General features: G+C 66.7%; 110 protein-coding genes, 2 pseudogenes and 1 riboswitch (2 of these 113 only partly in view). Of the genes and pseudogenes, 62 read left to right on the top strand and 50 right to left on the bottom strand.

What is annotated here, in order from left to right; translation table 11 throughout:
* The 5 genes from ABIC16_RS21195 to rimP form a co-directional block, all read right to left on the bottom strand.
* On the bottom strand, positions 1-112 hold the 5' portion of the coding sequence (locus tag ABIC16_RS21195; protein ID WP_502958362.1) for a translation initiation factor IF-2 associated domain-containing protein. 194 nt of this gene lie to the left of the window's left edge; the window shows 112 of its 306 coding nt (coding positions 1-112); the start codon lies at positions 110-112; its stop codon lies beyond the left edge, outside the window.
* A gap of 32 nt (positions 113-144) precedes the next feature.
* Entirely contained in the window at positions 145-882 is a 738-nt protein-coding gene (locus tag ABIC16_RS18365) for a DUF448 domain-containing protein (protein ID WP_354292164.1), read from the bottom strand.
* 144 nt (positions 883-1,026) lie between these two features.
* On the bottom strand, positions 1,027-1,257 hold the full coding sequence (locus tag ABIC16_RS18360) for a tautomerase family protein (RefSeq protein ID WP_277971389.1): 231 nt from the start codon (positions 1,255-1,257) through the stop codon (positions 1,027-1,029).
* On the bottom strand, positions 1,257-2,906 hold the full coding sequence (gene nusA / locus ABIC16_RS18355) for a transcription termination factor NusA (RefSeq protein WP_354292163.1): 1,650 nt from the start codon (positions 2,904-2,906) through the stop codon (positions 1,257-1,259). The genes ABIC16_RS18360 and nusA overlap by 1 nt, the downstream gene beginning before the upstream one ends.
* Positions 2,907-3,512 carry a ribosome maturation protein RimP gene (gene rimP, locus ABIC16_RS18350; protein WP_354292162.1) on the bottom strand — a complete coding sequence of 202 codons (606 nt, stop codon included), beginning with the start codon at positions 3,510-3,512 and terminating at the stop codon, positions 2,907-2,909.
* Positions 3,513-3,774: 262 nt separating this feature from the next.
* Between rimP and ABIC16_RS18345 the strand changes: the two genes are divergently transcribed.
* Positions 3,775-5,019 (top strand): PQQ-dependent sugar dehydrogenase, encoded by a 1,245-nt coding sequence (locus ABIC16_RS18345; protein ID WP_354292161.1) that lies wholly within the window; start codon positions 3,775-3,777, stop codon positions 5,017-5,019.
* A 2-nt stretch (positions 5,020-5,021) separates the two neighbouring features.
* Here the strand turns inward: ABIC16_RS18345 and ABIC16_RS18340 are convergent, their stop codons facing one another.
* A complete protein-coding gene (locus tag ABIC16_RS18340; RefSeq protein ID WP_277971385.1) occupies positions 5,022-5,399 on the bottom strand; it encodes a PaaI family thioesterase in 378 nt (125 codons plus the stop codon).
* Complete coding sequence (locus ABIC16_RS18335) at positions 5,399-5,836, bottom strand: PaaI family thioesterase (protein ID WP_277971391.1); 438 nt, start codon at positions 5,834-5,836, stop codon at positions 5,399-5,401. The genes ABIC16_RS18340 and ABIC16_RS18335 overlap by 1 nt, the downstream gene beginning before the upstream one ends.
* 193 nt (positions 5,837-6,029) lie before the next feature.
* On the opposite strand from ABIC16_RS18335, the gene ABIC16_RS18330 reads away from it, so the two are divergent.
* On the top strand, positions 6,030-7,565 hold the full coding sequence (locus tag ABIC16_RS18330) for an acyl-CoA synthetase (protein ID WP_354292160.1): 1,536 nt from the start codon (positions 6,030-6,032) through the stop codon (positions 7,563-7,565).
* 11 nt (positions 7,566-7,576) lie between these two features.
* Complete coding sequence (locus ABIC16_RS18325; protein ID WP_354292159.1) at positions 7,577-8,365, top strand: crotonase/enoyl-CoA hydratase family protein; 789 nt, start codon at positions 7,577-7,579, stop codon at positions 8,363-8,365.
* Positions 8,366-8,511: 146 nt separating this feature from the next.
* On the opposite strand, the gene ABIC16_RS18320 is transcribed toward ABIC16_RS18325, so the two are convergent.
* Entirely contained in the window at positions 8,512-9,810 is a 1,299-nt protein-coding gene (locus ABIC16_RS18320; protein WP_354292158.1) for an amidohydrolase family protein, read from the bottom strand.
* Positions 9,807-11,237: an amidohydrolase gene (locus ABIC16_RS18315; protein ID WP_354292157.1), complete on the bottom strand. Its 1,431-nt coding sequence runs from the start codon at positions 11,235-11,237 to the stop codon at positions 9,807-9,809. Before ABIC16_RS18315 ends, ABIC16_RS18320 begins: the two co-directional genes overlap by 4 nt.
* Before the next feature lie 62 nt (positions 11,238-11,299).
* Between ABIC16_RS18315 and ABIC16_RS18310 the strand changes: the two genes are divergently transcribed.
* Positions 11,300-11,839, top strand: coding sequence for a c-type cytochrome (locus ABIC16_RS18310; protein ID WP_502958330.1), 540 nt, complete (start codon positions 11,300-11,302; stop codon positions 11,837-11,839).
* A 61-nt stretch (positions 11,840-11,900) separates the two neighbouring features.
* On the opposite strand, the gene ABIC16_RS18305 is transcribed toward ABIC16_RS18310, so the two are convergent.
* The 9 genes from ABIC16_RS18305 to ABIC16_RS18265 form a co-directional block, all read right to left on the bottom strand.
* Positions 11,901-13,310, bottom strand: coding sequence for a dihydrolipoamide acetyltransferase family protein (locus tag ABIC16_RS18305; protein ID WP_354292156.1), 1,410 nt, complete (start codon positions 13,308-13,310; stop codon positions 11,901-11,903).
* Positions 13,310-14,317 (bottom strand): alpha-ketoacid dehydrogenase subunit beta, encoded by a 1,008-nt coding sequence (locus ABIC16_RS18300; RefSeq protein WP_354292382.1) that lies wholly within the window; start codon positions 14,315-14,317, stop codon positions 13,310-13,312. Before ABIC16_RS18300 ends, ABIC16_RS18305 begins: the two co-directional genes overlap by 1 nt.
* A 14-nt stretch (positions 14,318-14,331) precedes the next feature.
* Positions 14,332-14,496, bottom strand: a complete 165-nt coding sequence (locus tag ABIC16_RS18295) for a hypothetical protein (protein ID WP_354292155.1) — start codon at positions 14,494-14,496, stop codon at positions 14,332-14,334.
* On the bottom strand, positions 14,481-15,779 hold the full coding sequence (locus ABIC16_RS18290) for a 3-methyl-2-oxobutanoate dehydrogenase (2-methylpropanoyl-transferring) subunit alpha (protein ID WP_354292154.1): 1,299 nt from the start codon (positions 15,777-15,779) through the stop codon (positions 14,481-14,483). Before ABIC16_RS18290 ends, ABIC16_RS18295 begins: the two co-directional genes overlap by 16 nt.
* Before the next feature lie 215 nt (positions 15,780-15,994).
* Entirely contained in the window at positions 15,995-17,728 is a 1,734-nt protein-coding gene (locus ABIC16_RS18285) for a DEAD/DEAH box helicase (RefSeq protein WP_354292153.1), read from the bottom strand.
* 246 nt (positions 17,729-17,974) lie between these two features.
* Complete coding sequence (locus ABIC16_RS18280; RefSeq protein ID WP_354292152.1) at positions 17,975-18,373, bottom strand: endonuclease domain-containing protein; 399 nt, start codon at positions 18,371-18,373, stop codon at positions 17,975-17,977.
* Positions 18,374-18,525: 152 nt separating this feature from the next.
* A complete protein-coding gene (locus ABIC16_RS18275; RefSeq protein WP_354292151.1) occupies positions 18,526-19,704 on the bottom strand; it encodes a BaiN/RdsA family NAD(P)/FAD-dependent oxidoreductase in 1,179 nt (392 codons plus the stop codon).
* Between the two features lie 59 nt (positions 19,705-19,763).
* On the bottom strand, positions 19,764-20,963 hold the full coding sequence (locus ABIC16_RS18270; protein WP_354292150.1) for a bifunctional alpha/beta hydrolase/OsmC family protein: 1,200 nt from the start codon (positions 20,961-20,963) through the stop codon (positions 19,764-19,766).
* A gap of 70 nt (positions 20,964-21,033) precedes the next feature.
* Positions 21,034-22,188, bottom strand: coding sequence for an acyl-CoA dehydrogenase family protein (locus ABIC16_RS18265; protein WP_354292149.1), 1,155 nt, complete (start codon positions 22,186-22,188; stop codon positions 21,034-21,036).
* A gap of 137 nt (positions 22,189-22,325) precedes the next feature.
* Here ABIC16_RS18265 and ABIC16_RS18260 point away from each other — a divergent pair, with 137 nt between their 5' ends.
* The gene (locus ABIC16_RS18260; protein WP_354292148.1) at positions 22,326-23,327 is read left to right on the top strand and encodes a fumarylacetoacetate hydrolase family protein; all 1,002 of its coding nucleotides are present in this window, start codon (positions 22,326-22,328) and stop codon (positions 23,325-23,327) included.
* Between the two features lie 66 nt (positions 23,328-23,393).
* On the opposite strand, the gene ABIC16_RS18255 is transcribed toward ABIC16_RS18260, so the two are convergent.
* The 4 genes from ABIC16_RS18255 to ABIC16_RS18240 form a co-directional block, all read right to left on the bottom strand.
* Positions 23,394-25,316 carry a methyl-accepting chemotaxis protein gene (locus tag ABIC16_RS18255; RefSeq protein ID WP_354292147.1) on the bottom strand — a complete coding sequence of 641 codons (1,923 nt, stop codon included), beginning with the start codon at positions 25,314-25,316 and terminating at the stop codon, positions 23,394-23,396.
* Between the two features lie 110 nt (positions 25,317-25,426).
* Entirely contained in the window at positions 25,427-26,329 is a 903-nt protein-coding gene (locus ABIC16_RS18250) for a flagellin family protein (RefSeq protein ID WP_354292146.1), read from the bottom strand.
* Between the two features lie 11 nt (positions 26,330-26,340).
* On the bottom strand, positions 26,341-28,443 hold the full coding sequence (locus ABIC16_RS18245; protein WP_354292145.1) for a FlgK family flagellar hook-associated protein: 2,103 nt from the start codon (positions 28,441-28,443) through the stop codon (positions 26,341-26,343).
* 189 nt (positions 28,444-28,632) lie between these two features.
* Positions 28,633-29,937, bottom strand: coding sequence for a flagellar hook protein FlgE (locus tag ABIC16_RS18240; RefSeq protein ID WP_354292144.1), 1,305 nt, complete (start codon positions 29,935-29,937; stop codon positions 28,633-28,635).
* Positions 29,938-30,135: 198 nt separating this feature from the next.
* On the opposite strand from ABIC16_RS18240, the gene ABIC16_RS18235 reads away from it, so the two are divergent.
* From ABIC16_RS18235 to ABIC16_RS18195, 9 genes are all read left to right on the top strand, one after another.
* Entirely contained in the window at positions 30,136-30,537 is a 402-nt protein-coding gene (locus tag ABIC16_RS18235; protein WP_354292143.1) for a flagellar biosynthesis repressor FlbT, read from the top strand.
* A 3-nt stretch (positions 30,538-30,540) separates the two neighbouring features.
* Complete coding sequence (gene fliI / locus ABIC16_RS18230; protein WP_354292142.1) at positions 30,541-31,878, top strand: flagellar protein export ATPase FliI; 1,338 nt, start codon at positions 30,541-30,543, stop codon at positions 31,876-31,878.
* Entirely contained in the window at positions 31,862-32,296 is a 435-nt protein-coding gene (locus tag ABIC16_RS18225) for a hypothetical protein (RefSeq protein WP_277969021.1), read from the top strand. The genes fliI and ABIC16_RS18225 overlap by 17 nt, the downstream gene beginning before the upstream one ends.
* Positions 32,293-33,255, top strand: coding sequence for a peptidoglycan-binding protein (locus tag ABIC16_RS18220; RefSeq protein ID WP_354292141.1), 963 nt, complete (start codon positions 32,293-32,295; stop codon positions 33,253-33,255). Before ABIC16_RS18225 ends, ABIC16_RS18220 begins: the two co-directional genes overlap by 4 nt.
* A 213-nt stretch (positions 33,256-33,468) precedes the next feature.
* Positions 33,469-34,536, top strand: a complete 1,068-nt coding sequence (locus ABIC16_RS18215) for a sigma-70 family RNA polymerase sigma factor (protein ID WP_354292140.1) — start codon at positions 33,469-33,471, stop codon at positions 34,534-34,536.
* 11 nt (positions 34,537-34,547) lie between these two features.
* The gene (locus tag ABIC16_RS18210) at positions 34,548-35,066 is read left to right on the top strand and encodes a hypothetical protein (protein WP_277969018.1); all 519 of its coding nucleotides are present in this window, start codon (positions 34,548-34,550) and stop codon (positions 35,064-35,066) included.
* Between the two features lie 114 nt (positions 35,067-35,180).
* A complete protein-coding gene (locus ABIC16_RS18205) occupies positions 35,181-36,296 on the top strand; it encodes a helix-turn-helix domain-containing protein (RefSeq protein WP_354292139.1) in 1,116 nt (371 codons plus the stop codon).
* Between the two features lie 215 nt (positions 36,297-36,511).
* Complete coding sequence (locus ABIC16_RS18200) at positions 36,512-39,121, top strand: PAS domain-containing sensor histidine kinase (RefSeq protein WP_354292138.1); 2,610 nt, start codon at positions 36,512-36,514, stop codon at positions 39,119-39,121.
* Entirely contained in the window at positions 39,118-39,735 is a 618-nt protein-coding gene (locus ABIC16_RS18195; RefSeq protein ID WP_354292137.1) for a response regulator transcription factor, read from the top strand. Before ABIC16_RS18200 ends, ABIC16_RS18195 begins: the two co-directional genes overlap by 4 nt.
* Before the next feature lie 15 nt (positions 39,736-39,750).
* On the opposite strand, the gene ABIC16_RS18190 is transcribed toward ABIC16_RS18195, so the two are convergent.
* On the bottom strand, positions 39,751-40,110 hold the full coding sequence (locus ABIC16_RS18190) for a flagellar biosynthesis regulator FlaF (protein ID WP_354292136.1): 360 nt from the start codon (positions 40,108-40,110) through the stop codon (positions 39,751-39,753).
* A 171-nt stretch (positions 40,111-40,281) separates the two neighbouring features.
* Between ABIC16_RS18190 and motA the strand changes: the two genes are divergently transcribed.
* Genes motA through ABIC16_RS18125 form a run of 13 tightly spaced genes read left to right on the top strand, consistent with a single transcriptional unit; the run spans position 40,282 to position 49,685 of the window.
* Positions 40,282-41,166, top strand: coding sequence for a flagellar motor stator protein MotA (motA, locus tag ABIC16_RS18185; protein ID WP_277969013.1), 885 nt, complete (start codon positions 40,282-40,284; stop codon positions 41,164-41,166).
* Positions 41,141-41,470, top strand: coding sequence for an STAS domain-containing protein (locus tag ABIC16_RS18180; protein WP_277969012.1), 330 nt, complete (start codon positions 41,141-41,143; stop codon positions 41,468-41,470). The genes motA and ABIC16_RS18180 overlap by 26 nt, the downstream gene beginning before the upstream one ends.
* Entirely contained in the window at positions 41,467-41,832 is a 366-nt protein-coding gene (locus tag ABIC16_RS18175) for a response regulator (RefSeq protein WP_277969011.1), read from the top strand. The genes ABIC16_RS18180 and ABIC16_RS18175 overlap by 4 nt, the downstream gene beginning before the upstream one ends.
* Positions 41,829-44,006: a chemotaxis protein CheA gene (locus tag ABIC16_RS18170; protein WP_354292135.1), complete on the top strand. Its 2,178-nt coding sequence runs from the start codon at positions 41,829-41,831 to the stop codon at positions 44,004-44,006. Before ABIC16_RS18175 ends, ABIC16_RS18170 begins: the two co-directional genes overlap by 4 nt.
* Entirely contained in the window at positions 44,003-44,578 is a 576-nt protein-coding gene (locus ABIC16_RS18165; RefSeq protein ID WP_277969009.1) for a chemotaxis protein CheW, read from the top strand. Before ABIC16_RS18170 ends, ABIC16_RS18165 begins: the two co-directional genes overlap by 4 nt.
* Positions 44,575-45,453: a CheR family methyltransferase gene (locus tag ABIC16_RS18160; RefSeq protein ID WP_502958329.1), complete on the top strand. Its 879-nt coding sequence runs from the start codon at positions 44,575-44,577 to the stop codon at positions 45,451-45,453. Before ABIC16_RS18165 ends, ABIC16_RS18160 begins: the two co-directional genes overlap by 4 nt.
* A complete protein-coding gene (locus ABIC16_RS18155) occupies positions 45,453-46,493 on the top strand; it encodes a protein-glutamate methylesterase/protein-glutamine glutaminase (protein WP_277969040.1) in 1,041 nt (346 codons plus the stop codon). The genes ABIC16_RS18160 and ABIC16_RS18155 overlap by 1 nt, the downstream gene beginning before the upstream one ends.
* Positions 46,494-46,883 carry a response regulator gene (locus ABIC16_RS18150; RefSeq protein WP_277969008.1) on the top strand — a complete coding sequence of 130 codons (390 nt, stop codon included), beginning with the start codon at positions 46,494-46,496 and terminating at the stop codon, positions 46,881-46,883.
* Positions 46,880-47,416 (top strand): chemotaxis protein CheD, encoded by a 537-nt coding sequence (locus tag ABIC16_RS18145; protein ID WP_354292134.1) that lies wholly within the window; start codon positions 46,880-46,882, stop codon positions 47,414-47,416. Before ABIC16_RS18150 ends, ABIC16_RS18145 begins: the two co-directional genes overlap by 4 nt.
* A gap of 11 nt (positions 47,417-47,427) precedes the next feature.
* Positions 47,428-47,748: a hypothetical protein gene (locus ABIC16_RS18140; RefSeq protein ID WP_277969006.1), complete on the top strand. Its 321-nt coding sequence runs from the start codon at positions 47,428-47,430 to the stop codon at positions 47,746-47,748.
* Between the two features lie 5 nt (positions 47,749-47,753).
* Positions 47,754-48,611, top strand: coding sequence for a flagellar motor protein MotB (locus ABIC16_RS18135; RefSeq protein WP_354292133.1), 858 nt, complete (start codon positions 47,754-47,756; stop codon positions 48,609-48,611).
* 2 nt (positions 48,612-48,613) lie between these two features.
* Positions 48,614-49,054 (top strand): hypothetical protein, encoded by a 441-nt coding sequence (locus tag ABIC16_RS18130; RefSeq protein WP_354292132.1) that lies wholly within the window; start codon positions 48,614-48,616, stop codon positions 49,052-49,054.
* 19 nt (positions 49,055-49,073) lie between these two features.
* On the top strand, positions 49,074-49,685 hold the full coding sequence (locus ABIC16_RS18125) for a PilZ domain-containing protein (RefSeq protein ID WP_277969003.1): 612 nt from the start codon (positions 49,074-49,076) through the stop codon (positions 49,683-49,685).
* Positions 49,686-49,694: 9 nt separating this feature from the next.
* Here the strand turns inward: ABIC16_RS18125 and fliP are convergent, their stop codons facing one another.
* The 3 genes from fliP to ABIC16_RS18110 are packed head-to-tail and all read right to left on the bottom strand — an operon-like array spanning position 49,695 to position 50,960.
* Entirely contained in the window at positions 49,695-50,423 is a 729-nt protein-coding gene (gene fliP / locus ABIC16_RS18120; RefSeq protein ID WP_277969002.1) for a flagellar type III secretion system pore protein FliP, read from the bottom strand.
* Positions 50,416-50,724, bottom strand: a complete 309-nt coding sequence (locus ABIC16_RS18115; protein ID WP_277969001.1) for a FliO/MopB family protein — start codon at positions 50,722-50,724, stop codon at positions 50,416-50,418. The genes fliP and ABIC16_RS18115 overlap by 8 nt, the downstream gene beginning before the upstream one ends.
* Positions 50,721-50,960: a FliM/FliN family flagellar motor switch protein gene (locus tag ABIC16_RS18110; RefSeq protein WP_277969000.1), complete on the bottom strand. Its 240-nt coding sequence runs from the start codon at positions 50,958-50,960 to the stop codon at positions 50,721-50,723. The genes ABIC16_RS18115 and ABIC16_RS18110 overlap by 4 nt, the downstream gene beginning before the upstream one ends.
* Before the next feature lie 136 nt (positions 50,961-51,096).
* On the opposite strand from ABIC16_RS18110, the gene flgC reads away from it, so the two are divergent.
* From flgC to ABIC16_RS18080, 6 genes are all read left to right on the top strand, one after another.
* On the top strand, positions 51,097-51,504 hold the full coding sequence (flgC, locus tag ABIC16_RS18105) for a flagellar basal body rod protein FlgC (RefSeq protein ID WP_277968999.1): 408 nt from the start codon (positions 51,097-51,099) through the stop codon (positions 51,502-51,504).
* Positions 51,505-51,697: 193 nt separating this feature from the next.
* Positions 51,698-52,024 carry a flagellar hook-basal body complex protein FliE gene (fliE, locus tag ABIC16_RS18100; RefSeq protein WP_354292131.1) on the top strand — a complete coding sequence of 109 codons (327 nt, stop codon included), beginning with the start codon at positions 51,698-51,700 and terminating at the stop codon, positions 52,022-52,024.
* Positions 52,024-52,287 carry a flagellar biosynthesis protein FliQ gene (gene fliQ, locus ABIC16_RS18095; RefSeq protein ID WP_277968997.1) on the top strand — a complete coding sequence of 88 codons (264 nt, stop codon included), beginning with the start codon at positions 52,024-52,026 and terminating at the stop codon, positions 52,285-52,287. The genes fliE and fliQ overlap by 1 nt, the downstream gene beginning before the upstream one ends.
* Before the next feature lie 4 nt (positions 52,288-52,291).
* Positions 52,292-53,050 carry a flagellar biosynthetic protein FliR gene (locus tag ABIC16_RS18090; protein WP_354292130.1) on the top strand — a complete coding sequence of 253 codons (759 nt, stop codon included), beginning with the start codon at positions 52,292-52,294 and terminating at the stop codon, positions 53,048-53,050.
* Positions 53,051-53,054: 4 nt separating this feature from the next.
* The gene (gene flhB / locus ABIC16_RS18085) at positions 53,055-54,119 is read left to right on the top strand and encodes a flagellar biosynthesis protein FlhB (protein ID WP_354292129.1); all 1,065 of its coding nucleotides are present in this window, start codon (positions 53,055-53,057) and stop codon (positions 54,117-54,119) included.
* A 47-nt stretch (positions 54,120-54,166) separates the two neighbouring features.
* Positions 54,167-54,268, top strand: a riboswitch (yybP-ykoY riboswitch).
* A gap of 81 nt (positions 54,269-54,349) precedes the next feature.
* Positions 54,350-54,919 carry a manganese efflux pump MntP gene (locus tag ABIC16_RS18080; RefSeq protein ID WP_354292128.1) on the top strand — a complete coding sequence of 190 codons (570 nt, stop codon included), beginning with the start codon at positions 54,350-54,352 and terminating at the stop codon, positions 54,917-54,919.
* Here the strand turns inward: ABIC16_RS18080 and ABIC16_RS18075 are convergent.
* Together ABIC16_RS18075 and ABIC16_RS18070 are read right to left on the bottom strand one after the other, a co-directional pair.
* On the bottom strand, positions 54,909-56,660 hold the full coding sequence (locus tag ABIC16_RS18075) for an endoglucanase (protein ID WP_354292127.1): 1,752 nt from the start codon (positions 56,658-56,660) through the stop codon (positions 54,909-54,911). The two genes, ABIC16_RS18080 and ABIC16_RS18075, sit on opposite strands and share 11 nt — an antisense overlap.
* Positions 56,657-56,890, bottom strand: coding sequence for a hypothetical protein (locus ABIC16_RS18070; protein ID WP_354292126.1), 234 nt, complete (start codon positions 56,888-56,890; stop codon positions 56,657-56,659). The genes ABIC16_RS18075 and ABIC16_RS18070 overlap by 4 nt, the downstream gene beginning before the upstream one ends.
* An 82-nt stretch (positions 56,891-56,972) precedes the next feature.
* Here ABIC16_RS18070 and ABIC16_RS18065 point away from each other — a divergent pair, with 82 nt between their 5' ends.
* Positions 56,973-57,386: a hypothetical protein gene (locus ABIC16_RS18065; RefSeq protein ID WP_277968991.1), complete on the top strand. Its 414-nt coding sequence runs from the start codon at positions 56,973-56,975 to the stop codon at positions 57,384-57,386.
* Here ABIC16_RS18065 and ABIC16_RS18060 read toward each other — a convergent pair.
* Genes ABIC16_RS18060 through ABIC16_RS18045 form a run of 4 tightly spaced genes read right to left on the bottom strand, consistent with a single transcriptional unit; the run spans position 57,370 to position 59,832 of the window.
* A complete protein-coding gene (locus ABIC16_RS18060) occupies positions 57,370-57,873 on the bottom strand; it encodes a MotE family protein (RefSeq protein ID WP_354292125.1) in 504 nt (167 codons plus the stop codon). The genes ABIC16_RS18065 and ABIC16_RS18060 overlap by 17 nt on opposite strands.
* Entirely contained in the window at positions 57,870-58,211 is a 342-nt protein-coding gene (locus tag ABIC16_RS18055) for a hypothetical protein (RefSeq protein WP_354292124.1), read from the bottom strand. Before ABIC16_RS18055 ends, ABIC16_RS18060 begins: the two co-directional genes overlap by 4 nt.
* On the bottom strand, positions 58,208-59,224 hold the full coding sequence (fliM, locus tag ABIC16_RS18050) for a flagellar motor switch protein FliM (RefSeq protein WP_354292123.1): 1,017 nt from the start codon (positions 59,222-59,224) through the stop codon (positions 58,208-58,210). The genes ABIC16_RS18055 and fliM overlap by 4 nt, the downstream gene beginning before the upstream one ends.
* Positions 59,221-59,832, bottom strand: a complete 612-nt coding sequence (locus ABIC16_RS18045) for a flagellar basal body-associated FliL family protein (RefSeq protein WP_354292122.1) — start codon at positions 59,830-59,832, stop codon at positions 59,221-59,223. Before ABIC16_RS18045 ends, fliM begins: the two co-directional genes overlap by 4 nt.
* A gap of 122 nt (positions 59,833-59,954) precedes the next feature.
* Between ABIC16_RS18045 and ABIC16_RS18040 the strand changes: the two genes are divergently transcribed.
* The 8 genes from ABIC16_RS18040 (at position 59,955) to ABIC16_RS18005 (ending at position 65,916) form a co-directional block, all read left to right on the top strand.
* Complete coding sequence (locus ABIC16_RS18040) at positions 59,955-60,695, top strand: flagellar hook-basal body protein (RefSeq protein WP_354292121.1); 741 nt, start codon at positions 59,955-59,957, stop codon at positions 60,693-60,695.
* A gap of 22 nt (positions 60,696-60,717) precedes the next feature.
* A complete protein-coding gene (gene flgG, locus ABIC16_RS18035; RefSeq protein WP_354284036.1) occupies positions 60,718-61,500 on the top strand; it encodes a flagellar basal-body rod protein FlgG in 783 nt (260 codons plus the stop codon).
* Complete coding sequence (flgA, locus tag ABIC16_RS18030) at positions 61,497-61,961, top strand: flagellar basal body P-ring formation chaperone FlgA (RefSeq protein ID WP_277968985.1); 465 nt, start codon at positions 61,497-61,499, stop codon at positions 61,959-61,961. Before flgG ends, flgA begins: the two co-directional genes overlap by 4 nt.
* A 49-nt stretch (positions 61,962-62,010) precedes the next feature.
* Positions 62,011-62,775: a flagellar basal body L-ring protein FlgH gene (flgH, locus tag ABIC16_RS18025; RefSeq protein WP_354292120.1), complete on the top strand. Its 765-nt coding sequence runs from the start codon at positions 62,011-62,013 to the stop codon at positions 62,773-62,775.
* A gap of 128 nt (positions 62,776-62,903) precedes the next feature.
* The gene (locus tag ABIC16_RS18020) at positions 62,904-63,323 is read left to right on the top strand and encodes a hypothetical protein (RefSeq protein WP_354292119.1); all 420 of its coding nucleotides are present in this window, start codon (positions 62,904-62,906) and stop codon (positions 63,321-63,323) included.
* A gap of 99 nt (positions 63,324-63,422) precedes the next feature.
* Positions 63,423-63,803, top strand: a complete 381-nt coding sequence (locus ABIC16_RS18015) for a hypothetical protein (protein WP_354292118.1) — start codon at positions 63,423-63,425, stop codon at positions 63,801-63,803.
* A 92-nt stretch (positions 63,804-63,895) separates the two neighbouring features.
* On the top strand, positions 63,896-64,573 hold the full coding sequence (locus ABIC16_RS18010; protein WP_277968981.1) for a response regulator transcription factor: 678 nt from the start codon (positions 63,896-63,898) through the stop codon (positions 64,571-64,573).
* Positions 64,570-65,916, top strand: coding sequence for a HAMP domain-containing sensor histidine kinase (locus ABIC16_RS18005; protein ID WP_354292117.1), 1,347 nt, complete (start codon positions 64,570-64,572; stop codon positions 65,914-65,916). Before ABIC16_RS18010 ends, ABIC16_RS18005 begins: the two co-directional genes overlap by 4 nt.
* Before the next feature lie 76 nt (positions 65,917-65,992).
* Here the strand turns inward: ABIC16_RS18005 and ABIC16_RS18000 are convergent.
* Both ABIC16_RS18000 and ABIC16_RS17995 read right to left on the bottom strand, forming a co-directional pair.
* A pseudogene (locus ABIC16_RS18000) lies at positions 65,993-68,620 on the bottom strand (TonB-dependent receptor); the annotation flags it as partial.
* 304 nt (positions 68,621-68,924) lie between these two features.
* Positions 68,925-69,980: a LacI family DNA-binding transcriptional regulator gene (locus tag ABIC16_RS17995; RefSeq protein WP_354292116.1), complete on the bottom strand. Its 1,056-nt coding sequence runs from the start codon at positions 69,978-69,980 to the stop codon at positions 68,925-68,927.
* A gap of 265 nt (positions 69,981-70,245) precedes the next feature.
* On the opposite strand from ABIC16_RS17995, the gene ABIC16_RS17990 reads away from it, so the two are divergent.
* Both ABIC16_RS17990 and ABIC16_RS17985 read left to right on the top strand, forming a co-directional pair.
* Positions 70,246-73,449, top strand: coding sequence for a TonB-dependent receptor (locus ABIC16_RS17990; RefSeq protein ID WP_354292115.1), 3,204 nt, complete (start codon positions 70,246-70,248; stop codon positions 73,447-73,449).
* Between the two features lie 160 nt (positions 73,450-73,609).
* Complete coding sequence (locus ABIC16_RS17985) at positions 73,610-75,040, top strand: GH1 family beta-glucosidase (protein WP_354292114.1); 1,431 nt, start codon at positions 73,610-73,612, stop codon at positions 75,038-75,040.
* Between the two features lie 27 nt (positions 75,041-75,067).
* On the opposite strand, the gene ABIC16_RS17980 is transcribed toward ABIC16_RS17985, so the two are convergent.
* Positions 75,068-75,376, bottom strand: a complete 309-nt coding sequence (locus ABIC16_RS17980; protein ID WP_354292380.1) for an alkylphosphonate utilization protein — start codon at positions 75,374-75,376, stop codon at positions 75,068-75,070.
* 17 nt (positions 75,377-75,393) lie between these two features.
* Positions 75,394-75,522 (bottom strand): hypothetical protein, encoded by a 129-nt coding sequence (locus tag ABIC16_RS17975; protein WP_269724634.1) that lies wholly within the window; start codon positions 75,520-75,522, stop codon positions 75,394-75,396.
* A gap of 232 nt (positions 75,523-75,754) precedes the next feature.
* On the opposite strand from ABIC16_RS17975, the gene ABIC16_RS17970 reads away from it, so the two are divergent.
* Positions 75,755-76,267, top strand: a complete 513-nt coding sequence (locus ABIC16_RS17970) for a YciE/YciF ferroxidase family protein (protein WP_277968974.1) — start codon at positions 75,755-75,757, stop codon at positions 76,265-76,267.
* 10 nt (positions 76,268-76,277) lie between these two features.
* Here ABIC16_RS17970 and ABIC16_RS17965 read toward each other — a convergent pair whose 3' ends face one another.
* The 3 genes from ABIC16_RS17965 to ABIC16_RS17955 all read right to left on the bottom strand — a co-directional run bounded on the left by ABIC16_RS17965 (position 76,278) and on the right by ABIC16_RS17955 (position 80,362).
* Positions 76,278-77,729: a S41 family peptidase gene (locus tag ABIC16_RS17965; RefSeq protein WP_354292113.1), complete on the bottom strand. Its 1,452-nt coding sequence runs from the start codon at positions 77,727-77,729 to the stop codon at positions 76,278-76,280.
* Positions 77,730-78,101: 372 nt separating this feature from the next.
* Complete coding sequence (locus tag ABIC16_RS17960) at positions 78,102-79,121, bottom strand: GGDEF domain-containing protein (RefSeq protein ID WP_354292112.1); 1,020 nt, start codon at positions 79,119-79,121, stop codon at positions 78,102-78,104.
* A 125-nt stretch (positions 79,122-79,246) separates the two neighbouring features.
* Positions 79,247-80,362, bottom strand: coding sequence for a phospholipase A (locus ABIC16_RS17955; protein ID WP_354292111.1), 1,116 nt, complete (start codon positions 80,360-80,362; stop codon positions 79,247-79,249).
* 96 nt (positions 80,363-80,458) lie between these two features.
* On the opposite strand from ABIC16_RS17955, the pseudogene hisN reads away from it, so the two are divergent.
* Positions 80,459-81,245: pseudogene (gene hisN, locus ABIC16_RS17950) on the top strand (histidinol-phosphatase).
* Between the two features lie 19 nt (positions 81,246-81,264).
* On the opposite strand, the gene ABIC16_RS17945 reads toward hisN, so the two are convergent.
* Positions 81,265-82,140: a glycosyltransferase family 32 protein gene (locus ABIC16_RS17945; protein ID WP_354292110.1), complete on the bottom strand. Its 876-nt coding sequence runs from the start codon at positions 82,138-82,140 to the stop codon at positions 81,265-81,267.
* 150 nt (positions 82,141-82,290) lie between these two features.
* Entirely contained in the window at positions 82,291-84,426 is a 2,136-nt protein-coding gene (locus ABIC16_RS17940; protein ID WP_354292109.1) for an AsmA family protein, read from the bottom strand.
* Positions 84,427-84,592: 166 nt separating this feature from the next.
* Between ABIC16_RS17940 and rpmI the strand changes: the two genes are divergently transcribed.
* From rpmI to pheT, 4 genes are all read left to right on the top strand, one after another.
* Positions 84,593-84,796: a 50S ribosomal protein L35 gene (gene rpmI / locus ABIC16_RS17935; protein ID WP_010406001.1), complete on the top strand. Its 204-nt coding sequence runs from the start codon at positions 84,593-84,595 to the stop codon at positions 84,794-84,796.
* Between the two features lie 17 nt (positions 84,797-84,813).
* Entirely contained in the window at positions 84,814-85,179 is a 366-nt protein-coding gene (gene rplT / locus ABIC16_RS17930) for a 50S ribosomal protein L20 (RefSeq protein WP_354292108.1), read from the top strand.
* Positions 85,180-85,354: 175 nt separating this feature from the next.
* Positions 85,355-86,431, top strand: coding sequence for a phenylalanine--tRNA ligase subunit alpha (gene pheS / locus ABIC16_RS17925; RefSeq protein WP_354292107.1), 1,077 nt, complete (start codon positions 85,355-85,357; stop codon positions 86,429-86,431).
* Positions 86,428-88,791, top strand: coding sequence for a phenylalanine--tRNA ligase subunit beta (gene pheT, locus ABIC16_RS17920; protein ID WP_354292106.1), 2,364 nt, complete (start codon positions 86,428-86,430; stop codon positions 88,789-88,791). Before pheS ends, pheT begins: the two co-directional genes overlap by 4 nt.
* A gap of 68 nt (positions 88,792-88,859) precedes the next feature.
* Here the strand turns inward: pheT and ABIC16_RS17915 are convergent, their stop codons facing one another.
* Together ABIC16_RS17915 and ABIC16_RS17910 are read right to left on the bottom strand one after the other, a co-directional pair.
* Entirely contained in the window at positions 88,860-89,159 is a 300-nt protein-coding gene (locus ABIC16_RS17915; RefSeq protein ID WP_277968966.1) for a hypothetical protein, read from the bottom strand.
* Between the two features lie 46 nt (positions 89,160-89,205).
* Entirely contained in the window at positions 89,206-90,438 is a 1,233-nt protein-coding gene (locus ABIC16_RS17910; protein ID WP_354292105.1) for a glycosyltransferase family protein, read from the bottom strand.
* An 82-nt stretch (positions 90,439-90,520) separates the two neighbouring features.
* Between ABIC16_RS17910 and ABIC16_RS17905 the strand changes: the two genes are divergently transcribed.
* Both ABIC16_RS17905 and ABIC16_RS17900 read left to right on the top strand, forming a co-directional pair.
* Positions 90,521-91,768, top strand: a complete 1,248-nt coding sequence (locus tag ABIC16_RS17905) for a putative DNA modification/repair radical SAM protein (protein WP_354292104.1) — start codon at positions 90,521-90,523, stop codon at positions 91,766-91,768.
* A 33-nt stretch (positions 91,769-91,801) separates the two neighbouring features.
* On the top strand, positions 91,802-93,196 hold the full coding sequence (locus ABIC16_RS17900; protein WP_354292103.1) for a UdgX family uracil-DNA binding protein: 1,395 nt from the start codon (positions 91,802-91,804) through the stop codon (positions 93,194-93,196).
* A gap of 4 nt (positions 93,197-93,200) precedes the next feature.
* On the opposite strand, the gene ABIC16_RS17895 is transcribed toward ABIC16_RS17900, so the two are convergent.
* Positions 93,201-93,875: an extensin family protein gene (locus ABIC16_RS17895; protein WP_277968962.1), complete on the bottom strand. Its 675-nt coding sequence runs from the start codon at positions 93,873-93,875 to the stop codon at positions 93,201-93,203.
* A gap of 34 nt (positions 93,876-93,909) precedes the next feature.
* Positions 93,910-94,542, bottom strand: coding sequence for a DUF4328 domain-containing protein (locus ABIC16_RS17890; RefSeq protein WP_277968961.1), 633 nt, complete (start codon positions 94,540-94,542; stop codon positions 93,910-93,912).
* 147 nt (positions 94,543-94,689) lie between these two features.
* Here ABIC16_RS17890 and ABIC16_RS17885 point away from each other — a divergent pair, with 147 nt between their 5' ends.
* The 4 genes from ABIC16_RS17885 (at position 94,690) to ABIC16_RS17870 (ending at position 99,165) form a co-directional block, all read left to right on the top strand.
* Entirely contained in the window at positions 94,690-95,823 is a 1,134-nt protein-coding gene (locus tag ABIC16_RS17885; RefSeq protein WP_354292102.1) for a phosphoserine transaminase, read from the top strand.
* A gap of 137 nt (positions 95,824-95,960) precedes the next feature.
* Positions 95,961-97,538 (top strand): phosphoglycerate dehydrogenase, encoded by a 1,578-nt coding sequence (gene serA / locus ABIC16_RS17880; RefSeq protein WP_354292101.1) that lies wholly within the window; start codon positions 95,961-95,963, stop codon positions 97,536-97,538.
* Between the two features lie 68 nt (positions 97,539-97,606).
* Entirely contained in the window at positions 97,607-98,059 is a 453-nt protein-coding gene (locus ABIC16_RS17875; protein ID WP_354292100.1) for an endonuclease domain-containing protein, read from the top strand.
* On the top strand, positions 98,056-99,165 hold the full coding sequence (locus ABIC16_RS17870; protein ID WP_354292099.1) for an ATP phosphoribosyltransferase regulatory subunit: 1,110 nt from the start codon (positions 98,056-98,058) through the stop codon (positions 99,163-99,165). Before ABIC16_RS17875 ends, ABIC16_RS17870 begins: the two co-directional genes overlap by 4 nt.
* Positions 99,166-99,268: 103 nt before the next feature.
* Here ABIC16_RS17870 and ABIC16_RS17865 read toward each other — a convergent pair whose 3' ends face one another.
* Positions 99,269-99,934, bottom strand: coding sequence for a c-type cytochrome (locus tag ABIC16_RS17865; protein ID WP_354292098.1), 666 nt, complete (start codon positions 99,932-99,934; stop codon positions 99,269-99,271).
* A gap of 146 nt (positions 99,935-100,080) precedes the next feature.
* Between ABIC16_RS17865 and ABIC16_RS17860 the strand changes: the two genes are divergently transcribed.
* Positions 100,081-100,971, top strand: coding sequence for a prephenate dehydratase (locus ABIC16_RS17860; RefSeq protein ID WP_354292379.1), 891 nt, complete (start codon positions 100,081-100,083; stop codon positions 100,969-100,971).
* 5 nt (positions 100,972-100,976) lie between these two features.
* Here the strand turns inward: ABIC16_RS17860 and ABIC16_RS17855 are convergent, their stop codons facing one another.
* The 4 genes from ABIC16_RS17855 to ABIC16_RS17840 form a co-directional block, all read right to left on the bottom strand.
* Positions 100,977-102,515: a hypothetical protein gene (locus tag ABIC16_RS17855; RefSeq protein WP_354292097.1), complete on the bottom strand. Its 1,539-nt coding sequence runs from the start codon at positions 102,513-102,515 to the stop codon at positions 100,977-100,979.
* Between the two features lie 273 nt (positions 102,516-102,788).
* A complete protein-coding gene (gene nudC / locus ABIC16_RS17850; RefSeq protein ID WP_354292096.1) occupies positions 102,789-103,658 on the bottom strand; it encodes an NAD(+) diphosphatase in 870 nt (289 codons plus the stop codon).
* The gene (locus ABIC16_RS17845; protein ID WP_354292378.1) at positions 103,655-104,989 is read right to left on the bottom strand and encodes a serine hydrolase domain-containing protein; all 1,335 of its coding nucleotides are present in this window, start codon (positions 104,987-104,989) and stop codon (positions 103,655-103,657) included. Before ABIC16_RS17845 ends, nudC begins: the two co-directional genes overlap by 4 nt.
* Positions 104,989-106,002 carry an A/G-specific adenine glycosylase gene (locus ABIC16_RS17840; RefSeq protein WP_354292377.1) on the bottom strand — a complete coding sequence of 338 codons (1,014 nt, stop codon included), beginning with the start codon at positions 106,000-106,002 and terminating at the stop codon, positions 104,989-104,991. The genes ABIC16_RS17845 and ABIC16_RS17840 overlap by 1 nt, the downstream gene beginning before the upstream one ends.
* Before the next feature lie 50 nt (positions 106,003-106,052).
* Here ABIC16_RS17840 and ABIC16_RS17835 point away from each other — a divergent pair, with 50 nt between their 5' ends.
* The 5 genes in view from ABIC16_RS17835 to folP are tightly spaced (at most 58 nt apart) and all read left to right on the top strand, a layout consistent with a single transcriptional unit that may run on beyond the window.
* Complete coding sequence (locus ABIC16_RS17835; protein WP_354292095.1) at positions 106,053-106,616, top strand: DUF721 domain-containing protein; 564 nt, start codon at positions 106,053-106,055, stop codon at positions 106,614-106,616.
* Entirely contained in the window at positions 106,613-107,341 is a 729-nt protein-coding gene (locus ABIC16_RS17830; RefSeq protein ID WP_354292094.1) for a thioredoxin domain-containing protein, read from the top strand. Before ABIC16_RS17835 ends, ABIC16_RS17830 begins: the two co-directional genes overlap by 4 nt.
* Positions 107,342-107,366: 25 nt before the next feature.
* Positions 107,367-108,119, top strand: coding sequence for a thioredoxin domain-containing protein (locus ABIC16_RS17825; protein WP_354292093.1), 753 nt, complete (start codon positions 107,367-107,369; stop codon positions 108,117-108,119).
* Between the two features lie 19 nt (positions 108,120-108,138).
* Positions 108,139-111,540 carry a chromosome segregation protein SMC gene (gene smc / locus ABIC16_RS17820; RefSeq protein ID WP_354292092.1) on the top strand — a complete coding sequence of 1,134 codons (3,402 nt, stop codon included), beginning with the start codon at positions 108,139-108,141 and terminating at the stop codon, positions 111,538-111,540.
* Between the two features lie 58 nt (positions 111,541-111,598).
* Positions 111,599-112,365, top strand: the 5' portion of a protein-coding gene (gene folP, locus ABIC16_RS17815) for a dihydropteroate synthase (RefSeq protein ID WP_354292091.1). 298 nt of this gene lie beyond the right edge of the window; 767 of the gene's 1,065 nt are visible here — the first part of the coding sequence; its start codon is at positions 111,599-111,601; the stop codon falls past the right edge of the window.

Below are 112,365 nucleotides of genomic sequence, written 5' to 3'. Positions count from 1 at the left end.
GCACGCGGCGGCGCTTCACCTCGACCACGACGGTGTTCGACCGTCCATGGCTGAAGCTCTGCTTGACCTGGCCGGTCTCGACCGTACGCTTCAAGCCCAAAGGCGCGCGCATGCCCAGCTTCGGCTTTTCGTTCTCGGTATCGCTCACTCAAATTCCTCGTGTACGTCGTCTGTCGGCACTGGGGCCAGATCGGCCAGCGGACCGGCGTCGTGGTGGGACGCCGATGCGCCCTGCGAGGCCGTTTCGCAAGGCGCGGGAGTTGGGTCAGGGCCGATAAAATGCAGCCAGCGGTGTAGCGAATCGCGTACGCGTCCGGCGGCATCGGGATCAGTCAGGCCTATATGTACCACATTCTGGCGGCCTAGTGCCACGGCCAATATGGTGCGGGGGACCGGCAGAACCAACCCCCTCAAATCACTTCCTTCTTCATCGTTGCCGATGCGCCAGGCCTGATCGAGCTTGCGGTTGCCGTCCGCGCCCGCATCGCAGGCGTGGAGCAGCAAGTGAAGCTTGCCGCTGCGCGCCGCGGTCTCGATCTTTTCTGCGCCGGTCAACAGGTTGCCAGTGCGCGCCTCGAGTCCGAGGCGGTCGAGCACGGCGCGTTCGAGCGCGGTGGCGATCTTGCCGGACAGGTCGTCCGGGATCGCGATCGGGCCGGTCTTGAACGCGCGGGCGAGGGCTGCCTTGAGCTTGCCCTTGGTAATCGCGGTGTCGAGCTCGGCGCGGGCGACGCCGATCCACGCGCCACGGCCGGGGGCCTTGGCGCGCACGTCGGGGTGGACCGCGCCGTCGGGGGACAGCGCGAGGCGGACGAGCGTTTCGCGCGGGGCGCGCTCGCCGAGGAGGATGCAGCGGCGGATTGCGCCGGTTTCGTCGGTCATATCTTAAGCCCCTCCCCTTCAGGGGAGGGGTTGGGGGTGGGGCGGGCCTCGCAGAGACCAGCACATGGTACAGCCCCACCCCAACCCCTCCCCTGAAGGGGAGGGGCTAAGGTTGCGCCCGGTGCTGCTTGGATCGCTAGCGCGTCATTGCGAGGATTCCGCATGTGCGTCCTCCTGCAACTTGGGCTTGTCCCGGTCGGCGATCAGAATCCCGCCTGCGCCGTAATTTTCGGTCGACACTTCCTCGATCACGATCTGCACCGCAGCCGGGTTCTTGCCCAGCCGCTCGACCAGCGACTGGGTGACATCCGCGACGATCCCGGACTTCTGGTCCTTGGTCGCGGTGCCCGAGATGCGGATGCTGACAAACGGCATCAGGCGTCCTTTTCCTCCGAAGCGTCGGCAGCAGGCGCTTCCTCGGCGTCGGCTTCCGCGGTCGGCTCATCCTCGAACCAGTGCGCGCGCGCGGCCATGATGATCTCATTGCCCTGCGCTTCGCTCAGGCCGTACTCACCAAGCACGCCACCCTTGTCCTCGACGCGCTTGGGCGCATCCTCGGCGCGGCGGCGCGGTTCCTGGCGCTTCTTCTGGATCAGCTCGTCGGTCGCCAGATCGGCGAGGTCGTCGAGCGTCTTGATCCCGGCCTTGCCGAGCGTGACCAGCATCGCCTCGTTGAGGTGCGGCAGTGCGGCGAGCGCATCGTCGACACCCAGCCCACGCCGCTCGTCGCGGTTGGTCTGCTCGCGGCGATCGAGCGCCTCGGTCGCGCGGCTCTGCAGCTCGGCCGCGAGATCGTCGTCAAAGCCTTCGATCGACGCGATTTCGTCGACGCCGACATACGCGACTTCCTCGAGGCTGCCGAAGCCTTCGGCGACCAGCAACTGCGCGAGCGTCTCGTCGACGTCGAGTTCCTTCTCGAACAATGCCGAGCGCTCGACAAATTCCTTCTGACGCTTCTCGGAGGCGTCGGCCTCGGTGAGGATGTCGATCGCCTTGGCGGTCAGCTGCGACGCAAGCCGCACGTTCTGGCCACGACGACCGATCGCGAGGCTGAGCTGATCGTCGGGGACGACCACCTCGATGCGATCCTCTTCCTCGTCGATCACAACGCGGCTGACCGAAGCCGGCTGGAGCGCGTTGACGACGAAGGTCGCGGTGTCGGGCGACCAGGGGATGATGTCGATCTTCTCGCCCTGCATTTCCTGGACGACCGCCTGGACGCGGCTGCCCTTCATGCCGACGCACGCACCGACCGGATCGATCGACGAATCATGCGAGATGACGCCGATCTTGGCGCGCGAACCCGGGTCGCGCGCGGCGGCCTTGATCTCGATGATGCCGTCGTAAATCTCGGGCACTTCCTGCGCGAACAGCTTCTTCATGAAGTCGGGGTGCGCACGGCTGAGGAAAATCTGCGGCCCGCGGTTCTCGCGGCGGACGTTGAGGATCAGCGAGCGGATGCGATCGTTGACGCGGACGACTTCGCGCGGGATCTGCTGGTCGCGACGGATCACGCCCTCGGCGCGGCCGAGGTCGACGACGACATGGCCGAACTCGACGCGCTTGACGACGCCGGTGATGATCTCGCCCATGCGGTCCTTGAATTCTTCATACTGGCGCTCGCGCTCGGCGTCGCGGACCTTCTGGAAGATGACCTGCTTGGCGGCCTGCGCAGCGATGCGGCCGAACTCGATCGGGGGCAGCGGATCGACGATATAGTCGCCGACGACCGCGCCCTTCTGGAGCTTCTCGGCTTCCTTCAGATTGACCTGCTTGAAATAGTCATCGACCGCCTCGACCACTTCGACGACGCGCCACAAGCGGAGATCGCCGGTGTTGGGGTCGAGCTTCGCGCGGATGTCATTCTCGGCGCCGTAGCGCGCGCGGGCGGCGCGCTGGATCGCGTCTTCCATCGCCTCGATGACGATGCCCTTGTCGATCATCTTCTCGGTGGCGACCGCGTTCGCAATCGCGATCAGCTCGGCGCGGTTGGCGGTAACGCCGGATGTTCCTGCGGTGGCCATTCAGTTCAGTCCTTCTTCGCGTTCGGCACCCTCGGGCGCGGCATCGTCGTCGTCGTGTTCGATTTCTTCTTCGTCGGCACCGTCCATCGACAGCGGCCGAGTCGCCGCGATCAGCGCGTCGGTGAGTTGCAGCTTGGCGGTGTTGACCTGCGCGAACGGCACGTCGAGCTCGCCGTGCTTGGGCAGGTAGATCGCGATGCGGTCGTCGGTCACGCCCTTGAGCGTGCCGGTCAGCACCTTGCGGCCCTCGAGCGGGGCGAGCAGCACGATTCGCGCCTCATGCCCCGCCCAGTCGGCGAAATCCTTGAGTCGCGTCAGCGGGCGGTCGATCCCTGGCGACGAGACTTCGAGGCGGTATTCCTCGTTGATCGGGTCCTTGCCTGCTTCCTCGAGCGCGTCGAGCTTGTCCGAGATGCGGCGCGACAATTCGGCGCAATCGTCGATCGTCAGCTGCCGCGTGTCGGGGCGTTCCGCCATCACCTGCAGCGTCAGGTCGCCCTTGCCGCCGAACAGCTTGACGCGCACCAGATCGAACCCGAGCGCTTCGGCTTCGGGCGCAACCAGTGCGTTCAGGGTTGCAGCGGTGGGGTCTGGCGTTTCGGTCAAGCTCGGTCGGTCCTCAGGATCAGGCAAAGGTCTTCGGCGCCGGAACCGGGGGGCTCCAGCCTCTTCATCCGACGATGTAGAGAGTGAGGGCGATATAGTCGGTCTGCGGCGGGCTGGCAAGCGGCTGTAGCGGACCGGTTTGTACAGCCGGATGGCGTTGGCGTTTGCGGTCCGGATCGGTATGCCGGTCGCCAAACACGGCCGCGTTCGGGAACATCCCCGGGAAATGACGGTATGTGTCGTATAGTCTGGGAGAAAGCTGATGTCCTTGTCTCGTGCGCCGCTCGCGCTGCTGCTCGCCGCCACCGCCTGTTCGGGGCAGGCGCAAGAGTCGAATGCCGCCGCTCCGGTCGCGGGGGCGACGACCGACACACCGGTTACCGCTACCGCGCCCGACAACGCCGCGCCCCCCGTCACCAGCCTGCCCGACGACGCGCCAGACGCCACCGTCAAGAACGTGCCTGCGACGACCGGGCGCGCAAACACGACCGAAACCGCGCCGCCGTTCGCGATGCAGACGCTCGGGCAGTTCGAGGACCCGTTCGCGATTGCCGTACTGCCGGACGGCGCGGCGCTGATCACCGAGAAGGCGGGCAAGATCAAGCTGCGCAAGGCCGATGGATCGATCAGCGAGATCACCGGGGCGCCCAAGGTGGTGTTCGATAATCAGGGCGGGCTGCTCGACATCGCGCTCGCCCCCGACTTCGCCAAGAGCCGACTGGTCTACATCAGCTATTCGGAGCCACGTCCGGGTGGCAGCAGCCTCGCGCTCGCACGCGGCCTGTACACCGGGACTGCGTTGACCAATCTGCAGGTGCTGTGGCGCGCCGGATCGGACGGGGTTGGCGGGCAGTTCGGCGCCAACATCCTGTTCGCACCCGACGGCCAGTCGCTGTATCTCTCGTCGGGCGAGCGCCAGCGGTTTACTCCAGCACAGGATCCCGATCAGGCGATCGGCAAGATCCTTCACCTCACGCTGGATGGCAAGGCGGCCCCCGGCAATCCGATGGCGGCCGCGGGCGGGGTCCGCGCGCAGATCTGGAGCAGCGGGCATCGTAATCCCTACGGCCTCGTCTTCGACGATGCGGCGCGGATGTGGGAAGTCGAAATGGGGCCTAAGGGCGGCGATGAGCTCAACCTGATCCTGCCGGGCAAGAATTACGGCTGGCCGATCGTCTCCAACGGCGATAATTATTCGGGCAAGCCGATCCCGGATCACCCCAGCCGCCCGGACCTGGAAGCCCCCAAATTGTGGTGGAACCCATCGATCTCGCCGGGCGGGATGATCCGCTACAGCGGGGCTATGTTCCCCGAGTTCCGCGGCAACCTGTTGATCGGCGCGCTCGGCGGCGAGTCGCTGATCCGTGTTTCGATCGCCGGGGACAGCGCCAAGGTCGAGAACCAGTATAAGATCGGCGAACGCGTGCGCGATGTCGCGCAGGGACCGGACGGCGCGATCTGGCTACTTGAGGACAGCGGCAAGCTGGTACGGCTTGCGAAGAAGTAAGATCAGCCGCGCGCGATGAGATAGTTCATCCGCGCGGCGGCGATCGGCCTGGCGGGATCGTCCTGCCAGGCGGTGGCCTCGACGTTCGCGACTCGCCCGCCGAGCCGCGTTACCACGCCGCGCGCAAACGTCGGCTTGTCGCGCCCGCCGCGCATGTAATCGACCGTGACGTTGATCGGCTTGATCTGTCCGCCGCCGTCTTCCGCGAGCGCCTGCCGCACGGCGACGATCGCCGCCATCTCGAGCAACCCGCCGATCGCGCCGCCGTGGAGCCAGCCGGGTCGCCCGGTCAGCGCCTGACCGAACGGCATGGTGAGGAGGATCGGGTCGTCGCCCGCGGCGACTTCGATCCCGAGCGTCTGGGCATAAGGCGGGAGCATCAGGCGGCGTCCGTGAACATGAAGGTGCCCGCGACGTGCGCGAGGGGATCGTCCGGGTCGCCGTCGTGCGCCTGGCCGCGCACGAACGAGATCGAGCGCGTGATGCGATAGCATTCGCCGTGGCCGATCACCGTCTTCCCAGGCGTTGCCGGACGGAGATAATCGATTCGCAGGTCGAGCGTGGCGTGCGGGCGGAAGCTGCCGAGCCGAGTCCACACCGCGAGGCTGGTCGCCATGTCCATCATCGTCAGGATCGGACCCGAGGCGAGCACACCGCTGTCGGGATCGCCGATCAAATCCGCGCGATACGGGAGCTGAAGCTCGCACCAGTCCGGACCGTGCGCAAGATAGCTGAGGCCCAGCAATCCACCATGCCCGCCAACGCCGAGACGGCTGAAACGAGCAGGATCGAAGGCGGGCAGGGGATCGGGCGACATGGCGCTGCGCTGTATCGAAACGGGGGCGGGGTGCAACCCAGCATCCGCCATTCCCGTCCGGGCGGCGATGTCGGCGTGTGGCAAGCCGCGCGCTCCCTCAAAACCTTCCCAAACTCCCCCGTTGCCGCGCGATCGACCCCGCGCTAGCATCGGGTTGCAAAAGAAAACGAATCTACAGGGGAGAGGCTGGCGAATGTCGCACCCATGCGTCCATGCGCGGAGCGATCCGGGCAGACCTGCGCTGATCGTCGCCGAAACCGGCGAGACGATCAGCTTCGCCGCGCTCGATTACCGCTCCAACCGCGCCGCGCACCTGTTCCGTGCGCATGGCCTCCACCCCGGCGACACGATCGCTTTACTGTGTGAGAACAGCCCGCAATTCTACGATCTTGCCTGGGGCGCCCAGCGTAGCGGACTGTTTTTCGTGTGCATCTCGACCAAGCTGACCGCACCCGAAGTCCGCTACATCGTCGCGGATTCCGGGGCCAAGCTCGTCGTCGCCTCGGCTGCGCTGGCGGGGGCGGTCGCGGACGTTCCGATCGACGTGCTGCGCTTCGCGGTCGGCGGTGCGATTCCGGGGTGGGCGGACTGGGACGCCGCCGTCGCGGAGCAGCCGGCTGACCCGATCCCGGACGAGCGGGCAGGGATCGATATGCTTTATTCGTCGGGAACGACCGGTCGCCCCAAGGGCGTCCGTGTCGCGCTGCCCGAAGATCCCGACATAGCAGCGACCACCGTTCTCGAAATGCTCGCGCGCGGGCTCTACGGGCTTGGCCCCGACAGCATCTACCTCAGCCCCGCGCCGCTCTATCACGCCGCGCCGCTGCGCTGGTCGATGACGGTCCAGCGCCTCGGCGGTACCGTCGTCATGATGGAGCATTTCGAACCCGAGGCCGCACTCGCCGCGATCGAGCGCTACCATGTTACCGCAAGCCAATGGGTGCCGACCCATTTTGTGCGGTTGCTCAAGCTGGATGCACAAACCCGTGCACGATATGACGTGTCGAGCCTGACCGTCGCGATCCATGCGGCGGCGCCGTGCCCGGTGCCCGTGAAGGAAGCGATGATCGACTGGTGGGGGCCGGTGCTGTTCGAATATTATGCCGGGTCCGAGGGGAATGGGCTGACCACGATCGCGTCGAGCGAATGGCTTGCGCATCGCGGGTCGGTCGGCAAGGCGGCGTATGGCGTGCTCCATGTCTGCGGCGAGGATGGCGCGGAGGTGCCGCCGGGGACCGAGGGGCTGATCTATTTCGAGGGCGGCGGTGCGTTTGAATATCACAACGACCCCGAGAAGACCGCCGAGGCGCGCAACGCATTCGGCTGGTCGACGCTCGGCGATATCGGGCGGGTCGACGATGACGGCTATCTCTACCTGACCGACCGCAAGAGCTTCATGATCATCTCGGGCGGGGTCAACATCTACCCGCAGGAGATCGAGAACCGGCTGATCACGCATCCGCGCGTCGCCGATGTCGCGGTGATCGGCGCGCCCGATGCGGAAATGGGCGAGCGTGTCGTTGCGGTGGTGCAGCCGGTCGACATGGCCGAGGCGGGGCCAGACTTTGCCGCCGCGCTGATCGCCTGGTGTCGCGCCGAACTGTCGGGGGTGAAGACCCCGCGGCAGATCGATTTCACTGCGGAGCTGCCGCGGCATGCGACCGGCAAATTGTACAAACGGCTGCTGCGCGACCACTATTGGGGCGAGACGGGCAGCCGGATCGTCTGATGGAGAAGAGCATGAACGACCGGGTTTCGATCACCGTCACCGATCACGTCGCCGACGTGCGGTTGACGCGCGCCGACAAGATGAATGCGATCGACCCCGCAATGTTCGAAGGGATCGGCGAAGCGATCGATTCGCTCCACACCCGCAAGGACGTGCGCTGCGTCGTGCTGTCGGGCGAGGGCAAGGCGTTTTGCGCTGGGCTCGACATGACGAGCATGGCGGGGGGCGGATCGGGGCTGAGCACGGTCGATCGCAACGCGCAGGGGAGCATCCTGCCGCAGCACGTTACGTGGGGCTGGCGCAATCTGCCGATGCCGGTGATCGCCGCGGTCCACGGGGTAGCGTTCGGCGGCGGGTTCCAGATCATGTCCGGGGCGGACATCAGGATCGCCGCGCCGGGGACGCGTTTCGCGATCCGCGAAAGCTATTGGGGGCTGGTCCCCGACATGGCGGGCTTCCCGATCTGGCGCGGGCTGGTGCGCGACGATGTGCTGCGCGAACTGGTCTATACGTCGCGCGAGTTCGATGCCGACGAGGCGCTGCATCATGGCTTCGTCACCCGCGTCGCGCATGCCCCGCATGCAGCGGCGCTGGAGTTGGCGCATCTGATCGCGGCGAAGAGCCCCAATGCGATCCGCGGCGCGAAGCGGTTGTGCAACTTGGCGTTCGATGCGGATGCGCGGTCACTGCTGGAGGCGGAGACGACCGAGCAGATGGCGGTGATCGGCAAGCCCGCGATGATGGAGCAGGTCGCGGCGAATATCCAGAAACGACCCGCGGTGTTTCACGACGCGGATTGAGGGGGGCTCGATCCGGAGAGCGACCCACCCCCCGGCCCCTCCCTTCCAGGGAGGGGCCGGGGGGTGGTCGTTTCTCCTCCCCTCCCTGGAAGGGAGGGGTTGGGGGTGGGTCGGCCAGTTGCGGGGCCGGTCCTCACCACAATCCCCTACCGCTCGTACGCCTTGGGCAAAGCGCCCTCCTGCGGCACCATATACCGATCGCGCAACGCATCCTGCCGCGTCCGCAGCGGCTGTTTGACGCCGTCGATATAGACCGCGGCAACGCCGGTCCCCAGTTCCAGCGGATCACCGTCCCACACCACGACGTCACCGCGCCGCCCCGCCTTGAGCGAGCCGATCTCGTCGCCCATCCCGATCGCCTCGGCCGGCACCGAGGTGATCGCCGCGAACGCCGCGTTCCAGTCGAGCCCGGTCGCGCCCGGCAGCTTGGTCAGCGCGACCAGATTGCCCGCATATTGTTTTTCGAGCCGCGCCTGCCGCGCCTCATTGTCGTTGATCATCCCGAGCCCGACCAGCACGCCCGCCGCCTTCATCCGCCCGACGTTCGACTGGGTCGAACCAAGCTGGTCGAAAGAATTGGGCAAATCGGTCAGCGCCGAGGCGATTACCGGAATCCGTGCCGCTACGAGTTGTGGGGCCACGAGCCAGCCCTCCGCCGCGCCGACGAAGACCATCTTCACCGCGGGGAAATCGCGCTTCAGATCGATCAGCGCGAGCATGTCCGACGCGCGCTCGACATGGACGAGCAACGGCATCTTGCCGTTCGCGACCGGCACTAAAGCCTCGGCATCTGCGCGTGTCAGCAGCGCTTCCTTGCCCTGATCGGCGTAGTGATTGGGGTCACGCGCAAAATCCTTCGCCTGCGCGAGCGCGTTGCGGAACATCGCAATCGCCGCCGGGCGGCTGCCCCCCGCCGCGCGCCCGCCGTCCACGCCATATTCCATGAACTGGAACGCGCGGGGCCGAGTCACTGGCGAACGGTCTGCGCCAAGATCGATCACTGCGCCCATTCCCGCGAAGATCGATCCGGCGGTGTCGGGCGCGACGATCGCGCGCGTGACGCCTTCGGCGCGGTTGAGCGGGATCGAACTGGTGCTCGAATTGACCGCGGATGCGATGTCGATCGCGGCGTGGAACGGGCTGGTCTTCGCGCCCGCATCGGCGGTCTCGTCGACGCCGTCGACTTCCACGATCCCCATGCGCGTAAAGCCTGCGACGATTCCGGGCGTGACCCAGCGGCCGCCCACATCGACCGTCTCGACCCCGCCGGGAACCGCGACGCCTCGCCCTGCCGCGACAATACGCCCGTCGCGCACGACCACGGTCCCGCCCTCGATCGGCGCTGAGCCGTCGCCGATGACGAGCTTCGCATTGGTGATCGCGACGGTCTGCGCGGCGACCGGGGTTGCCAGCAGGGCGGCGGAGAGGAGGAGCAGGCGCTTCACTTCACGTCTCCCGAGCCGGGCTGGCCAAGTTCGAAATCGGAGACCGGTCGGCGTTTGGGGTCGTTGGCATCGTAAAGGAGCGCGCCGTCGATCCACACCTTCTCGGGCCGCGTATAGACGCTGAACGGATTGCCGTTCCACAGCACGACGTCGGCCATCTTGCCGGGCTTGAGGCTGCCGGTCTTGTCATCGATGTGGAGCGCCTTGGCCGGGTTGATCGTCAGCCATTGCCACGCGACCGCGTCCGAAATCTGGATCCCCGCGCGCCGCCCGGAGGCGAGCGCCTTGGCGACTTCCTGGTTGAGCCGCTGGATCCCGTTCTCGTCATCGGAATGGATCATCGCGCACGCGCCGTTCTTCTGGAGCAGCGCGAGGTTCTCGCCGATCGCGTCATAGGATTCCATCTTGAAGCCCCACCAGTCGGCCCAGACTGCGGCGCAGGTGTTGTCGTTCTGCTTCAACAGGTCGGCGATCTTATACGCCTCGACCGCGTGGTGGAACGCGCTGACGTGGTAGCCGAACTCCTTCGCCATATCCATGACGATGGCCATCTCGTCCGCGCGGTAGCAATGGTTCTGGACGAGGATCTCGCCCGACAGCACGCCCGCGAGCGTGTCCATCCCGATGTCGCGCGCCGGGGCCTCCCCGCCGTCCTTCTCGTATTTGTCCCACTTGCGCTTGTATTCGACCGCCTTCGCCCAGGTCTGGCGATCGACCGCGACATTGCCCATCCGGGTCGAGGGCTCGCGGCCCTTGCTGCCATAGACACGCTTGGGGTTCTCGCCGCACGCCATCTTGAGGCCATAGGGCGCGCCGGGGAATTTCATCCCCTGTTCGGTGCGCGCATAGACGTTCTTGAGGACGACCGAGCGGCCACCCATCAGGTTCGCCGAGCCGGGGAGGATCTGCAGCGTGGTCACCCCGCCGTTGGTCAGCGCGCGGCTGAAGCCGGGGTCCTGCGGCCAGACGCTGTGTTCGGCCCAGACATCCGCGGTGACCGGCCCGGTTGCTTCGTTGCCGTCGGACAATGCGGGCACCGACGGGGTCGGGTAATCACCGAGATGGCTGTGGATGTCGATGATGCCGGGGGTCAGCGTCTTGCCGGTCCCGTCGATCACGGTCGCGCCCGCAGGCGCGGCGACGGTCTGGCCGAGCGCGACGATCTTGCCGTCCGCGAACAGCACCGAACCGTCGTCGATCTTGCCGCCTTCGCCGTCGAAGATCGTGACATGCGTCACCAGCGTGGGGGTGCCGGGATAGCGCTTGTAGGTCGAGGGGAACGGATCGTGGCTGAACGCCTTGCCCGCACCGGGGCCCTTGCCGGTGTCGGCCTTGGTGGACGCGGTCGCGGGACGTCCGCCGCCATCGCTCGCGCAGCCTGCTACCAGGGCGGCGAGCGCCACCGTGGCCAATCCGATATGCTTCATTGCCCAACCCCCTTTGCGCGTTTTGCGCTGTGTTGGTGAAGTAATCCGGCAGGATCCGCAGGGTGTCAACCGCCTTGCCCGACGCGCAGACGCTCCCTGCTGCACTGCGGCGTCCGGCAGCAAACCGGTTTGTAGCGCCGCGCGAGACCCTGTACGGGGTCGTCATGAGATCGAGATCGATCATTCTGGCGATCGCGTCTGCGCTGACGCTGACCGCCTGTTCGCCGGACGACAAGGAGGCGCGTCGCCGTGCCGCGGGGCCGAACCCGTCGCCGGCGGCGCTTTCCCGGGTCGCCAGTGCGGCTGCGGGCGCACGGCTCTTTACCCGCTGTTCGGCCTGCCATTCGATCGGCCGCGGGGCGCCCGATTTCGGCGGCCCCAACCTGTTCGGCGTGATGGGGTCGGAGATCGCGCAGAACAGCCAGCGCTTCGCCTACACCGCCGCGTTGCAGAAGGTGGGCGGTCGCTGGACGCCGGAGCGAATGGATGCGTGGCTCGCCAATCCGCAGCGCTTTGCGCCAGGGACGGCGATGGGGTTCGCGGGGCTCGCCGATCCGCTCGATCGGGCCGATGTGATCGCGTATCTGCAGACGAAGCGGTAGAGGCGGGGGGCGCCCTCCGCCCCCCCCGCCCCCCGCCTCCCGATCCGTCCCGCGCCGATCCTCAGTTCGCGAAGAGCAGGACCGGCGTTTCCAGATACTTGCGCAGCGCCTGGACGAAGCTCGCGGCGTCCCAGCCGTCGACGACGCGGTGATCGCAGCTTATCGACAGGTTCATCAGCTTGGCGCGGACGATCTCGTCGCCGACAAAGATCGGCCGTTCGACGATCTTGTTCGGGCCGATGATCGCGACCTCGGGCCGGTTGATGACGGGCGTCGTCGCGATCCCGCCGAGCGGGCCGAGCGACGTGACGGTGAGCGTGCCACCGCCCATTTCGCTGGGGGCGAGTTTGTTCGCACGCGCTGCCTCGGCGAGGCGGACGATCTCGGTTGCGAGCTGCCACACGTTGCGGTCCTGCGCGTCGCGGATGACAGGCACGGTGAGGCCCGCGTCGGTCTGCGTCGCCATCCCCAGATGCACGCTGCCGTGCCGTGTCACCACGCCCGCTTCGTCGTCATAACGCGCGTTGAGCATCGGGAACGCCGGGATCGTCTTGCAGATCGCGACGATCAGCAGCGGGAGCAGCGTCAGCTTGGGCCGCCCGCCGCGGTTGGCGTTGAGGTCCGCGCGCATCGCTTCCAATGCGGTGACGTCGATCTCGTCGACATAGGTGAAGTGCGGGATCGCGCGCTTCGACGCGGCCATGTTCTCGGCGATGCGGCGGCGCATGCCGATGACCTTGATCGCCTCGTCCGCGCGGGCGTTGGAAGCGTGCGGGGCCTGGTAGCCCTGTGCGCCGCCGTAGCGGAGGAACGCGTCGAGATCGCTGTGGCGGATGCGGTCGCCCTCGGCCTTGATCTGGGAGAGGTCGACGCCGAGATCCGCCGCACGCGCGCGGACGGCGGGGGAGGCGAGGACGCTCTTCTTCTCCCTCTCCCCTTCAGGTGAGAGGGGCTGTACTGGGTTTGCGAGCGGGACGCTCGTTGATGCGCCCCCCTCTCCCCGGCCAGCATCAGGTGAACCGTGCCCCGCACGGTTCAGGTCATCCCGGGGGGATGACCGACCTGATGCTCCCCGGGGGGGAGAGGGAGAAGAAGCCGCGACATCCACGCCCGGATTCTCCGCCTCATATTGCTGCGCGACCTCGACCTGCTCCGCGCTCGCCGGGGCGACCTTCAGCTCCGCAGGCTCGTCCGAGCGCAATGCAGGCGCTTCCTCCGCCGACACGTCGCCATCCATCTCGATAACCACCAGTGCCGCGCCGATCGAAACCTGGTCGCCGACTTCGCCCGCGAGTTCGACCACCACGCCAGAAACCGGCGATTCCATCTCGACCGTCGCCTTGTCGGTCATCATGTCGGCGACCTGCTGGTCCTCCTCGACGCGCTCGCCGACCTTTACGTGCCAGGCGACGATCTCCGCCTCCGAAATGCCTTCGCCGATGTCGGGGAGCTTGAAGGTAAAGCGTGCCATTATGCGTCCTTCATAATCTTCTTGAGCGCCTCGCCGATCCGGACCGGACCCGGGAAATACGCCCATTCAAGGCTGTGGGGGTATGGCGTGTCGAACCCGGTGACGCGCTCGATCGGTGCTTCCAGATGATAGAAGCACCGCTCCTGCACCTGCGCCGACAGTTCCGCGCCGAACCCGCTGGTCCGTGTCGCCTCGTGGATGATCATGCAGCGGCCGGTTTTCTGGACCGACACCTCAATCGTCGCGATGTCGAGCGGCACCAGCGTGCGCAGGTCGATCACCTCTGCGTCGACGCCCGCTTCGGCGATCACCGCGAGCGCGACGTGGACCATCGTGCCGTAGGCGAGGATCGTCAGCGCTTCCCCGGGCCGCACGACCTTCGCCTTGCCGAGTTCGATCTTGTAATAGCCGGTCGGCACCTCGCCCGCGGGATGCTGCGACCAGTTTTGCGTCGGGCGGTCCCAATGGCCATCGAACGGGCCATTGTAGATCCGCTTGGGTTCGAAGAAGATCGTCGGATCATTGTCCTCGATCGCCGCGATCAGCAGGCCCTTGGCGTCATAGGGGGTCGAGGGGATCACCGTCTTCACGCCCGAGATGTGGGTGAAGATTCCCTCGGGGCTCTGGCTGTGCGTCTGCCCGCCGAAGATGCCGCCGCCGAACGGCGAGCGCACCGTGATCGGCGCGGTGAATTCCCCCGCCGACCGATAGCGCAACCGTGCTGCCTCGCTGACCAATTGGTCGAGCGCGGGGTAGATATAGTCGGCGAACTGGATCTCGGGGACCGGGCGCAATCCGTAGGCGCCCATGCCGACCGCGACGCCGATGATGCCGCATTCGGTGATCGGCGTATCGAACACGCGGGTCTTGCCGTATTTGCTCTGGAGCCCGGCGGTCGCGCGGAACACGCCGCCGAAATAGCCGACGTCCTCGCCCATCACGACGATGTCGGGGTCGCGGTCCATCATCACGTCCATGGCGGAATTGATCGCCTGGATCATGTTCATGCGGGTCGAATCGGTCATGCTGCTGCACCCGCCGCGACTGCGGCTTTAAAAACCTTCTTTGCGGCTTTGCGGCTTTGCGTGAGAAAATCTTGATCACGCAAAGGCGCTAAGACGCGAAGGAAGAAGAAGGACGTGTTGGCTGCGCCGTTTGGCCGGGCACCCATCACTTGCGCGCCCATGGGCGGCCGCTGGCGGTTTCCTCGGCGATCATTTGCGCCTGCTGTTCCTGCAAATGCCACGGCATTTCCTCGAACACGCCGTCGAACAGCGTATCGAGCGGCTGGTGGAGGCCGTGGCCGAGGACGCCGTTCGCTTCGGCCTGCTTCTGCGCGGCCTTGACCATCTCGGCCAACTCCTTGTCCTGCGCGGCGTGACGCTCCTCGTCCCATTCGCCGAGCGCAATCAGATGCGCCTTCAGACGCGCGATCGGGTCTCCGAGCGGCCATGCGGTCGGCTCGCCCGCCGAGCGGTACTGGCCCGGATCGTCCGAGGTCGAATGGCCTTCGGCGCGGTAAGTGAAATGCTCGATCAGCGTTGGCCCCTGGTTGGTCCGCGCGCGCTCCGCCGCCCAGGCAGTCGCAGCATAGACTGCGAGCGCATCATTGCCGTCGACGCGCAGTCCGGCGATGCCGTAGCCGACCGCACGCGCCGCGAAGGTCGTCGATTCCGCACCCGCGAAGCCCGAGAAGGACGAGATTGCCCACTGGTTGTTGACGACGTTGAAGATCACCGGCGCGCGGTAGACGCTCGCGAACGTGCAGGCCGAGTGGAAGTCGCCCTCGGCGGTCGAGCCCTCGCCGCACCACGTCGCCGCGATCCGCGTGTCGCCCTTGGCGGCGCTCGCCATCGCCCAGCCGACCGCTTGGGGGTATTGCGTTGTGAGGTTGCCCGAGATCGAGAAGAACCCGGCTTCTTTGACCGAATACATGATCGGCAACTGCTTGCCCTGCAACCGATCCGCGCTGTTCGAATAGATCTGGTTCATCATGTCGACCATCGACCAGTTGCGCGCGATGAGCAGGCCCTGCTGACGATAGGACGGGAAGCACATGTCCTCATAATCCAGCGCATAGGCCGCCGCGACTGCGACCGCTTCCTCGCCGGTGCACTTCATGTAGAAGCTCGTCTTGCCCTGCCGCTGCGCGCGGAACATACGCTCGTCGAACGCGCGGACCTGCGCCATGCTGCGCAGCATCGCGCGCAACATATCGGGCGTGAGGCGGGGGTTCCACGGGCCGACCGCCTGATTTTCCTCGTCGAGCACGCGGACGAGCTGATACGCCAGATCGGTGAAGCTCTGCGCATCGTCGGTGATCTCGGGGCGGCGGGTTTCGCCGGCGGCGGGGATCGGGACCTGCGTGAAATCGACCGTGTCGCCGGGCCGGAACTTGGGTTCGGGCACGTAGAGCGATAACGGCGGCAGGTTCTTCTTCAGATGGGCCGGGACCGGGTCGCGCGCCATATTCTCTCCAAGCGAAGCCTTCCCGACCAACGGCTGGTGGGCAGATTCGTTCTATGCGCGGCGTTGTTATAAAATTTCGCGGCGCTTGGCGAGGGGGTGTGCGAGTCCTGGTGTAAATTCCACGGTGGTTTGAGCGGTTGACGATGCCGCGCGCCGTGTTTGCCGTCGTTATCCCCCGGCTTTCGCCGGGGGAGCGGCCTTATGCCATGTCGAGCTTACGAGCGCGGACGGCGGGGCGCGCCACCGGCGGGACGCAGCGTCGGGCGCGGGGCGTGACGCACCGGCGCAGGCCCATTCGCGCGACGCGGCGCGCGCTCGGCCTGTTCGGGGCCGCCCTGGACCGCCTCGATCTGGACCGCGCCTTCGGCTTCCTGGCCTTCGGTGCGCTTGACCGCGGACATGAACTTGCTCGCGATCGCGCTCGGCACCTGGAACATCGTCTCGTTCGCGGCGATGCGAATCGCACCGACCTCGTTCTTGGTGATGTGCCCGCGACGGCAGATCAGTGGCAGGATCCAGCGCGGATCGGCGTTCTGGCGACGGCCGATGTCCATGCGGAACCAGACGACGTCGTCGAACCCGTCGCGATGATGCTCCTTGCCCGCTTCCCGCGACGCGCCACCGGCACCCGAACCGCTTGCTTCGATCATCTCCTCGGGCGCGGGCATCCGCGCGCGATAGCTGCGGACGAGCGCCGCGGCGATCTCCTCGGGGGTCTTCTTCTCGAGCAGCTGCGCACCCAATGCGCGATCGTCCTCGTCGATCTCGACGTCTTCCATCAGCATCGTCATCAGGCGCGACTTGTCGGCCTGACGGATGTCGTCGACGGTCGGCGCATTCATCCATTCGACCGCGATCCGCGCGCCGCGCAGCATCATCTCGACGCGGCGCTTGCGCTGATACGGCACGATCAGGATCGCGGTGCCCTTCTTGCCCGCACGACCGGTACGACCCGAGCGATGCTGGAGCGTCTCGGCATCGCGCGGCAGCTCGACATGGACGACGAGGCTGAGCGACGGCAGATCGAGCCCGCGCGCGGCGACGTCGGTCGCGACGCAGACGCGTGCGCGCTTGTCGCGGAGCGCCTGCATCGCACTGTTGCGCTCGTTCTGGCTATGCTCGCCCGACAAAGCGACCGCGGCGAACCCGCGCTCGATCAGCCCGGCGTGGAGATGGCGGACATTGTCGCGCGTCGCGCAGAACAGGATCGCGGTCTCGGCTTCGTGGAGGCGGAGCAAGTTGACGACCGCGTTCTCGATATCCGCGGGGGCGACGGTGACCGCCTGATAGCTGATGTCGCCATGACCACGGTCCTCGCCGACGGTCGAGATGCGCAGCGCATCCTTCTGGTAGCGCTTTGCCAGCGCGACGATCGACTTGGGCATCGTCGCCGAGAAGAGCAGCGTGCGCCGTCCCTCGGGCGACGCGTCGAGGATCAGCTCGAGATCCTCGCGGAAGCCCATGTCGAGCATCTCATCGGCTTCGTCGAGGATGACCGCCTTGATGTTGGACAGGTCGAGCGCGCCGCGCTCGATGTGATCGCGCAGGCGGCCCGGCGTGCCGACGACGATATGCGCGCCGTGGCTGAGCGAGCGACGCTCACGGCTGGCGTCCATGCCGCCGACGCAGGTCGAGATGCGCGCGCCGGCCTTGGCGTAGAGCCATTCGAGCTCGCGGCTGACCTGGAGCGCGAGTTCGCGGGTCGGCGCGATCGCGAGGGCGAGCGGCGCGCGCGGAGGCGGCAGGCGGCCTTCGTCTTCGGTGAGCAACTGGGGTGCGATCGCAAGGCCGAACGCGACGGTCTTGCCCGACCCGGTCTGCGCGGAAACGATCAGATCGCGGCCCTCGGCCTGCGGCTCGATGACCGACGCCTGGACCGGGGTGGGTGCGGCATAGCCACGGGCGGAGAGCGCTTCGGCAAGAAGCGTGGGGAGGTGTGTAAAGGGCATGGTATTCCGAATATGGGGGCGGCGGAGGCGCGCGCCAGAGCGGCTCCCTAGCACGGGTGTGGGCAAAATGCACGGGGGGTGTGGAAAAGGGGTTTTTTGCGGGTCTGTGGGGCGGTGTGATGCGGCGGGCGGTTTATATTGGAGGGCATGCCGCGATACGGCGAGCGACCCACCCCCGGCCCCTCTCTTCCAGGGAGGGGAGTCAGGTTGGCGCCTTCTTGCTCCCCTCGCCGGAAGGACAGGGAGTCAGGTCGACTCCTTCTTCCTCCCCTCCCTGGAAGGGAGGGGTTGGGGGTGGGTTGGCCCGAGGCGGTCGCCAACCGCGATCAGAATCGCTTCGGCGACACCTTCGGGATTCGTGATGACGTCCGAATTCCAGAAGCGAAGGACCGACCAGCCAAGGTTCTCGAGGAATTCGGTGCGTTCGGCGTCATGGGCCGACTCGATGGGCTGGCTGCCGTCGAACTCAATTGCCAGTCGAACGCTGCGACAGGCGAGATCGAGGATGTAGCGGCCTACTACCAATTGCCGGGTGAATCTCGGGCGGTAGGACCGCAAGCGAAGCCAGATCAGCCGCTCCGCCTCGGTGGCGTTGGTTCGCAAGTCGCGGGCGCGCCCTGTCATCAGGGGCGGGACGCGCGGCATTCTGCGAGACTGGCGGTGGGAAATACGGATAGCAACCCACCCCCAGCCCCTCCCTTGCAGGGAGGGGAGCAGGACAACCGCCGCGCGCACCTCCCCTCCCTGGAAGGGAGGGGTCGGAGGTGGGTCGGCCCGAGGCGGCGGGTGCCCGTTGCTTAAAGTGCAATCCCCGCGGCCCAGCCGCTCGCCCAGGCCCATTGGAAGTTATACCCGCCCAACCATCCGGTCACGTCCACCGCTTCGCCGATCGCGTACAGCCCCGGCACCTTGCGGGACTCCATCGTCTGCGATGACAGTTCGGCGGTCGAAATCCCGCCCGCGGTGACTTCCGCCTTGGCGAACCCTTCCGTCCCGTTGGGCGTGAAGCGCCAGTCGGCGAGCTGTCGCGCCGCCGCATCGATCGCCTTGTCGGTCGACGCGCCCATCTCGCCCTCGATGCCGAGCCGGTCCGCCAGCGTCTCGGCCAGCCGCCCGGGCAAGTGATTCGACAAGGCCGACGCAAGCGACACCCGCGGTCGTGCATGTTTCGCCGCAACCAGCCAGCCGGGTTTGAGCGCAGGCAGGAAATCGATCCCGACCGGATCGCCGTGCCGCCAGTAAGACGACACCTGCAGGATCGCCGGTCCGCTCAACCCCTTGTGCGTGAACAGTGCCGCCTCGCGGAAGTGCGTCTTGCCGACCTTGGCGACCACCTCTGCGGCGACCCCGGAGAGCGAGCGGAACAGCGTCTCCTCGCCGCCCAGCGTGAACGGCACCAATGCAGGGCGCGGCTCGACGATCTTCATCCCGAAGCGGCGACCAAGATCATAGGCGAAGCCGGTCGCACCCATTTGCGGGATCGATGGCCCGCCGGTCGCGATCACCAGCGCGGGCGCGGTGACGGTGCGCTGGCCGAAGCTGACGCGATACTGGCCATCGGCATGCTCGACATCGCGCACCGCGCCGCCGAGCGCAATCTCGACTCCCCCCGCATCGCATTCATCTTGGAGCATCGCGACGATCTGCTTGGCCGAGCCATCGCAGAACAATTGCCCGAGCGTCTTTTCGTGCCACGCGATCCCGTAGCGGTCGACCAGCGCGATGAAGTCGGCGGCGGTGTAGCGCCCCAGCGCGGACTTGGCGAAATGCTTGTTGGCGGAGATGTAGCGATCGGCGGCGGTGTTCACGTTGGTGAAATTGCACCGCCCGCCGCCCGAGATCAGGATCTTTTTTCCGATCTGGTCGGCATGGTCGATCAGCAGCACGCGCCGCCCGCGCTGGCCCGCGACGGCAGCGGTCATGAGGCCGGCAGCACCGGCACCGAGGATGATCGCGTCATAGGAATTGGAGGTCATCCGCTCGCCTTAGAGCGATGCCGGGACAAACAGAACCATTTCGTGGTGGCGTACGGATGCTAGTCCGCCAGCCGAGTCTCGATTCGCAAATCCCCCGTGAGCGTGCGGTGCACCGGGCATTTGTCCGCGATCTCCAGCATCCGCTCGCGCTGCGCGGGGGTGAGATCGCCCTCCAGTGTCACCATCCGCTCTATCACCTCAATTTGCGCGCATTTCCCTGCCGCAGCAGCGCAATCGTCGGCGTGGCGACGCCCGTGGTGCAGCGTCACTTCGACCCCCTCCAGCGGAATGCCCTCACGCTCCGCGACCAGCCGCAGCGTCATCGCGGTGCAACTCCCAAGCGCGGCGAGAAGCAGATCATAGGGCGTCGGCCCGAGATCGCTTCCGCCGTTCGCGACCGGCTCGTCCGCAAGTAGGCTGTGCCCCGCCGATTCGACGATCTGCACGAATTTCGCTTCGGTCGAGCTGACGCGGACATGCCCCTCGGGCACCGCGTCGACCGGCATCGCCGCGCCGAGGAACGGCTGGACCCAGGCGGCGATGATCTGCGCGACATAGCTGGCCTGGTCGGCATCGGTCAGCAGATGGTCCGCACCGTCGAGCGCAACGAAGCTCTTGGGATGCTTCGCCGCCTCGAAGATCGCGCGCGCATTCTCGACCGAGACGGTCGCGTCGGTTGCCGAATGCAGCACCAGCAGAGCGCGCTTGAGCCGCGCGAGCCGGTCGGCCTGATCCTGCCCCTCGACCGAGGCGAGGAACGCGCGCCCGATCCGGAACGGGCGGCCGCCGATCGACACGTCGCGCGGTTCGTCCTCCAGATCGTCCGCACCCTTGATGAGATGGAGCACATGGCGCGGATCGAATGGCGCGGCGATCGTCACGACTGCGCGCGCCGACTCGATCCGTTCCGCCGCCGCGATCACCGCCGCACCGCCGAGCGAATGGCCAATCAGGATCGCGGGCGCGCCGACGTCGCCCGACAGGAACTCGGCGGCGGCAACCAGATCGTCGACGTTCGCGCTGAAGTGGCTATCGGCGAACGCGCCTTCGCTTGCGCCGAGCCCGGTGAAATCGAACCGCAAGGTCGCGATCCCTTGTTCGGCGAGCGCGAGGCTGACGCGACGCGCGGCATGGCTTTGCGCGGTGCAGGTGAAGCAATGCGCGAACAGCGCAACCGCACGAATCCGCCCCGGCGGTAGATCCAGCGCGCCCGCGAGCTGATGCCCCTGCGCATTGGGGAAGGTCACATCGCGCTTCATTACCATCTCCGTCTCAGATCGCCGCAACGCGACCCTGAAACGCACAGCAGATGCGCGCAAGCGCCGCGCGCTAGAGCGAGCGCCCGATCAGCTCCTTCATGATCTCGTTCGTCCCCCCAAAGATCCGCGTCACGCGCGCCGCGCGCCATGCCCGCGCGATCGGATATTCGTTCATATAGCCAGCGCCGCCGTGGAGCTGGAGGCAGGCGTCCATCACTTCCCATTGCAGGTCGGTGTGCCACAGCTTGGCGGCGGCGCCTTCCTCGTTGGTCAGCTCGCCCTTCAGATGCCGCGTGATCGCCCAGTCGAGATGCGCCCAGCCGACTTGCAGCTTGGCCTTGAGGTCCGCCAGCACGAACCGCGTGTTCTGAAAATCGAACACCATCCCCGCGAAGGCCTTGCGCGTCTTGGTGAACTCGACCGTCTCATCGAACGCCTTTTGCGCCGACGCATGAACCGACACCGCGATCGACAGGCGCTCCTGCGGCAACTGGCTCATCAGGTAGATGAAGCCCTTGCCTTCCTCGCCGAGACAATTGGTCATCGGCACGCGGACGTCGTTAAAGAACAGCTCGGAGGTATCGGCGGCATCCTGCCCGATCTTGTCGAGCTTGCGGCCCTTGCTGAATCCCTCGCGGTCGCTTTCGACCAGAATGATCGACATGCCCTTCCACGCGGGCTTGGCATCGGGATCGGTCTTGGCGACGACCAAAGTCAGGTCGGTGTTCTGGCCGTTGGTGATGTAGGTCTTGGACCCGTTGATGACATAGTGATTGCCATCCTTCTTCGCCGTCGTGCGGATTGCCTGGAGGTCGGATCCAGTGCCGGGCTCGGTCATCGCGATCGCGGTGATCACGTCGCCCGAAACGAGCTTCGGTAACCACTGCGCCTTCTGCTCTTCGGACCCGTAGGTCTCGAGATAGCCGCAGACGATGTCCGACTGGAGCGAGAAGCCCGCGGGCACGCCGTTATACGCCATCTCCTCGTCGACGATCGCATTATAGCCGAAGTCGAGCCCGAGCCCGCCATACGCCTCGGGCACGGTCGGGCAGAGCATCCCGATCTCGCCCGCCTTGCGCCAGAATTCCTTGGGGACGAGCCGCTCTTCCTCCCAGCGGTTGACGTGGGGAACACCTTCCTTCTGCAGGAAGCTCCGCACCGTCTGGCGGAACGCCTCGTGATCCTCGGTATACGCGAAGCGGCCGGCGACGGAGTCGAGCGTCATCAGATCAGTCCTCTCTTGCAACCTTGTTTTGTGGTGGTGTGCGGCGGGTTTCCGCGAACGTCAACGACTATCGCGACAGCCCGCGCTCGACACGCCCGGACACGGGGGTATGCTAGGGAAAAACCGCAGGAGAGTTCATGAAACTGGCAAGCCTCAAGTCCGGCCGTGACGGTGCCCTCGTCGTCGTGTCGAACGATCTCGCCTGGTATGCGGACGCGAGCCATATCGCGCCGACGCTCCAGGCGGCGCTCGACGACTGGGACCGGCTCGCGCCCGATCTCGAAAATCTCAGCACCGATCTGGAGCATGAGATGATCCCAATGCGGCGCTTCCACGAACATGCCGCCGCGTCGCCGCTGCCGCGCGCGTATCAATGGGCGGATGGGTCTGCCTATGTGAACCACGTCGCCTTGGTGCGGCAGGCGCGTTCGGCCGAAATGCCCGACAGCTTCTGGCATGATCCCTTGATGTATCAGGGCGGATCGGACGGGTTCCTCGGCCCGCGCGACGCAATCCCGCTCGCGGACGAAAGCTGGGGGTGCGATTTCGAGGGTGAAGTGGTGGTCGTGACGGGCGATGTCGCGCAGGGCGCGACGCGAGAAGAGGCGCTTGCCTCGGTTCGGCTGGTCGGGCTGACCAATGACGTGTCGCTCCGCAACCTGATCCCGGGGGAACTCGGCAAGGGGTTCGGCTTCTTCCAGTCCAAGCCCGCGAGCGCCTTTTCGCCGGTGTTCGTGACGCCCGAGTCGCTCGGCGACTCGTGGCAGGACGGCAAGCTCCACCGCACGCTGATGATCGACCTCAACGGCCAGCCGTTCGGGCGAGTCGCGACGGGCGAGGACATGACCTTCGACTTCGGCACGCTGATCGCACACGCGGCCAAGACGCGCGCGCTGGGTGCAGGAACGATCGTCGGGTCGGGCACCGTGTCCAACCGTGACGCGGACGGCGGCCCGGGCAAGCCGATCGCGGCGGGCGGCGTCGGCTATGCCTGCCTGGCCGAGGTACGGACGGTCGAGACGATTCTCGAAGGCGCGGCCAAGACGCCGTTCCTCAAGGCGGGCGACACGGTGCGGATCTGGGCGGAGGACGACAAGCGCCATCCGATCTTCGGGGTGATCGAGCAAACCGTCGGATAACGCCGCCACTCCCGGCGCCGTCTCCGTCAGAAGGGTTCCCCGGCCTGCGCCGGGGAAACATCTCGCTTAAAACTCGTCCCAGTCATCCTTGTCGCGGACCAGTGCCGGGATGGCGGCGGCAGGCAGGGGCTTGACCGGCGCGAGATAAGCGGGCGTCGGCTTCGCGGCGACTGCGCGCGGTGGTGCGGGTGCCTTGGCCACGGCCGGCTTTGCGGCGGGAACGGGCCGGGCGGCGGCGGCGGTCGGTGCCGGCTGGTGGCCGATCGTGAACACCGCCGCCTTTTGCATCAGGACGCCGACTTCGCCGTTGAGGGTGCGGGCCGCTGCGGAGGCTTCCTCGACCATCGCGGCATTCTGCTGGGTGCCTTCGTCCATGCTCTGGATCGCGGTCGCGATCTGCTGGATCGCGGAGGCTTGCGCACTGTTGTCGATCGACATCGCTGCGAGCAGTTCGTGCACCACGCCGACGTCGTCCGAAATCGCGACCAGCGCGTGATCGACCTTGTGGACCGCATCGACCGCGAGGACGACGTCGTTCTGCGTCGCGGTAAGCTGTTCGCGCGCGCGCTTGGCTTCTTCTTCCGAGCGCATTGCGAGTTGCCCGACGAGATCCGCGACGACCGCGAAGCCGCGTCCGGATTCGCCAGCCCGTCCCGCTTCGACCGCGGCGTTCATCGCCAGCACGCGCGTCTGGAACGCGATCTTGTCGAGCCCTTCGATGACGCTGTCGATGCCCTTGGCGCTATCCGATACGCGGTGCATCGCCTGGACCGCTTCGCCTGCGGTATCGCGCCCGGTGCCAACCGTCGCGATCGCCTGGTCTGCGCGCTGGACCGTGCTGTGCGCCTTGTCCGCCCCCGTGCGGAGCCGTTCGTTGATCTGCGTGACCGCGGCGGAGGTTTCCTCGAGCGAGGCCGCGCTCGATTCGGTGCGCCGGGCGAGATCGTCCGATGCCTGTTCGATTTCGGTCGATCCGTTGCGGATCGACCGCGCGCTTTCGGAAACCGCGCCGATCAGATCGCGCAGGCTGGTGAGCGCGGCGTTGTAATGCGTCTTGAGCGCGGCATAACCCTGCGGGAATTCCCGGTTGATCGGTCGGGTCAGATCGCCCTTCGCCATCAGTTCGAGGTGCGCGGAGACCGCGTCGATCACCATCGCCTGGTCGGCATCGGCCTGCTTCTTCACCGCTTCCGCCCGGGCCTGCTCCTGCGCATTGTCCCGCAAGATCACCAGCGCGCGCGCCATTGCGCCGACTTCGTCCTGCCGATCGACTTCGCTGACCGCGATCCCATTGTCCCCGGCGGCAAGGTTTCGCATCCCGGCTTCCATCGTGCCGAGCGGACCGGCGATCGTGCGGCGCGTGACCAGAATGCTGACGGCGATCGCGCCGATGACGCTGAGCAGGCCGACGGCCATCATGGTGCGCTTGGTCGCTGCGGCATCGTCCGAAAGCCGCTTGGTCAGCACGTTCGACGCGCTCTCGCGCTCGGTCATCACGGCGGCCAGTTCCGCGCCGAACCGCGCATCAAGCCGATCAGCTTCCGTCAGCAACTGGCGGGCGGCGTCGTTTTGGTTGCGGAGGCCGTAGCGGGTGGACCTTGCGACGGTCTGCTCGACCTGTGCCAGCCGCGACTGGAGCGCGGCGATCTTGGGTGCCACCGCCGGGTCTGCCTGGCCGATCTTCTGGAGCAGTGCGCGGGCGGCTTCGCCCTGCTGGCGCACGTCGGTCGCCGCGGCGCGGGCCTCGGCGCTGGCGCCATCATACGCCATCACCTTATATCCGGAGTACACCATGGTTCCCGATGCGTCGCCAACCTGCGCGAGCCGGACATTGTTTGGGAGGGTTGCGGTCGTGAGGCTGGCGTAGCTCGTGCTCAGCGCGCTCAATTGGTTTGCGCCATTGTACACGACGACCAGCATGACGATACCGAGCGACACCAACAACGTGGCGATCTTCACGGCGATCTTGAGATTTGAGAAAATGTTCATCGACGCCCCTTTGCGTACCTGTCTGTCCGGCCGGGCCGAGACGACGAAATGATCCCGAACATTATAGATGCGGCGTGCCGCGCCCGGTGCCGGCGGCGGGGGAAATGCGGTCAGCGCAAATAGTCGACCAGGCTGAGGCCGCTCAGTTGGCTGAAGACCGAGTAGCTCGCCTGCAGCATCGTCTTCTGTTGCGACAGATCCATTGCGATTTGGCCGAGGTCGGCGTCCTCGTTGGCGCTGACGATCCCCTTGAACAGGATTGCGCGGTCGTCCGCCCGTGTCGCGAGAGTCTCGGCCTTGGCCTGCCGATGACCGTTCTCGGCGTTGACCGCGCGCACGCCGGTCATCGCGGTGTCAAGCGCGCTGCCCGCCGCCTTCAGCGCCGCGTGCTGCGCGGTGGTCAGCGCTCCGGTGAACGGACCGGCATCGGCCAGCGTGCGGAATATCTGCGCCAAAGCGCCGCCCACGTCGCGCGCGGTGATGCCATAGGTCATGTCTAGATTGTCCGCGACGCGCGCGCTTGCCCTGACCGTGCCGTTGCTGAAATCGGTCGTGGGATCCGCCGCCAGATCGGCCAGCTTCGACGGTGCGAACGGGGGCGTGCTTTCGCCGCCCCCGAACAGCGGCACGCCGCCCTCATCGGCGTTGAGCAGCGCCGAGAATTGCGAGAAGGCGCTCTCGATCGTGTCCTGCAGGCCCGCGGTTTCGCTGGTGCCCTGCGCGGTCAGCAGGCTTTGCTGGAGGCTGGTGCCGAGCGTGTCGATCCCGGTGATCGCGGTGTCGTACAACGACAGCGTCGTGCCGAGTTGCCGTGCGACCCCCGATTGCGCTTCGGCGCGCGCAAGCATCGAATGCGTCGACAGCGTCCGGACTGCCGCGCTGCCCAGCGCGGCGAGATCGTTGGCCTTCCGCCCGGAGGCGAGCTGCGCCTGCGTCACCGCAAGCCGTTCCTGGTTGCGCTGGATGGCATTGGCGGTGAGGCGCTGTTGCGGGATGGTGGCGATGCGGGTCATCTGGGGTCCTTTCAGCGAACCATCGTCAGCAGCGTGTCGTACATCGCGGTGACCGTGCTGATCACGCGCGCGGCGGCGGAATAGCTGTTCTGCAGCACGACCATCTGGGACAGTTCCTCGTCGATGTTGACGCCGGAAAAGCTGTCGCGCCGGTTGACCGTATCGTCGCGTCGCGCAGTGGCTTCGGTGAGGCGCGCCTTGGCGAGCGCGGCAGTGCTGCCCGCACCGCCCAGGACTTGCGCGGCGCGGTGGTCGACCGACATCATGCCCGCCATGCCGAGGTCGATCGGCCGCGACGCCGCATCCGCGTAGGCCGCTCCGCCCCGGCGATCGATGCTGCCGAGCGCGATCCCGCCGGGCGCCGCCGTGGTATCGAGCAAGGCGAGCGGAAGCCGCGCCGCTTTGCCCTTGATGTCGGGGCGGATCTCGCCGGATTCGAGCGTGCTGGCGGTGCCGGTCAGCCCGGCGATCATCGTGAAACTGCGCCCGGTGCTCGCGCGATCGGTCGAATCGCTCGGGATGGACAGCATCGCCCCCGATACGCTGGGGTTGGCCGAGAAGCGCATCCGGCCCGCGGAATCGAGCGCGAAACTACCGTGTTGGCCGAGCGGGCTGGCGTTGAGGTTCGCGACGAGATCGCCGAAACTGCCCCCCGCGGCGGGGGTGAGCGTATGCTGTGCCAACACCCGCCCCGCGCCGTCGCGCAGCATCATTTGCACGGTTCCCCCAGTGGCGAAGCCGTGCGGGTCGCCGGCGGCGAAACCGCTCGGCACGTTCAGCCCGCCCGACCGGATCAGGTCGTTCATGCCGAACGTTTGCGACAGACCGATCCCGGCGCGCTGCGCGGGGGTGGCGGGGTCCTGCCCGATCGCGATCCCGGTGCCGGGTGCGCTCGCCGACAGAATCAGCCGTCCATTCGCAAAGCTTGCGGTGGCGCTGCCGCCAAGCCCGGCGTTGATCGCCGCGACCATGTCGCCGACGGTCGCTTGCGGTCCCATCGCGTCGAAATCGAGCTTCGTCGAGACGACGAGCTTGCCCGCCGCATCGGTGACCGCGACGGTTACCTTGCCGGTGAAACCGAGCCGGTCGGTGGCGGTCAGCGCGGTAGCCGTGCCGACCAGTTGCGCCGGCGCGGGCGTCGCGGTCGCCGCGTTGGACGCCGCGTTGAGCGATTGGCTGAGCCCGGTGAACAGGCTGCCCAGCTGGTCGCGAAACCCCGGAATTGCGCGATCGCGCAGATCGAGCAGCGCGCCAAGCTTGCCGCCGACCGCGGCATTGTCGATCCGGTCGCCGGTCGCCACGCCGGGCAGCCCGGCGGAATCGGCGAAGCGGATGTCGACCCCGGGATAGGCCGGTTGTGCCGCCCCCGCGCTGTTGCCGCCGTTTGGATAGGACAGCAACCGTAGCCGCTGGTCGAGCAACGGCGCACCGCTCGCGGTATCGATCGTGACGCGGCCATCGGGTTGGTCGCGGACCGTCACGCCGATGAGGCCGCTGAGATCCTGGATCGCGAGCATCCGCTGGTCCGACAGGCCGGACGAACTGCGCCCGAGCCCGTCGAGCCGCGACACCGAGTCGTTGAGCGTGCTGATCTGCGTCAGCAACGCATTCACGCGTGACACCGTATCGCCGACTTCGGCGTCGGCATCGGCGGACAGGCTGGCGGCGTCGCGGTCGACTTGCTGGAGCGAGCCGATCGCATCGGCTGTCTTGGCGACGAACGCATCGGCATTCTGCGCGACGGCGAGCGACCCGGTGAGCGCGACCCCCGCGCTGGAGATCGCGTCGAGTTGCGCGGTCAGGCTGGACTCCGCGCCGGGGGCGCCGAGCAACGCCTGGAGCCGGTCGAGATACCCTGCGGTGGTTTCCGCCGCGCCGACGTCACCCGCGCGGCGATAGCTCGCGGCTTCGAGGAAACGGTCGGCGACCCGCGTCGTCTCGCCGACCACCACGCCGCTGACGCGCCCGCCGACGACGTTGGTCGAGATATTGAGCTTTTCGCGCGCGTATCCGGCGGTGCCGACGTTGGCGATGTTGGTCGACACCACGCGCAACCCCGCCTGCGCGGCGTTGAGCCCCGACATGGCGGATCCGAGAATATCGCTGAGCGCCATGTCTTCTGCCCTTTCGTCGCGCGCCGGTGGCTTTTGGTTTTGGCGTGTCCCCGTCCCCGCCCGCCGCTTGCCGCGGTCCCTGTTGCTAGGGGCCCTTCGACGACGCTCAGGGCGAACGGGGGGTGTTGATGGGGCTCGGATCCATCCCAAACCCGTTCGGGCTGAGCGAAGTCGAAGCCCCCGTCGCGTTCACCGCTTCAGGTTGCTGACTTCCTGCAACATGTCGTCGACCGTGGTGATGATCTTGGACGACGCGCTGTAGGCGCGCTGGAAGCGGATCATGTTGCTGAACTCCTGCGCGAGATCGACCGTCGACGCCTCCAGCGTGCTCGCGCGGATCGTGCCCGCACCGAGCGCGCCGGGCTTGTTGATCGCGTAATTGCCCGACGCGTCCGACATCAGGAAGGCGTTGCCCGACATGCGCGTCAGCCCATCGGCATTGGGGAAGGTCGCGACCGGGAGCTGGAAGACCTTGCGCGCGATCCCGTTCTCGAACACCGCGCTGACGATCCCGGTGTCCGACACCTGGACCGAAGCGATGTTGCCGAGCATCCCGCCGTTGACGCTCGACGTGATGAGCGCGGATTCCGACCCGAACTGAGTCAGCCCGCTAAGGCTGCCGTTGCTGCCGATCGCGAGCGTGATCGGGTCGGCGGCGGCACCGTTGGTCCAGCCGGGCGTCAGCGGTCCGAACATCTCGGAGGTATAGACCGACGGGTCGTTGATGATGCTGCCATCGGGATTGAAGCGGATTTCGCCGCTCGCCAGCACACCGCCCGCGGCAGAGACTTCGGCGGGATCGGCGTAGATTTCGCCATGCCACGTGTTCGCGGCGGTCTTGACGAAGCCCATCGTCACGCGGTGCGTGCCGCCCTGCGCATCGTACACGTCGATCGCGCGGGTGAATTGCGGTGGGAGCGTGCCGTTCGCGATGTCGCCGCGCGGGATCGGGCCGGCGACGGCGGCCGCGCTCGACTGGAGATTGGCGCGCAGGTCGATGCTGTTGGTCGCCATCGCGGTGCCGGTCAGGTCGCTCAGCCGCACCGGTTCGAGTGCGGAGACGTTGCCGGTATTGTTGAACGCGCCGCTGTTATCGAGCCGCCAGCCCTGCAGGTAGAATCCGGCGGTATTGCGCAGGAAACCGGCGGTGTCGGGCTTGAACGATCCTGCGCGCGTGAAGGCGACCGCGTCCTGGCCGCCGAGTCCGGTGCGCGTCACGAAGAAGCCGCCGCCTTCGATGCCGAGGTCGGTGGTGTTGCCCGACGCCTGGAGCAGCCCCTGCTTCGAGATCAGCGCCTGCGGTCGCGCGGAGACGCCGCCCGCCGAATAGGTCGTCCGCGATCGACCGTCCGTCACCAGCGTGCTGAACTGCGTGTCGGTGCCCTTGTAGCCGATCGTGTTGATATTGGTGATGTTGTCCGCGACCGCGGCCATTGCGGCGGATTCGGCGCTGAGACCGGAAACACCGGCATAAAGGGCGGAATAAAGGCTCAACCGGGGTCTCCCACGTCGCAGGGTGCCGGATCGGGTCCGGGCGTGTCGCAACCATCATAGACAGGGCACGGGAGCGCGGGCGTGGCTCCACCGAAAGGCGGAGCCACGGTGGGCGACGGCGGCCGAAATGTGCCCGTCGCGCCCGGCGGGCGCAGCGTGCGGCTATAACATCCGGACCCCACCACGGAAGGACACGCGATGCGCAGCTTTGCCTTGCACGACGGCGAGACGTTGATCGTCAACGGCGCCGTGCTGCGCGTGCCGGTCGCGGCCGAAGTGATCGTCGACAATTCCGCAACGGTGCTGCGCGGGGACGCGATCATGCGCGCAGAGCAGGCCAACAGCCCTGCGCGGCGCCTGTATCATGCCTGCCTCCAGGCCTATGTCGGCACCGACGTCGTCACACAGCAGCAGCGCATCGTTACCGATCTGCGCAAGGTGCTGGAACGCCAGGGCGACGACGCTGGTCGCGCGGCCTGCGTCCGCTTCGCCAATGCGGTTGCCTCCGGAAATTACGTCCACGCCTTGCGCGAATGCCTGACGCTGATGGAACAGGAAGGCGTTCCTTCGCGCGCGATCGCCACGATGCTCGCGGCCTGACCGATGCGCTCGCTCGCCGCTTCCGCCCGCGCGCTTGCCGCGCAATCGCCCGACCAGCGGTTCGGTCGCGTCGTGTCGGTGCAGGGCGCGTTGATCGAAATCGACGGGCTGGCAGGCGCGGCGGAAATCGGGTCGCGGATCGCGATCGAGGCGAATGGCGGTCGGGTTGCCGCCGAAGTCACCGGAATCAATGCGGGGCGTGCGCAATGCCTGCCGTTCAGCGACCCGCACGGGTTGCGGTCGGGCACGATCGCCTGGCTCGAGCACGGCAGTTTTGCGGTGCGCCCGTCGTCGCGCTGGCTGGGGCGGATGGTGGACGGTCTTGGCCGACCGATCGACGGCCTGGGCGCGCTGCCCAACGGGCCGGACCCGCAACCGATCAAGGCACCGCCGCCGCCCGCGGCGGGCCGGGCGCGCGTAGGCGGACGGATCGCAACGGGCGTGCGCGCGCTCGACCTGTTCGTGCCGCTGTGTAGCGGGCAGCGGCTTGGGCTGTTCGCCGGGTCGGGGGTGGGCAAGTCGGTACTCCTGTCGATGCTCGCGCGCTGGACGGCGTGCGACGTCGCGGTGATCGGATTGATCGGCGAACGCGGACGCGAAGTGCAGGAGTTCGTGGAAGACGATCTTGGCCCGGACGGGCTTGCGCGCAGCGTCGTGGTGGTCGCCACCTCGGACGAGCCCGCGCTGATTCGGCGGCAGGCGGCGTGGACCACGCTCGCGATCGCCGAGCATTTTCGCAACCAGGGCCTGAACGTGCTGTGCCTGATGGACTCGGTCACGCGCTTCGCGATGGCGCAACGCGAGATCGGCCTCGCCAATGGCGAGCCGCCCGCGACCCGCGGCTACACGCCGACCGTCTTCGCCGAATTGCCACGTTTGCTGGAGCGCGCCGGGCCGGGGCTGCCGGGGCAGGGGACGATCACTGGCGTGTTCACCGTGCTGGTCGACGGCGACGATCACAATGAACCCGTCGCGGATGCGGTTCGCGGGATTCTCGACGGCCATGTCGTCATCACCCGGCGGATCGCCGAACGCGGGCGCTATCCTGCGATCGACTTGCTCAAATCGGTTTCGCGCACGCTGCCGCACTGTCTGTCCGAAGACGAGAACCGCATCCGCCTCGCCGCGCGCGCGGTGCTCGCGACGCATGGCGACATGGAGGAGATCGTGCGGTTGGGCGCTTATACGCACGGCGCCAATGCCGAGGTTGACCGCGCGATCCGGATCGCGCCGCAGATCGAAGCGCTGCTGACGCAGACCCGGCAGGACCGCGGCGACTCGCGGGACGCCTTCGCGGCGATGGCCGCGTTGATGGAGGAAAGCCATGCAGACACCCTATGACGCGGCACTGCGTGCGCTCGACCGCGAGATGGATGCGCTGACGCAGGTGATCTCGGCATCGGCCTCCCGCCTCGAGCAGGCCCGGACGCTGCACCATGCGCTGGTCGAAAAGATTTCGGCGGAGATGCGGCTTGCGGCGGGCGACTGCGGTCTGCTCGCGGACGGGTATCTGTTGCGCGCGCGCAGCGACCGCGATGCGCATGCCGCCGACGCCGAAAGCGCGGAGATCGAGCTCGACTTGCTGCGACACCGCGCCGCGCGGCACTATGCCGCGATGCGCGCGGTCGACTCCGCCGCCGAACAGTTCCGTCAGGATGCGCAACGCGCGGACGACCGGCAGCAGCAGGCGCTGGTCGACGATATCGCCGCCGCCCGCTTCGCGCGGATGCGCCGCCTGCAGCAGACCCGCCAACCATGACGCCCGCAATCGAAGCGGCGCGGCTGACGCCGACGCAACGCGCCAATCTGATCGAGGCGGCAGCGCACGGCGCCCTCACCAACCGCTTGTGGCAAGCCGCGCTCGGTACGGACACGCATGCCGCCATGACCGACGGCGCGCCCGATCCGGCGGCGCCCGGCGTCGGCGAGCCCGCGGCACGCTATGCCGACCGACTCGACCTCGCCAATCTGCTCGCGCTGTTCGACGCACGCCGCGGGCGCACGGCAGATGCGATTCCCGGCGATCCGGCCATGATCGATCCCGCATCCTGCCCGCCGAGCGGCGGCGACGGCGCGATGCGTAATCTCGGGCCGAACGCGATGCACGCCGAAACCCTGCGCGCGGCGGCAATGCGGTCGGGCATTCCCGATACTGCGCTCGCCGCGATCGTCCAGGCGGAGGCGGCGAAGGATTCGGGCGGCCGGTGGAATTGCTATTCGCGCAATCCGCGGTCCAGTGCGGCGGGCCTCGGACAATTTCTCGGCGGGACGTGGCAATCGATCGCGCAGAAGCCGGGGACGTGGCTCAACGCCGTGGCACAGCAGCGCGGCTGGATTGACGAGCGTGGCCGGATTCGTCCGGAATCACGCGCGGCGGTGCTGGCGATGCGCTACGATTCGACCGCGGCGATCCAGACGATCGCGGACTATGCGCGCAGCAACCTCGAGACGATCCGCCGCGCGGGCGTGACGGTCGGAAGCGATCCCGCGTCGATCGCGAAGTCGGCCTATCTCGGCCATCATCTCGGCCCCGGCGACGTTGTTCGGTTCCTCAAGGGAGACCTCGGCGAGGCGCGGGCCCGCACCCTGCTCGCCGCGCAGATCGGCAGCGGCGGCGCCACCCGCGCGATCGCCGCGACCGGCGACGCCAGTACCGCGCATCGCGCTTGGCTGACGGCCTATGTCGGGCGGAACGTCCAGCCGATGCGTTTTGGCTAGTCGCAAATTCATAAAGCGGGGGTCATCCTATCGGATGGGTAACCAAGCGGTTACCAACGAAAGCCCACGTTTTCCGTCACTTGTGAAAAAATCCCGGACGGTGAACCGGGAAACTACGTATGTCGCACTTATGACCCCGTTTAACGCCCGACGGCATGGTCGGGGCAACGGGAACAGCAACGGTGCCGCTCCCGAATGCCCCTGGGGAGCCCCATGTCCAGAACCACCATCGCGCTCGAACACGCCGTCGCCGAGGTCATTGCCAACCGCCCTGTCGACAGCGCCGCGCCGACGATGCGCCAGCGGATCCTCGCCGACCGTGCGTTTGCGGCGGTGCTCAAGATCATCGCGCCGCGCATCCGGCATTTCATCCGCCAATATGGACTGAGCAATCATTGGGACGATGCCGAACAGTGCTGCGCGATTGGCGTGCACCGCGCGATCGAAGCCTATGACCCGACCCGCGCGCAGTTCACCACCTTCGTCAACTGGCAGCTCCGCGGCGAATTGCAGAGCCTGCGGTTTCGCCTGATGACCGACCAGCGCCAGTCTGCCCGGCGCGTCGAGGCGACCACCGTATCGCTCCATGCCGCAACGATCGGTCCGGATGGCGAGCCGACCTCGCTCGAGGCGATGATCGAGGACGAGGGCGCGCTGGGCCGGACCGAGGCGGGGGTCGAGGGCATGATGGCGGACGAGCTGCGGACCGCGCTGATCGATGCCTATGTCGCGCAGCTGCGCGAGGTCGGGGTCGAGCAACTCAAGCGCAAGGCGCGCTCGGTGCGGTCGGTCCATGCCGACACGCCGTCGCTGCCGCGGTTCCGGGCCAAGCCGTCGACACCCGATCCCGCCGACCTGGCGGAGCTGGAGACGCGGATCGCCAACCAGCGCGCAATGGTCGAACGGCGCCTGAACGACGATCCGGCCTCCGCAGACGACGCCGAGACATGCCCGATCGAGCGCGAACGGATGCGCCAGGTCGCCAAGCGCGCCGCACGGGTGGTCGCCGAGATCGCCACGACCGACCCCCGCTTCGCCGGGTTCGCGGATCGCCGCAAGCTGCAGCCGCGCCGCCGCAAGACCGACCATGGCGCCGCCGAAACGTCGATCCTGCCGGACGCACGCGCGCCGCACAACGCGCTGGCTCGCGTCATCGTACTCGATCCCGCAGCGGTCGACGCGATCGAGGGTAGCGACCCGATCGAGCGTACGCTGGAGGCGATGCGCGGTGAATTTCCACGGCACGGCATCGCCGTTGCCTCCAGCAACCGGTTGCAGTGATGGAGCGCGTCGTGCGTCGTGAGGTGCGCGATCCCTGGCCCACGTCGGCATATGTCTCCCTGCCGCAGAGCGATGCGATGCTCGACCGGGTCGCGGCCAACTTCTGTCTCGCGATCCAGCCGCTGTTCCAGACGATCAATCCAGAAGCGGATCCGGTGCTGATCGCAACCTTCCGCGACCCTGCGACGGGGTCGATGCGACTGCGGTGCTGGGATCGGAGCGTACGCGAACGGGATATCCGGCTCGATCCGGCACGCCGCCACGATCGGCATATCCTCCGCGCCGCGACGGTCCTGAGCGAGCTTCTGTCGGTGCGCTGGCCCGAACCGATCCGGCCCGCGCGGATTGGCATGCTGAGCGACGGAACGGGAGTCGCGATCGCACCCGAAGATCCGTGTCCCGCGCGGTCCGGCTGGATCGCGCGGCGGCTTGCCGATCCGCGCGGGTTGATCGCATTGAAACGCTTCGCGCCGGACGGTGGTCTCGCGCTCCTCCAGGCACCGCGCCCGGCACTGCGGGCGCCCCACTAAACCGGAGGAATGGAGGATTTACCGTCTTCCCCCGAAGTCCTATGGTCCGGATTGGGTATGCCCGCGCGGCAAACTCGCTGTTGAAGGTTCACCCGATTGACGGAAGCTGAAAAGATGCCGTCCGTAAAACCGACCCTGTCGGTAGACCCATTACGCACGGTGGTGTTCCCCAACCGCGTGCGCGAAGCGCGACAGCGCGCGGGCTTTGCGCGACTGTTGCCCTTCGCGGGACGCGTCGCCGAGATTCCATATATCCGCCTGTCGAAGATCGAGCGTGGCGAAGTCGTCCCCCGCGCGCACGAACTTGCCAAGATCGCGGATGCGCTGGGGACTCGACCGGAGGACTTGCTGCTGGATGTGGAGGCGGCGCATTTCTCGATCGAACGCTGGGCTGCGCCCTTTGCCGATCGGCGCGCGCCCGATCTTCCGGAGGAAGTCTTCGCGCTGTCGCTGGCTGCGGCGATCCGGCTGCGACGGCAGGCGGACCGATCGCTGACGATCGCCGCGATCGAGCGGCGGTACGGGATCGCCCCGGTCACCTTGTCGCGCATCGAGAACGCGCAGCGGCCGTTCGCACGCTGGAACGCGGCGACCCGGGCGGCGATCTTCGCGCTGCTCGACGTCACCGACGAAGCAAGCCTGCGCGCACGGCTGGATCGCCTGTCCGCCGATGGGTCGTTGCACGCGACGGTCGCGACGATGCAGAATCCGACCGTGCGAACCCAGCGTATGCGCGAGCGGACGCTGGCGCTCCGCGCCGAAATCGTCGGCCTCGGTGCGGATGGCGCCAATCCTATGGTCGTCGGTGCGGCGGTCGCGCGGCGGCTGTCGGTGTTCGGCGCGCCGTTCGGGGACGGGCTCGTCGCGCGCGCGCCGACCGGAATCACGATCGCGGACACCAGCGCTTCGGGGCCACGGGCGTTCGGCCTGCGGCTCGGCCGTCCCACGTTAGGAGGCGGGTTGCCGGGAAATGCGATCGTGGTGGTCGATCCCGATCGCTATCCGACCGCGGGTGGGCTTGCGGTCGTGCGCGAAGGCGACGTGGCGGCGGTGTCGTATACCCCCGATGCCGATCCCGCCGCGACGCTGGCGACGTATCGAATCGTGGCAGTCACGGTGGACCGTGACGGTCGCATGTTTGGATACAGTACGGCACCCGCGATCGAAATCGCGCTCCAGGACCGTCCCAGCGAACATCTCGGCGCAATCGTGAGTGCCCATTTCTCCTGAACGGACGGGATCGTCGGAGTGCGGCTATGCACCTGTAACGGTTCGTCAACCGCTGTCTGGCATCGCCCCTTCAACGACTATTGCCTTTCATCGGTAGTCGTCGCTTATTGTGGTATTTACCTAATGCTTGGCCGAACGGGAGGACAGTGCCCAACTCTGCGGTTGCGCGTCCTGCAACAAACACCGTTCGGCGTTCCAGCGTCATCGCAAGCCTGTTGGTTTGCGGTGTCAGTACGACGGTTGGTCTGCTCGGTTGGTCGCTCGATCTTCCGCGCTTGCTCGATTATGGCTTCGTCGCCTTGCCGGCGCATCCCGAGGACGTCGCTGGCCTGCTGCTCGTTTGCCTCGCCTTTACCGCGACCCTGCGACCCGCGCCTGGGTGGCTGATCGCGACGTTGTTGCTGGCAGCCACGCTGATCGCGGCGTTGTGCGTGTTCGACCACCCCTTCGTTTCGACCGAGGGGGTGCACAGCGGGATCACGCCGGCGATCCTCGTCCTGCTGGTGATGAGCGTTGCGTTGCTGCGGTTGCGGCGGCTCGACCTGATGCGGGTCGCCGCGCTTACCGCCGCGCTGGCGGCGAGTATCGCCATGCTGGCGACGAGCGTGACGCTCGACACCGCCGGAGTGCAAGCGACCCCAGGGGCGGTACAGCCCACGACCGGCCTCGCCGTCGCGCTGCCGGTTGCGATCACCGCGCTGGTTCTGGCAGCCGCCATCCTGGTGGAGGCGTGCGACGGTGCGCTCGTCGCGTTGGCGCAGCAGGAACGGAGTGGTTGGCGCAATCTCCATTACGTGCTGCCGTTCATTTTCGTTACGCCCGCGCTGATCGTCGTGGTGCAAGGGATGATCCTTCCGCTGCCGCCCGACCTGATCCAGTTGATGGCGGTCGTTCCGCTGGAGACGATCATCCTCGGCTCGGTCATCTGGTGGCTGGTGACCGGGCTCGTCACCGAACGCATCGCAACGCGCGAATTTGCGCGCGCGCTGGACGGCGGTCCGATCGTGATGGTCGATCGTGGCGGGACGATCGTTCACTGGTCGCGCGGATGCGAGGAGCTGTACGGCTGGCCCGCTGCGCTGGCGGTCGGCCAGAACAAGCACGCGCTACTCCACGCCCACACGCCGGAGGGTATGCCGCCCCCCGCCTTCGGGACGCATCCGAAAAGCGGCGGGGTCGAATTGATCGAACGCCACCGCGACGGTCACGAAGTCCGCGTGCTCGAACAAGCGCGCAGCGTTGAAGGCAACGCCGCGCGGACGGTCCTGTCGATGAGCGACATCACCGCACGCGCCGCCGCCGAACGCGCGCTGGGCGACAGCGAGACGCGCTTGTTGCTCGCGGCGCAGGCCCATTCGATCGGGGTGTTCGAATGGGACGCGCACAGCAACGCGATCCATTGGGTCGGGAATACCGAGACGCTGCTGGGGATCCCCGCCGGCACGATTCGGGACTATGCGAGTTGGGCGACGGACGTCTTTCCCGAAGACCGCGTGACCATCGAGCGGCGCATGGCGGCGGCGATCTGGGCGAAAGCGGATCGGTTCTCCTTCACCTATCGCATGCGACGCCCGGACGGCGAAGTCCGCGTGATCGAGGGATCGTCGCGATGTTTCTACGACGAGGCGGGCCGCCCGGAACGCGCGATCGGCGTCAATATCGACGTCACTGACCGCGTCGCCAACGAAACGCAGCTCGCCGCACGCGAGGCGCAATTGCGCTCCGTGCTCGAAACGGTTCCCGACGCGATGATCGTGATCGACGAGAAGGGTGTCATCCTGACCTTCAGCCCTGCCGCCGAGCGGTTGTTCGGCTATGCCGCGCGGCAAGTGGTCGGCGCGAACGTCGCGATGCTGATGCCCGACCATCACGGCGCGCAACACGACGGCTATCTCGTTCGCTACCTCGAAACCGGCGTAAAGCGAGTCCTCGACCGGACGCGCTTCCTCACCGCCCGGCGCGCGGACGGGCAGGAAGTGCCGATCGAATTGCGCGTCGGGGAAGCCCGCTACGCGGACGTGCGGGTGTTCACCGGGTTCGTTCGCGACATTTCCGAACGGCTCGAAACCGAAGAGCGGCTCAATGCGCTGCGCAGCGAGCTGAGCCATGCCGGGCGGCTGAACGCGATGGGCGAACTCGCGGCCGGCCTCGCGCACGAAATCAATCAGCCGCTGACTGCGATCGCCAATTACCTCGCGGCTGCCCGTCGCGGGATCGCCCAGCGCCGGGACGACGCGTCGATCCTGCTCGAACAGATTACCGCAGCGGGCGAACAATCGCTGCGCGCGGGTGAAATCATCCGCCGGATGCGCGACTTCGCCGCGCGGCACGAAACCGACTCGCGGGTCGAGCCGGTCGAACCCACGATCCGCGAGGCGAGCGCGCTGGTGCTGGTCGGCTACGACCGGCTCGACGTGACGATTTCCTACGATCTTGCACCGGAAGCGACGTATATGCTCGCCGATCGCATCCAGATTCAACAGATCCTGGTAAATCTGCTGCGCAACAGCCTCGATGCGTTGTACACCATGCCAAAGGACGAGCGACGGATCAGGGTAGCGACGCGCGCACTGGATGCCGAATGGATCGAAATCGCGGTTTCGGACAGCGGCCCGGGGATTGACGAGGCAGTCCTGTCGCAACTCTACATGCCGTTCACGTCGACCAAGGGGGAAGCGGGCATGGGCATCGGCCTGTCGATCTGTCGTCGCATCGTCGAGGCGCACGGCGGCAGCCTGCATGCTGAAAATCTGGCCGTGGGAGGAGCGGCGTTTCGCTTTACCGTCCCGCGTGTCATCATCGAGCCGGGGGGCGAACAGCTATGATGCGAAGCGTATATGTCGTGGATGACGACGATCCGGTGCGGCTTTCGCTCCAGACGTTGCTCCAGCAGATTCCGGGATTGATCGTACGCGGCTATTCGTCGGGCGATGCGTTCCTCGGGGCGATCGACGCAACCGATCGCGGCGTCTTGCTGCTCGATTTCCACATGCCCGGCGCGACCGGACTCGATGTGTTGCGGGCGCTCCAGTCGAAACCCGACGCGTTTGCGACGATCATGCTCACGGGGCGCGGCGATGTCGCCATCGCGGTCCAGGCGATGAAGGCGGGCGCGCTCGATTTCCTCGAGAAACCGTACGATCCCGACCAGTTGATCGACGTCATCGACGCGGCCTTCTGCCGGTTCGAGGATGATTGCGCACGCAACGCCCGGGTCGAGGACGCGCGCAACCGAGTCGCGACGTTGTCCCCGCGCGAACGCGAGGTGTTGCTCGGGTTGATCGAGGGCCGCGCGAACAAGGTGATCGCGCACGATCTCGACCTGTCGCCGCGCACGGTCGAGATCTACCGCGCCAACATGATGGAGAAGCTCGACGTCGGCAGCCTGTCCGAGGCGTTGCGCCTTGCGTTCGCGGCGGGACTGGTGACGCCCGCCTGACCCCTGGACGCACGCTCAGGCAGCGAGCGCTTCCGCGGCGAGGCCGTCGAGGATCGCGCGGTTGACGCCGATCAGCGGGTCGATTGGCTCGCGCCCCGCGACGACGTCGCTGGTAAAGCGGTCGACCCACAAGGCGATCGAGATGATCCCCGCGCGTAAACTGTCGGGCAAGGCGTTCCCCGGCGCGCCGCACGCGGCGGCGAAGGTGTTCCACATCTCGCGGTTACGGTGGAGCACCGGCATCAGCCGCGCCCCGGCCAGACCCTGTTCGCGCGCCGCGATCATGTCCCCCACCATCTGCCCGATCAGGCGGCGCTCCGTGGCGCGGGGACTTTCGACAATCGTACGCGCGCGACGATAGGCTTCGACCGACATGAACGCTCCTGCAGCTGGATTTTGCCCTCTATTCTAGGCGGACGCGGGCTCGCCCGGTCGCGTCGGCGGCATCGCTGCGAAAACGCCTCGCCCGCAACCGCCAACCCCGACCGCACTCTATAATCTGCCAGACCGCGCTGTCGCCGGTCGGGAGGGGGAGAGGCACCGCACATGCTCAATGGCGTAGGGTTCGTGATCATTCTGGCCTGCGTCTTCGGGAGCTTCCTGATGAGCGGCGGCAAGATGGAGATCATCCTGCATGCGCTGCCGCATGAGATGATGGCGATCGCGGGTGCCGCGATCGGCGCGTTCGTCGTGTCCAACCCGTTCGGCGTGGTGAAGCAGGCGGGCGGGGGACTGCTCCGGTCGTTCAAGGGCAGCCGCTGGAAGGACCAGGATTACCGCGATCTGCTGACCTTGCTGTTCGGGCTGCTCGTCACCTTCAAGAAGGGGGGCGCGACCGCAATCGAACCGCATCTCGACACGCCGGCGGAAAGCCGCCTGTTCAACCGCTTCCCACGGCTGCTCAAGGACCATCACCTGATCGAGTTCATCTGCGATTATCTGCGGATGATGACGGTGAATTTCGAGGATCCGCATCAGCTTGCCGAAGCGATGGAGAATGACATCGAGGCGCACCACCATCACGAGCTCGGTCCGCAGCACGCGCTCCAGGCGATGGCGGATGGTTTGCCCGCGATCGGCATCGTCGCCGCGGTGCTCGGCGTGATCAAGACGATGGGGTCGATCGACAAGCCGGTCGAAGTGCTTGGCGCGATGATCGGCGGGGCGCTGGTGGGCACCTTTCTCGGCGTGCTGCTCGCTTACTGCCTGGTCGGGCCGCTCGCGTCGAAGCTGCTCCAGGTAATCGAGGCGGACGGCAAGCCGTTCGTCATCGCCAAGACCGCCATCGTCGCGCACGCACAGGGCATGCCGACCCAGGTCGCGATCGAGATCGCGCGCCGCGCCACCCCGTCGGACCATGCGCCGACGTTCCAGCAACTCGAGACCGCACTCGACGAGGCAAAAAATGACCTTAATGCTCAACCAGCCTGAGTCCGGCAGCGCGGTGGATACCGTCCACCTGCCCGCGCACGGCACCACCGTCACCGCCGAGGACCTCAAGGTCCGGCTCGTCCTCGCCGCCAATCTGGGCGACCGGATCATCGTGGATGCCAGCGGCGTGGAAAGCGTCGGGCAGGCGGTGCTCCAGCTGCTGATCGCCGCGCGGATCGACGCGGAGGCTTCCGGCCACGCCTTCGCCATCATCCATCCCAGCCCCGCCTTCACCGCGCGCATAGCGGCGCTCGGTCTCAATCACACCCTGGCGACCACCGCCGAGGAGGACGTTCAATCGTGAGCAAATTGATCCTGACCGTCGACGATTCCGCCAGCATGCGGATGCTGTTGAAAACCTCGCTGACCGCGCAGGGCTTCAGCATCGAATCCGCCAATGACGGGGTCCACGGGCTCGCCCGGATGCACGAGGTGCAGCCGGACCTGCTCATCACCGACATCAACATGCCCGAGATGGACGGCTTCGAGCTGATCGAGGCGGTGCGGGCGCTGCCGCAGTTCCGCGGGACGCCGATCCTGGTGCTGTCGACCGAATTCTCGGACGAGAAGAAGGCGCGCGCGCGCTCGGCGGGCGCGACCGGGTGGATCACCAAGCCGTTCGAGGCGGCCAAACTGGGAGCGGCGATCCGCCGGGTGTGCCCATGAGCGACGAACTCGATGAAATCCAGGCGATCTTCTTCGAGGAATGCGCCGAAGGATTGCTGGCCGCCGAACAGGGACTGGCGGCGATGCAGGGGGGCGACACCAGCCCCAAGACGATCGCCAGCGTGTTCCGCGCGGTCCATTCGATCAAGGGCGGGGCAGGGGCGTTCGGCCATGCCGCGCTGACCGCGTTCGCGCATCGGTTCGAGAACGTCCTCGATGAGATCCGCGCCGGGCGGATCGCCCCGACGCAAAGCGTGATCACCGTGATGCTCGGCGCGTTCGACAAGGTGTCGGATCACGTTGCGGCTGCGCAGGGCACGATGGGCTTGCCCGACGACGCCGCCTCACTCGCCGCGCTGGAAGCGGTGCTCGCGGGACAGGATGCCGCCCCCGCTGTGGTCGAGGCGCCCGCGCCGGTCCAAGTGCCGATCGTGGTCGAAGCCCCCGTGTCCGAGGAGATCGATCCGTTCGGGTTCGAGCCGGTGACGGTCGCGATCGAGGATCTTGGCGGGTCGGATGCCGCACCCGCGATGCCGGTCGATCCCGAATGGACGATCCTCTTCGCGCCGTCGCGCGACGCGATGGCCAATGGCGCCGAGCCGATCCTGGTGATCCGCGAACTCGAGGGGATGGGCGCGCAGGTCGTCGGCGTCGATACGAGCGCGCTGCCGCCGCTCCGCGACCTCGACCCCGAGAACGCCTATCTGCGCTGGACGATCAGCCTGCCCGGCGATGTCGGCGAGGACCAGATCGGCGACTGTTTCGACTTCGTCGCGCCCGATTCGATCGTCGAAGTCACGCGGACGAACGGCGAACCGCTGCCGCCCGCGCCGGTGGAACCGGATGCGCCGCTGCGCGAACCCGGCGCAATCCACGATCTGCTCCACCGCGTCGAGGCGGCATCGCCCGCGATCTTCGCCGCCGCGACCACCACGGCGGCAACCACTGCAGCCGACGCGCCGGCAAAACAGGATCCGCGCACGGCGGACACCGCCTCGCAGACGATCCGCGTCGATCTGCACAAGCTCGACATGCTGCTCAATCTCGTCGGCGAACTCGTCATCCGCGGGTCGATCCTGTCGGACCGGCTGTCGCCGGCGGACCAGCAGCGCGTCGAACTCCCCGAACAGGCCCGGCTGACACGCGAAATCCAGGACACGGTGATGTCGCTCCGCGCACAGCCGATCCGCCAGGCGTTCAATCGCGTGCCACGGATGCTGCGCGACCTGACCGCCGAGACCGGCAAGCAAGTTGTGTTCGAGACGCAGGGCGAGACGACCGAAGTCGACAAGGGCGTGATCGAGAAGATCGGCGATCCGCTGACTCACCTGATCCGCAACGCGGTCGATCACGGGATCGAATCCCCCGACGAGCGGCTGCGCGCCGGCAAACCCGCGCAAGGCACGATCCGGCTGTCGGCTGCGCAGAAGGGCGCGCGGATCATCGTCACCGTCGCCGATGACGGCCGCGGGATCGACCGCGCCCGCGTTCGCGCCAAGGCGATCGAGAAGGGCTTGATCGGCGCCGATGCGGTGCTGTCGGACGAAGAGATCGACCAGCTGATCTGCGCGCCCGGCTTCTCGACCGCGACGACCGTGTCGAACATTTCGGGGCGCGGCGTCGGGATGGACGTGGTGCGCTCGAACGTCGAGGCGCTCGGCGGGCGCGTCGACATCAGCTCCACGCCGGGGCGTGGCACGGTCTTCACGCTCGTCCTGCCGCTGACGCTCGCGATCCTGGACGGGATGGTCGTGCGGTTGGCGGGGCAGCGCTTCGTCCTCCCGCTCGCGCATGTCGTCGAGGCGATCCGCCCCGAACCGGGCCAGGTCCGATCGACCACGCCGGGGAGCGAAGTGATCGAAGTGCGCGGCACCTATCTGCCCGTGCGTCGCCTGATCCAGACCTTCGGCCTGCCCGACCCGAACCCGCTGCCGCCCGAGGAATCGCTCGTCATCATCGTCGAGAGCGAGACCGCCGGGAAGGTCGGCCTGATCGTCGACACCATCGACGACCGCCGCGAGGTGGTGATCAAGAGCTTGGAACAGAACCTCCACCCGATCCGCGGACTGGGCGGAGCCACGATCCTGGGCGACGGCTCGATCGCGTTGATCCTCGACGTCGACGCGCTCGTCGCTCCCCTTTCCCGCACCCTGACACGAGGACTTGCCGCATGAGCATGACGGAAAATGCCGGCGAACTGAAAATGGTGACGTTCGCACTTGGCCAACAAACCTTCGGTATCGACATGCGCTCGCTGATCGAGATCCGCGAATGGGCGCCGCCCACTCCGCTGCCGAGCGTGGCGAGCTACATCCTTGGCGTGACCAACCTGCGCGGCACGGTCGTGCCGATCGTCGGGCTGGCCGAACGCCTCGGCTGGACGCCGAGCGAAATCCACAGTCGCTCGTGTGTGCTGGTCGTCAGCATCGCGGGCAAGCAGGCCGGGTTCCTGGTCGACGAGGTCAACGACATCGTCGCGATCAAGGAAGACGCGATTCAGCCCGCGCCCGACGTCGAGATCCAGGATACCAACGTGATCGCCGGTCTGGTGCAGATCACCACGCGCGGCAGCGAGGGCGACGGCGATGCCGCCGCGTCGAGCATGGTGCTGATGCTCGATTTGGACGCGCTGACCGTGACCAGCACCGCCGCCACGGCCGCATCGGCGATCGGCGCGCATGGCCTGCACGACGCCGCCGCCGCCACCCCTGCGTCGGTCCCGGGCGGCCTGGATCTCGCGGCGTGAGCTTTTCGGGCCTTGCCGCCGCGCCGATCGAGGTGGGCACGACCGACGGGCTCCCGGTCCTCGGCGATGCCGAGTTCACCGCGCTGGCGCGGATCATGCAGAGCGATGCGCGGATCCATTTGCCGATCGCCAAGAAATCGCTGGTGCACTCGCGGCTCGCGCGACGCGTGCGCGAGAACAAGCTCGACAGTTTCCAGGCCTATGTCGCGCTGATCGAGCGCGATCCGGAGGAGCGGCGGCGGATGGTGACCGCGCTCACCACCAACCACACGCACTTCTTCCGCGAGAACCATCACTTCGAGCATTTTCGCGAAACCGTGCTCCCGCGCTTGCGCGCACGGGCAGCGAATCGTCCGGTGCGGATCTGGTCGGCGGGCTGCTCGAGCGGCGAGGAAGTCCATTCGATCGCGATGACGCTGCTCGGCGACTCCCCGAGTGAAGCGCGCTGGATGCAGGGCCGGGACGTACGGTTGCTCGCGACTGACATCTCGCCGCCCGTGGTCGCCGCGGCCAGTCGCGGCTGGTATTCCGACACGACGGTCGAACCGATCCCGGCGGCGTATCGCAAGGCCTGGCTCGTTCCGGACGACGGGGGCTTCCGCGTCAGCGACACGGCGCGTCGGCTCATCACCGCGCGCGTGCTCAACCTGTTCGAACCCTGGCCGATGCGCCAGCAATATGACGCGATCTTCTGTCGCAACGTCATGATCTATTTCGACGATACCGCGAAGGCCGAGCTGGAGGCGCGGCTCGTCGACCTGCTCGCGCCCGACGGCTTCCTGTACATCGGCCATTCCGAACGGCTGATCGGCAGCGCGGCGGAGCGGATGCGCGCGTGCGGCCAAACCATCTATCAACCCAAGGGAGCGGCATAATGGTGCGCACACGCGTCCTGATCGTCGACGATAGCGCAGCGATGCGCGCGGCGCTGACGCGGATCCTGTCGTCCGACCCGTTGATCGAGGTCGTCGGTACGGCACCTGAGCCGCATGCCGCGCGGACGTTGATCCGCGATCTCAACCCCGATGTCATCACGCTCGATGTCGAGATGCCCGGCATGGACGGGCTGTCGTTTCTCGAACGGATCATGCGGTTGCGCCCGATGCCGGTCGTGATGGTCTCGTCGCTGACCGCGACGGGCGCCGCGACGACGATCGAGGCCCTGCGGCTGGGCGCGGTCGATTGCGTCGCCAAGCCGACCGGCGGCCCGGCGGGGTGGCAAGCGGATGCCGCCTTGCTGTGCCAGACGGTGCGCGACGCCGCCGCGTCGCGCGCGCGGCGCACCCACGTCCAGCGGCGCGCCGCGACGGGCACCGCGCGCACTGGGTTCCGCCCGAGCCTCATCGCGATCGGTGCATCGACTGGCGGGGTGGAAGCGCTGTTCCATATCCTGCCGCAATTTCCGGCGGATTGCCCGCCCGTGCTGGTCGTCCAGCACATGCCCGCGGCCTTCACCGCCAATTTCGCGGACCGGCTCAACCGGGATTGCGCGGTGACCGTGCGCGAAGCGCAGGACGGCGCGCCGGTCTTGCCGGGAACCGTCTATATTGCACCGGGGGGGACGCATCACATGGTTCTCGACGGCGGTCTTTCGGGCAAGGTCCGGCTGATCCCCGAGGACCGGGTCAACGGACACCGTCCGTCGGTCGACCTGCTGTTCCGTTCGGTCGCACCGCTCGGTGCCAAGGCGGTCGGCGCGATCCTGACGGGAATGGGGGACGATGGCGCACGCGGCTTGCTCGCGATGCGCCAGGCCGGGGCGCGGACCTTCGGCCAGACGCGCGGGTGCTGCGTGGTCTGGGGAATGCCACGAGTTGCGCTGGAAACCGGCGCGGTCGATCAGGAAGTCAGTCTGTCGCAAATGGCCGGCGCGATTCTCGCCGCCTGCCGCGACGGGCAGCATAGGGAGCGATAAATGCCTGCCGCGTCAGCAATCAAGGTCATGGTGGTCGACGATCAGGCGAGCATGCGCGCGATGATTCGGCGTGCGCTCCAGGATTTCGGCTTTAAGGACATCCGCGACAAGGGGTCCGCCAGCGAAGCCTTCGCCGCGATCCGCACGGACCGCGTCCACCTCGTCATTTCCGATTACAACATGCCCGACATGGACGGGATCGACCTGTTGCGCGCGATCCGCACCGACGAGGTGCTCGCCAAGACGGTGTTCATCATGCTCACCGGATCTTCCGATCGCGAGATCGTGCAGAAGGCGGCGGCGCTCGGGGTCAACAACTATCTGGTCAAGCCATTCGCGCCCGCCGCGCTGAAGGAAAAGATCGAGCGCGTCTTCGGTGCGCTGACATGAGCGCACTGGCCGCGCGCCGTATTCCGATCATCCAGGGCGAGCATGCTGTCGTACGGGAACCCGATGCGATCATCTCGACATTGCTGGGGTCGTGCATCGCGGTCTGTCTGCACGATGCCGAGGCGCGGATCGGCGGGATGAACCACTTCCTGCTGGGGGAGCCTCAGGCCGACCAGCAACTGCGCGACGTCGACCTGCAGCGCTACGGGGTCCATGCGATGGAATTGCTGATCAACGCGATGATGAAGGCGGGGGCGGAGCGCAGCCGGCTGCGCGCCAATCTGTACGGCGGGGCCAACATCATCGCGGGGCTCGGCGGAATCGGGTCCGCCAATGCCGCCTTCGCCAAGCGCTTCCTCACGACCGAAGGCATCACCGTCGGTCAGAGCGACACCGGCGGGACGCTGGCGCGCAAGGTCGAATTCCGTCCCTATGACGGGAAGGTGCGGTGCAAGACCGTCGCCGACCGCCCGCTGCCGCCGCCGATCACGCCCCGCATACCGGCTGGGTGTGGCGAAATCGAACTCTTTTGATGGTAAGGCCGATGACCCTCTCCGCCACCGCTCCCGCCGAACCCTGCGCCGACGCTGCCGTGATGGCGACGCTGCACACCGCGATCGCGGATGAATTGCGGCGTGTCCGCAACCGTGTCGAGGCACTGGCCGAGGCGCTGGTCGGCGATACCTATTTCGTCGAGCATTTCCTGGAGCAGCTCCAGGCGTTCGACATGATCGTCCAGTCGACCGACGAAACCGCAGCGGTGCTCGAGCGGCTCGCCGCGGGTAGCGACATCCATGCCGCGATCGCGCCGGTCCGGCTCGGTTGCGTGCATCAGCGGTTGCACGCCGCGCTGCGCGAAGGCTGACCGATATGGCCAGCGCCGCACCCAATGCGCGCCCGATCGTCATCCGCAAGATCAAGAAGTCCGGCGGCGGCCACCACGGTGGCGCGTGGAAGGTCGCCTATGCCGATTTCGTGACCGCGATGATGGCGTTCTTCATGCTGTTGTGGCTGATCAGCAATCCCGACAAGCAACGGCTGAAGGGGCTCGCCGAATATTTCACGCCCTCGCCGCCGGTCACGGCCGCTTCGGGGTTCGGGGAAAATCCGGGCGAACGCCCGGGCAATGGCGGCTATGCGCGCAAGATGGACGCGGATGCGGCCAAGCGAAGCGGTGTTCCCGCGATGGACGCGCAAAGCGCGGGCGTCGCACGCGGCGGCACCGCGACGGTCCCCGACGCATCGCTGCGCGTGCTCGCGCAGGAATTGCGCGTCGCGCTCGATACGCTGCCGCCGGGCGAAACGACCAGCGCGAGCAAGGTCGAGGCCGACGGTGAAACCCTGCGGATCACGCTGATGGATACCGCCAACCGCCCGATGTTCCAGGGCGGTACCGCAAAGCTGAACGCCTTTGCGGCCGGCCGCATGGCGACGATCGCGACCAAGCTCGCCAAGGGTGGCGCGCGGCTGACGATCGAAGGTCATACCGACGGCGCGGGCGGGCAAAGCGAAGCGAACTGGCGTCTGTCGGGCGAACGCGCCCTCGCCGCGCGCGCGGTGCTGCTCGCGAGCGGGCTGACGCCGGACCGGATCGCGGGCGTCGTCGCGATGGCGGCGACCGAGCCGGTCTATCCCGACCAGCCCGACCGCCCCGAGAACCGCCGGATCACGATCGTCGTCAAGGGCGAGAAACCCGCCTTGCCGAGCGACGCGAGCTTCAAGTTCTGACGATGGGCAAGATCCTGCTTCCACTCCTCATCCTGCTGCTCGGCGCGGGCGTCGGCGGCGCGAGCGGGTTCGGCGTGCGCCAGGTCCTCGGGCCGCCCGCCGCCGCTGGGCCCAGCAAACCGGCGAAGGTGGAGACCACGCTGGTCCCGCTCCCGCGCATGACCGCGCCGCTGGTGCTGCCCGACGGTCGCCTGTCGGGCTATGTCGCGTTCGAGGAACAGCTCGAGGTGCCGAGCGAAGAGGCCGCGCGCGTCACCGCGCAGTTGCCGTATCTGCAACATGCAATCAACATGCGGACCTATCGTATTCCGCTTGCGGCGGGGCGGGACGGCGCGCTACCCAATATCGATGTGTTTCGCCGCGTGACGTTGGATGCGGCGACCGAAGCTTTTGGCCGCGGTGTAGTGCGGCGTGTAGCGGTGACGCAGGCCGTTCCTGCATGATGAGTCACGAGGACGTGGGATGAACGATCCGCAAACGATGGCGAACGATCGCCGCAAGGCACGCGACGACCGGCTCGTCACGACCTTGCTGCTGGGTCGCGTCGTCACGCCGCATGGCGACACGGTGTGCCGGATCCGCAACCTGTCGCGGGGCGGCGCGAAGATCGAGATCCGCGCGCCGATCGCGGTCGGAGATGCGATTTCGGTGGAATTGCGCGGCACCACCCTGGTGGCGGGAACCGTAGCGTGGGTCGCCGGGAATGCGGCGGGGATCGCCTTTGCCGAACAGGTCGAAAGCGAGATGCTGCTCGGGCATTCCGCACCGGGGCAATTGCGCCAACGCAGCCCGCGGCTCAGCGCGGATTGTCCCGCGATCCTGCGCGTGACGGGCCGTGTCTTGTCCGCACGGCTCCACGACATCGGCCAGCGCGGCGCCTGTATCGGCGGCGTGGGGGATCTTCCGCGCGACACCAGCGTGCGGCTGGAAGCCGCGGGCCTAGGCCAGATTCCGGCGGTGGTGCGCTGGTCGAAGCCAGATGCGGTCGGGCTGTTTTTTCCCGAGCCGATCCCGTTCGCCACGCTGTCCGCTTGGTCGCAGGACACCGCCACGCGCTTTTCCGCGCGGGGGTAAGCGCTGGCTTCACCCCGTCGCAAAGCTCCGTACCAGCGACCCCGCGACCAACGCCCAGCCATCGACCAGCACGAAGAAGATGATCTTGCACGGCAAGGCGACCGTCGCGGGCGGGAGCATCATCATCCCCATCGCCATCAGCACCGCCGACACCGCGAGGTCGATGACGAGAAACGGCAACAGCAACAGGAAGCCGATCTCGAACGCGCGGCGTAGCTCGGAAATCATGAATGCGGGCACCAGCGTCGCCAGCGGCACGTCGGCACGTTTCGCCGCGGGCGTGCGCGACAGGCCGTTGAACAATGCGACATCGTCATCGCGCACCTGGCTAAGCATGAAGGTGCGGAACGGCGCGGCGGTCGCCGCGAACGCGACCGCCTCGGTCGTCTTGCCTTCGGTATAGGGCTTTACCCCCGCCTGCCACGCGCTCTCGAACGTGGGAGTCATCACGAACAGCGACAGGAACAGCGCCAGGCTGATGATCACCGGGTTGGGTGGCACCCCCTGCGCACCAAGGCCCGTCCGCAGCAGCGACAGCGCGACGACGATCCGCGTAAACGACGTGATCGTCATCAGAATGCCGGGCGCAAGGCTCAGCACGGTCAGCATCGCGACCAGCCCGATCGTCTTGCCGCTCATCGATCCGCCGCCGCCGAGCGACAGCGTCGCCTGCGCGAGCGCATCGGTCGGCAGCAGCACCAGCGGCACGACCATGGCGAGCAACGCGCGCTTACGCATGCGTCGCCTCCGTCACCAGCGCGCCGAAATGCACCGCGTCGAACGCCTCGATCGCAAGATGCCCCTCGGGCGCGATCAGCAGGAGATGCTCGCGCCCGTCGCGGCGCACCAGCACCAGGCTCCGCCGGGGATCGACGGTGATCCGCTCGACCAGTTCGAGCCGGCGTTCGCGGCGCGGGGCGGCACCGATCCGTCCCGGCAAGCGCAGGTCGAACCGCCGCACCGCCCACAGCGCCCCCGCCAGCCCGCCCAGCACCAGGGCGAGCGCGCCCATCATCCGGAGCAGCGGGAGCAGCGTCACGCCTGAACCCCGCGCGCGACGACTTCGGTCACTTCGATCGCCATGCGCTCGCCGGTCACCTGGATCCGCCCCTTGGCGACCAGCGTGCCATTTGCGTAAATGCGCGAGGGATCGTCATGCCCGCAATCGAATGCGATCGTCGCGCCGCGGCTCATCTTGAGCACCTGGCGGATCGGCAAACGGACCGAGCCGAGGACGATCGAGACCTCGACCGGCACGGATTCGAGAATGGACATGCAGCAGTCCCCCTTTCGCCCAGACTTATAGAAGCGAAATCGGGGCGACCCGGACCCGACCCGGAAAATCTTGCCTATAAGGGTCTCGGGGGCGGCAATCCTTGCCTGCCTCCCGCGGTCTGGATCGGGAACGCACATGGGGCAGGACAGCACGGTATCGGTTTCGGCATCGGGTCTGCGCGCGCAATCGCTGCGGATGCGGATCATCGCCGAGAACCTCGCCAACCAGAGTTCGGTCGCGACCACGCCGGGCGGCGCGCCCTATCGCCGCCGGGTCCCGACCTTCAAGGCGGAGGTCGACCGCGCGAGCGGCGCGACGACCGTCAAGGTCGGTAGCGTGGCGACCGACAAGTCCGAATTCCAGCGCGTCTATCAGCCGGGCAATCCGGCCGCGGACGCGCGCGGCTATGTGCTGACGCCCAACGTCAACGGTCTGGTCGAAATGGCCGACATGAAGGCGGCGCAACGCTCCTACGAAGCCAATCTCAACGCGATCGAGGCCGCGCGCGGCATGACCATGCGCACGATCGATCTGCTGAAATGAAGGGTGCCGCAGCGCCCACCCCTACACTTCGTCATGCTGAACGTGTTTCAGCATCCACCGTGGTCTTGCCCGACGTGACGTCGGATGCGCTGCCCGGTGGATGCCGAAACAAGTTCGGCATGACGGCGGGGTGCGGTGGGGTGGGTGCCCAAAAAACGACGCAACACTAACGCTCAAACAAGGACCGTAACCCATGTCGATCGGGGCTCTCGATGCCGCAAACGCCTACGGCCGCGCTGCCGGCGTAACACCGTTCGGAAACGCCGCGCCGCCGTTCGCCGGCGTCGAGCAACCCGACGCGGGCGGCGGGTTTGGCGCATTGGTCTCGCACCTCGTCGGCGATGCCGGGCAGGGCTTGCGCGCCGCCGAAACCGCATCCGCCAAGCAGATCGCGGGGAAGGGCGACCTGATCAACGTCGTCACCGCGATCGGCGCGGCTGAAAGCGCGCTCGACACGATGGTCGCGGTGCGCGACCGTGTCGTCGGCGCGTATAGCGACATCATGCGGATGCAGATCTGATGGACGCCGCTGCCGCGATCGAGATCACGCGCGCCGCACTGGTGCTGATCCTCACCGTCGCCGGTCCGATGCTCGGCGCGGCGCTTGTCGTCGGGCTCGCGATCGGGCTGTTGCAGGCGTTGACGCAGATCCAGGAACAGACGCTGACGTTCGTGCCAAAGCTCATCGCGATGGGGGCGATGTTGCTCCTGTCGCTACCGATGATCGGCGCGGCGCTCAGCGATTTCATGCGCATCATCGCCGACCACGTTGCGCACGGCTGAGCGCATGCTCGACCAGTTCCCGCTCCAGGCGACCGCCTTCCTGATCCTGTTCGCGCGAGTCGGCGCGGTGCTGATGCTGCTCCCGGTGTTTTCAGAAGACGCGATCCCGCCGCGCGTGCGGTTGCTCGCGGCGGGCGGGATGACGCTCGGCCTGTGGGGGTTGTTGTCACCCGCAGTGCTGCCGCTGGCCGGGCGCAGCGATGCCGCGCTCGCGGGAACGATCGCCGCGGAACTCGGCACCGGTCTCGCGCTCGGGCTGATGATCCGGCTGATGTTCCTCGCGATCTCGATCGCCGGGTCGATCATCAGCCTGCAGGTCGGGCTGTCCTCTGCGGTCATCTTCGACCCTGCGCAAAGCAGCAGCGCGCCCGAACTGTCGCGCTTCCTCGCGGTTGCGGCGGCGGTGGTGTGCCTGGCGAGCGGGGTGCATCATCTGTGGATCGGCGGGCTGATCCGATCCTACACCGCGTTTCCCGTCGGCACGGTACTCCCCGCCGCCGATCTCGCGCAGCTTGCGGTGCGGGTCGCGGGCGACACGATGACGCTCGGGGTGTCGCTCGCGGCGCCGCTGATCGTCTACGGGATCGTGTTCAACGTAGCCCTCGGGCTCGCGGTGCGGGTGGCGCCGAGCATCCAGTTGTTCTTCATCGCCCAACCACTCAACCTGCTGCTCGGGCTCGGCATCGCCGCGAGCACCGCGGGGGCGACGCTGACCGCTTTTGCCGCCGCGATGGGGCAGTCGATGCAGCGCATCTGGGGCTGATCGCATGGCCGGTGACAAGGACCAGAAGACGCACGACCCGACCGAGAAACGGCTCGAGGACGCGCGCAAGAAGGGCGACGTCGCGCAGGCGCCCGAGCTGCGTCACGCCTTCGGCTTCGTCGCGATGCTGATCGCAACCGGCAGCGTCGGCACGATCGCCTTCGCGCGGCTCGGCACGGGTCTCGCGCATCTGTGGGGCAATGCCGAGGCGGTCCCGCTCGCGCCCGATGGCGCGCACGCGCTGCTGACCGCCTTGTTCGGCGCGACCTTTGCCGCGCTGCTGCCGCTGTTCGCGTGCCTGATCGGCTGTGCGCTGATAGGCGGGGTGGTGCAGGCGCGCCCGATGCTGGTGTGGTCGCGGATCGCGCCCAAATGGTCGAAGCTGTCGCCGATCGCGGGGGCGAAGCGGCTGCTCGGCCCGCGCGCGCTGGTCGAATTCGCCAAGACGCTCGCCAAGCTGATCGGGGTCGGCACGATCGCGTTCGTTGCACTGCGGCCGTTCGTACCAGGGTTCGCGGCGATGGTCGGTCTCGATCCAGTGGCGATCGGGACGCTTGCGGGCGGGATCGTCGCGCAACTGATCCGCTCGGTCGCGATCCTCGTCGGCGCGATCGCGCTATTCGACTTCGTCTGGCAGCGGCGCAGCTGGATGGCGAAGATGCGGATGTCGCTCCAGGAGATCAAGGACGAGCACAAGCAGCAGGAAGGCGACCCCAAGATCAAGGCGAAGATCCGCGCGATCGGGATGCAGCGCGCGCGGCGGCGGATGATGGCGGCGGTGCCGACCGCGAGCGTCGTCATTACCAACCCGACGCATTTCGCGGTCGCGTTGCGCTATGATCACGGCAAGGGCTCCGCGCCGATCGTCGTCGCCAAGGGTACCGATGCGGTCGCGCTCAGGATCCGCGAAGTCGCGACTGCGGCAGGCGTGCCGCTGGTCGAAAACCGCCCGCTCGCGCGCGCGCTGCACGCCAGCGCGGAGATCGACCGCCCGATCCCGCTCGAACATTATGCCGCCGTAGCCGAAGTGATCGGCTACGTCCTGCGGCTCGCGCGCGAACGGGGGTGAAGCCCAACACCGGGTTGATCCGATCACAGTGATCGCTTATCTCGCGGCCTTCGCTCTTGGGGAGTAGCCACCCGCGCGATCGCGGGGCCATCGTCAACATGCTTGTCCCGTCCGGGGCATGGCGATGGCAGCAAACCGCGCGTTTGCCCGGCAAGACCAATGACCGCGCTCCCCCGTTCCGTGGCCCGGGGTCCGCGAGTCATCTGGTACCTGGCCCCAAAGGATCATCAATGCCTGGAATTCTGACGCTCGGCGCGCTCGGCGCGAGCTTGTCCGTCGACGCGTTTGCAGCGGCGCTCGGCAAGGGCGCGTCCGAACAGAAGAGCCGCTGGTGGGACGCGATGCGCGTCGGCGCGGTGTTCGGCTTCTTCGAAGCGCTGACCCCCGCGATCGGCTATTTTCTAGGGTTTCTCCTCAACGACTGGATCGCGGATTACGATCACTGGGTCGCGTTCGGCCTGTTGTTCGCGGTCGGCGCGTACATGATCCGCGAGGCGCTCGGCCAGGTCGATGCTCCTGCGCTCGAGACGACCGGTGCCCTCGGCTTCTGGCGGCTCGCGGTCACCGCGATCGCGACGAGCATCGATGCCGCCGCGGTTGGGATTTCGCTCGCGCTGATGGACGTCAACCTGTGGGTCGCATGTCTCGTCATCGGCGGGATCACGACGGTGCTCGCCACTACCGGCATGCTGCTCGGGCGGCACGTCGGCCCGTATCTCGGGCGCTATGCGGGGATTCTCGGCGGGGTCGTGCTGGTCGTGATCGGCGGGTCGATCCTGTACCAGCACCTCAGCGCATGAGCTCGGCCAGCGGCAGCGGCGCATCGAGCGAGGCGAGCTTGGCGAACGCCTTGTCCGCCTTGGCGGGATCGAGCGTCGCGGCGGGCGCGGTCAGGAAGTCGAACGCATCGTGCGACGGCAACCCGGCGAAACCCGCCCCGTAGCGCGTCCGCAGCCCGGCCAGCGCGGCGCGATTCCCGGTTCGCGACAACGCAACCGCCTGGCGTAGCACCGCCGTCTGGTCCGCCGCGTTGAGCGGACGCGACGCGGGCAGCGCGGCGGCGTTGCCGGCGGCGAACCCCGCCCAGTCGCGCTTCTGCCACAGGATGTCGTTGCGCAACGCGGCGCTCCCCGGCGCCCCGTCGAGCAGCGCCAACGCCTCGGGCACCTTGCCCAGCCGGTACAGCGCGGCGGCTTCGATCGTGCGGCGACGCGCGCGGATGTCGTCCGGGAAGGCGATCGCCTGCCCCGCGCGGAGCGTCCGCAACGACCGTTCGGGCGCGTCGGCAAGCAGGTCGAGTTCGGCGACCCGAATCGACAGCGGGCCGGTCGCCGCATCGGCGGGTCTGCGATCGAGCAGGAACCGCAACAGATCCGCCGCGCGCGCATAGAGCCCCGCGTGCGCCAGCCGATCGGCGAGCCGCGCGGCGATCGTCTCGCCCTCGCCGCCACCGGGCAGGAGATCACGGTAATCCCAGAACACCCCCGCCGCGACGCCGATCCGGTCCTCCGCCGCGGTGTCGATCGTTTCGCTCAAGGTCTTTTGCAGGCGTAGCAGTGTCGGGGCGGTCTGGTCGCCGAGATCGAAATAGCGGAACAGCGTTGCCCCCGCCGCGAGCGCGGCGCGCGGATCGTGGCGCGCGTCCGCGATCCGCCAGCGGAGCGACAGCGCTTGCCGCTCGACCGCACCGCCGCGCCAGAACGCAACCTTGGCAAGCGCCCGGTCCGCCGCCGTGGGATCGAGGTCGCCCGTCGCAAAGCGATCCTCGATCAGCGCGACCGTGGCTTCGGCGCGCTCGGCGGGCGTCCCGCCAATCTCGACGCGTTGGAGCAGCAGCCGCGTGCCTGCGCGGTCGCCGAGCGCGCGCGCGGCGTGCGCACGGCGCAGGTTGGCGGCGGGGTCGGAATCGCCGAGCGCGACGAGCATCCGCGCGACGTCGCCCGGGTGCCCGCTCGCCAGCGCGACGTCCGCGCAGGCAAGCAGGAACGGGCGCTGCGCCGCGCGCGGTCGCCCGGTAATCGCGGGGAGCGCGCACTGCATCGCACGCGTGGCACCCGCAATGTCCTGAATCGCAACCGCGGCGCGCACGCGCCACGCACACGCTTCGGGATGCGTATCGAGCAGCGGCGTATCGAGCGCGCGGAGCGCCTCTGCCGGGCGATCCAGCGCGGTGAGCGTGACGCCGTGGGCAAGCTGCCACGCCGCGGTCAGCGCCAGCGCGGAGTCGTCCGCGCGCATCGTGTCGAGCACGCCCGTCGCGTCCGCCATCCGCGCGCGCGCGATCAGACTTTGCGCCAGCGCCCAGCGCGCGGGCTGGCGCGTCTGCGGCGTCGCCCGCGCGATCGCGTGCCAGGCGGCGGAATCGGAAAGGCTCGACCACCGCCCGTCCCGCGCCGGGAGCGGGCTTTCCGCAAGGATCGCGGCAAACGCCAGTGTCCGCTGCGGCACGGCAGTCGGCGTCGCCGGATCGGGCGCGGGGAGCGGTGCGGCCCCCGTCAACGCGAGCGCCGCCGCGAGCAGCGAAAAGCGCGCTTTTATCATGGCAGGAACACCGCCGCACACGCGCCGCCGACCCCGGCAGCAACGACGAACAGACCGCCAAGCACAAGCATCCCGCGTGCGCCTCCGGTTGCGGCAGGTGCATCGCCCCCCGACCCCGCACCAACGCCAGCAACCGCAGACGCGGCACCGTCGCCGCCGTCTGCGCTAGCAGCGCGTGCCCGAGGGTCGGTGACGACGCGAACGCGCGCCGGTTTCTGATCGTGGCTCATCGCGAAATCCGCCTGGTGTCCGGAGCCTCTACTATAGACGCCAGGGCCCCGCCGCGGTTGGCGCGCCCGGGGAGACTCCGCCATGCGCCGACATCGTCTTATCCTCGCAGTGGCGGCACCGTTGCTGGCGCTGGCGTCCGTGTCGGGCCTCGCGTCCGCCCCCGCCTCCGCCAACGAAGGCGGCGGGGCGGCGTCGGTCGTCCCGGTCGCGGATCTGCGTGTGCCGATCCTCGATGGCGGGCGCTTCGCCGGAACGCTGCGCGTCCAGGCCGCGCTCGATTATGCCGATCCGGCGCACGGCGCGGGCGCGGCGGCGCGCGCGCCGGTGTTTCGCGATGCGGTCTTGTCGGCGGGGCTCGAATTCGCGCGGCTGCATGTGTCCGCGTTCGCGCCGATCGACGCGGCGTTGCTGTCGCGCACGCTGACCGATGCGGCGCGGACGGTCGACCCGCACGTCCGCAAGGTGCTGATCCTCGACGTCAGCGCGCGCCAGTAGCGCGCGGCGCCCGCGCGAGCGCCATCGTCAGCCGCGCCGCGCCCTTGGGGGTCATCGCCGCGAGCATCATCCCCGTCGAGCGCTCGCGCATCTTGCGCGCGACCTTCAATTGCACGTCGAGATCGAGCTGTTCGAACACGACCGCCGCCTTGGCGGGTTTCATCGCCTGATAGATGCTCGCGAGATCGGTATAACTGTCCGGGGCGGCGTCCTGCGCGGTCGCCGGCCCCGCCGGGGTTGCCGCGGCGCGGCTCGCTTCCAGCTCCGCCTTGATCCGCGCGGCGCTCGCGCGCACCGCCTGTTCGCGCAGGTCGAGCGCTTGCTGGCGGCTCGCCGCCTGCCGGTCGCGCGTCGCCAGATCCTGCTGGACCGACAGGCCGAGGCGACTGTCGGGGGTCGCTGGCGTCGCGGCGGCGACCGCATTGCCAATCGCGGCGATCCCCGCCATCGCGGTGGTAAGCGACAGCAACGGAATCCGGATCGTCACAGCGCGTCCTCCGACAGGTCGACCGCACGGTTGGCGGAGGCAGCGGCGACCAGCCGCTCGGCGCTGGCGTCGGCGATGTCGATCATCACGCGCAATTCGTCGAGCACCCCGCGCGCATCGGCGGCGGCGGCGGCTTGCCCGCTGCCGACCGCCAGCGTGCCCTTCAGTTCCGACAGGACGATCCGCGCCTGGACGGTCGACTGGTCGAGCGCCGTCACCACTTGTCCCAAATCACCGTGCCGGATCGTATCGAGCGCGCGCTTGACCCGCTGGCTCTGCACCAGCACCGCGATGCACAGCGCCATCGTCAGCAGGTTGGCGATCGTTGCGAAGCTCATGGTCGTGATCCCCTGGCTATGTCGGTCATCATCCGGACCGCGATGTTGTTGGAGCGCTGCCCGATTTGCGCGCGGCCGAGCGTGACGCCGCCGCATTGCACGTCGAGCGGATCATCCGGCCCGCGGTGGAGCGGGATCGTCTGGCCGACCGCGAAATCGCGGACGGTCTCGAGTGGGAGCATCCGCTCGCCCAGCACGACGTCGACGCTCACCTTGGTCTTGCGGACCTCGTCCGCCATATGCGGCTCCCAGATCCCGTCACGCCCGAGCTTTTCACCCATGAAGCGCTGGCCGAGCAGATGCTTGACCGGCTCGATCGTGGCGTAGGGGAGCAGGATACTGAACCGTCCGCCGCGGTCGTCCATGTCGACGCGGAAGGTCGCGACCGCGCAGATGTTGGTCGATCCCGCGATCGTCGCGAAGCGTGGGCTGGTCTCGATCCGCTCCAGCGCCATCGTGTTGGCGATGATCGGCGCGAGCGCGCTGCTCATGTCCGCCAGCACCGTGCGCAGCATCCGCGCGACCAGATCGGTTTCGATCGTGGTGAACCCGCGCCCGTCGATCAGCACCGTCGCGCCGCCGCGCCGGCCACCGAGCAGCGCATCGACCACCGAATAGATCAGCCCCGAATCCACCGTGACCAGCCCGTAATTCTCCCATTCCTCGATCCGGAACACGCCGATCATCGCGGGCAGCGCGACATGGTTGAGGAAGTCGCCGAAGCGGATCGAATTGACCTCTTCCAGGCTGACGTCGATCGCGTCCGAGGTAAGGTTGCGCATCGACGTCGCGAAGATCCGCACCATCCGGTCGAACACCACCTCCAGCATCGGCAGGCGTTCGTGGCTGATGACGTCGGATTCGATGACCGCGCGCAGCCCCTGCTTGGGGTCGATCGGCGTGCCCATGTCGCCGAACAGCGCATCGATGTCCGCCTGCCCCAGCGTCGCGTCGCCGTCGAACAGCGCGACGGGCGGCTCGGGCAGGTCAAAATCTTCGAGTTCGATGCTCATTGCTGGATCAGGTCCTGAAGCAACACGTCCTTGACCGCGCCGTCACCCAGCGTCTGGTGCGCGCGTACGACCATCTCCTCCTTCACGCGGAACACCGCCGCCGACCCGGCGAGATCGTCGGGGCGCAGCTCGCGCAGGAACGGCTGATAGGCATCGAGCAGCAGCGGCAGTTTGGCGGTGATCTGTTCGGCGGTCATGCCGTCGCCCGGGACCAATGCGAAATGGACCTTGAGGAAGCGCGCCGATCCGTCGGCGCTGCGCAGGTTGACGACCATCGCGGGCACGTCGACGAACGCCTCGCCCTCTTTCTCGCCGCCACCATGGTCCCCGCCGCCTTCCGCGCCGCCTTCCGCGCCGCCTCCATGCTCGGCCTTGGCCGGGGCTTCGTGGCCGCCTTCGGCATTTGCCTCAGTCGCGGGTTTGGCGCTGCTGCCCAAGACCATCCACGCGCCGCCCCCGCCGCCGAGCAGCAGCACCGCGCCGATCGCGCCGAACAGGATCAGCTTCTTGCGCTTCCCCGCGGCGGGTGCGGGGGCGTCGGGTCCCCCTTCGACGATGGCACTTGCCGCGTCGTCCCCGGCCTTGGTCGCTGGCTCCGGTTTGCTCATGAATGCGTCCCCTGTGATGCCGTGGCGGCGACCGCCCTCGGCAATTCCCGCCTATTATAGGAGCGCCGCCGGGCAGTTTTTGCCTAGCGCGGAAAAAAGCGACTTTCCCGAAGGACCACCGGGTGGACATATCCTCGACCGTATTGCTGAGCCACGAACAGGCGCTGCGCCGCCGGATGGACGTCGCGGCGAACAACCTCGCGAACGTCTCGACCGCGGGGTTCAAGCGCGAGGACCCGGTGTTCCGCGAATATGTCGAGAAGACCGGCGAGCCGCAGGACCCGGTCCGCACGACTTCGCTCGTGCTCGATCAGGGCGCGGTCCACGACACCGCGCAAGGCGGGTTCCAGCCGACCGGCAACCCGATCGACGTGATGATCGACGGCCCCGGCTATCTCGCGGTCGACGCACCCGACGGCACCACCGCTTATACCCGCGCGGGCTATCTCAAGGTCGGCGACGACGGGTCGCTCGTCACCGCGGGTGGCCTGCCGGTGCGCGGCGAGGGCGGGCGCCCGATCGCGATCCCGCTCGATCAGCTCGGCAAGCTCAGCATCGGGCCGGACGGGACGGTCAGCGGAGCGGCCGGTGCGCTCGGGCGGATCGAGGTGACCGTGTTCGATAATGAGGCCGGCGTCGATCCGCGCGGCGACGGGCTGTTCACCGCGAGTGGCGGCCGCGCGCTGACCGCCGCCGAGACGAAGCTGCGCAGCGGCGGGATCGAGGGATCGAACGTCCAGCCGATCGTCGAGACGACCAACATGGTCGAGATCCTGCGCGCCTATCAGACCAGCATGAAGATGAGCGAGGCGATCGGCGACATGCGCAAGGCCGCGATCGACAAGCTCGGCCGCTTCGGCTGACCCCTTTCACCAGGAGACCAATATGCGTTCCCTATCGATTGCCGGCACCGGAATGCTCGCGCAGCAGACCAACGTCGATGTCATCTCGAACAACATCGCCAACATGAACACGACCGCGTTCAAGCGGCAGCGCGCCGAATTCCAGGACCTGCTGTACGAACAGGTGTCGCGTCCCGGTGCGGCGGCGGGCGGCGACAATCGCGTGCCGACCGGGATCCAGATCGGCGCGGGCGTCAAAACGGGCGGCGTGTACCGCATCGCAACGCAAGGCGCGCTGACGCAGACCGACAATCGCTATGACGTGGCGGTCCAGGGGCGCGGCTATTTCCCCGTCACCTTGCCCTCGGGCGAGACCGGCTACACCCGCGACGGCTCGTTCCAGGTCTCCGACCAGGGGCAGCTCGTGACGGCGGACGGCTTGCCGGTCGAGCCGGGAATCACCGTGCCCCCCGAAGCGGTCGACGTCAGCGTGTCCAAGACCGGGCTGGTGCAGGTGAAACTCGCAGGCCAGCCTGATCTGCAGACCGTGGGACAGTTGCAGCTCGCGACCTTCGTCAACGAAGGCGGGCTCGAGGCGCAGGGCGGGAACATGTTCCTCGAAACCGCCTCGTCCGGGCAGGCGACGCTCGCCAATCCGGGCGAGCCGGGGTTCGGGACGATCCAGCAGGGCTTCATCGAGGCGTCGAACGTCAATCCGGTGTCCGAGATCACCGCACTGATCACCGCGCAGCGCGCCTATGAGATGAACAGCCGCGTCGTGAAGACCGCCGACGAGATGCTCGCGACGACGAGCCAGCTGCGATGAGCGCGCGGATCGCGTTCCTGCTGCTGGGTGCGGTCGCAAGTCCGGTCGCGGGGCAGGGCGTGACGCCCACGATGCGGCCCGCGATGGTCCAGGTCGCGGTGCTGGCGCATCCGGTCTCGCAGGGGACGATCCTCTCCGCAGAGGACTTTATCTACGAAGATCGTGCGCTGGGTCAGGCGCGCGGCGCGCTCCAGCCCACCGACGCGATCGGCAAGGAAACAAGCCGCGGGCTCGCACCCGGCAGCGTCGTGCGGATCACCGACGTGGTGACGCCGCGTCTCGTCCGGCGCGGCGAGCCCGTCCTGATCGCCTATCGCAGCCGCGGGCTGCTGATCACCACCAGCGGCCGCGCGCTCGCCAGCGCGGGCTCGGGCGAGCCGGTTCGCGTCGTCGCCGCCTCGACCGCGCGAACGCTGGACGGCGTCGCGGCGGCGAGCGGGCTGGTGCTGGTCGGCCCGTAAGTGGCGTGGGGGCGCTGCCTCGAAATCCAATCCACAGGGGACATACGCAATGAAGACCATCTTGATACTGACGGGCGGCGCGCTGCTGCTGTCGGGCTGCGGCGCGGTCGGGCGGCTCCAGACGATCGGCAAGGCGCCCAAGCTGTCGCCGACGCACGTCACGGAAACCGTCGCGACCGAGCGCTCGCTCGGCCAGGCGGGCGCGACGCTCCGGCGTGAAGCGCGGACGCCCGGAATGGCGTACGCCGCCACCCCCGCCGGGCCAGTTACCGCCTCGCTGTTCCGCGCAGGCGCCGCCGCGTTCCTGGCCGATCAGCGCGCGACGCGGACCGGCGACATCCTGACGATCCGCATCAACATCGCGGACAAGGCCGAGGTCGGCAACAACACCACGCGCAACCGCACCGGATCCGAGAACGCCAGCGTCGGCAGCTTGCTCGGCCTGCAGAAGCTGCTGCCCAAGAGCATCGATCCGACCAACCTCGCCAGCACCAACAGCAAGTCGCAATCCGCGGGCGGCGGCAACATCAGCCGGTCCGAGACGATCAACATGACGATGTCCGCGATCGTCACAGACGTCCTGCCCAACGGCAATCTCAGCGTCCGCGGGCGGCAGGAAGTGCGCGTCAACAACGAGCTGCGCGAGCTGATCGTCACCGGTTTCGTCCGCCCGCAGGACATTGCGCGTGACAATTCGGTGCTCCATTCGCAAATCGCCGAGGCGCGGATCAGCTACGGCGGGCGCGGCCAATTGTCCGATGCGCAGCAGGCGCGCTGGGGGCAGCAGATTTACGATGCGCTTTTCCCGTTCTGACGACGGTCCCTTTGGCGATCGGCATTTTCGGCGGGCACGCGCAGATCTGCGCGTGCCCGTTGCCCGTTTTGCGGCATTTACCTGCCGACCTGCGCCCGAACCCGGCGGCGGCGGCTTAAGATGAGGGCATGCACTACGATGGCCTTCCCCGAGTCCGCGAAATCATCGATGCGCTAGGGCTGCGGTTGCGGTTGTGCGCCGAACGCCATGCGGCGGGCGCGCGGGTCGTCGTGCAGCGCCCCGATCTTACCGGACAGCCCTATGCCACGCTCGACCTGTACGGCACCGAAGTTCTGTGGGGCTTCCTGATGTCGGCGCGGCTCGCGGTGCCGGGGGTGCTGCCGGATGAACGGATCCTCGGCACGTGGAGTGCGACCCTGCGGCTCGAAGTCGATCCGGTGAGCCGGATCGTCATCGATACGCATCGGTCGGAAACACCCCTGTCGATTCCCTGTACGGTGTGGGACCGGTTGTTCGCCGAGCTGTGCCTGATCCTGGCGCATGCGCGCGCGGATCCGGCAAATCTGCGGCGCTACGCGCTACAATAGCCGCCGCTTCATCCCTGTATTTCTGCTATATGGCAAAGGCATCTCGATTTTATTACAATGATTGCGTCGTTCAACGGCCTGTTCCGCGAGGATGTACCAATGTACGTTTTTGACCGAGAGACGTTCGCCGGTGTTCGCGACGGAATCCAGGCCGGCCTAAGCCCCCAACCTGAGTTTCGCGTTACCCTGACGTTCGTGTTGCACGACGAAGTGGCGTTATGGTCGGCGGCGCGGACGCGTCTCTTGGCGGGCGGTGAGACGACCGACGAGATGGTCCACGAGACGATAGGTCCCCCAGACGCCCCTTCGCTCGCGGACTGTCTCGCCGTTATGTGCGATCCGGCTGCCTTCCTGCGGACGATTCCAGTGCCGGGATGCGAGCCGGACGACTTCTGGATCGACCTGATCCCCGGTCTGCCCGACACCGTGACGATCGAGCGCGGCGTCGACGCAAAGCCACGCCCGCGCGCGCTGCGCTAAATCCGCCTCTCCCGTGACATTCGGTTTGTAAGTCGAACCGGAAACGCCGATGGCTGGCGCGCGAGCGACGTAGCGTCAGGGAACCATCAAACATGCGCCTTCTGGTCGTCGAAGACGATGCCCGTACGGCTCGGCTGCTGGTCAGCGACCTGGCCGACCTGGGGCATGACAGCGTCGTTGCGCCGGACGGGCGCGCGGCGTTGCTGCAAGCGACCGCGGATCAGTTCGACGCCGTCTTGCTCGACGTGATGCTCCCGCATGTCGACGGCATCGGTGTCGCGCGCGCGTTGCGCGACCGCGGCGTCTCGGTCCCGATCGTGATGCTCACCGCGCTCGGCGATCTCGATCAGCGACTGGTCGGGCTGGACGCGGGCGCGGACGACTATCTCGTCAAACCCGCCGCCCCGGTCGAGATCGAGGCGCGGATCAAGGCGATCCAGCGCCGCACCGCCCGCGCCAACGATGGCGGCGTGATGCGCGCGGGCGACATCGAGGTGAATGAGGTCAAGCATCGCGCGGTGCGCAACGGGCGGGTGCTCACCTTGCCCAAGCTCGAATTCCAGATGCTGTGCGAACTGATCCGCAACAAGAACAGCGTCGTCACGCGGCAGATGTTCTACCGCACGGTGTGGGACTATGATTTCGAACCCGCCACCAACATCGTCGAATCCTACATTCGCCGAGTCCGTGCGCAACTCTGCGCGAACGGCGAAGCCGACCCGATCACGACGATCCGCGGGGTCGGCTATATGATCGTCGACCAGGGATGAGCTTTCGGCCGCGGTCGCTCCGCGCGATCATGCTGCTGTATGTCAGCGTGATCGTCGTGGTGCTGCTCGCGGTTCGGGGCGCGAATTACGTCATCGTCCATGATGCGCTCAACCGCGAGGTCGATCGCCGGCTTGCGCAGGAAGCGCAGGAGGTGATCGGCGAACCTCGCGCGGGATCGGTCGCGACGATGGCGGCGCGAATCGCGGCGAAGCGCCACGCGCACGAAAGCGCCGACCTGCTGTTCCTGCTGCAGGATCGCGCCGGGCGGCGGGTTGCGGGCAACCTCGATCTCGGCACCCTGCCGCCAGCGGGCTATTCGGATTTCGGCGACAGCGCCGATGTCGACGGCGTCACGCACGGGCGCGCGCTCGTCCGGCGCGTCGCGGAAGGTGCGACGCTGGTCATCGCGTCGGACAATGATGTCGTCGCCGCGTTCGATGCCCGGTTGTTCAAAGCGCAACTCGTTGGCTTGATCATCGCGGTGCTGCTGTTCGCCGGGGGCGCGGGGGCGATCGTGTGGGAAGTCAGCCGCCGGTTGCGGGCGATGCAGACGACGGTCGACGCGGTCATGGCGGGCAATTTGTCGAGCCGCGTCCCGGTGGATAACTCCCGCAACGAATTCGACCGCCAGGCCTCCGCGTTCAACGCGATGCTCGACCGGATCGATGCGTTGATGGCGAACGTCCGCCATGCCGCGCGCGACGTGGCGCACGAATTGAAAAGCCCGCTCGCCCGACTGCATACGCGGGTCGCCGCGCTCGAGCGGCACGCCGCCGCCACGCCGCTCCACGCCGAAAGCGCTGCGATCCTGGCCGAGACCGATCAGGTGCTCGAAATCTTTGCAAGCCTGATGCGGCTGTGGGAAATCGAAGGCGGGCACCGCCGCAGCCGGTTTGCCCCGGTGGACGTCGCGCAGGTCGCGCACACCGTCGGGGAAACGCTGCTGCCGGTGGCGGAGGATGCGGGCGACGCGTTCAGCGTCACCACCGCGGGGCCGGCGATGCTGTCCGGCGACGTGCATCTGCTCCGGCAGATGGTCGTCAATCTCGTCGAGAATGCGATCCGGCATACGCCCGGCGGCACGCGGATCGCGCTGTCCGTCCAGCGAGTCGGGACCACGCTCGAGATCTGCGTGGCGGATGATGGCCCCGGCATTCCCGTCGCGGCGCACGAAACCGTGATCCTGCGCTTCGGTCGGCTCGACACCGCGTCCGATCGGCCGGGGCAGGGGCTTGGCCTGACGTTGGTCGACGCGATCGCGCGGTTGCACGGGGGCAGCTTGCGGCTGGAGGACGCGGCGCCTGGCCTCCGCGCGGTCGTCGCGCTCCCGATCGAGCCATGAAAAACCCGGCCCGAGCGGGATGCTCGGGCCGGGTCTTCACGATCGGTACGCTACGTCGGATCAGAACTTGGCGGAAAAGCTCCAGGCCCCACGTGCGCGGCGGGTTGAAGTTGGCATAATCGCCAAGGATGCCGCCGTAGTTGGTCGAAACGAGCTGCCCGTTGGCCCCGATGTTCTGCACCGGCGTCGAGTTCGCCGCCGAACGGCGGTAGACGTACGTCGTGTCGAGCAGGTTGCGCGCCCACACCGCGACGGTGACCTTGTTGTGGTCGTTGATCGAGATGTCGGCGAGCGCGAGGCGGCCGTTCATCACGAAGCTTGCGTCGGTCTTGGTCGGCTCGAGCTGGAAGCTGTACTGGCTGCTCGCGTAATTGCCGTCGAGATGCAGGCGGACGCTCGCATCGCCAATGTGGATCGGCGTGACGTAATCGATCGCGCCGGATGCCGCATTGTTCGGCGTGTAGACGATGTACAACTGCTGCAGACCGCCACCCAGCGGGCTGATCGCCGACGGTGCCTTCCAGTAGGTATAGGCATAGGACCCGGTCAGCGTCAGTTCCGGGAACGGCTTGACGGTCAGATCGGCTTCGATGCCACGGATCTTGCTGTTGCCGGCATTCACCGTCTGCTCGATGTGGCTGCCGTTGGTGACGCTAGACCCGTTCGTATCGAAATAGTCGAAGTCGAACTGCGTATTCTTGCGATCCATGATGTAGCCGGCGAGGTTCAGGCGCGCGCGATGCTGGAGGAAGTCCATCTTCGCGCCGACTTCGTAGGACTTGACCGATTCAGGACCGAACGCGTTGAACTGGAGCGAGCGGTCGTTCGCGCCACCGGCGCGGAAGCCGGTTGCGTATTTCGCGTAGAGGTGGACGTCCGGGGTCGCATCGAACGCGATGTTGAACATCGGATCGAAGCGGCTCATGTTGCTCTTGAACGTGAACGGCGTCGCGGTGCTGTTGGCGACCGTGGTGACGGGGTTCAGGTCGGTCCGGTTGTTGACGACATACAGCATGCCGTGGCGATCGTCCTTCGTCCAGCGACCGCCGGCCGTGATGTGCACCACGTCGCTCAGCGCTTCCGGCGTGAACGTCACGTTGCCGAACACCGAATAGTTGTGGTCCGTCGCCGCGCTGGCGCGGGTGATGAACTGGCAGCTGTTCTTGAACTGCGGCGCAGTGTTTGCCAGCCCGTTGTTGCACGACGGATCAAACTGCTGATAGCCCGAGTTCGCGCCGGAAATGGCCGCAGAATTGCCCGGGATCGGCGACCGGACGGTGTAGGCCGTGCCGTCGGTGTTCCATTGGTTGGTCAACGGCGTGGCGGCATATTCGGATGCCTGCTCGGTGTAGTAATAGCCACCGACGACATAATCGAACTGCGGGATGCTGCCGACCGCCTGGACTTCCTGGCTGAACTGATGCTGGCGCAGGAACGACAGGCTGTAGCGGCTGAACGTGCCGGTCGTGTTGAGCGCGGTCGGGTTGGCGGTGTTGGGCACGAACGGCGCGAAGGTGCTGCGCTCCGGTCCGCCGGAGTTGTCCCACTGGTCGGTCGCGACGCCGCGCCACGCGGTGATCGAGCGCAGCTCGATCCACGGTGCGAGCTTGTACTTCAAATTGGCCGAGAAGCCGTGCGTGGTGTCGACACTCGGCTGCTGCGGAACACCGACGTCGGCGACGGTCTGGCGCTCGGGGTGAACCCCGACGAGCGGACCCTTCGGGGCGATACAGATCGGCTTGGTGCTGCCGGCGGGGATGGTGCCGCCGCAATTCACGCCGTTGAGCTGCAAGGCGCCGGCCGCGTTATAGGCGCCAACCGCATAGCCGTTCGGGTTGTAGTTGATCAGCTGGCTGTACTGCGGGGTATTCTCGTCCTTCGCATAATCATAAGCGAAGTCGGCGGTGAAGCCGTCGATCGGCTGCCAGCGCGCGGCGGCGCGGCCGCCCTTGCGGTCGTAATAGTTCCAGCCGGTCGAGCCCGTCAGCGGATCCTTCACGGTCGGATCCTGATGCTGGTACACACCGTCGAACTTGAGCGAGATGTTGTAGAAGCTCGGCAGGTCGAGGTGCAGGTCAGCGGCATTGTGGCTGCCGTAATTGCCGACGCCTGCGGTCACGCGACCGCCCAGGACGCCGGTCGGCGCCTTGGAAACGAGCGACAGCGCGCCGCCCTCGGTGTTGCGGCCGAACAGCGTGCCCTGCGGGCCCTTCAGCACTTCGATCCGCTCGATGTCGAACAGCGCGGCGTTGAGGCCCTGCGTCTTTCCGAGCGCGACGCCGTCGATATAGACGCCGACGCCGCCATCCCGTGCGGTCTGGTTCTGGTCGTACGGGACGATGCCGCGGATGCCGATCGTCAGCGCCGACTGGCGCGCCTCGAAGGTCGCGACGCGGAGCGACGGGATCGAGCCATCGGCGAGGTTGAACAGGCTCTGGACGTGGCGATCGGTGATCCCCTGGCTGCTCAGCACGCTGATCGAGATCGGCGTCTTCTGCAGGTTGGTCTCGCGGCGAGTCGCGGTGACGACGATGTCGCCGAGACCCTGCTGGTCGGCGGCGATCGGGGCCGCTGCCTCGGTCGTGTTGGCTGCGGGTGCCGGATCAGCGGCGGGCGCGGTCTGCGCAACCGCGGGTGCAGTGGCTACGGCGAGCAAGGTGCCGCCCAGCAGCAGCTGCAAACGAAGGCGCGATCGAACGGTCATTATGATTTCCCCTGAACCCTGAGCCTTTGCTCATCCCGGTCCAGCCGCCGCTACAGAGCGATTGGGTCATCAATGTTACACTCACTGTAACATACAAGACTAGGTGCCATCACTTTCGCGTCATAATCGGGGATATCCAGGTAACGGGGAACGCGCTTGTCCGAATATGTCGAAAGGGTGCCTAAATCCTTATGATAAATGTCCGCATCGATCGTGACATATTGGCATCAGGTCGATCGTCTTCTTCAATCCTCCGGTGTATCCTTTCTGGAATTGGTGAGGGGTGCTTCCGGTTCGCACGACGTTAACCGCCGTTCGTCTCGGCGTCGCGCAAGGCGGTGGCCCGCGGCGGGGCGGTCGAATCCCGGACGAGCAGCGTGTTGTCGTGATGCGTATGCGCCTGGAGCTTGCGGTCCTCGAGGTCGGCGATCAGCATGTCGGTCGCGGCGACCGCCATTTCGAACACGGGCTGTCGCACCGTCGTCAACCGCGGCCACGCGATCCGCGAGACTTCGGCATCGTCGAACCCCGCGATCGACAGGTCGTCGGGGATCGACAGCCCGCGTTCGCGCGCGGCGAGCATCACCCCAACCGCCATCTCGTCATTCTGGACCAGGATCGCGCTGGGTCGGTCCGCGCGGTCGAGTAGCGCGTGCCCCGCCGCATAGCCGCCGTCGAAGGTGAACAGCCCCGTCTCGATCCGATCGTCGCGCATCGCGCACCCCGCTTCGGAGAAGGCCTGCGCATAGCCTTTCATCCGCGCATGCGTGGCGGCATGGTCGGGATCGCCCCGCACGATCGCAATGTCGCGATGTCCGAGCGCGAGCACATGCGCCGCGATCGCCTGCGCGCCTGCGACATCGTCGAGCAGCGTCGAGGATCCGAGATCGAGCTGCCGCGACGGCGCGATCCGCGCATAACGGATTCCCGCCCCATCGAGCTGCGCGAGGATCTGGAGATGGTCCGACGCGGGCGGAGCCAGCACCACGCCGTCGAGCGCAGCGGCGCGCAGCAGGCCGACGATCTCGGCGCCGTTCTCCTGGACCGATTGCACCGGGATCACGATCAGGCGGTAGCGTTCCCCCTTCAGCCGTTCGAGCACGCCCATCTGCAGATCGACGACATAGCTCGCGCTGGGTTTTTCATAGACCAGCCCGATCAGATGCGACCGCCGCCGCACCAGCGACTGCGCGAATACGTTGGGATGATAGTTGAGCGCTGCCGCCGAAGCGCGGACGCGCTGCTTCACCGCGTCGCTGACGTGGGGTTCGTCGTTGAACACGCGCGACACGGTCTTGGTCGAGACCCCGGCATGGCGTCCGACGTCGACGATCGTCGTGCGTTTGATGGGATTGGACAACGAAACGATCCTCTAAACAGCCGAGTCGTGACGCGGCATACGCGTCGATCCTGGGGAGACAATCAGAGATTTCGTGACGCGACGCCGTCGCTTCGAGCGAGTTTACGGAAATCGCTTCGTATTTCTCATTCGTTTCCGCTTCCTTACGGAGCGGCAATTGACAACGTAGGACAAATCGGGTGTTCTGTCATCAGCGGTAAGTCGATCAAGATGATCGACAGCCGTCACGCGAAGTTCGGGGTCGCGGATAAGGGGGAGGATTGTCATGACGGGGTTTCGCCCGGCGAGCACGCTCGCGCGCACTACATCTACCATCGCACTTGCCATCGGTCTCGCCATGCCGGGGTCCGCACTCGCGCAGGCCGCGCCAGCCGGCACGGGGGCGGAAGCCACCAATGCGCAACCCGCGGTGCAGGACCCGGTCAGCGGGCAACCGCCCGCCTCCGACGACATCGTGATCACCGGGATCCGCGCCTCGCTCGAACGCTCGATCGCGATCAAGCGCGACTCGACCGGCATCGTCGACGCGATCTCCGCCGAAGACATCGGCAAGTTCCCTGACACCAACCTCGCGGAATCGCTCCAGCGCATCACCGGCGTGTCGATCAGCCGCCGCAACGGCGAAGGCGCGGACGTCACCGTGCGCGGCTTCGGGCCGGGCTATAATCTCGTCACGCTCAACGGACGCCAGCTCGCCGCGACCTCGCAGACCGCGGTCGGCGGCGACAGTTCGGGCGATTATTCGCGCAACACGTCGCGCTCGTTCGACTTTTCGAACCTCGCGTCGGAAGGCGTGCGCACGCTCGAAGTCTACAAGACCAGTCGCGGCGCCGTCCCGTCGGGCGGGATCGGCGCGGTCATCAACGTCGTCACGCGGCGCCCGCTCGACGTCCGCGACTCCGGCTTCACCGGCACGATCGGTGGCAAGGGCGTGTACGACATGAGCACCGACGACTGCATCAGTTGCGGGTCGCACGTCACGCCGGAAGTGTCGGGCCTCGGCAGCTGGAGCAACCCGGACCAGACGATCGGCATCTCGCTGTTCGGCAGCTACCAGAAGCGCAACTTCACCAACGTCAGCGCGACGGTGCAGGGCTGGAACATCAAGACGATCGCCGAATTCCTCGATCCCGCCAACGGCAACGTCAACGCCGCGAGCAAGATCACCAACGCGCCGACGTCGCCCGACACGCTGACCGCGCGACCGAACGACTTCGGCTACCACTTCAGCGAAGGCTCGCGCGAGCGCATCAACGGCCAGGCGACGATCCAGTTCAAGCCGACCGACACGCTCGATATCGCGATCGACGGCCTGTACGCGCAGAACAAGCTGTCGGAGCGACGGTCGGATCAATCGAACTGGTTCAACCGGCCGTTCGACGTCGTCAATTTCGATACCGACCATTCCGTCGCGACGACGACCTATCTGCACGAAGTCATCGCCGGCGGGACCAAGGATTCGGGCGCCGAACAGCAATATCGTGCGCAGAAGAGCGACCTGTACGACGTCGGCATCAACGCCAAGTGGGACGTGACCGACAGCTTCCGGCTCGCGCTCGACGGCCATATCGGCAAATCGAACAGCCTGCCGGACAATCCGAACGGCATGAGCTCGACGATGATCGCGATCAGCACGCCGACGCTGGAATCGCATTCGGTCGATTACAGCAACGGCTTCCCGTTCCAGACCGTGACCTTCGTCGATCCGGCGACGCCGACCGCGGCGCATCCGGTGATCAAGGGCAATGGCAACGGCATCCACGACACCGGCGATCTCGGCAGCCAGAAGGCGCGCCAGGTCGCGACCGGGCTGACGCAGCGGGTCAAGGAAATCCGCCTCGACGGCGGCTGGGACTTGGGCGGGGGGAGTCGGTTCGACTTCGGCGGTGATTATCGCACCACCAACACGCGCTCGACCCAGACGACCTATACGCAGACGCTCGGCGACTGGGGCAACATCGCGCCCGGTGACGTGGACAAGCTCGCCCCCGGGCAGGTGTCGACCTTCTGCCTGGTCTGCCGCTTCCACGACAACGACCCGCAAGCCACCGGCGACGGCCTGATCGCATACCGCACGCAGGATGCCACCAAGCTCTACAACACCTTGTCCGCGGCCTACACCGCCAAGGGCAACCCCAGCACGATCGATGGCTTCCGCGACGACCGCGTCAAGGAAGACATTTTCGCCGCTTACGGCCAGGTGACGTGGAAGGGCGAACTCGGCGGGCATCGCGCGGTGCTGGTCGCGGGGGCGCGGTTCGAGAAGACGACGGTGCATTCCAACTCGTTGCAGTCGGTCCCGCTGTCGATCGTGTGGCAATCCGACAATGATTTCGGCCAGACGATCTCCAGTTCGTACCAGAACGTCACCGACAACGGCAGCTACAACAACCTGCTCCCCGGGATGGATTTCCAGATCGATATTCGGAAGAACCTGATCGGGCGTTTCTCGGTCGGCCGGACCATCTCGCGCCCGACCTTCGGCAATCTGTTCGCCTCGGTCGTCGCGAACAATCCCAACGACGCGACCGCGGTCGGCGGTCAGGCGGGCGGCAGCTCGAACAACGCCAACCTGCAACCGCTGATTTCGGACAATCTCGACCTGTCGCTGGAATGGTATTTCAAGCCGGACAGCTACATCTCGGTCGGCTTCTTCGACAAGCGCGTGCACAACTTCATCGGCAACACGATCGTCAAGCGCAACCTGTTCGGGCTGCGCGATCCGAGCTCGGGCGCGGCAGGGAGCCGGTCGGGGACCGCCAAGGCGCAGTTGCAGGGGATTGGCGCGGACATCACCGACGTCAATCTGTTCACCTACACCGCCTTGCTCCAGCAGAACGGCGGCAGCGTGACGGGGGCTAACGCCGCGTTCCTCGCGAATTATAACCTCGGGGCGCGGTCGCTCAACCAGGCGTTCGTCGACTCGACGCTGGCGGCGGTCGACATCATCGCCGATGCCAACGACCCGTTGTTCAACTTCAACGTTAACACGCCGATCAACAACAAGGACGCCGAGGTCTATGGCCTCGAAGTCGCCGGCCAGTATTTCTTCGGCCAGACCGGCATCGGCATCTCGGCGGCGTATACGCTGGTGCGCGGGGACATCGGCATCGATGTCGCGGCCCCGCCGGCGGTCGACCAGTTCGCCTTGCTCGGGCTGAGCGACACCGCCGCCGCGACGTTGATCTACGACAAATACGGCATCTCGGCGCGGTTGAGCTACAGCTATCGCGCCAAGTTCCTCTCGGCCGTCAACCGCGATGGGGATCACAATCCCGAGTTCACCGCACCGTACAGCCAGGTCGACATGAACATCTCGTATGACATCACGCCGCATATCGCGGTGTCGTTCGAGGCGATCAATCTGAACAAGGAAGGGGTCAAGACCTACGCCCGGTCGCCCAACCAGATCTGGTTGATCCAGGAGGGGCAACGCCGCTTCCTGTTCGGGGCGCGCTACCGCTTCTGACGCTTGGCTAACCCCCCCGTGGCGCGCCGCGCGGGGCACGACACGGGGGAGTCACGGCATACCGTGGCTCCCCCTCTTTTCGACACGACTGCAGCGACCTCCGTCCGCGAGCGAGGACATGCGCGGTAGCGACGCAACGATACGACATGGGGGACCAGCGATGGATCGGCGGCATTTCATGAAATCGGGTTTGACGGCGGCGGCGGCAGTCGTGACGCCAACCGGGGCAGCAATCGGCGCGGTGCCGCCAAAACCCGGCAATCTCGGCTTCCCCGAGGATTTCCTGTGGGGGTGCGCGACCGCATCCTATCAGATCGAAGGCGCGGTGGCCGAAGACGGTCGCGGCAAGACCAATTGGGATGTGTTCGCGCACACCGCCGGGCGGGTCGCGAACGGCGATACCGGCGACACGGCGTGTGACAGCTACCATCGCTATGGCGAAGACATCGCGCTGCTCAAAAATCTCGGCGTCAAGGCGTACCGGCTGTCGATCGCCTGGTCGCGGATCTTCCCGCAGGGGCGCGGGACCCCCAATCCCAAGGGCATGGCCTATTACGACAGGCTGATCGACGCGCTGCTCGCTGCCGGGATCACGCCCTATGTCACGCTGTTCCATTGGGATTTGCCCGAAGCGCTGCCGGGCGGCTGGCAATCGCGCGACACCGCTTACGCGTTTGCCGATTATGCGGGGCATGTGGCGGGGAAATTGTCCGACCGGGTCGGGCACTTCATGACGGTCAACGAACTGCGCTGCTTCACCGACATCGGCCATGTCGAAGGCCGCCACGCGCCCGGGCTGCAACTGCCCCCGGCCGCAGCCAATCAGGTCCGCCATCACGGCGTGCTCGCGCACGGGCTCGGCGTCCAGGCGATCCGTGCGCATGCCCGCAGCGGAACGCAGGTCGGGATTGCCGACAATGCCAATTTCTACGTCCCCGTCATCGAAACACCCGAGCACATCGCCGCCGCAAAGACCGCGGTGCGCGAGGAAAACGCGATGTTCCTGACCGCGGTAATGGAGGGGCGCTACACCGACGGCTATCTCGCGCGCGAAGGCCGCAACGCGCCGCGCGTCGCATCGGGCGACATGGCGGTCATCGGCAGTCCGCTCGATTTCGTCGCGCTCAACATCTACGCGCCCACCTACGTCCGCGCCGACACGGGGCCGACCGGATACAAGATCCTGCCGCATCTGCCCTCATCGCCGCGGATGGCGTCACCCTGGCTCTATGTCGGCCCCGAAGTCGCGTATTGGGGCGTGCGGACGGTCAGCGAATTGTGGGCGCCCAAGGCACTCTACATCTCGGAGAATGGCACGTCGGCGGACGACCCGATCATCGATGGCCGGATCGATGACAGCGACCGGATCATGTACCTGCGCAACTATCTCGCCGAGTTCCACCGCGCGACGGTCGAGGGATACCCGCTGAAAGGGTATTTCCTGTGGAGCCTGATGGACAATTTCGAATGGGCGGACGGTTTCACCAAACGCTTCGGCATCCATCATGTCGATTTCGCGACACAGGTCCGCACGCCCAAGCTCAGCGCCGCCTGGTACCGCGAACTGATCCGCCGCAACGCTCTGGTCTGAGCGTCGCGACGGTCGTGCCCGCGCGGATCAGCGTTTCTTGACGAACTCGGCGCGCAGGACGAGGCCCTTGATCCCGTCGAAGCGACAGTCGATCTCCTGCGCGTCGCCGGTCAACCGAATCGATTTGATCAGCGTCCCGCGCTTGAGCGTTTGTCCCGCGCCCTTGACGGTCAGGTCCTTGATCAGCGTGACCTGATCGCCATCGGCCAGGATATTCCCGACCGAATCGCGGACCACGACCGCGCCGTCGTCGGTGGTCGTCTTGGTGGCCGCGTCGGATGCGCTGATCCATTCGCCGCTGGCTTCGTCATAGACGAAGGCATCGTCCTGGGTCATGTCGGTATCTGCCATGCTCACCCCTTGATGTTGACCATGGCGACCGGTTGTCCCTTGGTCGTCGGGTTGGATGCGTTCGCTTTGGGGGCCTTCTCGGCCTTGGGCTTGCGCGTTTCCTTGTTCGATTTCTTTTGGCTCTTCGCCATCGGGCATCCTTTCGGAGCGGAACGCCCCGCCGCCTTCCTAGCGCCGAACGCCCGATTCCGCGGCATCAATTCGTTTCGCCGCGGTGCGGCCACCGCACGTCCGGCACCGCTGCTATTTATCACGCGCGACGCAACCACCACGAGACCCGACCGTTTAGATGACACGCCGGACGTGCCACCCCTCGCGTCCGGCTACCCCACCCCCCCCACATCATATTCGAGGATCGACGACATGGGCTTGTTCACCAAGGATATCGTGACCTTCGAAGACCTGTTCCTGCATCAGCTGCAGGACGTCTATTATGCCGAGAATCAGATCACCAAGGCGCTGCCCAAGATGATCGACAAGGCAACCGACAGCGCGCTCAAGGCCGGCTTCCAGACGCATCTGCTCGAAACCGAAGGCCAGATCCGTCGCCTCGAGCAAGTCTTCGATCTGCTCGGCGAACAGCCCAAGGGCGCAACGTGTCCGGCAATCGAAGGCATCATCAAGGAAGCCAACGAAGTCGCGAGCGAAATCGCCGACAAGGCCGTGCTGGACGCGGCGCTGATCGCTTCGGCCCAAGCGGTCGAGCATTATGAGATCACGCGTTACGGCACGTTGATCGCTTGGTCCAAGCAGCTCGGCCGCGACCAGATCGCAGCGATCCTCCAGGAAACGCTCGACGAGGAATATGCGACCGACGACAAGCTGACCGCGATGGCGACCAGCAAGACCAACCCGAAGGCCGAAGCCGCCGCCTGAGCGACCGGCTTCAGAACGACCCCGGCACTTCGCGTTGCGTCGTGTCGGGGCGCTCGGGCGTCAGCAGCTCGAGCGAGCGTGCGGATGTCCGCAGCGACAGCGCCCCCTGCGACCCCGCAGTCCCCGAAATGGGCGTGCACGTCCGCCCCGCCAGATAGTCGAGCGCCGCGCGCGTCGACGATTCCTGCGGGTCGCCCATTTGATGCGTCAAATCGTCGCCAGCACGACAACTTGCTTCCATAATGGATGTCAAACCGTCGTAATACGCGCCCTGACGAGCGGCATTCTGCAGTGAAAAGGCAATGACTCGCAGCCGATCGTCACATTCTGGAAGGTCCAGCGCGATCTGCCCGACCGGCTTTCCGAACGTATTGGTCCCGATCAGCGCCGCATTGGTATGGAAATAGGGAACCGCCTGGGCGATCACAAGCTCGCTGGCGGAGGCGGTGCCCTGCGTCCCGATAAAGGCGATCCGCGTCGGGCTGATCGACTGCGGCTGTTTGACGTAAAAGGCGGTTTCGTTGTTGGACGATTTCTCAGGGCGAAACGTCGTATAATCAATGACATCCGTTGACGCACGCGCGCCGCCGAGCAGGTTCGCCAACACCTCCGCGATCGAAACCAGCCCCCCGCCATTGTAGCGCACGTCGATGATGACGCGGGTCACGCCTGCCGCCTTGAACCGCTCGAAGGCCGCGCGAAGTGCCGGATCGGCGGTCGAGATGAAGCTGCGCAGATTGATATACCCGACTTGCTCGCCAGAATCTGTCAGGATTTGAGCACCATAACGGCTCGATACCGGGGTCAGCGCATAGTCGGTCTTGGTAACCGATATGGTTCGCGTGCCGGTCGCATCGGTAATCCGCAGGACGCGCGTGGTCCCGGTCGTACTGGGCCCGAGCGCCTCGGTAACGCCTGCCGCCCCTTGCGCCGCGATGATCGTATCGACCGTTCGTAAGTCACTGGTATTCGTGCCGATCGCGAGGATTTCCGTGCCCCGGTCGATCCCTGCCGCGGCGGCCGCGGTCCCTTCGAAGCTTTCCGCGACGAACACCCTTCGGGCATCGGCGTCGGACGACAGTCGGAACCCGAAACCCGCACTCGCTCCCGACGCGTAATAGGAATTTTCGGACGCGATTGACGTGAGATAGGTGAAGAAGCGGTCCTTGCGCTGAGCCCGCGCAGTGGCGGTCAGCGCGTCGATATAATCGGGTACCGTCACATACGCGGTCGGGCTGATCGTCGCGGGCAGCGTCTCCGGAAACAGATACCATTCGCGCAACTGCGCCGCCGCCCAGTCCTGCCGATCGCGCAAAGAACAGCTCGCGGCTGCGGGCGTGGGTGATGGCGTCGGGGTCGCGGTAACGGTCGTCGCTGTGGTCGATCCTCCGCCCCCGCCGCCGCATGCGGACAGCAGCGCCGCAAGTGTCAGAAAGGTAACGGGTATGCGCGCTCGGACCATGATGCCACCTCTGCGATGAGGCTAGCGCGGATTGAGTAAGGTGTCAGCCGGCATGACGGGTATTCGGGGACGGCGTCCCCGTCCGCCCGGTCATGCGACCGGAACGAACGAGACCGCCGTCGAAGCAAGTACGGTCGTCAGGATCAGAGCGGCAACAAGCGAGAAGGCAACGCGCTGAACGGTTTCGAAACGAGTGGTCATGATAGGATCTCCCTGTGGATCGGCGTCCCGGACCATCCGATTGCCGACGGGAGATGCTCTGCAGGGAGCGTGCCAGTTTGGTACACTATTGAGAAACAACAGAAAAGTTTTGCATCGTTTCATGGAGCGGGCAGTGACGCAGTGCATTGCACCAAGAGTTGGCACAGATCCCTAAACGCGTCGGATCTGGTTCCGCCCGGCGTCCTTAGCCGCGTACAGCAGTTTGTCCGCGCGTCCGAACGCGGACCCCAGAAATTCGTCGGGATGTGCCTGGGTTACCCCGGCCGAGAAGGTCACCGCACCGAGCGGCTCGTCGGATTCCCGCAGCCGGTATCGCTTTTCCGCAACCGTCGCGCGGGCGCGTTCGAGCGTGGCATAGGCCTCTTCCAGGGTAATCCCCACAAACAGCACGGTAAATTCTTCACCGCCGTAGCGCGCGACCATGTGGCCGGCACAATTTTTGAGCAACGTCTCGGCGATCGCCTTGAGGACTCGGTCCCCGACCGAATGGCCAAAGCGGTCGTTGACGCGCTTGAAGCGATCCACGTCGCATACCGCCAGACAGAGGGTTTCTCCCCCGCTGCTGTGCTGGACGAAGCATTCCTCGAAGGCGCGCCGGTTGGGCAGGTTGGTGAGCGGGTCGCTCCGCGCATTGCTCTGCGCCTCCTCCAGCTTCAGCCGCAATTCCTCCGCTTCGTGCGTCGCGGCCGCCAGCCGTGCTTCTGCGGACTGTACGCGATCGAGCATGACTTCAGTCAGTTGCACCATATCGACCGTGCTATCGACCGTGCGCATCGCGTCCGCGCTTGCCGCGAGATCGCGTCCGAATCCCTGCGTTTCCGCACGGATCGCGTGCATCATGTCGGTGAAACCCTCGACCTGCATCTGAGTCTGGGCGACCAGCCCCGCGACCGGATCACAAACCTCCGGTATCGTCGGTGCTTGTCCATTCGTGATCTGGCCGCCGAGCTTTTCGATGTCCCGTGCGGTAAGCCGGATGCCGCCCTCCGTCAGCGCTGCAACCGATTTCGCCAGGACCCCATCGGGCTGACTGATGACGCGGTAGGCAAAGGCATAATGCAGCGGGTCCGGACTAAGACGATGCTCGGTCAGGAATTTCCCAATTCGCCCGAACACCTGATCGGCCCGGTACTCGACCGTTTCCAGTCGTGCTTCCCTTGCCGTAGCCATCGTTCCCGAGCGTCCCTTAAACCCGCGGCATCGTACAGGTACGATGCCTTCCCCGACGGAAGGCCTATCCGCAAACTGCTAATTTAGCGTGACCGAAAACCGATCCGGTTCCCGTGGCTCCGCCGTCAGCGTGTGATGGCGATCCCGAAGCGGGCGTGGTTGACGATACGATTGTACGCAACCAGCGTCTCACCGTAACCCGTGAAAAATTCCCCGAAAAGATAGACATGCGGCAAGGTCTGGCTGATCCGGGCAAGCGGATAGGAGACGAAGGACTCCGTGCTGCCCTTGCCCGTCCCCGGATTGCCACGTCCGGTGAGAACGACTTTCAAGCCATCACGCTGACCGATCGACAGGCCGAGCGAGCTGTAGCCGTAATACCGGTCCAGATCTGGGGCGAGTCCTTGGTCACCAAAATAGCCCCAGACCATCGGCGTGATCCCGATCGCCCAGCCGTTCCCGATCGGAATCGATTTATTTGCGCGCAAATAGAACCGGTTGACGTCGATCGAGTTGGTCACGCCGCCGCCATTCGAATCATGACGATACCCGCCCCCGATCGTCAGCGTTCGCTGAATCGGCACGTCGATGAACACTTCGGGCGAGAACCCTTGTGCGGTGAGCGGAGCGGATGGCCGGTCGGTCGCAAGGAAGAAGGTGTGGGTGTAGGCAAAGTCGAGTCGCGGTCCATCCTCACGCCCGATCAGCCGGAAATCGAAGCTGGCGGTGACTTTCGAGCCCGAGCTGCCGGCGCCCATCACGGCATAGGTTGGTGCATAGGGGCGAAGGCGGTCGAGAAACCCGCCCGTTCCACCGCGCGAGGTCGCGATCACCGTTTCGCCCTTTGCCCCGGTGGCACTCGAGGCCACGACGATCGGGGGTTTCTGCTCGGCAGATTGCGCGGTGGGGGAATTGCCCGCAACCGCAACAACCGGGTCGGATGCCGCCAGATGATACCGAAGCCGTGCAAAACCACCGGGCGCGACCGTCGCAGCGCTATCGGCAGCCGCGACGAACCGCAGATGCGTTCCGTCCTTGGCAACGGTTTCGATTTCGGTCGGACCCACGGCAGGTTGCACCGCCTGTGTTTCGTTGATCACGAAAACATCGATCCCCGCGCGGGCTTCCTCCGCTGAAGCGGGTGGGTCGATCAGCGGGCGCAATTGGGCGGTTGCCGGCGTTGCTGCGAGGGCGATCGGAACGAGGCACGCCGACGCCGCAAATCGTTTGAAAACTTTCATGATTCCCGACCCCGTTCACCCCGATGGCGCCGTTCGCACGGCGTTCGCGACTTGCACGGACTGGCGATTTCGCGCCAGCCGGATTACGCAGGGCGAATGCGAATTACCGAATCCGATCTTTCCCTTGCCGCCGCCGCTCGCCGACGCCGCAGGGGCCGCCATCCGTCCGTATTGGCGGACAGAACAAGGGCTTGAGATGAAAGGCGACGCGTCGCCCGTCACGCTCGCCGATCGCGCAGCCGAAGCGGCGATGCGCACGCTGATCGAGCGTGTGTTCCCCGACGACGCGATCATCGGCGAGGAATATGGCGTGCGCGAAGGGACGTCAGGCCGCGCCTGGGTGCTCGATCCGATCGACGGCACGCGCGCGTTCATCTCCGGGCGACCGATCTTCGGGACGTTGATTGCGCTGGTGGTCGAGGGGTGGCCGATGCTCGGCGTGATCGATCAGCCGATCATCGGGGAGCGCTGGGTCGGCATGACGGGCAAGCCGACGCTGTTCAACGGCAAGCCAGCCGTCACGCGCCGCTGTCCCGAGCTAAGCCAGGCGCTGCTCGCAACGACCTCGCCCGCGCTGTTCAAGGATGAGCAGTTGCATGCCTTCGAGCATCTCGATGCGGCGGTGCGCAGCACGGTACTGGGCGGGGATTGCTACAATTACGGTTGTGTCGCGAGCGGTTGGCTCGACGTCGTGGTCGAGGCCGAACTCAAGCTGCACGATTTCGCGGCCCTGGTGCCGATCGTCGAGGGTGCCGGCGGGCGGATGTGCGACTGGGCGGGGGACCCGCTGACCGCCGACAGCGTCGGCGAAGTCGTCGCGGCCGGAGATCCTGCACGGATCGAGGATATCCTTGAAGCGCTGGCCTGCCGTGGTGGGCATTGAAGGCTGGCGTGGACTGAGCTTATCCCCCGCGTTTGAGAAGAGCCTTCAAACCCAGTGCGCGACGGAATAGCCAGCCGGACAGTTCTCCCGCTGTTCCGGTACGGACGACCGGAACCGTCAGTTGCGAATAGTGTTTCGTCGTGAAAATCTGCGCGCGCTCATAGGCGCTATACTGCATCGCAATGTGGCCTTCCCCGACGATCCGAACATGGGGATAGTCTTCGAGCAAGGGTGCAATCGCGCGGGTATAGACAATCGGTCCGGTCAACCGCAGCACGCCGATACGGCCGACATTGGTAAACCATGGGCTATAACTGTCGATATTGGCCAATACCGCGATGATGACGGCACGGAGGAACGGATGGCCGGGGCAGGCGATCACGTGCCACTGCTGAAATTCGCCGCCCGGGATATCCGCGAGCTCCGGTAAAAGCCCGATCCCGGCATGTTCGCTGCCTTGATCGTTGCGCCATTGCGATACGATGAAGCCCTCGTCGCCACGGATCACGTCGTCGATCGGGATCGTAAAGCGGCTTTTGATATCGAGATAGACCCCGCCAAGCCGGTAGATCAAAAGGTACCGAAACAAGTCCGCACGCGCAGCACCATATTCCGGTCGTATCTTGCGATACGTTTCCAAGATCTCCTCGCCATAAGCGTCCCTTATGAACGCTTCGCGCTCGTCGGAGGAGTAGAGGCGAAACGCCCAGCTGGGGTTTTCCGCCATCCACCGATCTAGCCCGTTCCGAAGAACTTCGGGCAGATCCCGGGTGGGATACGTTTGGTGGACGACCTTGGGAATTGCGGTTCCCATAGGTGTTACCGGCAAGCGCTCAGACCAATAGTCGACCCGCTGGCGGCGATGTGCTGCGTGGCGGGCACCGACGATCGGCAAGGTTTCAAAAGGCATTATTTTTCATCGCAGACCTCTCTGCCGAAAGCAATGCAACCAGGGTTTTGCTCTTGTACGCTACATTTCATGGCAGCAACTGAACGGAGGGATCCCGTAGCCCGCCTGATCGCTGCAGGACGGCGGTCGTTGCACTTAGAAGATCCCGAGGAACTTCTTGCGCTGCCCGGACCGTTCTCCCGCGGTCTTCTTTCCGTCCTCGGCCTTGGCGGTGGTGCCATGCCCGACGTCGTCGCGACGTTCCCCCTTCGTCGTACGCTGTGCCGTAGCGGGGGCCGCAGCCAAAACCGGTCCGCATTGCGCCGCCTTGGCGTCGCCGATGTCGACGAACGCCAGCAGCCCGGCGACCGGCGTACCAACGACACTCAAGCCGAGCGCGGCGCCCGCGCGTCCGATCAATTGCGGGCTGATCACGCTATAGCCCGGCTTGGCGAAGCTGCCGTTCAACCCGATCGGTGACTGCGCCGACAGGAAGCTGAAGCGCTTGCCGTCCGCGCGCACCGCCAGATCGAGTGCTTCTGACTTGAAGCTAAACCCGCCGCGACCGACAATCACATTCTTCTCTGTGTCGATCAAAATAGGGTCCGCAGCAGCGACGCCGTTGCGAACGGTAAAGCCGATCAGTCCGCAGTTGATCTTCACCGGTTCCTTGAGCTTTCCCTGGAACAGCTTTTGCGCGAACGTACCAATGTCGAGTTCCGACAATTGAACGTTGCGCGTCCAGAACGAGCCACCCGGCATAACGAACGCGATCCGACCATGCGAAGTCGCCAGCGAATCATGCAACGAATCTCCGTCTCCCTCGAGAAGGATCCGCCCCTTGATAACACCGCTGGTGCCCGCTTCGGCGACGCCATAGCCGGCAAGCAGGCGAGCCATTGGGGTAGGGGCGAGGCGAATGTCGTAGGTATCATGGGCAGGACGACGGCGCGCGTCGATCGTAATGTCCGATGCGACATCGCCGCGCGCCATGACGAACGTCAGCGGGGACAGTTTTAGCAGGCTGTCTTTTAGCGACAGCGTCAGGTCGATGTTGGAGACCGGAACGTTCTTCGAACGCACCACGCCGACCCGGTAGCGTACGTCGGCGTTGAAGTTCTTGAGCGTCTCGACCGGGATTTCAGCGTCCGGCAGCAATCGCGCCGGCGCGGCGCCGGTGCTTGCCGCCGCGGCGACCGCGCCCTTGGTCGCGATGATATCGGGGTTGTAGCCAATGAACGGGGCTGCATCGATGATGTCAAGTTTGCGTGTGGTCAGCTCTGCGGCGACGTGCAGTCGCGGCTCGATATTTCGCACGGTGAACTTGCCGGCAAGATCGCTGTCGCCGAACCGACCAGACAGGCGCGTGAAGGCGTAGGTCGTGTCGGTCTTGATCAAAGTTGCCGTGACCGCATAAGTACGAGTGCGCGGAATGGCGACACCAATGATATCTAGCAATTCAGCAAGATTACGCCCGCGCGATGTAACCGACAGCGGGACGTTCTCGATATCGGCGATGCTCGGCAACGTCCCGGCAACGGTAATATGATTGTTGGCGGCATCGGCAGCAACTTCAAGCTTGTTCTTGCCGCGGGCGACGGTTGCGTCGGGGGATAGTAACGCGCCTTTCAGCGTGAACGGTGTATCCCGTACCTTTCCATCGCCCGTGAAACGCACTGATTTGCCGATTCGTGCGTCGGTCGAGGTGATCGTCTGGAAGGCGAGATCGGTCTGCAGCCGCATCCGCGGGTCGAGATAGCGCAGCGTCGTGCCTGCCACCGTCGCAACGTCGATTCGCGGGAAATCGAGCGGCTTGCCACCCTTCTTGTCGCTGAACGTCCAGCTGTTGCTGGTATGCGGCGCGTTCCATTCGAGATCGACCGCGCCATCGGTCAGGTCGAGCGTGTAGAAATGGCGCTTCCCGAACAGCATCGACAGCGGTGCGATTCGTGCGTCGATCTGCTTCGCCGCGAACAGATCCGGTCTGGAGGCATAGGATGGATTGGAGATCGTCATTCCCTCGGCACGGAAATGAATCGTGATCGGGTCGAAATAAAGCTGGAAGTCGTTGGCCACCTTCACTTGGCGATGCGTCGCGGACGACACGATTCGCTCGAATGGACTCTTTAGGAACCGGCCCTTGGTGATGTAGAGCACCAGCCACACCAGAAACAGCGCAACGACCAGGCCGATCACGACGTTTCGAACGATCCGCCACCAGCGTTTGCGCTGGGCGGTTTGTACCGGTTGCGCCGGGGGCGCGGCAGCGGGCGGGGAGGGTGCAGCGTCCATCGCGGTGAAACCGTTCGCCAGCCGTAATCGTTCCTCGACGGATCTGCGGTTGCGTTTTCGCAAGGGGGCGGGTATGCGCCCGCTTTCCTGCGAGTAAGAGGAACTGCCCGGCCGGTATGGGCTGCCGTGGCCGTTCATAGATCGTCGCAAAACTGAAAGGACGAAAATGCCCAAACTCAAGACGAAGAGCGGCGTTAAAAAGCGCTTCAAGCTCACCGCATCCGGCCTGCTGAAGCACGGCGTCGCTGGCAAGCGTCACCGGTTGATGAGCCACAACGCCAAGTACATTCGCCAGAATCGCCGCACCAAGGTGCTGTCCAAGGCCGACACGGCCACCGTTAAGGCGTGGGCGCCTTACGGTCTCGGCTGAATCGGAGGGATTAGAGAATGGCACGCGTAAAACGGGGTGTAACCACCCACGCAAAGCACAAGCGGATCCTCAATCTGGCGAAGGGCTATTATGGCCGTCGCAAGAACACGATCCGTATCGCCCGTCAGGCGGTCGAGAAGGCCGGCCAGTATGCGTATCGCGACCGCAAGGTTAAGAAGCGCAACTTCCGTGCCCTGTGGATCCAGCGTATCAATGCAGCGGTCCGCGTCGAGGGTCTGACCTACGGCGTATTCATGCATGGCCTGAAGCTCGCTGGCGTCGAACTCGACCGCAAGGTCCTCGCGGATCTCGCGATGCACCGAGGTGCCGCATTTAGCGCCATCATCGCGCAGGCGAAGGCGGCTCTACCCCAGGCTGCCTAACGGCGACCTGCTGCGAGGCACAAGGATTGGGGCGTCGGTGGCAACACCGGCGCCTTTTTCTTTTGCGGCAGCCGCCTCGCCGTTCGGGCTACGCTTGTCGAAGCCCTGTTGTTTCTTCTAACGCCACCCTGACGAAGACCGGTGCTTCGACAGGCTCAGCACGAACGGACAAGCGATGACCGACCTCGACCCTATGAAGACGGACCTGCTCGCCGCGATCGAAGCGGCCGCCACGCTGGAGGCGCTGGACGGCGTTCGCGTTCAGGCGCTCGGCAAGCAGGGCAGCATCACCGCCTTGCTCAAGACACTGGGCGGCATGTCGCCCGACGAGCGGCTGGTGCAGGGCCCGCGCATCCAGGGCGTGCGCGAGGCGGTGACCAGCGCCATCACCGCGCGCAAGGCCGCACTCGACCGCGCCGAGCTCGACGCGCGGCTGGCGCGCGAGACGATCGACATGACGCTCCCCGCCGACGCGGCACCACAGGGGTCGGTCCATCCGGTCAGCCAGGTGCTCGACGAGATGGCGGAGATCTTCGCCGACCTCGGCTTCGCGGTCGCGACCGGGCCCGAGATCGAGGACCAGTGGCATAACTTCACCGCGCTCAACATGCCCGAGAGCCATCCCGCACGCGCGATGCACGACACCTTCTACCTGAAGGCGAGCGAGGGCGAAGAGACCAAGGTGCTGCGCACGCACACCTCGCCGGTGCAGATCCGCACGATGATGGGGCAGGAGCCGCCGATCCGCATCATCGCGCCGGGCCGGGTCTATCGCTCGGACTGGGACGCGACGCACACGCCGATGTTCCACCAGATCGAGGGGCTGGTGATCGACAAGGGGATCACGCTCGGCCATCTCAAATGGACGCTCGAGACCTTCCTCAAGGCGTTCTTCGAGCGCGACGACATCGTGCTCCGCCTGCGCCCGAGCTACTTCCCGTTCACCGAACCCTCGGCCGAGGTCGATGTCGGCTGGACGATGGAAAAGGGCCGCCGCGTGCTCGGCGGGTCCGAGGGCTGGATGGAGTTGCTCGGCAGCGGGATGGTGCACCCCAAGGTGATCGCCGCGTGCGGGCTCGATCCGAACGAGTGGCAGGGCTTCGCCTTCGGGGTCGGGGTCGATCGGCTCGCGATGCTCAAATACGGCATGGATGACCTGCGCCCGTTCTTCGAAGGCGATGCGCGCTGGATCAAGCATTACGGTTTCTCGGCACTTGACGTGCCCACGCTCAGCCAGGGAGTCGGCGCATGAAGGTTACGCTCGACTGGCTCAAGCAGCATATCGACACCGACGCCTCGCTCGACACGATCGTCGAGACGCTGACGCGGATCGGCCTCGAGGTCGAAGGCGTCGAGAACCCCGGCGCTACGCTGGCCGCGTTCCGCGTCGCAAAGGTGCTGAGCGCGGCGCCGCATCCGCAGGCGGACAAGCTCCAGGTCCTCTCGGTCGATGCTGGCGATGGCCCGCTGCAGGTCGTCTGTGGTGCGCCCAATGCGCGCGCGGGGCTGGTCGGCGTGTTCGGTGCGCCCGGGGCGACGGTGCCGTCGAACGGGATGGTGCTCAAGGTCGCGGCGATCCGCGGGGTCGAATCGAACGGTATGATGTGCTCGACGCGCGAGCTGGAACTCGGCGAGGAGCATGACGGGATCATCGAGCTTCCCGCCGATGCGCCGATCGGCATGGCCTATCCCGACTATGCCGGGCTCAACGACCCGGTGATCGAGGTCAACGTCCTCCCCAACCGCCCGGATTGCATGGGCGTGCGCGGGATCGCGCTCGATCTCGTCGCTGCCGGGCTCGGCACCGCGAAGCCGCTCGCCTACGCGCCGGTTGCGGGCGCGGGCGCGGGCCCTGACGTGCGGACCGACGATGCCGAGGGCTGCCCCGCTTTCTACGCACAGGGCGTTACCGGGCTCGTCAACGGCACCGCGCCGGAGTGGATGCGCCGCCGCCTGACTGCGATCGGACAGCGGTCGATCTCGACGCTGGTCGATATCACCAATTACGTGATGTTCGATCTCGGGCGACCGCTGCACGTCTATGACCGCGCCAAGCTGTCGGGCGGGCTCGTCGCGCGCAAGGCCGCCGCGGGCGAGCAGGTGCTGGCGCTCAACGGCAAGACTTATACGCTGGCCGAGACGATGACGGTGATCGCGGACGACGCGCATGTCCACGACATCGGCGGGATCATGGGTGGCGAGGATTCGGGCGTGACGCCTGAGACGACCGACGTCGTGATCGAATGCGCCTATTTCGATCCCGATTCGATCGCACGCACCGGCCAGGCGCTGATGCTGACCTCGGACGCGCGCTCGCGGTTCGAGCGGGGCGTGGACCCCGCGTTCCTCGAGGAAGGGCTGGCGATCGCCACCCGGCTGGTGCTCGACCTGTGCGGCGGCAGCGCGAGCGAGGCGACGCATTCGGGCACGCCGCCGACGACGCGCAAGCGCATCGCCTATGACCCCGCCCGCGCCGAAACGCTTGGTGGCCTCGCGGTCGCGCCGGAGCGCCAGCGCGAGATCCTGACCGCGCTCGGCTTCACGGTCGAGGACGACTGGACCGTCTTGCCGTCGCCCGCGCGGCGCGACGTCGATGGCCCGGCGGATCTGGTCGAGGAAGTGATCCGTATCGTCGGGATCGATTCGGTCCCCGCGACCCCGCTGCCGCGCGCAGCGGGCGTGGCGAAGCCGACCGCCACGCCTGCGCAGAAGATCGAAAGCCGTGTCCGCCGGGCTGCGGCTGCGCGGGGGCTCAACGAGACGATCACCTGGAGCTTCCTGTCGGACGCACAGGCGACCGCGATCGGCGGCGCGTCGTGGACGCTCGCTAACCCGATCAGCGAGGAACTCAAGGTAATGCGCCCGTCGCTGCTCCCCGGCCTTCTGGCGGCAGCGGAGCGCAACATGAAGCGCGGCGCGGGTGGCGTCCGGCTGTTCGAGCTCGGGCGGCGGTATCTTGCCGATGGCGAGCGTCCGACGCTCGGCGTCGTTCTCGCGGGCGAGGCGCGGTCGCGGGGCTGGCAGGACGGCAAGGCGACGCAGTTCACCGCCTATGACGCCAAAGCCGAGGCGCTGGCGTTGCTGGCGGCGGCGGGTGCGCCGGTCGATAACCTGCAGGTCATGGGCGAGGCGGGCGACGCCTGGCATCCCGGCCAGTCGGGCACGCTGCGGTTGGGGCCGAAGACGGTGCTCGCGGCGTTCGGGATGGTCCACCCGCTGACGACGCGCGCGTTCGACGTGGATGGCCCGGTGGCGGCGGTCGAGCTGTACCTTGATGCGATCCCCGCCAAGCGCGCGTCGAGCTTCGCGCGTGCGGCCTATGCGCCGCCGGCGTTGCAGGCGGTGCGGCGCGACTTTGCGTTCCTCGTCCCCGACAGCGTTTCGGGCGAGGCGCTGGTGCGCGCGGCGCGCGGCGCGGACAAGGCGGCGATCGTCGGCGCGCGGGTGTTCGACGTGTTCACAGGGACAGGCGTCGAACCTGGCCACAAGAGCATCGCGGTCGAGGTCACGCTCCAGCCGGGCGAGAAAAGCTTCACCGAGGCGGAACTGAAGGCGGTCGCGGACAAGGTCGTCGCGGCGGCGGCGAAGCTCGGCGCGAGCCTGCGCGGGTGAATCGAAAAGGCCGATCGATCGCGTCGCGATCGATCGGCCTTTCCTTTTAGATCAGGGCGATCCGGCGCTTAGCGGCAACGGTTCTTTGCAGTGATCGTGCGATCGATCGCACGACCCGCGAACGCCCCACCGACGCCGCCCGCGATCGTGCCGAGCGCACCACCACCGAGCACCTTGTTGCCAAGCAACGCACCGCCGACGCCGCCCGCGACGAGGCCGGTGGTGCCGCTCGAATGGCGGCAGGTGCGGACGTGGCGGCGCGAATGGCCGTAATAGCGCTTCTTGGCTTCGGCCTTGGTGGTCGGCATGGCCATGGTGGCCGGAACGACGAGCGACGCGGCGGCGAGCGAGAGCAGGAGTTTACGCATCTGAATACCCTTGGATTTATTGTCGACCGTCACGGCGTAGGGTCGGTTACGTTGCAATAGAATGAACGTCGTCGGTCGATGACCGACCTGTTTCGATCCAAAGCGGTGCCGGGCGGACCAGTGCTGCACCAATAATCCACAGCATCGCGCCCGCGCGGAACCCTGCCGCCAGCGCGATATCGGACAGCGTTGCCGCGGGATGCTGGCCGTCGAGCCCGGCGAAATACCAGAATTCTGCGAAATAGGCCGCGACATCCGCCGCCGCGAACCATGCGACCGGCCTCAGGCGATAGCTCGTCAGCAGCAGCACCGGATACAGCCACAGGTCGAATTGCGGCGAATAGACCTTGTTGGTCAGCAGGAACCACGCGAGCACTGGCGCGAACAGGATCCAGGGGCGTGCCCCGTGCCGCCGCCACCCTGCTGCAACGATCAGCGTCGTGCCACCGAGGAACAGTGCCGCGGACCACAGGTTGCGTTCCGGGATCGTCGTCGCCCACCAGCCCGATTGCGCCAGGATTTCCCAGACCGATCCGGCGGTGCCAGACCGCTCGGACGAGAAAGCGTAGAATTCGGACCAGTTGGTGAACGCCAGCACGGCGACCGGCAGGTTGACCAACGCCCAGCTCCCGACCGCAACCACGACCAGCACGCTTGCCATCACGACCCGTCGCGCGACGCTGCTGCCGCCGCGCGAGAACAAGGCGCCGAGCCCGAGCAACGGAAGCAACAGGACTGGGAACAGCTTTGCGGCACTTCCCAATGCGGCAAGCGATGCCGCGCGCGGCGTGTCCCCGGATCGCGCGGACAGCAGCGCCGCCACGGCGAAGGTCACTGCGAGCATGTCCCAATTATGCCCGAGATACAGCACCAGCGGGGGTGCCCCCGCCCAGGCATATTGCCGCGCCCGATCGACCCCCGCGCGCCGGAGCATCCGCAGCACCAGAAAAGCGAGCGCAGCATTGACCGCCGCTACCACGAACAGGAAATGCGCGGCGGTGGCGCTCGCGCCGAAGACACTTCGGGTGACGAACCCTTCGATCCAGATCAGCAGCCCGGTCAGCACCGGATATTCCATCCGCGCCTCAAGGTACGGGATCTGCCCCGCGGACACCCCGCGCAAACCCCAGAACGGTACCGCGTCGCTGTAGCAGCCGGTGACATATTGGATCGATCCGCCCCAGGCCGCGCCGCAATGCCCCTTGAACGCCCAGCCCAGCAGGCAGGTGAGCGCAAGCACCCAGCGCGGATCGATCCGCTGCGTCCACCGTTCGGTCATAAGCGCCCCCAAATCCCGCAACGTCTTATCCCGGCGCAGCTATTTCGTCGACAGCATGCGAAAAGAACGTATAAGGAACAGCATGGCGCAACTGGATGTTCAGAGCAAATTGGCGATCCTTGCGGACGCCGCGAAATATGATGCGTCCTGCGCCTCCTCGGGATCGGTCAAGCGATCGTCGCGTGACAGCAAGGGCGTCGGGTCGACCGATGGCGGGATGGGGATTTGTCACGCCTATGCGCCCGATGGCCGGTGTATTTCGCTGCTCAAGATCCTGCTGACCAACAGCTGCATCTTCGACTGCCATTATTGCATCAATCGGAAGAGCTCGAACGTCCGCCGCGCGCGCTTCACCGCGCAGGAGGTCGTCCACCTCACACTGTCCTTCTACAAGCGCAATTACATCGAAGGGCTGTTCCTGTCCTCGGGGATCATCGGATCGTCCAACTATACGATGGAGCAGATGGTCGAGGTCGCCCGCAGCTTGCGCGAGGATCATGATTTCCGCGGCTATATCCATCTAAAGACGATCCCCGATGCCGACCCCGCACTGGTCGAACAGGCGGGGCTCCATGCCGATCGCCTGTCGATCAACGTCGAGCTGCCGACCGTCTCCGGATTGAAGCGGCTCGCACCGGAAAAGTCCGCGGTGCGGATCGAGGATGCGATGGCCGAGACGAAGACCTCGATCATCGACGCGACCGATGCGCGCAAGAAGTTCAAGTCCGCCCCGCGCTTCGCCCCCGCCGGGCAATCGACTCAGATGATCGTCGGCGCGGATGCGGCGACCGATGGCGACATCGTGCTGCGCGCCTCGACCTTGTACGACAGCTTCGATCTCCGCCGCGTCTATTATTCGGCGTTCAGCCCGATCCCGGATGCGAGCACCGTCCTCCCGCTCCAGCGCCCGCCGCTGATGCGCGAGCATCGGCTGTACCAGTCGGACTGGCTGATGCGCTTCTACGGCTATACCTCGAAGGAAGTCGTGGCGGCGGCGGACGAGACCACGGGCATGCTCCCGCTCGACATCGACCCCAAGCTCGCCTGGGCGCTCAAGCATCGCGAGATCTTCCCGGTCGACGTCAACCGCGCGCCGCGCGAGCGGTTGCTGCGCGTGCCGGGGCTGGGGGTGAAGGCGGTTACCTCGATCCTCGCCGCGCGCCGTTGGCGGCGGCTGCATCTGGCCGACGTTGCGCGGCTGACGGTGTCGATCACCAAGCTACGCCCGTTCCTGATCGCGGAGGACTGGCGTCCGGTCGCGCTGAGCGACAAGGCGGAATTGCGTCCGATCGTTGCACCCAAGGTCAAGCAACTGGAGTTGTTCGCCTGACGGTCATGCGACCGAGCGGGAGAGAACAGGACGATGCACAGGGTCAAGCTTGCCGAGCCCGATGATTTCGACGGCTGGCGCGAGGCGGCGCGCGGGCTGGCGGTCGGCGGTGTCGCACCGGCGGACGTGACGTGGCAGGTCGGGGATGCGGCGGTCGATCTGTTCGGCGAGGATCTGCCGGTGCCGCAGAGCGGTGCGCCCGCCTTCTCGGTGTCGCGCGCTTTCGTGGATCTCGCGCGCAAGGCGGTGCTGCATAGCGACCACGAACGCTTCGCCTTGCTCTACACTTTGCTCGTGCGGCTGCGCGACCGCCCCGGCGCGGTCGAGGACAAGGCCGATCCGCTCGTGCGCAAGCTCGAGGGCTTTGCAGGCGAGGTGCGCAAGGATATCCACAAGATGCGCGCGTTCCTCCGCTTCCGCGAAGTCGAGGTGGACGGCCAGGCCCGCTTCGTCGCCTGGTTCGAGCCCGAGCATCATATCCTGCGCTACAATGCGGGGTTCTTCCTCGATCGCTTCGCCAGCATGCACTGGTCGATCCTGACCCCGGATCTGTCGATCCACTGGGATGGCGAGACACTCGCCGAGGGGCCGGGCGCGGCCAAGGGGGATGCGCCCGCGGGCGACCCGATCGAGGAGGTGTGGAAGACCTATTACGCCTCCATCTTCAACCCGGCGCGCGTCAAGATCGGCGCGATGCTCAAGGAAATGCCCAAGAAATACTGGAAGAACATGCCCGAGACCGCGCTGGTCCCGGGGTTGATCGCATCCGCGCAGGCACGGGAGTCGGGAATGATCGCACGCGCACGGGACGAGGTCGGCGGGAACAGCGCGATCGCCTGGGACGCACTGCGTGACGAGGCGTCCGCCTGCACGCGCTGCCCGCTGCACGCGAACGCGACGCAGACGGTATTCGGCGAAGGGCCGGTCGACGCGCCGCTGATGTTCGTAGGCGAGCAGCCGGGGGATCAGGAGGATCTTGCCGGGCGACCGTTCGTGGGCCCCGCCGGGCAGTTGTTCGATCGCGCGCTGGCGGCGGCTGGGGTCGACCGGACGCGGACCTATGTCACCAACGCGGTCAAGCACTTCAAGTTCGAACAGCGTGGCAAGCGGCGAATCCACGCCAAGCCCGGCGCGGGCGAGATCGACGCGTGCCGCTGGTGGGTCGAGCAGGAACGGTTGCTGATCAAGCCGCAGGTGACGGTCGCGCTGGGCGCGACCGCGGCGCGGAGCTTGCTCGGGCGGGTGGTGACGATCGGCAAGGAACGCGGGCGGGCGATTGCGCTCGCCGATGGCGGGACGTGCTGGATCACGGTGCATCCGAGCTATCTGCTGCGCTTGCCCGATCCGGCGGCGGCGGAAGTCGAGTTCGGACGGTTCGTCGAGGATCTGCGGGTTGCCGGGGCTGGGGTAGCCGGGTTCGAGAACTGACGAATCACCGGCAGAAACCGGCGCGGTCGTCCTCGATGTGCAGATGGTTGTAATGCGCCGCATTGTAATCCGGGCTCAGCACCGTCCCGAACCGCCGGCACGCGGACGCACGGATCGTCCGCAGGAAGGCGCGAATGTTCGGATCGGGGTTGTTCCACCCGCCCTGGATCGTGATTCGCCGACCATCCTGCAACACGAACCCCGAAACATCGACCGCATTGGCGGTGGCATGCCCCGACAGCCGCCCGGCATAGCCCGCTTTGGTCCCGACGACCGCGCGGCAGGCATAGGTGCCCATGCTCTCGATCCGCACCAGATCGCTCCCCAGCATCTGGTGCGCGGCCGGGACGACCGCATGCTCGACCCAGCCCGAAAAACTTCGGGCTAGGCCACAGCGCATCGCGCGGAGATTGGTGACGGGAATCCCGATGTCCAGCAGTTGCACCGTCCCGACGATCTGGCATCCGCCGCCGAAATCGCGGTCGGGCAGGGGGGAGTAGCGCACCTCGGCGCGCGACAGGTCGGCGTAGCACGCCTTGGTCTCGCGGCTGGTTGGCAGATTGAGCATCACAGGCCGCGATCCGGCGGGGCGCTGTGGCGGCTGCTTGTCCCGACTTCCCCCTGATGCGCAGGCGGCAAGCGAAAGCATAAGCAGAACAACGGCAAGGCTACGCAACATGCCGGACTGTTAGCGCCTTTGCGCGTCCGGACCGCTACTCAAAAATCCGCGTATCGATGAGCGCGCGCTGATTTGCGCTAAGCTGCCGGATCACCACGATCAACGACACCGCCAACGGGAGATCGACGACGAAGGAAACGATGTCGAGCCAGCCACCGGTCGTCACGTCTGCGACCGTCTTCGCCCCCGCGCTCAGACGAAAGCTTATGTTTCCCAGCACGCTAGCGAGCAGCCACAGCCCCCACCAGATCCGCATGGTGGTCGGGACGGGTACGTTGTCGGGGGCCTCGGGCGACAGGCTTGCCTGCCATGTTTCGCGCAACGCCTGGAACGGTTTCCAAAGATTGACGACCGGCACGAAGAAAAATCCGATGCCCCAGCCAGGCGAAATTGTCATCTGATCCGACACCGCATGCGCATTGGCGCTCGCGCGGTATAGCCAGCGCGCGACGCAGACCGCGCACAGGATGTAAGCGGCGAAATAGATCCCGGCCGCGATCGCCGTAAAGCGATCCACTCCCTCCAGTGCAGCCTCCGACCAGATCGCGCCGGTACCACCCAAGCTGGCAACAAGCATTGCGCCCGATACGGCCACGCACAAGCTCGTCGCCAGCCAAAGCATGATTGCATAAGTCGCCGCGCGCTCGCGGCGCTCGTTGTTTTGCATGAATTCACCCCCCGGTAAGCGACGATCCTGACCGATCGTTGCGTGGCTGTCCATCGTTACGACTTGACGTTGCGCGCGATGGCTCTAGGAGCGGCGACGGGCCACGCGGTCCCAACGCCGCGCGTGCTCTCTGTGAGGAGAGACTACATGACTGAACTGCCTGCGCGTCCTGCGCACCTGCCTGCACGCCCGTATTTTTCGTCGGGCCCATGCGCCAAGCCTCCGGGCTGGTCCGCCGCCAATCTCGCTACCGACTCGCTGGGGCGCTCGCACCGCTCGAAGATCGGCAAGACGCGGCTGCAACATTCGATCGACCTGATGCGCGAGCTGTTGAAGCTCCCTGATACGCATCGCATCGGGATCGTCCCCGGCTCCGACACCGGTGCTTATGAAATGGCGATGTGGACGATGCTGGGTGCCAAGCCTGTCACCGCGCTCGCCTGGGAAAGCTTCGGTGAAGGCTGGGTCACCGACGCGGTCAAGCAGCTCAAGATCGATCCCACCGTCGTGCGCGCCGATTATGGCCAGCTGCCCGATCTGGGCGCGGTCGACTGGTCGAACGACGTGCTGTTCACCTGGAACGGCACCACCTCGGGCGTTCGCGTACCCAACGCCGACTGGATCCCCGCCGACCGCGAAGGCCTCTCCTTCGCCGACGCGACCAGCGCGGTGTACGCTTATGACATCGACTGGGACAAGATCGACGTCGCAACCTTCTCCTGGCAGAAAGTGCTCGGCGGCGAGGGCGGGCACGGCGTGCTTATCCTCGGGCCGCGCGCGGTCGAGCGGCTCGAGAGCTATACGCCGGCCTGGCCGCTGCCGAAGGTGTTCCGCTTGGTCTCTAAGGGCAAGCTGACCGAAGGTGTGTTCAAGGGCGAGACGATCAACACGCCCTCGATGCTCGCGGTCGAGGACTGTATCGCAGCGCTCGAATGGGCGAAGACGGTCGGCGGAGCGGATGGGCTGATCGCGCGCAGCGACGCCAATGCCGCAGCGCTCGACCAGATCGTCGCGGAGCGGCCGTGGCTCGGGCACCTCGCGGTGGACGAAGCGACGCGGTCGAAGACCAGCGTCTGCCTGACGGTCGAGGGTGCGGACGAGGCGTTCATCAAGGCGTTCGCCGGGCTGCTCGAGAAGGAAAAGGCGGCCTATGACATCGCGGGCTATCGCGATGCACCGCCGGGGCTGCGCATCTGGTGCGGCGCGACCGTCGACACCGCGGATATCGTCGCGCTCGGGCCGTGGCTCGACTGGGCCTATGCGAGCGTGAAGGCCGCGTAACCGCTTCTCCCTCTCCCCGCTTGCGGGGAGAGGGCCGGGGAGAGGGGCAGTCCAGCACGCCACCCTCTCCCGAATTTCCCACTTCCCCTCTCCCCGACCCTCTCCCCTGAAGGGGAGAGGGAGCAGAAGGAAAAATCATGCCAAAAGTCCTCATTTCCGACAAAATGGACCCCAAAGCCGCGCAGATCTTCCGCGAACGCGGCGTCGAGGTCGACGAGATCACCGGCAAGACCCCGGAAGAAGTCATCGCGATCATCGGCCAATATGACGGCCTCGCGATCCGCAGCTCGACCAAGGTGACCAAGGCGATCCTTGCCGCCGCGACCAACCTCAAGGTCATCGGCCGCGCCGGCATCGGTGTCGACAACGTCGACATTCCCGCCGCGTCGGCGCAGGGCGTCGTCGTGATGAACACCCCGTTCGGCAACTCGATCACCACCGCCGAGCACGCCATCGCGCTCATGTTCGCGCTCGCGCGCCAGCTTCCGGAAGCGGATGCCAGCACGCAGGCTGGCAAGTGGGAGAAGAACCGCTTCATGGGGGTCGAGCTGACCGCCAAGACGCTCGGCCTGATCGGCGCGGGCAACATCGGCGGGATCGTCGCCGACCGTGCGCTCGGCCTGCGGATGAAGGTCGTCGCCTATGATCCGTTCCTCTCGCCCGAGCGCGCGGTCGAACTCGGCGTCGAGAAGGTCGAGCTCGACGAACTGCTCGCGCGCGCCGACTTCATCACGCTCCATACCCCGCTCACCGACCAGACCCGCAACATCCTGTCGGCCGAGAATCTCGCCAAGACCAAGAAAGGCGTGCGCATCATCAACTGCGCGCGCGGCGGCTTGGTCGACGAGGCGGCGCTCAAGGCCGGGCTCGATTCGGGGCATATCGGCGGCGCGGCGCTCGACGTGTTCGTGACGGAGCCGGCCAAGGACTCGCCGCTGTTCGGCACGCCCAACTTCGTCTCGACGCCGCATCTGGGGGCCTCGACCGACGAAGCGCAGGTCAATGTCGCGATTCAGGTCGCCGAGCAGATGTCGGATTATCTGATGTCGGGCGGGATCACCAACGCGCTCAACGTGCCGTCGCTCTCCGCCGAGGAAGCGCCGCGCCTCAAGCCGTATATGGCGCTCGCCGAGAAGCTCGGGTCGCTGGTCGGTCAGCTCACGCACGGCGCGATCGCGCGGATCTCGATCCACAGCGAGGGGGCTGCCGCCGAGCTCAATCAGAAGCCGATGGTGTCGGCGGTGCTCGCAGGGTTCTTGCGGACGCAGACCGACACGGTCAACATGGTCAACGCGCCGTTGCTCGCCAAGGAGCGCGGCATGGAAGTCCGCGAAGTCCGCACCGAGCGCGAGGGCGATTACCACACGCTGCTGCGCGTCTCGGTCAAGACCGATGCGGGCGAGCGGTCGGTCGCGGGCACGCTGTTCGGCGATGCCGCGCCGCGGCTGGTCGAACTGTTCGGGATCAAGGTCGAGGCCGATCTGGCGGGCCACATGCTGTATGTCGTCAACGAGGATGCGCCGGGGTTCATCGGGCGTCTGGGGACGTTGCTTGGTACGGGCGGGGTCAACATCGGGACGTTCCACCTCGGTCGCCGCTCGGCGGGTGGCGAGGCTGTGCTGCTGCTGTCGATCGACGAGGCGCTGACGCCGGAACTTCTCGCGCAGGTCCGCGCGCTGCCGGGTGTGGTGACCGCGATGGGTCTGGCGTTCTAACAAGGACGCGGTACCCTTCCTTCTCCCTCTCCCCGCTTGCGGGGAGAGGGTCGGGGAGAGGGGGACACATGAAAAACTCGCACGGCACGATGCTGCAGCGCGCCAAAGCCATGCGCCGAGAACCCACGGTCGCAGAAGCGCGCCTGTGGTACAGGCTCCGAGCCCATCGTCTCAATGGTATCAAGTTCTTACACCAAGTCCCGATCGGTCCCTTTGTCGCCGATTTCGTCGCACGTTCGCACAAATTGATCGTTGAGGTTGACGGAGACACGCACGGCGGCAACGAGGCTAAAGACCGCAGCCGGACGGATTGGCTGCAAAAGCAGGGCTACCGCGTGATTCGATTCAATAACGCCGATGTGATGGGAAATGAGGCGGCAGTCCTTGAGGCGATTCTTGGCGCCCTTGTGAGCCCCCCTCTCCCCGGCCAGTTTCAGGTGAACAGCACCCCGTGCTGTTCACGTCATGCCGGGGGCATGACCGACCTGAAACTCCCCGCAAGCGGGGAGAGGGAGCAGTGAGCACCACCGCGCTCCTCCCGACCGGCTTTCGTGACCGGCTCCCCCCCTTCGCCGATGCCGCCGCCCGGCTGGAGGCCGCCGCCCTCGCTGCCGCCTACGCCTATGGCTACGAACGCGCCGACCCCGCGCTCGCCGAGTTCGAGGCTGGCCTCGCCGGTCGCCTCAAGGCCGCGCGCGCGCAGGATGCGGTGCGCTTCGTCGATCCGGTCAGCCAGGCGACGCTCGCGATTCGCCCCGACATGACCGCGCAGATCGGCCGGATCGCCGCCACCCGCATGGCGCATCACCCGCGCCCGGTGCGGCTGTCCTATGCCGGCCCGGTGCTGAAACTCCGCGCCTCGCAACTCGCGCCCGAGCGCGAACTCCGCCAGATCGGCTGCGAGCTGATCGGGCTCGATACGGTCGCGGCGGCGCGCGAAGTGGTCGAGGTCGCGGTCACCGCGCTCGAGGCGGCGGGCGTCACCAACATCTCGATCGACTTCACCCTCCCCGATCTGATCGACGTGCTGGCGGGCGGCCCCTTCCCGATCGACGCGGCGCAGATCGATGCGCTCCGCGACCGGCTCGATGCCAAGGACGCGGGCGGAGTCGCGGCGATCGCACCCGCCTATCTCCCGCTGATCGAGGCTGCCGGCCCGTTCGAGACCGCGCACGACCGGCTGTGCGCATTCGACGCGCGCGGCGCGCTGACCTCGCGGCTCGACGCCTTGTGGAAGATCGCGGACGGCCTAAAGGGCCGCGTCGCGTTGACGCTCGATCCGACCGAGCGGCACGGGTTCGAATATCAGAGCTGGCTCGGCTTCTCGATCTTCGCGGGCGGTGTGCGCGGCGAGATTGGGCGCGGCGGCACCTATACGATCATGCACGAGGGTGGTGCGGAGGAATCCGCGGTCGGCTTCTCGCTTTATGCCGATGCGATCGTCGCGGCGGGATTGGCAGAGGTCGACCGGCGGCGGTTGTTTGTGCCGATGGGGACTGATTCTGCGGTGGCGGCGGCAATGCGCGCGGCCGGGTGGGTTACGGTTGCTGCGCTGGAGGCAGGGGATACGCCCGAAGCGCAGCTCTGCACGCACTTCCTCGCCGAGGGTGAACCGCGCGCGCTCTAGAGGTCGACGCCTTCCACATCATCCGTTCGTTTGGAGCGTCGTCGAGAAACCTGCACTGTGCCCGGCTTCTCGACTTCGCTCGAAGCGAACGGAGTAGCCCGGTTTACTTTCCTGCGGCTGCAGGAACCGTGGTGTTGCCAAGATCCTCGACGCTCGGCGACGCCTTGCCACCCGGATCGGCCTCACCCGCGGCGGGCGGGGTCTTCGCATCGGTCGCGGTCGGCGCGCCAGCGGGCGGCGGCGGCAACGGTACGTTCGAGCCCTGCTGGTTGAGATACAGGATCACGTCGGCGCGATCCTTGCCAGCAGTCAGCCCGGCGAAGGTCATCTTGGTCCCGGCGGCATAGCCACGCGGCGAGGTGAGCCACTTGTTGAGCTCCTCAAAGTCCCACTTCTTGCCCGCGCCCGCCTTCTTGAGCGCGTCCGAGAAGGCGTAGCCGCCCTTGCCCTGCGCGATTGCCTCGCCGACCGTGCCGTACAGGTTCGGGCCGATGCCGTTCGCGCCGCCCTGCGCGACCGAGTGGCAGGCGGTGCACTTCTTGAACACTTCGGCGCCGTGTGCGGCGTCGGCCTTGGCGAGCAATGCGGCAATCGGTTCGTCGGCAACGGCGGCACCGCCTTCGCCACCCTCGGCGGGGGCCTCGATCGGATAGCCTTCCTTTTCGGAAGCGATCGGCTTGACGAGCATGTTGCCGCCGATCGTCAGTGCGAGCGCCAGGCCCATCGTGCCGAGCACCCAGCCTGCGATCGTATTGGTCCGGTTGTCCATGTCGTGCCGCTGCCCCTGCCGATGTCCGGCCCTCGGTGGAGCCGCGATGATTTCACAAGTGCATAGATTCGCCGGACGCGCATCGCAAGCCGCGCGTGTACCGACGCTTGCCGTTCGTGGACGAGCCGGGTACGCGCCGGGGCCGTATGGAAAACTTTGCCGCCCCCGCCCGCGCGCTCGTCGAGCAGATGACAAACGCGGCGATTGCCGAGCCGTCGCGTGCTGTTGCGTTCCAGGGCGCCCCTGGAGCCAATTCGCACATCGCCGCGCTGCAGGCATTCCCCGACTGCCTGCCGCTGCCGTGTTTCGACTTCGCCGACGCGATCGAAGCGGTGCGCGATTTCCGCGCGGACTGCGCGATCATCCCGATCGAGAATTCGCTCCACGGGCGCGTTGCGGACATGCATTTCCTGCTTCCCGAATCGGGGCTGGTCATCACCGGCGAGCATTTCCTCGCCATCCGCTACGCGCTCATGGGCATTGGGCCACTGTCGGAAGTGCGCGAGGCGATGAGCCATCCGCAGGCGCTTGGACAATGCCGGCTATGGCTGCGCGACCGCGGTATCTTGCCAGTCGCCTATCCCGATACCGCGGGCGCGGCGGCGGTGGTAGCGGAGCGTGCCGATCCAACGCTCGCGGCGCTGGCGCCGCCGGGGGCTGCGGCGCTCTACGGGCTCGACACGCTGGCAACCGACATTGCGGATGCCGAGCACAACACCACGCGGTTCGTCGTGCTCGCGCGCGAAGGGCACGAGCCGGTTGGCGACGGGCCGTGGATGACGACGCTGATCTTCGAAGTGAACAACGTCCCCGCCGCTTTGTACAAGGCAATGGGCGGCTTCGCGACCAACGGCGTCAACATGACCAAGTTAGAGAGCTACCAGCGCGGCGGCAGCTTCGCGGCGACCGAATTCTACGCCGACGTCGATGGACGGCCGAGCGACCCGGGTCTGGGCCGCGCGTTGGCGGAACTGGCATTCCATTCGAAATGGGTGCGCGTACTGGGGACGTATCGTCAGGCGCGCGCGCGCGGGTAAACAGGCTAGCGGCGCACCTGGTACAGCGCGGACGTGCGGTTGGTCCAGATCAGCTCCAGATCGGGCATCCGGTGTACGACCGGCGCGAATCCAATCGTCCAGACATGCGTGAATGCGACGCGGGGGAACGTCCGGAGGGCGACCGTCAGGTTCGCCCCCCGATCAGGACACGCCGCCGAAGAGACCGATTGAGAGGGGTTGGTCAGATACGGGGCCGCGGCCAAATGGCGGATCTGCAGTAACTGCTGTCCCTCCAGCGCCCATTGTTCGTTAGTGAACGCGTCGCGGCGGACGATGGCGATCCCCGGCAGGTGATCGCGCCGCATGTCCGACCAGCGTTGGGCGCACGGGCGCGCGACCAATGACAGCACGGCGGCGCCACGCGGGATATGATTGATCGCTACCAGTTCGCGCTGTTGCTCGTCTGAGCGGAGCGCAAAACTCATCGTCGTTGCGGCAGTATGGGCCACGAAAAAGGCGACGGAGGCGACCGCGAGCCTGGACGCCAGGCGCGAACCGTCGTTCGGCGGCTGCATCGCGAGCAGTGCTAGCGTCATCGTCGCCGGCAAGATCCGCATGTCGACATAAGCCCCACCAAACGCCAACCGGGGGAGCAGGATGAACGCGAGGAAGCACAGCACCGCCGGAATCCCGAGCGTATGCGTGAACCGAAGATTCGGTGTGCGAACCCCAACGTACAGTATCAGCAGGACTATGACGATCGAGGCGATGTCGACCGCGAGCCAGCGATCCCGCAGCATCGACAGGAACCACTGGCCCTTCGCGATCCAGTTGAACCAGTCGTCCGGCGCAGCGCGGGTACCGCTTGGGCTCGCAATCATCAGCAGGCTCGGCAGCGCGAGCGGCATGCCCTGCAGCGCGGCCTTGCCAAGCTGCAAGCCCCATGTCCGCCACCCTCCATGTATGCGGGCAAGTTCCGCGCCTGCCGCCATTACGCAGAACAGCGCCCAGCCAAAGCTGTGCGCAAACCACAGCAGGCAGGCGATCGGGGCGAACAACGAAGCCCGCAGCACCAACCGCCGATCGCGTCCAAGCTGCAACCAAAGTCCAAAGGCGCAAAGCGCAAGCCCCTGCGCCAACACGAAATTGACGAAGCCAAACTGGAATGGCCAGGCGTATGCGAAGGGCAGCGCGGCAAGTGCCGTGGGAGGAATCCGACCATGCGCCGTCCGTGCGACGTACAGCATACCAACCATCGTCAGCAGTGGAATCAGCATCACGCCAACCTTGGCGGCAAGCTCGAAGGGAAGCAGCACGGCGAGCAACGGGACCAACACATCCATGCCGAGGTTGCCGACCGGCGCCCAGGTGAAGGCGTAATAGCGCGACAGATCGGGGGAGGCGCCGATCGCCATCTGGACGTGCCAGCGACCCATGTGTCCGGGAAGATCGACCAGTGGTGGCAAGGCCGGCCACGCCAGTGGTGCAAGACCGAGCAGGACCAGAAGAAAGACGACGCTGCGCCGTTCCCACCAACCGTTCGGTAGGTCGTTCGCTGAAATAGGGTGCGAAACGGGCTGCATCGGACGAACGACTTTACTGCGGAATTTAAAAGCTGCTTCGTGTGCCGTACTTTGCGACCGCTAGGAAGATCTTTGTCTTCAGTGTGTTGGCGGTCGCTCGAATGCCCTTCGCAAAGCATGGTGCTGCAGTCCAACAGCCAAATGGCAAAACGGCTAGCGCTATGGTCTCCCCTCCAGGAAAGGGAGGGGCTGGCCCGTCGATCGGACGCCGCCTGTTCCGGAGAGCGCCCCATCCCTGACCCATCGTTTCCAGGGAGGGGAAAAAGGCCGCCGTTACCCCTCCGCCCAGGCCGTCAGCAGCGTAAACGCAATCGCATAAGCCGGCGGTGGCAGGAACGGTCCGTCACCCCCGGCCAGCACCGCGCGCACGTCCTCGCGCGAGACCCAGATCGCGTCTTCCAGCTCGTTGGTGTCGAGCGTGATCGTGTCGTTCTCCGCGATCCCGACGCACGCCACCATCAGCGACGAGGGGAACGGCCATGGCTGGCTCGCGATGTAGCGCACGTCGCGCACACGTACGCCCGCTTCTTCCATGATCTCGCGCGCGACCGCTTCCTCGATCGATTCGCCGGGTTCGAGGAACCCCGCCAGCGCCGAATAGCGACCGGGCGGGAAGGCGGGTTGCCGCCCCAGCAAGGCGCGCCCGTCATGTTCGGCGATCATGATGACGACCGGATCGACTCGCGGGAAATGCTCGGCCTTGCACGACGGGCACCGCCGCCCCCAGCCTGCACGGAACATCTCGGTCTGGTGTCCGCAATTCGCGCAGAACTGATGGCGGCTATGCCAGTCGAGCACGCTGCGCGCGGCGGCATAGGTCGCCGCCTCGCCCGGCGCGAATTGCCCGAGCAGCCCGAACAGTCGCGGTGAGCGGCCTGGCGGCGCGCGCATTCCCGGCACATAGGCCGCGAAATGCCCGCGTCCGTTCTCGTCAAGCCCGAGCAACACGAGCTCGGCCCCGTCCGGTACGTCGGCAAGCGTGGTCCAGCCGAGCGTGCCGTCGCCCATCAGCACGGGATCGAACCCGTCGAGCCGCAGCAGCCGCGAGCGCCAGTCCGAGGTCAGCGCGGCAAGCCCCGCCTCGTCGTGGCGCAGCACGTCCGCCCGGTCGAGCGTCCCGCCGGTAAAGCCTGGTGCGATCACCGCTTGACCAAAACCGGCGCGAGATCGGCATAGACCGTCTTGGTCGCCTCCGCGCGGACCGGATATTTGTCGCTCGGCAGGTAATTGACCATGATCGTCGCGCGGACCTTGTTGGCCGGATCGACCCAAGCGATCGTGCCCGCAGCGCCACCCCAGCTGTAGGTGCCCTTACCCGGACCGCCCGGCGTATCGTACAGCGTGACCGAGCCGCCTGCGCCGAACCCTTGCGCATTGGTCGTGCCGCCCGTCGCCGAGACCGACCCCGGATAGACCACGCCGAGCGGGAGCAGGTTGGACATGGCGAGCTGGACCGTCGCCGGCTTGAGGATGCGCTTGCCGTCGAGCGTGCCACCGTTCTGGAGCATGTGGAGGAAGCGGTCGTAATCCGCCGCCGACATCACCAGACCCGCGCCACCATAGGGGAAGCTCGGCTTCTGGAGATAGACCGAGGTCTCCGCCGGATCGAGCGGAACGCGGTTGTCGCCGACGATCGCATAGCCCGTCGCGAGACGGCGGACTTCCGATTGAGGGACAGTGAAATAGGTCGAGTTCATCTTGAGCGGCTTGAAGATCCGCGTCTGCAGGAAGCGGTCGAACGGCATCTTGCTCGCGACTTCGATCACGCGACCCATCACGTCGAGCCCGATCGAGTAGCTCCAGCGCGTGCCGGGCTCCGCGATCAGCGGCAGCGTCGCGACCTTGTTGGCGAAGGCCTCCAGCGTCGCCGGGCGCTTGAGCCGCATCTGCGCTTCGCTTTTCACGTCGGCGGTGAAGGGGGTGATGCCGGCGTCTTCATACGCCTTGAGCAAAGGGCCCTTGGTGATGATCGTATAGCCGAGCCCCGCAGTGTGGGTGAGCAACTGGCGCACCGTGATCGCATGGGTGGCGGGCAGCGCGGTCAGCGAATCCGGGCTGACCTGAACCTTCATATATTTGAACGCGGGGATGAAGTCGCTGATCGGCTGGTCGAGCTTGATCTTGCCTTCCTCGATCAGGATCATCGCCGCCATCGCGGTGATCGGCTTGGTCATCGAATAGACGCGCCACAGGCTGTTGGCATCGGTCGCAGCCGCGCCGGGCTCGTCGCCGAGCTTGCCGTCGGCGATGACTGCGGGGGGGGCATCACCTTGACCGATCACGCCGACGATGCCGGGCATTTTGTTGGTGGCGATATAGTCGGCGAACAGTTTCTGCGTCGCGGGTAGTGCAGGCGTGCCTGTTTGGTTTTGCGGAGCGGGTTGCGAGACCATCCGCGGTGCCGGCTGTTGTGCGATCGCGGCGCCTGCGGAGAGTGCGGCGAGGGCGCTTCCCAAAACCAGATACCGTTTCATCATCTTCTTCTCCTGTTTGCCACCCGAACCGCCGTCGCCGCCTTGGCGAAGACCGTGGGCAACCCGGCCGAGTCGAGCTCGGCGATGGGCCACCATTCACTCGAATCGCCATGCCCACCGCCGTGCGCCACGGCAAGCGACAGTTCGAGCCGGAAGTGCGTGAAGACGTGCTCGACCGTCTGGGGGAGGGGGGTCCACCCGGCGGCGACCGGAGGATCGGCGAGCCCCGGCGGTGCATCCGCCCACGCCCCCGTCGGCAGCGCGCGCATCCCGCCGAGCAGCCCGCGCGGCGGACGGCGGACCAGCAGTACGCGGTCGTCCTGTTCGAGCCAGAAGATCGTGCCGTAGCGTTGCGGCTTGACCGGCTTGGGCTGCTTGATCGGGAAACCCTCGGGGTTGCCTTGCGCGTAGGCCATGCAGTCGGCGGACAGCGGGCAGGCAAGGCAGCGCGGGGTGCGCGGGGTACAGACGCTGGATCCGAGGTCCATCATCGCCTGGGCGAAGTCGCCCGAGCGCGTGTCCGGCGTGATCGTATCGGTCGCTGCGCGGACCTCGGCCATGCCGCCGGGGAGTGGGTTCTCGATCGCGAACAGTCGCGCGACGACGCGGGCGACATTGGCGTCGACCACCACCGCGCGCTCCCCGAACGCGATCGCGGCGATCGCAGCAGCGGTATAGGCACCAACTCCGGGCAGCGTGAGGAGGCCCGCCTCGGTCGTGGGGAACCCGCCCGCTGCGACTACTGCCCGCGCGCAGGCATGAAGATTGCGCGCACGGGCATAATAGCCGAGCCCCGCCCACGCCGCCATGAGATCGGCCTCGGGCGCGGCGGCAAGCGCCTCGACGCTCGGCCAGCGCGCGACGAATTCCGCGAAGCGCGGGGTGACCGCTGCGACGGTCGTCTGCTGGAGCATGATCTCGGACAGCCACACGCGATACGGGTCGGGCGCATTACTTCTGGGCGCGGCGCGCCACGGCAGCGTGCGAGCGTGCGCATCGTACCAGGTGAGCAAATGGGTGGCGATTTGGGAAGGACGCTTGGCGGACACGGCATCGCTATGGCATGGACGGCGTGATGAGCACCAGCGGCACCAAAGCCCCCCCCAAGACGAAGTTACCCCCCGCGCAGCCCGAGCATCGCCGCGGCGGTCGCGCGCGTTCGGTCGCCGAACTGCTGCCCGACGCCGGACGCGCGGCATTCCGCCGTTTCGGCTTCGTCCAGAGCGCTGTCGTGACTCGCTGGGGCGAGATCGTCGGCCCGCGCTATGCCAATGTATCGGCACCCGAATCGATCAAGTTCCCGCACGGCGAGCGCACCGGCGGGACGCTCAACCTGGTCGTGCGCGGCGCGCATGCGACGATGATGCAGCATATTGCGCCGGAGATCATCGAGCGGGTCAATCGCTTCTTCGGCTATGCCGCGGTCGCCAAGGTACAGATCCGGCAGGGCGATGTCATCGCGCGTGCCAAGCGTACGCCCCCGCCCGTGCTCCCGCCCGCCCCGCCCGAGCTGGGTGAGAGCCTGCGGACGATCGCGGATCCGGAATTGAAGGCAGTGCTCCAGGCGCTTGCCGCAGGGGTCGCCGCATCGCGCGGCGTGCCGGTGATCGGGGAACGGAAAGCATGATGCGGAGCCTAGGCTTGGTCGCGCTCGTGGCGAGCGCGGCGCTGGTCGCGCCGGTGGGGGCTGCGCCGGTACAGCGCAAACCTGCGCCACGCCCCGCGGCGGTCGATTGGACCCGCACGCTGGTTCGCACGCCCGAAGGTGGCGTGCGGATGGGCAACCCCGACGCCAAGGTCAAACTGATCGAATATGGCGCACGCACTTGCCCGACTTGCGCGGAATTCGCGGTTGCGGGCGAACCCAAGCTGGTCGCGGGCTATGTCGCGAACGGACGCGTCAGCTACGAATATCGCGATTACCCGGTGCATGGCGCGCTCGACCTCGGGCCGATCCTGCTGGGCGATTGCGTGCCGCTGCCGCACTTCTTCCGCGTGATGGAAGCGATGATGGCGCAGCAGAAGAGCCTGGTCGGCCGGCCCGCCGAAGTCGGCGAGGCGAAGGGCAAGGAACTGGAAAAGGCGACGCCCAACGTCGTCGCGGCCTATCTGGCGGACTTTTATGGCTATACCGATCTGGTCGTGAAGATGGGCCTGCCGCGCGCGCGCGCTGCGGCCTGTCTTGCGGACCCCAAGGCGATCGACACGATCGTCTCGCGCGCCAACATCGGCCAGTCGACCTACAAGATCAGCGGCACGCCGAGCTTTATCCTTGACGGCAAGGTCATTCCGAACGTGTTCGCCTGGGATACGCTCGAGCCTGTGCTGAAGACCGCGCTTGCCGCTAAATAACGTCCGATACCAAGGAGCTAGCTTCATGACCAACCGTATCCTGGCGCTTGCGCTGCCCGCTCTGCTCGTCGCCGGTTGTGGCGACAACAGCAAGGGCACCGGCACCACCACCGCCGCCAGTGCGCCCGTCGCGGGCAAGGCCGCTCCCTCTGGCCAGAGTTGGACCGACACGGTCGTCAAGACCGCGGACTATGGCTATCGCATGGGCAACCCCGATGCGCCGATCAAGCTGGTCGAATATGGTTCGCGCGCGTGCCCGTTCTGCGCGCAGTTCGAGGCGGAAGGCTTCCCGCTACTCAAGGCGCAATATATCGCGAGCGGTAAGGTCTCGTACGAGTTCCGTGATTACCCGATCCACGGTGCGCTCGACATCGCGCCGATCCTGCTCGGCCATTGCGTCGACGACAGCGCGTTCTTCCCGCTGTTGGAAGCGATGATGGCGAACCAGCAGACGCTGCTCGCGAAGGAGCAGGAAGTCGGGCAGAAGGTCCAGGGAATGCAGGGCGCATCGCCGCAGACGATCGCGACGACCTTCGCTCAGGATCTGGGGTATCTCGATTTCGTCAAGCAGCGCGGCGTGCCCGATGCGAAGGCGCGTGCGTGTCTGGCGGACTCGACTCAGCTCGATGCGCTGACCAAGGCGACCGCTAAGGCCAACGCCGATCACAACGTCCAGAGCACGCCGACCTTCCTGATCAACAATGAGCCGGTAGAACTGAACCCGACCGGTGGTGCCTGGCCGCAGCTCGAACAGGCGCTGAAGCGCGCCGGCGGCTGACCCGAACAGGTCCGGGGGGATGCAGATCAAGCGGCTCAGGCTGTCGGGGTTCAAGAGCTTCGTCGACGCCGCCGATCTGCGGATCGAACCCGGGCTGACCGGAATCGTCGGGCCCAATGGGTGCGGCAAGTCCAATTTGCTCGAAGCGCTGCGCTGGACGATGGGGGAGACGTCCGCGCGGTCGCTGCGCGGGGCCGGGATGGACGACGTAATCTTCGCGGGCACCTCGACCCGGCCCGCGCGCGACTTCGCCGAAGTGTCGATGCTGATCGAGTCGGGCGAGCAGGAAAGCGAAGTCGTCCGCCGGATCGAACGCGGGACGGGTTCCGCCTATCGGATCGACGGACGCGACGTCCGCGCCAAAGACGTCGCGTTGCTGTTCGCGGATTCGGCGACCGGCGCGCATTCTCCCGCTTTGGTTAGCCAGGGGCGGATCGGCGCGATCATCGCGGCCAAGCCCGCCGAACGCCGCGCGATGCTAGAGGAAGCCGCCGGGATTGCGGGCCTCCACGTCCGCCGTCGCGATGCCGAGCAGAAATTGCGCGCGACCGAGGCGAACCTCGCGCGGCTCGACGAACTGATTTCCGACCAGGATGCGCGGGCAGCATCGCTTCGGCGGCAGGCGAAGCAGGCCGAACGCTATCGGCTTCTGTCGGACCAGATCCGGGTGGCGGAGGCGCGGATGATCTACGCGCGCTGGCGCGATGCGCAGGCGGCGGCGGATGCGGCCAAGGCCGAGGCAGCGACCTGCGAGACGCGGGTCTCAGATGCGGCCGAAGCGCAGCGCGCGGCGGCGGCCTATGCAATCGCCGCAACCGAGGCGCTGGCGACCGCGCGCGCCGCCGCACAAGCGCTGCGTGACGCGGCAAGCGAGGCGGCGCATCGGCTGGCAACCTTGCGCGGCGAACAAGCGGCAGCGGTGCGGCGGCGTGACGAACTGGCCTCGGCGCGCACCCGGTTGTCGGAGGATCGCTTGCGCGAGGGCGCGCTCGCGCACGACGCCGCCGAGGCGATCGCGCGACTGACCGACGAAACCCGGACCACTGAGGCGCGGCTGGCGGAGATGACCGCGCGCGTTCCTACGCTTGAAGCGCGCCAGGCCGAGGCGGAACGCGCCGGACGCGATGCCGAGGTCGCGCTCGCGCAGGGGCTGGCTGCACAGGCCACCGAAGTGGCGGATGCGCGCGTTGCCGAGGCGGCGCTCGCAGCGGCGCGCGCACGGGCGGACCGCAGCGCGCGCGATCTCGCGCGTGTGGCGGCGGAAGCAGCGGCGTTGGGCGACGCTGCACCGCTCCTCACAAATCGAACCGCTGCGCAAGAAGCCCGTGCACAGGCGTTGCAACACGGCGAGGATGCGCGCGCCGGGCTTGCGCGTGCCGACGCCGACGAACGCGGTGCGCGGGATCAGCGCGATCGCGCACAGGCCGCGCGATCGGGCGCGCATGCCGATCTGGCGGCGCTCGACAGTGAGGCGGCGGCGCTAACGCGCGCGACCAAGCGCGACGGGCGCGATCGCGTGCTCGATCGGATGCGTCCGGAACCGGGGTATGAGCGCGCGCTCGCGGCGGCTTTGGGGGATGATCTCGAGGCAGGCCTGGATACGACAAGCGAGCGCTTCTGGGCGGGCGCCGATGTCTGTCCTGACGATCCGACTGCGCCATCGGGAACGGTGCCGCTTGCGCACCGAGTCGTCGCACCGCCCGCGCTCGCGCGGCGGCTCGCGCAGGTGTTCGTCGTCGATAAGGACGAGGGCGTTGCGCTCGCGGTCGGGCAGCGGCTGGTCACGCTGCGGGGAAGTCTGCGACGATGGGACGGCTATGTCGCGAAATCCAGCGGGGCCGCTGCTGCTGAACGGCTCGAGCGGATGAACCGGTTGCGCGCGATCGAGGATCAGCGCCCAGCCGCGGTACGCGCGGTCGAGTCCGCTGACACCGAACTGGCGCGGATCGACGCGGCCATCGCGGACGCGCGGAGCGCAGCAGTGGCAGCCCGGCGCTTGCTCGAAAGTGCTGAGACCCGCGCGCGCGATGCGGCGCGCGCGGAGGATCGCGCGACCGCCGCGATTGAGCGGATCGAGGCACAACGGAGCGATCTTGCCTCGCGGCGGGAGCGGGTCGAGGCGGATCATGCCGAAGCCGCCGGCGAGGTGACCCGTGCCGCCGCACTTCACGCAGCACTTCCCGACGGCAGTGCTACCCGCGCGCGCGTCGCCGAACTGTCGCGCGCGGCGGAGCATCGTCGCGCCGAGATCGCCACCGCGCGCGCCGACCGTGGCGGGGTCGACCGTGACCTTGGCAGCGCGCGTGACCGGCTCGCGGCGATAGCGGCGGAGGCGAAGGGCTGGCGCACCCGCGCGGGCGAGGCGGCCAAGCGGATCGCGGATATGGATAAACGTGATGCCGCGCTCGCGCTGGAGGCGGAGGCGCTGGCGGGTCGGCCCGAGGCGCTCGCCGCTGAAGTGATTGCGCTGGAAGCGACTCATGCCAGCGCGCGTGCAGATGCGGATGCCGCGCAAAGCGCCGAACGCGCCGCCGATGTCGCGCTCCGGGCTGCCGAGGCGACCGCCGCTGCCGCCGCCGAAACGCTCGCGCAGGCGCGCGAGGCGCGGGCTGGCGCGGCTGCGCGGGCGGAGAACCAGGAATTGCGCCGAGTCGAGATGAACCGGCTTGCGGGCGAACGTTTCAAATGCCCGTCGGTGTTGCTCCCCGAACGTGTCGGCTTCGACGGTGCGACGGTGCGCTCCCCTGCGGAAGAATCCGCCGTTCATGAGAAACTTAACGTCGACCGGGAGCGGATCGGGCCGGTCAATTTGGTCGCCGAGCGCGAACTTGCCGAGCTGGAATCGGCATCGCAGGGGAATGCCGCCGAGCGCGAGGAACTGGGGCTGGCGGTCAATCGGCTGCGCGGGTCGATCGGGACGCTCAACCGCGAGGGGCGGCAGCGGTTGCTCGCCGCGTTCGAGGCGGTCGATGGACATTTTCGACGGCTTTTCACGACGTTGTTCAATGGCGGCGCCGCGCATCTGGAGCTGGTCGACTCGGACGATCCGCTCGAGGCGGGGCTCGAGATCATGGCGCAGCCGCCGGGGAAGAAGCTGCAATCGCTCACCCTGCTGTCGGGTGGCGAGCAGGCACTGACCGCGGTTGCGCTCATTTTCGGGCTGTTTTTGACCAACCCAGCGCCGATTTGCGTACTGGATGAAGTCGATGCACCGCTGGATGACGCCAATATCGAGCGTTTTTGCGACCTTCTCGACGTGATGACGCGCGAGACCGAGACGCGCTACCTGATCGTCACGCACAATGCGGTGACGATGAGCCGGATGCACCGGCTGTTCGGCGTGACGATGATCGAGCAGGGCGTCAGCCGGCTGGTCTCGGTCGATCTCAGCGCGGCGGAGACGCTGCTCGCGGCGGAGTGATGCGGTCCGGTCGGTTTTTCCGGTGGCGTCTGCTGGGGAAACGAGGACATACGGTCTGATGCGCGATCCTCTTCACCTCCGCCCGGTCCAGTTCGTCGATACCCCCGTCGGCCGCGATGGCGAGGTCGCGCGGCTCGCGGGCGGGATGCTGTGGTTCGCCGCCTATGACGTCATCGAGCGCGGTCGCCGTCGCACCGTCCCGATCGCCGCGCTGGCTGATCTGCTGGCGGACGAACGCGCCGCGCGGCTCCACGCCCGGATCACCGCGCCGCGCGCCGCCATGACGCTGGGGGAGCGGACGCTCCGGTTCGATCAGCCGTCGGTCGCCGCGATCCTCAACGTCACGCCCGACAGCTTCTCGGACGGCGGCACGCATGGTGAAGATCCCGCAGCGGCGGCGTCGGCCGGAGTCGCGATGGCGGCGGCGGGCGCGGCGATCATCGACGTGGGTGGCGAATCAACCCGGCCCGGTGCGCAGGTGGTGTGGGAAGGCGACGAGATCGCACGCGTCGTGCCCGTGGTCGAACGGCTCGCGCGGAGCGGAACGCTGGTTTCTATCGACACGCGCAAAGCTGGGGTGATGGAAGCCGCGCTCGCGGCGGGGGCGGCGATCGTCAACGATGTCGCCGCGCTGCTGTGGGACGACCGCGCGCTGGAGGTCGTCGCGGGGGCGGGGTGCCCGGTCGTGCTGATGCATTCACCCGATCCGGCGGGTGGCGGCCACGGTGCGCACGGCTATGGCAATGTGCTGACCGACGTGTTCGACTGGCTGGAAGCGCGGATCGACGCGGTCGTGGCGGGCGGGGTCGATCGTACGCGGATCAT

Origin of the sequence: Sphingomonas sp. PvP055, from assembly GCF_040546365.1 — a bacterium.
Taxonomy (GTDB): Bacteria; Pseudomonadota; Alphaproteobacteria; order Sphingomonadales; family Sphingomonadaceae; genus Sphingomonas; species Sphingomonas echinoides_A.
This window is presented reverse-complemented; position numbering and strand designations above follow the sequence as displayed.

Coding starts and splice junctions, on each gene's coding strand:
- ABIC16_RS18365 (WP_354292164.1), bottom strand. CDS start 882: ATGACCGACGAAACCGGCGCAATCCGCCGCTGCATCCTCCTCGGCGAG.
- ABIC16_RS18360 (WP_277971389.1), bottom strand. CDS start 1,257: ATGCCGTTTGTCAGCATCCGCATCTCGGGCACCGCGACCAAGGACCAG.
- nusA (WP_354292163.1), bottom strand. CDS start 2,906: ATGGCCACCGCAGGAACATCCGGCGTTACCGCCAACCGCGCCGAGCTG.
- ABIC16_RS18345 (WP_354292161.1), top strand. CDS start 3,775: ATGTCCTTGTCTCGTGCGCCGCTCGCGCTGCTGCTCGCCGCCACCGCC.
- ABIC16_RS18340 (WP_277971385.1), bottom strand. CDS start 5,399: ATGCTCCCGCCTTATGCCCAGACGCTCGGGATCGAAGTCGCCGCGGGC.
- ABIC16_RS18335 (WP_277971391.1), bottom strand. CDS start 5,836: ATGTCGCCCGATCCCCTGCCCGCCTTCGATCCTGCTCGTTTCAGCCGT.
- ABIC16_RS18330 (WP_354292160.1), top strand. CDS start 6,030: ATGTCGCACCCATGCGTCCATGCGCGGAGCGATCCGGGCAGACCTGCG.
- ABIC16_RS18325 (WP_354292159.1), top strand. CDS start 7,577: ATGAACGACCGGGTTTCGATCACCGTCACCGATCACGTCGCCGACGTG.
- ABIC16_RS18315 (WP_354292157.1), bottom strand. CDS start 11,237: ATGAAGCATATCGGATTGGCCACGGTGGCGCTCGCCGCCCTGGTAGCA.
- ABIC16_RS18305 (WP_354292156.1), bottom strand. CDS start 13,310: ATGGCACGCTTTACCTTCAAGCTCCCCGACATCGGCGAAGGCATTTCG.
- ABIC16_RS18300 (WP_354292382.1), bottom strand. CDS start 14,317: ATGAACATGATCCAGGCGATCAATTCCGCCATGGACGTGATGATGGAC.
- ABIC16_RS18295 (WP_354292155.1), bottom strand. CDS start 14,496: ATGGGCGCGCAAGTGATGGGTGCCCGGCCAAACGGCGCAGCCAACACG.
- ABIC16_RS18290 (WP_354292154.1), bottom strand. CDS start 15,779: ATGGCGCGCGACCCGGTCCCGGCCCATCTGAAGAAGAACCTGCCGCCG.
- ABIC16_RS18285 (WP_354292153.1), bottom strand. CDS start 17,728: ATGCCCTTTACACACCTCCCCACGCTTCTTGCCGAAGCGCTCTCCGCC.
- ABIC16_RS18280 (WP_354292152.1), bottom strand. CDS start 18,373: ATGCCGCGCGTCCCGCCCCTGATGACAGGGCGCGCCCGCGACTTGCGA.
- ABIC16_RS18275 (WP_354292151.1), bottom strand. CDS start 19,704: ATGACCTCCAATTCCTATGACGCGATCATCCTCGGTGCCGGTGCTGCC.
- ABIC16_RS18270 (WP_354292150.1), bottom strand. CDS start 20,963: ATGAAGCGCGATGTGACCTTCCCCAATGCGCAGGGGCATCAGCTCGCG.
- ABIC16_RS18265 (WP_354292149.1), bottom strand. CDS start 22,188: ATGACGCTCGACTCCGTCGCCGGCCGCTTCGCGTATACCGAGGATCAC.
- ABIC16_RS18260 (WP_354292148.1), top strand. CDS start 22,326: ATGAAACTGGCAAGCCTCAAGTCCGGCCGTGACGGTGCCCTCGTCGTC.
- ABIC16_RS18255 (WP_354292147.1), bottom strand. CDS start 25,316: ATGAACATTTTCTCAAATCTCAAGATCGCCGTGAAGATCGCCACGTTG.
- ABIC16_RS18250 (WP_354292146.1), bottom strand. CDS start 26,329: ATGACCCGCATCGCCACCATCCCGCAACAGCGCCTCACCGCCAATGCC.
- ABIC16_RS18245 (WP_354292145.1), bottom strand. CDS start 28,443: ATGGCGCTCAGCGATATTCTCGGATCCGCCATGTCGGGGCTCAACGCC.
- ABIC16_RS18235 (WP_354292143.1), top strand. CDS start 30,136: ATGCGCAGCTTTGCCTTGCACGACGGCGAGACGTTGATCGTCAACGGC.
- fliI (WP_354292142.1), top strand. CDS start 30,541: ATGCGCTCGCTCGCCGCTTCCGCCCGCGCGCTTGCCGCGCAATCGCCC.
- ABIC16_RS18225 (WP_277969021.1), top strand. CDS start 31,862: ATGCAGACACCCTATGACGCGGCACTGCGTGCGCTCGACCGCGAGATG.
- ABIC16_RS18220 (WP_354292141.1), top strand. CDS start 32,293: ATGACGCCCGCAATCGAAGCGGCGCGGCTGACGCCGACGCAACGCGCC.
- ABIC16_RS18215 (WP_354292140.1), top strand. CDS start 33,469: ATGTCCAGAACCACCATCGCGCTCGAACACGCCGTCGCCGAGGTCATT.
- ABIC16_RS18205 (WP_354292139.1), top strand. CDS start 35,181: ATGCCGTCCGTAAAACCGACCCTGTCGGTAGACCCATTACGCACGGTG.
- ABIC16_RS18195 (WP_354292137.1), top strand. CDS start 39,118: ATGATGCGAAGCGTATATGTCGTGGATGACGACGATCCGGTGCGGCTT.
- ABIC16_RS18190 (WP_354292136.1), bottom strand. CDS start 40,110: ATGTCGGTCGAAGCCTATCGTCGCGCGCGTACGATTGTCGAAAGTCCC.
- motA (WP_277969013.1), top strand. CDS start 40,282: ATGCTCAATGGCGTAGGGTTCGTGATCATTCTGGCCTGCGTCTTCGGG.
- ABIC16_RS18180 (WP_277969012.1), top strand. CDS start 41,141: ATGACCTTAATGCTCAACCAGCCTGAGTCCGGCAGCGCGGTGGATACC.
- ABIC16_RS18170 (WP_354292135.1), top strand. CDS start 41,829: ATGAGCGACGAACTCGATGAAATCCAGGCGATCTTCTTCGAGGAATGC.
- ABIC16_RS18165 (WP_277969009.1), top strand. CDS start 44,003: ATGAGCATGACGGAAAATGCCGGCGAACTGAAAATGGTGACGTTCGCA.
- ABIC16_RS18155 (WP_277969040.1), top strand. CDS start 45,453: ATGGTGCGCACACGCGTCCTGATCGTCGACGATAGCGCAGCGATGCGC.
- ABIC16_RS18150 (WP_277969008.1), top strand. CDS start 46,494: ATGCCTGCCGCGTCAGCAATCAAGGTCATGGTGGTCGACGATCAGGCG.
- ABIC16_RS18145 (WP_354292134.1), top strand. CDS start 46,880: ATGAGCGCACTGGCCGCGCGCCGTATTCCGATCATCCAGGGCGAGCAT.
- ABIC16_RS18140 (WP_277969006.1), top strand. CDS start 47,428: ATGACCCTCTCCGCCACCGCTCCCGCCGAACCCTGCGCCGACGCTGCC.
- ABIC16_RS18135 (WP_354292133.1), top strand. CDS start 47,754: ATGGCCAGCGCCGCACCCAATGCGCGCCCGATCGTCATCCGCAAGATC.
- ABIC16_RS18130 (WP_354292132.1), top strand. CDS start 48,614: ATGGGCAAGATCCTGCTTCCACTCCTCATCCTGCTGCTCGGCGCGGGC.
- ABIC16_RS18125 (WP_277969003.1), top strand. CDS start 49,074: ATGAACGATCCGCAAACGATGGCGAACGATCGCCGCAAGGCACGCGAC.
- fliP (WP_277969002.1), bottom strand. CDS start 50,423: ATGCGTAAGCGCGCGTTGCTCGCCATGGTCGTGCCGCTGGTGCTGCTG.
- ABIC16_RS18110 (WP_277969000.1), bottom strand. CDS start 50,960: ATGTCCATTCTCGAATCCGTGCCGGTCGAGGTCTCGATCGTCCTCGGC.
- flgC (WP_277968999.1), top strand. CDS start 51,097: ATGGGGCAGGACAGCACGGTATCGGTTTCGGCATCGGGTCTGCGCGCG.
- fliE (WP_354292131.1), top strand. CDS start 51,698: ATGTCGATCGGGGCTCTCGATGCCGCAAACGCCTACGGCCGCGCTGCC.
- fliQ (WP_277968997.1), top strand. CDS start 52,024: ATGGACGCCGCTGCCGCGATCGAGATCACGCGCGCCGCACTGGTGCTG.
- ABIC16_RS18090 (WP_354292130.1), top strand. CDS start 52,292: ATGCTCGACCAGTTCCCGCTCCAGGCGACCGCCTTCCTGATCCTGTTC.
- flhB (WP_354292129.1), top strand. CDS start 53,055: ATGGCCGGTGACAAGGACCAGAAGACGCACGACCCGACCGAGAAACGG.
- ABIC16_RS18080 (WP_354292128.1), top strand. CDS start 54,350: ATGCCTGGAATTCTGACGCTCGGCGCGCTCGGCGCGAGCTTGTCCGTC.
- ABIC16_RS18075 (WP_354292127.1), bottom strand. CDS start 56,660: ATGATAAAAGCGCGCTTTTCGCTGCTCGCGGCGGCGCTCGCGTTGACG.
- ABIC16_RS18070 (WP_354292126.1), bottom strand. CDS start 56,890: ATGAGCCACGATCAGAAACCGGCGCGCGTTCGCGTCGTCACCGACCCT.
- ABIC16_RS18065 (WP_277968991.1), top strand. CDS start 56,973: ATGCGCCGACATCGTCTTATCCTCGCAGTGGCGGCACCGTTGCTGGCG.
- ABIC16_RS18055 (WP_354292124.1), bottom strand. CDS start 58,211: ATGAGCTTCGCAACGATCGCCAACCTGCTGACGATGGCGCTGTGCATC.
- fliM (WP_354292123.1), bottom strand. CDS start 59,224: ATGAGCATCGAACTCGAAGATTTTGACCTGCCCGAGCCGCCCGTCGCG.
- ABIC16_RS18045 (WP_354292122.1), bottom strand. CDS start 59,832: ATGAGCAAACCGGAGCCAGCGACCAAGGCCGGGGACGACGCGGCAAGT.
- flgG (WP_354284036.1), top strand. CDS start 60,718: ATGCGTTCCCTATCGATTGCCGGCACCGGAATGCTCGCGCAGCAGACC.
- flgA (WP_277968985.1), top strand. CDS start 61,497: ATGAGCGCGCGGATCGCGTTCCTGCTGCTGGGTGCGGTCGCAAGTCCG.
- flgH (WP_354292120.1), top strand. CDS start 62,011: ATGAAGACCATCTTGATACTGACGGGCGGCGCGCTGCTGCTGTCGGGC.
- ABIC16_RS18020 (WP_354292119.1), top strand. CDS start 62,904: ATGCACTACGATGGCCTTCCCCGAGTCCGCGAAATCATCGATGCGCTA.
- ABIC16_RS18015 (WP_354292118.1), top strand. CDS start 63,423: ATGTACGTTTTTGACCGAGAGACGTTCGCCGGTGTTCGCGACGGAATC.
- ABIC16_RS18010 (WP_277968981.1), top strand. CDS start 63,896: ATGCGCCTTCTGGTCGTCGAAGACGATGCCCGTACGGCTCGGCTGCTG.
- ABIC16_RS18005 (WP_354292117.1), top strand. CDS start 64,570: ATGAGCTTTCGGCCGCGGTCGCTCCGCGCGATCATGCTGCTGTATGTC.
- ABIC16_RS17990 (WP_354292115.1), top strand. CDS start 70,246: ATGACGGGGTTTCGCCCGGCGAGCACGCTCGCGCGCACTACATCTACC.
- ABIC16_RS17985 (WP_354292114.1), top strand. CDS start 73,610: ATGGATCGGCGGCATTTCATGAAATCGGGTTTGACGGCGGCGGCGGCA.
- ABIC16_RS17980 (WP_354292380.1), bottom strand. CDS start 75,376: ATGACCCAGGACGATGCCTTCGTCTATGACGAAGCCAGCGGCGAATGG.
- ABIC16_RS17975 (WP_269724634.1), bottom strand. CDS start 75,522: ATGGCGAAGAGCCAAAAGAAATCGAACAAGGAAACGCGCAAGCCCAAG.
- ABIC16_RS17970 (WP_277968974.1), top strand. CDS start 75,755: ATGGGCTTGTTCACCAAGGATATCGTGACCTTCGAAGACCTGTTCCTG.
- ABIC16_RS17965 (WP_354292113.1), bottom strand. CDS start 77,729: ATGGTCCGAGCGCGCATACCCGTTACCTTTCTGACACTTGCGGCGCTG.
- ABIC16_RS17960 (WP_354292112.1), bottom strand. CDS start 79,121: ATGGCTACGGCAAGGGAAGCACGACTGGAAACGGTCGAGTACCGGGCC.
- ABIC16_RS17955 (WP_354292111.1), bottom strand. CDS start 80,362: ATGAAAGTTTTCAAACGATTTGCGGCGTCGGCGTGCCTCGTTCCGATC.
- ABIC16_RS17940 (WP_354292109.1), bottom strand. CDS start 84,426: ATGGACGCTGCACCCTCCCCGCCCGCTGCCGCGCCCCCGGCGCAACCG.
- rpmI (WP_010406001.1), top strand. CDS start 84,593: ATGCCCAAACTCAAGACGAAGAGCGGCGTTAAAAAGCGCTTCAAGCTC.
- rplT (WP_354292108.1), top strand. CDS start 84,814: ATGGCACGCGTAAAACGGGGTGTAACCACCCACGCAAAGCACAAGCGG.
- pheS (WP_354292107.1), top strand. CDS start 85,355: ATGACCGACCTCGACCCTATGAAGACGGACCTGCTCGCCGCGATCGAA.
- pheT (WP_354292106.1), top strand. CDS start 86,428: ATGAAGGTTACGCTCGACTGGCTCAAGCAGCATATCGACACCGACGCC.
- ABIC16_RS17915 (WP_277968966.1), bottom strand. CDS start 89,159: ATGCGTAAACTCCTGCTCTCGCTCGCCGCCGCGTCGCTCGTCGTTCCG.
- ABIC16_RS17910 (WP_354292105.1), bottom strand. CDS start 90,438: ATGACCGAACGGTGGACGCAGCGGATCGATCCGCGCTGGGTGCTTGCG.
- ABIC16_RS17905 (WP_354292104.1), top strand. CDS start 90,521: ATGGCGCAACTGGATGTTCAGAGCAAATTGGCGATCCTTGCGGACGCC.
- ABIC16_RS17900 (WP_354292103.1), top strand. CDS start 91,802: ATGCACAGGGTCAAGCTTGCCGAGCCCGATGATTTCGACGGCTGGCGC.
- ABIC16_RS17895 (WP_277968962.1), bottom strand. CDS start 93,875: ATGTTGCGTAGCCTTGCCGTTGTTCTGCTTATGCTTTCGCTTGCCGCC.
- ABIC16_RS17890 (WP_277968961.1), bottom strand. CDS start 94,542: ATGCAAAACAACGAGCGCCGCGAGCGCGCGGCGACTTATGCAATCATG.
- ABIC16_RS17885 (WP_354292102.1), top strand. CDS start 94,690: ATGACTGAACTGCCTGCGCGTCCTGCGCACCTGCCTGCACGCCCGTAT.
- serA (WP_354292101.1), top strand. CDS start 95,961: ATGCCAAAAGTCCTCATTTCCGACAAAATGGACCCCAAAGCCGCGCAG.
- ABIC16_RS17875 (WP_354292100.1), top strand. CDS start 97,607: ATGAAAAACTCGCACGGCACGATGCTGCAGCGCGCCAAAGCCATGCGC.
- ABIC16_RS17865 (WP_354292098.1), bottom strand. CDS start 99,934: ATGGACAACCGGACCAATACGATCGCAGGCTGGGTGCTCGGCACGATG.
- ABIC16_RS17860 (WP_354292379.1), top strand. CDS start 100,081: ATGGAAAACTTTGCCGCCCCCGCCCGCGCGCTCGTCGAGCAGATGACA.
- ABIC16_RS17855 (WP_354292097.1), bottom strand. CDS start 102,515: ATGCAGCCCGTTTCGCACCCTATTTCAGCGAACGACCTACCGAACGGT.
- ABIC16_RS17845 (WP_354292378.1), bottom strand. CDS start 104,989: ATGAAACGGTATCTGGTTTTGGGAAGCGCCCTCGCCGCACTCTCCGCA.
- ABIC16_RS17835 (WP_354292095.1), top strand. CDS start 106,053: ATGGACGGCGTGATGAGCACCAGCGGCACCAAAGCCCCCCCCAAGACG.
- ABIC16_RS17830 (WP_354292094.1), top strand. CDS start 106,613: ATGATGCGGAGCCTAGGCTTGGTCGCGCTCGTGGCGAGCGCGGCGCTG.
- ABIC16_RS17825 (WP_354292093.1), top strand. CDS start 107,367: ATGACCAACCGTATCCTGGCGCTTGCGCTGCCCGCTCTGCTCGTCGCC.
- smc (WP_354292092.1), top strand. CDS start 108,139: ATGCAGATCAAGCGGCTCAGGCTGTCGGGGTTCAAGAGCTTCGTCGAC.